We start from the raw sequence: 115343 nt of genomic DNA on the forward strand, positions 1-115343 counted from the left end.
TATGGAGGGGGTAATATGAAAGCCATTCTTCTTTTCACTATAATGTGGGGCTTCTCGGCTTGGGCTTCACAACCAGCGGGTGACTATTTGATACAAGTCACACCGGAACTCAAGTCAGCACCACTACAGCTCTTCAGTGCCGTACCTGGAGGCACAAAGATGGAAGACCTTGGAGTCGGCAATTGGCTCCGCATTCAGGTTCCAGCAAGCGAGATGAAGACCTTTAGTGTTCTGAATCTGCGCAACAACCCACAAATTTTGCATATTCAACCCAACTACAAAATCAGTCTGATGAACGATTACAAGGTTCATGACCCTCTTCTTCGCCGCCAACTCGCCCGACAGGTGAAAAAGGTTTTTGGCGATGACTTTCCATTTCCATTTCCAGGAGGCGATGGTGACGGTGGAGGATTTCCATGGCCTGGCGACCCCGGTGACGGTGGTGGCGACGGTGGTGGAGGATTCCCATGGCCTGGCGACCCCGGTGACGGCGGCGGCGGCGGTGGTGGATTCCCATGGCCTGGCGACCCCGGTGACGGTGGTGGCGACGGTGGCGGTGGATTCCCATGGCCTGGCGACCCCGGTGACGGCGGCGGCGACGGTGGCGGTGGATTCCCATGGCCTGGCAACCCCGGTGACGGTGGTGGCGGCGGCGGTGGTGGAGGCGGCTCCGGCGTGCGCACCGACAACCCTGCCATTCCGACCAGCGGTAGCGGCGGAAGTGGGGCCGACAACCTTTATGATCGCCAGTGGGGAATGAAAGACATCGGAGTTAAAGATGGCTGGAAAGCTCGCACGGCAGCTAAAGACGTCGTTGTGGCCGTGATCGACACCGGTGTGGACTACACTCATGAGGATTTGGTCGACAACCTTTGGCGCAATGCTGGAGAGATGGGCCAAGATTCTCAGGGCCGGGACAAGGCTACCAATGGTGTTGATGATGACGGCAATGGATATGTGGACGACGTGATTGGGTGGGACTTTGCCCGCAATGACAATAAACCCTTCGATCTCTCTGTTCCCCCAACCGATCTGCTCTTTGGAGGCGGAAACCCTGGCCACGGAACTCACGTTGCCGGCTGTGTGGCGGCTCGTAGCGACAACGGCAAGGGAGTTATTGGCGTGGCCGATAACCACATTAAGATTATGGCTCTCCGCTTCCTGACTGAAAAAGGTGAGGGAACGACGGCTGATGCTATTAAGGCGATTCGCTATGCGGTCGATAACGGAGCCCAGGTAACTAACAACTCCTGGGGCTCTGAAGGTGAAGACTCGAACGATGCGGCAGGGAACAAGGCACTTCGCGATGCTGTTGCCTATGCTGAATCCAAGGGAAGCATCTTTGTCGCTGCTGCTGGTAACGGACATCAAGGTCGGGGTTATAACAACGACACTGATTCTCGTCCGGGATATCCTGCGAGCTATCCCCATGACATCATTATCAGTGTTGCGGCTATCGATAAGAGTGACAACCTGGGGTCCTTCTCCAACTGGGGACCCAAGGGAGTCGACGTCGCGGCTCCCGGTGTGGCAGTGTTCTCCACCATGGTGGGTAATCAGTATAATGATCTGGTGATCGATATGCTGGGCATGAAAGTGACCTGGGACGGGACTTCCATGGCCAGCCCCCACGTTGCTGGGGCCGTAGCTCTCTACTGGTCACGCAACCCGGGTAAGACTTGGCAGGAGGTCAAAGAGGCTGTAATGACGACTGCTCGTCGCACCAATAGCCTGAGCAACAAAGTGCTCTCTGGCGGTAAGCTGGATGTTCGTAATCTGATGATGAACTAAGACGAGAAGAATGGATCTTTAGTTCCCAACCCCCTCCGCAAGGAGGGGGTTTTTTTATTTGAAACTGACCTCCTAGATTGTTGATCAGCAATCTGGAGGTCCAGTTTGTTCTTTATTCCCATTTAGTCTAGGTGTGTTTTCTTTACCTTTTTTGCCAATGACGAAGACTAAAATAATTATCCTATTGACGAAAAACGCCCAACAATTTACCAATGAGAACTCAGTCGTTGATGGGGTCTCACATTCCTAATACATAGATACAGTTCAAAATCAGGCTTACCAACCTTCCAACCGCTTTGGGAGATCGCGTGAATCGATCGTCACAGGATGACGTCTGCCGTTCGCAAATTTCAACGGGAGAAGGGATGCTCTTGCGCAATCCTTTCGGCTTCTATTTTCGTAAGGACTGGAAGCTCTTCGCAATGGGCCTGATTGCCCTGCTTCTCACCAACTCTTTCGACGCCATTCCGCCCTACCTGATCGGGATGGCCATCGACCAGATCTCCAACCAAACGGGTTGGAAAAGTCTTGGCCAAACAGTGGGTTTGCTGCTGGCTGCCTCGGCCTGTCTGGCGGTTTGCCGGTACTGGTGGCGGATTTTTTGGGGTCGCTTTCATCATGGTGTGGCTGAAGATCTGCGCAATCGCATCTTTGACAAGTTTTTGGATCTAGGCCCCAGCTTTTACCAGAAACGTCCGGTGGGGGAACTCATGAGTCTCATCACCAACGATGTAAACTCCTTTCGCATGGCCATCGGTCCGGGGATGCTGATTTTGGCCGATGCCTTATTTATTCTATTTATTGTTCCTCCGTTGATGATGAGTCTTTCCCTGTCCTGGACATGGAAAACCCTGATCTTGATGCCCATTATTCCTCCCCTGATTGCGCGAATTCTGAAGCTCATCCATGAGAATTATCGCACCCAGCAAAATAAATTTGGCGAAATGTCGGGCTCGGCCCAGGAAATTGTCTCTGGTATTCGCGTGATCAAAAGCTATGCTCAGGAACTGAATCAAACGAGATTGTTCAACGTCTTCAGCCGCAACTTTGAACTGGCCTGTAACGACGTGGCTCGGGTAGATGCCTTCTTCACACCTGTGATGGAATTTGGCGTGGCCATTGGATCCGTAATTCTTCTCCTCATCGGCGCTCCAGAGGTGATGAGTGGGGCGGTGACGGTTGGCGCCTTTTTTACCTTTTATCAGTACATTCAACGGATGATCTGGCCAATGACAGCCATTGGAATCGGTTTTACCTTTGTTCAGCAGGGGCGGGCTTCGTTTAGCCGCATTCTCGATCTTTTGAAGACCGAAAATGATGTCCCCGATGTGGGTGAACGGGAAGTCGCGAGCTTTGAAGAACTCAAGGTCGATCGTCTTACCTTCTCCTATCCAGGAAATGACCGCCCCGTCCTAAAGGGAGTGTCCTTTGATCTCAAGGCCGGAGAGACCTTGGGGGTTGTGGGCTCCATTGGTTCCGGCAAGTCAACTTTGGTTGACCTCCTCTGCCGCTTGTACCCTGTTCCAGAGGAATCCATTCGCTACAATGGAGTTCCGGTAGAACAACTGCAAAAGAAAAGTCTGCGTCGATTGGTGAGCCTAGTGCCACAGGACGCCTTTTTGTTTTCCAAAAAGATCCAAGAGAATATTGCCCTCGGCCGAAATGAATGGACGATGGATGAAATCCGCTCCATGAGTGAGCTTGTCAATATCGCAGGAGAGGTCGATGAAATCCCCGAAGCCTACGACGCCTATTTAGGTGAGCGAGGGGTGAACCTTTCCGGTGGTCAGAAGCAGCGGTTGACCATCGCCCGGGCGCTAATGGCCAATACTCCTATTGTCATCTTTGATGACTCTTTGAGTGCCGTGGACGCCAAAACTGAAAGAAACATCCTACAAAGTCTTCGGGGTCGATACCTGGCTGGCAAAGATCGAGTCACGGTGATTTTGGTATCCCATCGTATTGCCAGTCTTAAGTGGGCGGATCGCATTCTTGTCCTCAATGAAGGTCAGGTGGAAGCATTCGGATCTCACGATGCCTTGATGGAATCGAGCTCAACTTATCGCCATTTGGTTGAACTGCAGAGCGAAGGGAGGAGTCTGGCATGAGTAAAAAGGTAGACAAGACCCGCCACTCTTACTTTCAAGAGGATCAGGTTCAAAGCGAAATGGGTTTCACCGCCTTTATTCGCAAGATATTTCCCTACATGTGGGCACATAAGCCAGGACTCTTGAGTCTCATTGCTGTGGTGATCCTCTATGCGGTAGCCGGACGGATGCTGCCCATCTTCTTTGGTTACGCCATTGACGAGGGCATCAAAAAGAGCGACATGCGGGTGGTCCTGTGGATTGCCGTTGCCTATTTGGTTTTGGAAGTCGTCCGCTCAACCCTGTACTTTGCCCAAAGCTACGGAATTCAGAGGCTCGGCAATCGAATTCTTTTTGAATTGCGCGAAAAACTCATCGGCCATGTTCAATCCTTACCTCTGGTCTACTTCGACAAAAATCCAGTTGGCCGCACAGTGACTCGGGTGACCAATGATATTGCTGCCCTTGGCGAAATGTTCAGCATGGGCTTTACCGCCATTTTTGTTAATGGTGTGGAGATGATCGCCATCCTGATCGCCATGTCTTTGATTTCTGTGAAGTTGACTGTGGTGACCATCGCGATCGCACCTGTTTTGACCGTGGTTTCTCTTCATTTGAGCCGGAAAATACGCGCAGTTTTCAAAGAAGCAAAACAGAAACTGGCCACCATCAATGCCTTTACTGCCGAAAGCCTCAACGGCATGAAGGTCCTTCAGCTCTTTGACAAGACCGCCGATCGCCAGCGGGAGTTTAATCGCCACTCTGAGTCCTACAAGGTCCTTAGCCTTAAAACGGTCAAACTGTTTGCAACCCTGTGGCCCATCCTAGAATTTTTCAATGCTGCCACCATTACCACGGCTCTTTTTGTGGGCGGCCTTTACTACAAGGAGTTTGGTCTTTCCATCGGTGCACTGTCGGCCTTTTTACTTCTGGTACAGAGCTTTTTCCATCCCCTGCGAGTCATTCTTGAACGCTACACCCAGTTTCAAAATAGTCTGGCCAGTGCCGATCGTATTTTCTCTTTAATGGAGGAAAAAACCGAGGTTCTGGGGGGCACCCCCCTACCCTTCACAAGATTGAGTGGCCAGCTGACTCTGGAAAACCTTTCTCATCGCTATGGAAAGGAAAATCCCTGGGCCCTCAAAGATATCAATTTGGAAATTCGTGCAGGTGAGTCTCTCGCCCTGGTGGGACGGACCGGAAGTGGCAAAACCACCTTGATATCTCTTCTGCAACGACTTTACAGCCAAACCGAAGGGTGTGTCATTGTCGATGGTCAACCCTTGAAGAATATTGCACCCAGAGATTGGCGGCGCCGTGTGGGTGTTGTTCTTCAGGATAATTTTATATTCCGTGGAACCATTGCCAGTAATATCAGCCTGGAAAATCCAGATATCTCGAAAGAGAGAATTGAATGGGCCGCCAGAGAGGCTGGTTGTGATCGATTGCTTGCGACACACGAAGGTGGCTTGGATGCGAAGGTTGAAGAGCGTGGCAACAACTTAAGCGTCGGAGAGCGCCAGCTGATTGCCTTTGCCCGCGTGCTGGCTTTTGATCCGGATATTCTGATCCTCGATGAGGCCACGGCCAACATTGACTCTCTCAGTGAGCTTCTCATCCAACAAGCAACGGAACGGGTGACAAAGGGGCGAACAAGTTTGATTATTGCCCATAGACTGTCGACGATTTTGAATTGTGACCGTATCGCCGTACTAGATAAGGCCAGGCTCATTGAAGTGGGCTCTCACCGTGAGCTCCTCGACCGGAAGGGCAAGTACTTCGAGCTCTATCACTCCCAATTCAAGGAGGATGATAGCGGGCAAGTGGTGTTCGAGGACCAACACACGCCCCTGCCTGATGACCCAATCCTGAGCACTTAGCTGTCGTTAGATTTTGCAGCTGTTTGCTCTCTGTACAAGAGTTGCTGACACCCATTTTTCACTTCTGTCTCAAACTGAGAAAGTTGACCAAAAACTGATCTTAGTTCTTCAATTTCCCGCTCTTTTCACCGATTTAGGGTATTATTAACCTAGTACGTTCCGTGACTATTTTTCTTGCACATTTTGACTCGGGGGATATCTATGAAGCGCGAAGTAAACTTCACGGAACCAGGCTGGTTTTGTCGAAGCACCACCTTTTCCTTATTTGTACTCTTTCTTTCATTTGGATTTGCATTGCAGGTGCAGGCTGATTGCCTAAATGAAGACGGTATCTGTTATGACTCAGGCTCATGGAAGCCACCTGTCGCCCCTTCAGCGACCGTGACCACTCCTCCTGCCTCAGGGCAAACCGTGGCTGGTAACTCATACGCCGGTGAATTTGATGGTGTTGATATCCAAGGTCCGCCAGAAACGATCCAGCACACTCCGGAGATGGACTTTGGTGCGACAAATGTCGACAATAGTGACTTTGCTGGGGTTGGGCCCGATGGCGGAGCGGCGACAACCTCCAAGTGCAATAGCGCCTACATTCAGGCTTCCAACTCTTGTGTTAACGCTGCAAAGACGGCTGATACGGTTGGGGGCGCAGCGATCGCCGGTGAGAGTAGTAAGGCTCACAATGGTAGCATCCAGGGTGGTGCTCAAGGATTGAAAAACTCGAGCGAGATCGCCGCAGGCGGAAACCAAGCTGTTGCGGCCACCTGCGAACAAGCTCGTCAGTATTGTAGTAGCATGTGTAGTGCCGCCATCACCACTCACAACAATCGCTCACAGATGGCGGCCCAGGCTGGACGAGTTGAGACTGCCACACGAGAGACCGACTTGGCAAAGGCTGCCAAAGAAACCCAGGCTAAATGTAATGTCAACTTAGGAACAATGTCAGGAATCTCAACCACCCAGGCCGTCGCTCTTGGTGGTGCCGCTCTGTTAGCCGGCGGAGTGCTACTGGCGACAAAGTCTGGTGGAAAAAAGGGTGACTCAGCCGCTCCTGGAGGACCTGGTGGCCCTGGTGGTGGTGGCGGAGGCGGTGGAAGTGGCCCTGGAAGTGGTATTGATGCAGAGAAATTCTGGGCTGACAACCAATGTGACAAAGTCATCAAGGGGGAAATCGAAGCCTCGGATGATATTAAAGACACCTGTCGCACCATTGCCGGACAACTGGGCTATGGCAACCTGGTCCTTGGTAGCTGTGCCGATGAGGGACAACATTCCACCCCTGCTTGCTTTGACCCACTCAATGACTATTGCATGACCATCGACGCATCGACACGTCTTGAGGACAGTTATTGTGCGAGCTTTTGTGGAAAGGTCGACCACGCGGACTCCTGTCAACAGGCGGTCGCTCCCGGGGGAGGAACTCCAACTCCTTTTTCTAGCCCAAGCGGTTCGACAACATCTTCGAGCACGGCAACTCCTTTTAGCTCGGGCGGATCATCGGGCGGCAGCACAACCAGCGCCTCGACTGGTACGACAACTTCGTTTGCATCCACAGGAACCGCCTCAAATCAGGCCATGGATTGCTCCCACCCACAGATGGTGGGTCAACAGCAGTGTTATCAGCCTATGCGGCAGTATTGCTCTCAATACGGCACCCGAGGAAAGGGTTGCGCCGGCTTTTGCCAGATTTATAAGAATATCTGTCCGAACTAACATTGAATTTTGGAGAATTTAGATCTCACAGGCCGGCTTCAACGAAGTCGGCCTTTTACTTTCCATCGGTTGGCAGGACAGCATCACTCCATTGGGGGTCATAGTAGTGGAAGGTGTCGTAGGTCAAGCGGCGCACATTGCGACCGGTGGAATCGATGATGTAAAGCTGGTTATATCCTGTTCGGTCGCTAGTAAAGATGATCTGCTTGCCGTCGGGAGAAAAATCGGGGGATTCATTGTTCGCCCAGATTCCCGAGGGGCTCTTGGCGCGAGTGATTTTCCGCAGGTTTTTTCCGGTAGAATGGACAATAAAAAGATCAAAATGGCCTTTTAAATACCCCTGAAACACTAATTGCTCTCCGTTGGGAGACCATCTTGGATGAGTATTGTATTTACCTGCAAAAAGGATTCGCGTGTCTTCCTTCGACTTTAAATCCCTAATGTAAAGTGTTGGTCGTCCATCTCGGTCAGACACAAACGCCATCCTTGTGCCATCGGGGGATATGGCTGGCTCGGAGGAATGAACCCTGCCCTTTAGAGTCTTCCCCTTTTTTGTCAAGGTTCTCATCCGTTTTCCATGGGTCACTCGAGAAAAATCCTTTCCGTCTAAGCCGATCCTGAATATATCTAACACCTTCCCTTGCTTAATCGTGAAATAGACGTTTCTGCCTTTAACATCAAAACTCCCAGCAAGATTCAGTCCCCTTTTGTAAGACAATAATTTTCGCTCACGAGTCATAAGATTATAGAGAAATAAATCTGCATTGCGGATCTTCTCCTTCTTGTGAAACACGTAGGACGTGTAGACAATCCAAGGCCCAATATTTGAAAAAACCGGTCGGACAGAGGCCGATCGATGATCGGTGACCTGTCTTTGCCGACCAGATTTTAAATCCATAATGAATACTTCTTTAACTTCTTGTTTGGGCAATACTTCGATTGGCTGCTTCATGGATCGGGAGTAAAGTATCTGCCCGTCAAAATCACCGATTCCCGATTTTGATATTTGTAAGATGGGAATGCCGACAAAGTGCAAAGCCAAGGCCGTTATACCCACAAGCATTAACAGGCCGACTATCAGCCGAGGCCCATAATCCTTTAACCAACTACCCATGAGCTAATACCTCTCAATACCTACGCCGATCAGATCTTCTCCCGCTACCCACGCGAAGACGGGGAAAGTGCCAGGCCATTAGTAAAACGCCACCAAGCCAAAAGGGCATGAACTCAGAAAACCGTCCGGAGACCATCGACCAAACCAAACCAAAAATAATGACCGATTCCGCCAGAGCCAAGGCTACGATGTGTGCCACTAGCCACTGTGAATAAGCAAGAATAAAGGCCTTGGTCTGTGGGTCGGCTTCGGCAATAGCTCTTTGCTGATCATCACTCATTACCTTAACGTGATTGGGTTCCCCGCCCACAGGACGGCTAAGCATCCAGTTCTTGGCCAAGATACTACTGATTGCCATCCCCACCGACAGGAGGACTAAGATCTGAAAGAACACATCACCCGGACCTTGGTCTGCAGAGAGTTCTTTTTGTGCGCTCATGATGTAGGCCACATAGGCGTAGACGCCAGAGGCCAAAACCAGCGCCCCCCAAATGATTCGACCTATCATCAAGTATTGCCGTACCAGCTGCTGGGCAGTTTTCGGGGTATCCATTCTGATAATTTCAACACAGCCAGCAATTGGGGTCAGCAAAAAAGAAAAAGGCCATCCCTTGGGACGGCCTTGTGGCTTCCTCTGGAGCGGGCGCTCTCTTTATTCAGCCATCTTCTTGAATTCTGTATGGGACTTTTCAGCGATTTTTCTTTCTTTGTTCCAACGGCTGGTCTCTTTGGCATAGGACTTCCGTTTTTCTTGCCACTTTTCAAGGCTCGCCTTGGCTTTTACTTCCTTCTTGTCGATCTCAGCCAGTAGTTCGCCCATCATTTTCTTTTGATTATCCCAGTCAATTTTCTCCTGGTCGATCTCAATCATTTTAGAATCGTAAGCCTTGATATTTGCTTCGCGCTGAACTTTGTTTTTCTCCATCTTCGCCAACAGAGCCTTTACCTTTTCGATCTCCTTCAGATCTTCAGCAAGCTTCTTTTGTTCAGCCGTTTTAAGCTGACCCAACTGACCCTTCATTTTATCCAGAGCTAGTTTGTTTTTTTCAAAATCCTTGTCGTTCTTTTGCAGCTGCTTTTTCTTTTTGGCCAGCTCTTCAAGTGCCTTTTTGGCCTCACCCTCATTATTAGTAGAGATCTCCAAATTCTTTTGGTACTGCTCGTAGTTGGCCTGGCTATTTTCCTCATTGGCCTTCAATAATTCAAGGTTGGCCTCTACGTCCGTCCGTGCCTGAGCAACTCCCATCATTCCCATTAAGGCAAACAACACTGTTAAATGCTTCATCTTAATCTCCCTCAATTTTTTACTTTTCATTTAAAACCTGAGCCCCTTTTTTGACCATAGAGCTCACCTTACCCTTTTGTGGACAATTGTCTTTTGCCCGACTTCGGTAATTTCCGATCTCATCTTCCCAGTACTCCCCATCAAACTCCCAATTGAGAATCTTCTGAGGTTTGACACTGGCTGGAATGCGATTTGGAGTTGCCGTCGCGCCGCCGGCCACCTGATAACGGATATTCTCCCCGGCACCGGAAAACACTTCGTAGCGAAGCAGCTCGTTGTTGGCGATATACTGGCTCATTTCTTTGCGCATTTCCTTTAAACGGGCCTGTAAAGCCTTGGCTCCCCCCTGTCGAAGGGCGTACTTCTCGTCGCCAAGGCGCTTATTGGAGGCCGCGCTAAACTGGACAAAACGGGATTTGCTCTTTCCCAACATTTTTAGAAGAAACTGATAGCCGACAATAATATCTCGCTCATTTCTTTTTTGGGCCTTCCACTCATTCACATGTTTGATTAGGGACGAGTCACTCTTGGCCTTGTTGAGGTTTGCATCAGCCTGGGCCAAACGGTTCTTGGACCTATTCATTTTCACCTTAACGTTGTTGATTTCCCTTTGTATGCGGCCAGGTATCTCAGGATAGCGCTCTCCCTCGTCCACTTTGTCGTTTATGGATGTTTGAAAGTTCAAAAAGTCCCTGCTTCTTCCCATTTCACGAATCACCTGGTAAGGGAGGTTGTCCACATTTTCACCACTAGGGCTACGCAAATAGTTCTTTACCGTATTGTAGTAGTCGGCAGGAGAAGAGTGGGTCTTGACGTAGCCATCAACCCTCTGCAGCCAGGGAATATACTCCTGCTCCATGCGAGCCAGAGATTTGTAGGCATCGGCATATTGGCAAATGTTGAGGTAGCCAATGGAGCGAACCACATAGGATTCGGGCTTATATACGGCCTTAAAATAGGGACTGTGCAGAGAATGCATATTGCCGATGGCTCCTGAGTTATCGTCAAGCAGCACTTGCGCCCAGCCCTGCTCAATCAAACCCTGGACCCATACCGGATGGTCCTTACCAATCTTTTTATACTCCGCGAGAGACATTTTGAAGTCGCCGATGTTGAAGTAGATTCGTGCGATGTTAATGGCCATCAGGGAGGCCACATTCTTGTCGCCCTTGCTCTTGCTCTCCATCCACTGCCTTAGCTCCAGGAGGGTGGCAATCGACTTCTTCATCTTATTGCCAGCGTACTGGGAGATTCCCAATAGGTATCGGGCATTTACATAGCGCTTGCTCTTGGACGAGACGGCCTGGGCGTGCTCCTCTGCTTTTTGATACTTCTTTTGATCATAGTAGCCCTTGGCCATCACATAGTTAACGTCGTCCCAGCTCGTCTCCGGAATCAGTGACTTGTTCTTCAAACCCTCCAATACTCTGGTGACACGCACTTCGTATTCTCTGGGCAAGTCCATTACCAAGACAGCAATGGCCTCGGAAGCCATGGTTGGCTCCTCAGCCCTGATCACCTTAGTCAATCGATCCACAGCTTGTGAATAAAGCTGTAGTTTTTGTGCACAAACCCCCAAATGGAAAGACGCCTCTTCAATAAACTCCTTTTGCCTTGAAAGGTTATCAAGAAGACCAATAACCAGATGGCAGTTTTTCCCACTTCTATTCACGATTAGAGCCGTCAACATGTCCTGCTCTTCTTGCGATAGATGCTTAACGGGCAGCTCGGCAAATTCAGCGATTTCCTTTTCATTCAAGACGATCTTGTCCACCGCTTCCCTAGTAACGGGGTAGCCATCGACCAAACCTTTGCGCATCTCCTTTTCATCAAAGGCCCTGAGATCAGCAATCTTCTTTGTCAGCCAGGTCTTAACTTCACTCTGGCTGTAATGTTTGGGCTCCTTCAGAGCCTTGGCCTCAGAATACACCGGCCTTTTAACCTCAAATGTGAGATCCGCCAGCTGCTGGGCAGAAATGGTCTCTTCCTCACCAATATCTAGGAGGGGAACTCTCTTTTTCTTGATCTTGACTGACTTTATTTTTCCACTCTTCTGTTTTTCGCTCTTAGTCTCATAAAAGGAGTACTTGGGAACACCAGCCTGAGACAGCGGGAGATCAGTAGTCCCTTTTCTCCCAGGACTGAGGGTGACAATTCCCTGCTCATTACGAATGCTCTGCTTGGCTTGTTCAACCTCGGATCGACTGAATCCTTTATCCGCAGTTTTGTAGTCGGGAAGCTCCTTCTTCAGTTCGGCAACGCTGTTATCTGGCTGTACAACCATAGGCTTTGCCGCAACAGCCTGGGGAGATCCGCCACCACTATTGCCTGTCACACTTTGCGGCGAATCACCAAAGTAGCTGCCCCATAGTGTTTTAGCCTTGGCCTTTAGGTCGACCCACGCTTTCTCGACCTTTTCGGTTGTTGACTCCGATGCTTGGTTTTTAGCGCCTGCCTTGGTCTGTACTGAACCTTCCCCGGAAGAGTTCCGCATCGCCTCCTGGATGGTTCCAGAGGCCTCTAGAGGCCGGGCGAAGGCCTGGGGGCCAAAGATCATCAGTAAAACTGTGATACCGCCAACGCACAAATGTCTCACGGTTCACTCCTTAGTGATAATAAGTAATTCCGATCAAAAACAAGGTGCTATTGGTTGTCTGGGACTTCTCTTTTGTCCCTGCCGTCCAGTTGAGCACCTCTTCACTCCACCACCGATTCTTTAAATCAGCGCGAATCGCAATATGTTTTGATAAAAAGAAATATTGGGTGATGTCCAGGCCATAGGTGAAAGAACTATCGTTCTTATTACCGTTCTTTGTGGTCTGTTCATAGTTCATCATTCCCAAAACCGGAGTGATGGCCATGTCAAAGTAAATAATTCGCTGGCCCAAAAGACTCATTTTCGCATAAATAGGCACCCAGTTGTAACCCACTCCCCACATACTGGAAACTCGCCCGATATTCGGCCTCACTCCACCATACTGGTTGGCAAAGCCTTTCACAGTTGAGTTGTCCGACACATTGTAAGAGACATATTCCAGCTGAATTCCTTCCCGTTCATTCAAAAAATAGTTGGCAGATAATCCCAAATTCCAACCCTCATTGAACGCGTCGTTGATTATAGGCCCATACTGGAGGGAATATGAGAACCGCTTTTCCTTGGTGTATGCCCGATTTTGAACTACATTAAAATCGGTATCTTTGGGAGCCCAATACTTCTGCTCTAAATCTCGGATATCGAGCTTCTCCGAGTCAGCTTTCTTTTCAGCTGCAGGAGCAGCTGGTTTTTTTTCCCCTTTTTTGGACTGTGCCTCCGTCGCTTGAATTCCAAGTGCGAAGACAAAGGTGGCCACTAGTGTAAGCCGCAATAGCCAACACATTGATGTGTACCCTAAGCGCATAAAGCCCCCCTTTAGGCAAATATGCCCGCTCTATCCAGTCTCCAAACCAGGCAGCTACGAACCCTAGTTTGTCGCCTTAAATAGAAACGGGTAAGTCACCATGACAGTTGTCCCACCTTTCGGTCTTGGAAACTGCCACGCAGACACACGCCTCAAAATACATCCCTCAACCATGGCGTTGCTAAGTGTTGTTGATCCAATTTTTTGTGCGGTGACTGTTCCTCCCGCACCAATCGTAAATTTCACCTGCACCTTCCCGTACAATTCCGGGCTGGCACTTAACTGTCTTTCGTAGCAATAGCGAATCTGACCCAATTGGGATCGAATGATATTGGCAATAACTTCTTTGTCCAGTCCGCCCTCAACCTCTGACTCTTCCTCAAGAAGACCGACCGAGGCATTTCCCACATTGCCAATACTCAGACCACCGGCTCCGCGATAATCGGACTTACCACCACCCTTGCCTGCAGTGGCAACGCCTGTAACTTTGAAGGCCTTTCCTGATCCACCAACCCCGGCTTTCATGGCTTTTGTCGAAGGAACACTTGTTGCCGGTCCGGTTGGCGCGCTGTCTGGTGTTCGGCCAGTCGCCTGAATCAAATGCGATGTCTTGGCCGCCCGCTTTGAGATTTTGCCAATCAATCGAGACAGTCCGGCGGCTTTAATCTTCGTGACCACTCTCTGTCCTGACTTCGCTTGATTTTTTGCGGATTTCTGTGTTGGCGCCACCGGCACTTTTGCGGCCTGGGAGCCAATGGACTTAGATTGACCGACGATGGTCTTGGTGAGTTTGGTAGCCTGGGCCCGCTTCTTTTTAACCGCCTTGGCGTCAAAGATCATGCGCGTGTATTTATTCTGATCCGGCTTAAGGGCCACCATTTCCTCTGATGGTTTCTCCGGAGCCAATGAAATCAGGGCAACCAGGAGAATCAAGAACGCAGCGGCAACCATTAGTGGCGTTCGTAAACTCGGATCCCAAAGGTCCCTAGCTTTCTCAATATTCGAATTGTTAACTACCTTTGTCGATACAAGCCTCTGCTGTACGACCACATCTCCTAGTTCTGTCGTGGTCCAGGTATAGGCCTCAGGTCGCTTCAGAAGGTGGGACTTTTCTCCATGACGACAGGTATAGTCCTCTCCCGGAGGCAAAAGGTGAGATTCAAGCACATATCCCCGACGCCGCACCACAACTTGGTGAAATTGATCACCTTCCTGCAGCGGTTTATCGGTCAAGTGGTTTTCCGCAAACAATCCGTGATCCAACTCGCGAGGAATGATCTTGAGCGTATGACCACCAATGCGCACGATTGTAGTGCCTTTAAATTGTTGCTCAACAACAGGCTTTTTCCTAATCCAGGTCCCATGGTGACTTCCCATGTCGGCGATCTTCCAATTTTCTCCTTCTTGCTCTATCACGGCATGTACTCCACCAACATCATCACCCAATAGACGAATGTCGGCATCACGGGATGACCCTAAAACCGTTACGTCACCGCCCTTCAGCCGATGCCGGCCAACAAAGCGATTTTTATAACGATGTTCCAAATCCAATTCAACCCTACGCATAGTGCTTACCTCAGGTAATCAACCGAATTTTTAATTTCGTCATCGAAGTGCTTTTGCACCTTATAAAGGGGCATAAATTTAACCCCTCTTTTTTGCAGCAAATAGGCTCCATCCGGACTGCGAACGACCCCGTCGATGTCCGTTTCTTCGAAGTTTACTTCCTGGGTCTTGCGGTAGACCGGTTTGCTCTTGGGCTCAGCCTGGGCAATCACACTTACAACTACAGCCAAAGCCAACAAATATCTCATTTTGTCACCTCGCCCTTTTGCTCATCAGCCCGATTCAGGCTGACCTGCTTACGCGATGCCGCTCGCTTTTTCTCCACGGCAACTTCCAAAGTCTTGATTTTGTCGTCGAGTGAAATACTGAGCTCTCCGTCCAGACTTCTTTTCCCCAATAGATATTTAATACGCTTGTAGACTGAGAGAGCGCGTTCTTCATTCTTAAGATGAACTTCCAAAATGTTAGCCTGGCGAATTCTCAGATCCAATCGCCTAGGAGTTTCGGCAATAGCGGTATCCAGCAGGTCAACGGCCTTCTCGTATTTCCCCAGTTTCATGTAACAATAGGACAGGCCATCCATGATGTGGGGATCTCGAGATCTATCATTGTTTGCGATTTCCAGGTGATCGACTGCACGCTTGTAATCTAGATCTCTCAGGTAAATCTGGCCAACGAACAGATGCGCCTCTGAATTTTGAGAGTCCAAACGCAGTGATTCCTCAACGGCAGCCACGGCCGCGTCGGTTTCATCCATTGCCCAAAGAATACGGCCCTTTTGATGGTAGAATAAGGCGGTTGATGGAGCCTTCTTAAGGGCCGCTTCAATCATCCACAATGCCCGCGAATAATCCTTCTTCTCAAGGGCCACCAAACTCAGATAATAAACTCCCCATGGGCTGAGATACTCGGTCTTAGCCAGGTGGTTTGCCATTGCTTCTACATGTCCCCACTTTGCCGACTTGATGCAAGAATTTATGATCGACACTCGATCCTGCCAACTAACTTCAATTTTGAATTCGACTGTTTTTGGACAGCTCTTCCTAGACTTGTAGGTGTTAGCCGACTTAGTCCTTAGAGCTTTGGTATACTTTGTTGCTGCGGCCTTCCGGCTGGATTTGGATCCGCCTCCAGTGGCACACCCCACAATTAGACTACTCAAACATAAAACTAGAAGGAGATTCGTGAATCCGTTCATGATCCCACCTCGCTCAAAAATTCAGGCAATACAGCGGCAGGAGCGTGGACCTTATAGTCGATCACCTCCTCCTTTACCATATTTGCCTTGTTCAACTTGGATTGAAGTTGTGCAACAGATCCGTTGCGAAGTCTCATTTTCTGCGCAGATGCCAACGCCTGTGCCAAGGTCTCAACGCTCTTCTCCTCCAAAGGAATTGCCAGCTTCTCCATTTCCTGTCGGAAGGCTGCTTCCTCAGCTGCCTCTAATCCGGCTGGACTGGGCATTTGACGGAGAGATTCCACGTAATGGCTATACAGGTCACTCAGTTTTTCAAGAGACTTCACTGAAATTTCTGGGTCGCCATACTGAATGGCGGCTTGGTAAGCCTTTTGAGCCTTCTCAAGTTTTTCTGTCTTAAGAGCCAAAACCACAGCAATTCGCTCCGCACGAGCTTTTACGCTTTGGTGCAAAAACTCCTGCTCAAGAATCTCGGCCTGAATAAATCTGGCTCTAGCTCTCGCCTTGATCGATGCTTGTCCGCCAGCTCCAACAATCTTCTTGGCATCTATGAAAGCCTGAGAATAATCTTTGCTCGAATAAACCTCTTCGAGCTGAGCTAGCTGCGCCAGGCTGGACTGAGGCTGCTGCCCTGACTCGGCAATCCGCTTGAGTAACAATCTACGGCGAGCACTGGTCGGCTGAGCTCGGGAGATTAGCTCCATCTGCTGCAATGCGTGGAAGGCCGTCGCCTGGTCCTGGTGTCCCTGCAGACTCTCATAAAGGACGACAGCCTGTTTTTCATTGCCTGTTAACACCAAAAAGTCCGCAGCCAGACTCTTCCATTTGTGGGCTGATTTTGCATCTGCCACGGCCAGGTCCATTAAAACCTTACTCGCCCGATCGAGCTGAGCCATGTCCTCATATGTCTGGGCCGCCCTCAACAAGGCCTCTACCGAGCGACTGGACTTAGGAAACTGCTCATAGAAGCTTTCGGCGGCCTCAGCGCCACCAGGAAAATCAAGAATCTTGAAATGCAACTGGAGGGCATTCCACCACGCCTGCTCAGCAAGGGTTGACGACTTGTTTTGCCCGGCAAACTCTTTGTATCCTTTAATGGCCTCAAGATGCTTGTTCTTCTCAGCCAAGTCCTGAACTTCCATAAAGTAGGCTTGCTCATAGATTTTCGTTAGCTTTTCCTTACGTTCCCCGAGCTTCTTTCCGGTTTTTAGCTTCGCGGCATAGTTCTTTAATGCCGTGTAATTTTTCTGAATATTAAGGATATCCAGGTAGAGGTCTTGAGCTTTGATTCCTCTATCCTCACCATCAAACTCACGCCCCAACCGCTCAAAAATTGGAGATGCATCGGCATAGCGTCCCTTTTCATAGGCAATGAGTGCCATTTTAAATTCCAGGTCAAGGCGGTACTTCCCTTTTGAATGCCGCCCAGTGTACTCCTTGACCAAAAAAACAAATCTCTTTTCATCCTCATCAGACCACTTATCTTTTACAGCCTTTTCAATACTTAACAGAGAAGAGTACAGAGCATCGTGGCTAAGCTCGACCTTATTGCTTGAAGTTCCCACAATCGCATAGTTTTCACTTGCCTCGCGGAACTTATCTCTCTTGAAAAGAAGCTCCGCATAGGCAAAGCGAGCCTCAAAAGCCTCATCTGTTGGCTTGGCCCTGCGTAGATAAATCTCAAAGGATTTCTCAGCTCCGACCGCCAGATCAACCATATCCTTGTGGTTACGCCAAAACTTGTACCACTTCTTTGCCAAACTCAGGGATGTCTTCTCAAGTAGTTCCTGACATTCAATGAAAGGCTCTGCCGCTCCCTTAGCATTTGCCACTGTTGAGCTGGCTTTCTGCTCTTTTGTCCACCGACCTTTCGGGTCACAAACCTTGTACATGGACTCCATGTACTGAACAGCCAGATCCCTTTTCTTGAGGTTTTCGTGACTCCAGATCATTTCATTTTCGACTTCAGGACGAAGCGCTGAGTATGGTAAATTTTTGATAAAGTCCGTTAGAACCACATTCACATCGTTGAATCGGCTGTGGCGTTTGTATAAATTTGACAACTTTAGAATAACGGGGGCTACATCGAGACCCTTAGCCTGTTCGCCAAAGTAACTCCAAGCTTTAGTTGGAGAATAGACATCCTCAAAAAACAACGTCATGTCTCCTAGGGCTTCTCTGCGCAAGTCCAAGCGAGCATCAATGTTATTCTGAACGACAAATCGGCCGTACTCCACCACCTTTTCTAATTCCTTCAGCCCTGCCAGAGCATTTCGCATATTGTAGTGGGTCCATGCTGCCTTATAGAGTCCGTACGGGAATACCCTCGAATCCGGAAAATTCTTAATCGCATTAAAATGTTCTAGAGCCAATTTGAATGATTTGCGATCAAAGGCCATTTCACCAATTGCCAGATGGCAGTCTGGAACCATAAACGAATTCGGGTATCTGGCGATAAGCTGCTTATAGCGGGCCTCAGCCCCTTTGTCCTGACCCAATTGCTGGCGAGCGAAAGCGTTGTTAAATAGAACAATATCCAACTGCGAGTAACGAGGAAACCTCGCCTGGATCTTCTCATAGATATCCACAGCCTCTTTGATATTCTTCTTCGAAGAGGCCGACTTCACCACGTTGGGAGCAAGGCTAACAATTGTCTCGGATTTTCGGTGGACTTCAAAAAACATATCTGACTTAGCCCGACGCATATGCATCTCGGCCAGTCGAAACCACAAGTCAGGCTCGATGGGCGTGTTGCGATACTTTTTCAGCAACATCTTGATTTGAGCAACGGCCTTCTTTTCGCTAGAGCTGACCAGCATTTCAGTCTTAAGGGCGCGAACCTCATTACCCTCTTCATCACCCGTCACAAACTGCAAGTCCTTAAGCGCTTCATTGGATTGCCGGCCGGAGGCGTCTTTAACCGCGTCCTTTGCGTGTCCAACAGCCGAAAAAATGCATATGCCCGTGACAGCCAGCCATCTTCCCGCGGCGGCTATCAGCGATTTAGAAAAAATGTGCAAAGTCCATTTTGTCATTTTAGTCACCGGATACCGTTGCTAGTTTGAGATCCGCATAGCCAGCCAAGGAGGATGTATACATCACCTTCTTCAAGGTTTCATAGGGTAACTTCGAATCGGCCTGCATCACTACTTTACCCTCAAATTCAACTTCAGAATTGGCCTCCGAGATTTCCTTAGCCTTCAAAGCCTGTTTATCAAGTTCCTCATACAAGCTGCGAATGAAGTCAGGGTCATTGGGCTCAGTTGCTCCAGGATCAATCTTGCCATTCGCAATTTCTGCGATTTTCTTGTCCTCTACATAGATTCCGTCAGAAGCAACCACCAGGCGCAATGCCTCGACTGGGTTCGTGTAAGAACTGGAAAAGGGCAGGTTCAGATTTTTGTGTGGAGTAATGTGAACAGAACTGGTCGAGAAGCTCTTCAGCAAGAAGACGATCAAAATAGTGAACATGTCCACCATCGAAGTCAGCTGCAGAATGAAGGTCGCCTTCTTGTTGTTCTTTATCATTTGATCAACAGCACGTCTCATTTCAGCCCTCCACCACATTGGCAAACACCACATCCGGAAACATCAGATCGGTTTCCACATGCTGATTGGTCTGTTTGTCCAAAATATAGATCTTGGGATCCTCGCTGCGTGTCTGCCGAACCTCATCCATGACCTTTACGATTTCAGAATAGGGAACGACCTTTTCCGGGTTCAGATCCATTCTAAAAACATCGGGGTGCTCCTTCTTAATTCGCACCACTTCTGTATGAAGTCCCGCCAAATCCCAGCCATCTCCCTTTTTGGGAAGCTCAATATTTTTAACCACTTTACCATCGCTCTTTAGCTGCAGCGTGAAACCGTTATCTTTCATATCAAGAGCGACAGTAATGATCCGATCCTTTTTATTGCGGTCCTCTTCAAGAGCCTTCTGCACCACCTGTGGCAAAGGGGTATCAATGATGGTCACCCGAACAAACACCGTGGATAGCAGCATGATCGGTATCAAGGTCACCATCAGAGCCAACATGGGCGCCAGGTCCAGCTCAAAAGAGGACTCGATAGTTGAGGAAATATTTTTATTGTAGGTTCTAGCCATAAGCTTTCTCCCTATTCCTCTTCTCTAAGTTAGGACGCCTTTAATGTTGTTGGCGGTGGCTCCACCTTTAACAATTTCCCGACTTCGTTTTGCTGAAGATCTTTGGGAAACGCGCCCGATGCTGAAAACGGCTGGTAATGACGAGTGGTCAACCAATCCACGACTTTCGCGGAATGCTCGGAGATTTCTTCCAGCAACCGATTTTGTCTGGCGTGCAAAAAGGCGTAAATCACCATCACCGGAATAGCTACGCTGAGGCCTAAAAATGTCGTGTTCATGGCCATCGAGATACCCTGGGCCAGAACCACTTGCTTTTGGGAAGGATCAGCAAAACTGACCGCCGAGAACGACATAATCAGTCCCTGAATGGTTCCTAGCAGCCCCAAAAGAGTGGCCACGTTGGCAATCATGGCTAAGTAGCCGAGACGCTTACCGAGGCTGGGAATAATTTCCGCTAAGGCAATATCGAGTCCCTGATTGATACCTTCATCATCCCGGTCAGATCTTTCCAGAACGCCTTTGACTACATGGGCAAGAGGCGCCTTCTCGTTGGCCGTACAGAACGTAATGGCCTCTTCGATCTGATCGTTCATGACCAGACTCTTGACCTGCTTCATGAACTCGTCCGTCTTGATTGCAAATTCGAAGTAGAGCACGCGCCCTCTTTCGATAATTAGCGCCAAAGCACAGATTCCCATAAAACCAATGAGAAATCCCACCGTACCGGCTTCTGCAATCATTTTACCGATGCTATCCATGTTAACCCCCTTAAACACTCGGCTTCAAATACAGAGATCCGCCTGGGTCCATCATCAGACCCAAAGCAGACGAACTCTGCCAACGTTAATTTATTGGTGATGGGGGAATATTTCCTGGTACATGCACGTACCCCCACACTTTTCCGTGTATTTCGAAAAAGCTCTCAAGGTACATGCAAGGTCTCGAGCTCTCGATAGAAACGTCCAACTTAATGCCTGATCACACCAGGCAGCTCGTAGGTTCAATCAATATTTTTAAATCAGGCCGCCTCACTTCTCTTGGCGAACTCCTGAAGGAATTTCTGAGTCGTCGGACTGATGCTGGTAAACTTCAATCCATAACGAATCGGAGCATTCTTTTCCTTTACTCCTTCAACATACTGTTTGCTAACAACTTCACAAATTGCATTGAAAGGCGGTACACCATCTCCAGGTTTGAAGTGGAGATAGAGAGTTTGTCCGGGCACCACCATGGCATTTTCCATCACCACGCCAGCTCCGCCAGCGCTGATTTCAACACCTTTACCTTTCCATACCGACTTATTATCATGGACCAGGATTGTCCCGCCGTAGCGGACCCGACGATGGCGGCGACGAAAGAAAACTTCGGAAATTTCCGGCATCAGGGTTTCTTTCATCTTGCCGATATTGTCCGGCTTAAAAGGATCCAGGTCGGCGATGCGAACCCAAGTGCTCAGACCAGGATGCCAGGCGAAATCAAATTCAAACACCACTTTTTGCTGCAACATTTTTAGGACGTCGGGATAGGAAAAGGGACCAAATTTATTTTCCCCTTTGAGGATGTACCATTCAGCCACCATGTGGCTGGGTTGACCTTCAGCTGCCTGAACGGCCTCGGCCATTTCCTCGTGATCCTCAGTATCGGCTTCCGCGGCCGGCTGTTTACTACCAGGTTTTGGCGGAGCCTCCGGCTTGTGGTCCTTTAGCTGCTGAGCCAGGTCTTGATACTCCATCAACAAAACCCAGTCGCCGGAGCTATCATCATAAAGATAATCAAGCATGGTGAGCTCATTCTTTTTCACCATCTCCGCTATTGAGTTTAGAGGGTAAGGACCCATTTGTTTTCCCTCACGGGATACGTAGTACTGAGTTGTGCTCATCTCACCGATTCCTCGCGTTCAATATGGCCATTTCTCTCATTTCACACCCTTGGCTCATGGACAAAAGTCCCCACAAACCTTCTAAATGATCGGAATCTGAGAAATCCGACTTAAGGCCTGAGAGACTAAAATCGGAATAAGACAGCACCGATTTTCGTGGTTCTGTCTCACAGTGAAGCAAAGGGGTCTCAAATTCCTTTTTATTGTTCACTCCTTAGCCAATCGTTCCGGAACTGTTGGTCGGAATCCAAGACTGGGTTTGATTTTTCAGGAATTGTTTCAGCCTGAGTCACGTCCCCCATTAAGACAGTTGCCAACTACGATAGGCGGCGTTACCTTAGCCACCATGAAAAATGTGAGCGAAATCCTCCATTATCTCCTCGACCGATCGCGCAAAATGAAGACCCTGGATGAAGGTCCTCTGCTGGCCGTCTTTGATCTTGATTCCACATTGTTTGATGTCAGCCCCAGAACTCAGGCCATCCTACATGATTTAGCTGCTCACCCAAAAACCCAGGAGAAATTCCCTGAAGAGGCCCGGCAATTGGCGGGCGTGAGGTCCTTGCCTAAAGACTGGGGAATTCGTGTGGCTCTGGAGAGAAGTAAAATTCGCGCGACTCTGGATTTTTTTGAAACTGTCCGTACTTTTTGGGTGGAGAACTTTTTTGGCAACGATTATCTCCACCATGATCGACTCTACGATGGAGCTCTTGAGTTTGTTCAACAGCTTTATGAAGCCGGTGCCCGTATTATATATCTCACCGGTCGGGATCAGGAGCGAATGGGGGATGGAACTCTACGAATTCTCAAAAGTTGGAATCTTCCCTTGGATGATGAGGAGCGCCACTTAATTCTTAAACCTCACCGTAGCATCGAGGATGCGCGCTATAAGACGGACAAATTGATTGAACTCAATACACGTTATCCAGAGGTCTGGTTTTTTGAAAATGAGCCCGTTATCATTGATTTGGTGCGCCGGGAAGCCCCCCAGATCAAAATTGTCTTTGTCGACACCACTCACTCGGGTCGCAGCTCCGCCCCGGAAGACCTACCAGCGATTCGCGGCAAATTTAAATAAGGTGGAGGAGATGCTGGCGGGCTAGTGCCAATGACGAAAGAATGAGGGAATGGGTGACCTCACCCCGATCCGCCCTTTCATAGAGTTCCTTTAATGGCATTAGGCGGACGCTCAAATCCTCATAGGGATCGAGATGAGGTTCCTGCACTTTCACACATTCAAAAGCGATATAGGTGTGAAGTTTGTTCTGCTGAGTTGCCGGATTAGGAAAATGAAAGCCCACATCCATCCATCGGCCAGCCTGGTAACCTGTCTCTTCTAAGAGTTCCCGCTCCGCCGCAAGGCGCGGATCTTCCGTCTGCCGCAGATCAGTGCTGCCGCCAGGGATTTCCAAAAAAGTGGTTTCAGCTGCATGACGATACTGGTCCACAACCAAGGCCATACCCTCCTTGGTGATTGCCACCACGTTGACCCAGTCGGGAAATTCCATCACATAGTAACGGGGCATGACTCGACCGTCAGGGAGTTCGCACTTGTCCGTGCGCACCCTCAGGAAACCTGACTTAAACAGTTCTGACGACTCAAGGACTTTCCATTTTGACATACAAACCCCAGCACCACCTCTTAGGACGGCAACAGAATGAGGACGAATTCAGCTTTATCACAGGGCAGATCTTTCAGGACCCTCCCCGGTCGTCCCTCTAAGAACACCTCATTCTCCTGACTCAAGTTCAAACCAAGGAGTACCGTGTGCTCCCCAAGTTCCCCATCAAGTTCAGTGAGCATCTTTTTTAACCGATAGGGAGTGTCCATCAACACAACGGGAACCTTAGTAGATTTCAGTTGCCTGAGCTGTTCTATTCTCTCTTCTGTCTTGGGTGAGATAAACCCACGAAAATAGAACTCATCCAATCGACGTCCACTGATGGACAACAAAGCCATGAGACTAGACGGACCAGGTACAGATTGAATTTGAACTCCCTTTTTACGGCAAAGAGAAACCAAATCCGCTCCGGGGTCACAGAAGCCGGGGGTTCCGGCGTCGGAAATGAGAGCCACGTCCTGGCTGGTGCAGAGAGCTACCAGTTCAGCCAGCCCCTCATTGTTCGTATGCTCGTTGAGCTCTTCCAGCTGGCGTCCGCTGATGCCAAAGTGCCGAAGCAGGCGAGAGCCTTCCTTTCTTTCCTCGGTAATGATAACCGAACACTGGTGAAGGATTTCGAGGGCACGATGTCCAAGGTCCTGGTAATGACCAATGGGCGTTGCAATTACAAATAGGCTCATTGGGCTTACTTCTTGGTTCTGTTGATCTTATCGAGTTGATTCCGGAAGATATCCAAGTACAAATAGCGATCAAACTGTTGGTTAAAGCGAGTCCACCGCTCTCCCTGGTCCAACTCGGCGTGGAGAACTCCAACCATAGTATTGATCTTAGAATCCAGCTCATCGATCATGGAAACCACCATGGCCTCAAGAAATTTGGGTCGCTTAGGTGAGCCGTACTCCAACTTGCCATGATGGCTGAGCACAATGTGTTTGAGTTCGTCTTTCAGGTCGACGGGAAAACCAAGAATTTTACCGGATCTTTCGTCAATCATCTGGCAGGCAATGCCCATGTGTCCAACCAGACGACCCACATTGGTGTATTGCACGCCTGCGGCAATTTCTAACTCCCAAATTTTTCCAATGTCATGAAAGATCGCACCAAACAACAGGTAGTCCCGATTGAGAATGGGGTAGTGCTCAGCCAAGGCATTCATTATTCCGCAAATACTCAGGATGTGTTCCAGCAGTCCGCCGATCGAGGCATGGTGAATTGTCTTGGCGGCGGGGCTGACCAAAAGCCGCTCTTTACCCTCTTCATCCGTTAAAGTTTCTTCTAACAACTGGCGAATATGGGGATTCTCAATTGTCGTAACCACGGCCAGGAGTTCTTGATACATTTCCGCCGGACTACGAGTCGCCCCAGCAACAAAATCCCGGAGATTTATCTCCTCAGGGGATGCCTTTGACAAATCGTGGACAACCAACTGACGTCGATTCTGATAGAGCTGAATATGACCCTTAATGTTGACGAAATCACCCGGCTGAAAAATGGCAGCCAACTGATCAGCCTTTTCCCACACCTTCGCATCAATGGAACCTGTGACATCGGAGAGATTCAAACTCATATAAGTCCGACCGTTTTTATCGGTGAGAACCATCTTTTCTTTGGCGAGAAAAATGGACTGAACGGGATCCTTATCCTTCAGATCGCTGACATACTGTTTGTTCTGATCCATCCTCACCACCCATTGCCAACCAAAAAGATCATACCATGATTTTCGGTAACTAAACCTCTTCGTCATCGCTTTGCGTTAGCCGAGAGTTACACAGCTTATCCTGGTAACGCGAATCTGTGACAGATATAGTCGATAGATGCAAATTCTCGCCCTCTACGTACACAAACAGGAAGGTTCCAGCAATGGTATAAAGGTACCTGTTTCTGGTGGAATTCAGGCGGACTCCCTCTGTCTTAAGATTCCGGTTGTAGAATTTTGTGATGTCCGCGTATCTCCCGCAGCCCAAACCCCAATTCTTGCCATCGATTTCGATTCCGGGCGCCCGGCCAATAAAGTAAACGCGCAACCCAGAAGAATCAAAACTCTCATCCAGTTCCGCTTTGAGGCTAAGAAAAAAGTCTCCCCTAACCCCTGAAACCCATTCAGCCAAATCTAACATCCCCCCGCCTCTCCCAACTTCAAAACTGGAAGGGCTAACCAACACATCTGGACTGGAGCTGGCCAGTTGAGCCCTAAGCTTGAGAGTACGCCTCGGAATTCTAGCCAGAACTTCACCATCCGTGAGATCTGAATCCGCAAAATTCTTACGATAATTCTTTAAGTAAGACCTTTCCAAATCCTTAACTAACTGATCGGGAATCAAAACGTGCTTATCCGTACTGGTCATTCTCCCCGCCGGCAGGTCAGGATCACCCTTAAGAGGTGATGGACGACTGCAAGATGGGAGCCCCAAAAATACCAGGAACATCAAAACTGCCGACCCAAGTGAGGCCGCCATCAAAAGCTGTCCTTGGGAAGTAGCCCTTCCCTCTCGGCTTCCTTTTTGAGGCGAATAAGCGGGCGATAGGAACGCGACAATCGAAATCCATCAAAAAGATAGCTCTGGGCCTCAGAGTAATTTTTCTTGGCAAAATGAGATCGGGCAATACCGGTGATACCAACAATGGATTTGTCATCAATGGAATAGACATCCAGCCACTGCTTGAGAGCTAAATCATGTTTATTCGATCGGGCGAAAAATCTAGCCTGAAGCACCTTGGGCAACATCAGCCTGGATTTGCGATTAAGATCATTGGCCTTGCCAAGGGCTACTGAAGCGCGGGTTTCCTGCCCCACTCCGTCCAATACAAAAGCGTAAACTGCCTGGACCAAGGGGTCCTTTACCCCTTGAGCAGCCGCATCGTCAGCCCACTTTAGAGCTTCAACCTCATTTCCACCACGGAATAAACAATAGCCACGAAGGGCCTTCACCCGAGCAGTTTGCTCAAGGCCCTTGGTCATGGTGACACACGACTTAGACAAAGCTTCCCATCCAATTCTGCCTCGATAGACAAACAAGTCGTGGCGATGGTCACTTGTTAATTGGGGGTCTACATCCAAAATCAGCTCGACCCTCTTCATCACTCCGTCCAGATTTCCCGAAATGAAATCCATGTAAGCGAGCATCAATGCCGCTTCCTGATAATAATCATAGGTCGTCTGCATCAATCTGGTTAACTGCTTCTGTCCCTGCTCCAAATAGCTACGACGATTCTCCTGCTTGAACAGATTCACGTTGGCTTCAGCCAACATGAGGTAGGCAGCCCCCTCCTCGGTCCCCTGATCCACGACTGAATACAACCAATCCCTTGCGGTTTGGTATTCCTGCCGTTGAAGTGCCGAAGCCCCCAAATTGATTTTTGCCGGAGCATAGTAGGTGTCCTGACTGATCGCTTTTTTGAAGTGTTCGTCTGCGGTGCGGGACTCGCCATCAATCAAATCGGCAATGCCAATTGCGGTAACCGCCAACTTGGGAAAGACCCCCTTGCCAGCCGTGACAACTTCCTGTAGCTTCCGTCGTCCCTCTACTGTTTGACCTCCAACCTGAATCTGCAAAGTCCCTAGGTAGGCGAAAATACCTTTGTCAGTTGGATTTAGTCGGTTGGCTTTCTGAAACAATTCCAAGGCTTCATTGTAATCCCCAATCGTGATGGCCTCCATGGCCAGGTTTTTTACATCCGAAGCTGTGCCTTTCTTTTGAATCGGCTGGGCGACAAATCGGTTGTAGATAATAAAGGCCACCACTCCAAAGAGAATTGCACCTGTGACAAGCCACGCCAGCCTGGCTGTTGCTTCGGCTTGTTGAGCAATGACGGTGTCGTTTTGATAGCCAAAAGATTTGTAGCTCGATGGTCCGGCGTCTGGTCTGACACCTACTCCATCGTCGATATCGTCATAGACAATTTCGCCCATATTTCGCTGAAAGCTGGAGACATTATCGGTAGTATCGTCAAAACCAAACGAGTCCATGGGCTCGGTCAGGGTGATCGTTCCAGTGGCATCCAAAGTCGTGGATACCGTATCCTCACCGCTGAATTTTAGATTTTGAACTCGCAGTTCCTCGACTATTTTTGCAAAGGCAGGAACGTCCTTGACACAGTGCCAACGTCTAAATGGCTGGGCAATCTCATCCAGAACCACGAATTCTCGGGTCTTCAGCAATTGTTCAAGCTGCTGCTTTGAGTAGGGGCCCATAATTCGCCCCCCACTCTTGACCAGCCACGGTCCTTCCTGACCCGCCAATCATCCCCCTCAGCCTAATGCTGAAAATGTCTGGTGCCGGTGAGGACCATTGTCACTCCCAGCTCCTTGGCTTTGCTCTTCACTTCCTCATCCTTTATCGAACCACCCGGCTGTATCACCCACTTCACGCCTGCTTTGGCTGCCAGCTCAATGGAGTCTGCAAAAGGAAAAAACGCATCACTTGCTAAAACCACATTAGTCGCATCACCGTGAAATTTTCTCATGCGAGCTATGGCTTGTTCAACTGCATCTACACGATTGACCTGGCCCATGCCCAATCCCACGGTCGTTGATCCAGAAACAAGGGCAATGGCATTACTTTTTAGATGAGCACAAACCTTCCAGGCCAGACCTAGGTCAACCTTGATCTCGGGAGGAGGTTCATTGCCGAGCACGCTCCACTCGTTAGACCAGCCTTTGACCTGGTCTTGAGTTTGAACCAAAAAGCCACCACCAATGGTTTTAACCTTTAACTCCAGGCTCTGATTGGCGATTTGTGGCCATTTTAGAATGCGCAGATTTTTCTTCTTGGCAAAGACCTGAAGTGCCTCAGGAGCATAGTCCGCAGCCACAATACACTCCAAGAATATCTCAGAGAGCTTGGCTGCCGTATCACCATCGACCTTACCATTGAGGGCTATGATTCCACCAAAGACGCTGACAGGATCGGCTTTGAGGCTGCCAACCACCGCTTCAAACAGGTTGCGACCAACTGCAACCCCACAGGGGTTGTTGTGTTTTACGGCCACCGAAGTTGGATCCGTAAACTCGCGCAAAGTTTCGCAAGCCGCATCCAGATCAAGAATGTTATTATAGGACAAGGGCTTGCCCTGAAGGATTTCCGCCTGATGAAGACCGGACTTGGCTCCGGAGAGACTGTACCAGCCGGCGGACTGCTGTGGGTTTTCCCCATACCTCAATGGGGAAACATAGCTTCCACCCAAGGCGAACTGCGGAAATGTCTGATCGGCTCCCATGTACTGAGCGATCATGGAGTCGTAAGTGGCTGTATGAGAAAACACCTTGGCCGCAAGAAACCGACGATCCTTGAGAGTCAATTCGCTTTTGTCGGCCACCCATTGGTAGTCAGAGGGATCACAAATGACAGCAATGCGATTAAAACTTTTTGCCGCCGATCTCAACATAGACGGACCACCGATATCGATAAACTCGATTTGTTCCTCGTCCGAGAGATCTTTCTTCAGCGCTTCTTCAAATGGGTAGAGGTTGCAGAGAACCAGATCAAAGGGCTCCAGGGCCTGCTCCTTGAGTAGTTCCATATCCGAAGCCACGTGTGCCCGGGCCAACAAGGCCATATGTACCTTAGGGTGCAGTGTCTTTACCCTGCCGTCCATCACTTCCGGAGATCCCGTTTGCTCGGAAACATCCACCACCTGAATTCCCGCCTCTTTAAGGTGCCGAGCTGTTCCGCCTGTGGAAACCACCCTCATTCCTTTTGCAACTAAAGGCTGAAGAAACTCAATCAAACCTGACTTATCCGATACGCTGACTAAGGCATTCTTAAACATTACAACGGCACCTTTGATGCGAGCGTCTTCAGATCGTCGTTAGTAATAAAAATACCAGCTCCGAAAAAGGTGCTGGGTTCATCACCTTCACCCAGAAGGTTGTCACCACCACCAATCAAGTAGACGCCCTTGAGTAGATTGTATCGGGCGTAAGCTCGCACATATAGGTCATTAAAGTCAAAGGCCTCGACCGACAATCGCAGCCGACGCCGCCACAAGTAATAGTCGAAGGCAACGCCTCCTGAGTTTTCAATGATCCCGCCCTTGACGGTGAAATCATAAAAGTTCTTGGCAAACAGAGCATTGAATTTGATCTTGTTGCGGAATGTCTTCGTTTCATCCACTGTGGTGGGCGAACCTCCGTTGACGGTCGAAGTCGTGGAAGTGGAGCGCACCAGCCCCCTGGGATCGTCCACAATGCCTAACTCATAATACCGATCCAGGCCGGGCTGGACCTTCACCGACAAATAGGATTTGGTGTCATCGATTGAGGTTAAGTACTCTGAGTGAAAATCAATGCTGGTCTCCATCTCAGCTGCACCGCCAACAAAGTTATTCACATTGCGTATTGCGGCATTTAACTCATCGACCGTCTCTTCGTCATTAACCAATCGGCCAATCGTTCCTTCACCACGATTGATCTTGTCCGTAATCTCCTCAATATTTTTCAGAGAGGTGTCGATGCGGGCCAGACTATCAACGGCCTTCTGCCAGCCAGCCTTGAACCCGTCAGGACTGTCGTCGTTAACGAACCCGTCGAGTGTCGAGGTTATGGAGTGAACCTGGTCCACGATCTCATCGATTTTGCCCTTATTGTGACCAGTAATATCACTCAGGTCTTTGGACACCTTTTCAATGTTCAGCAAGATCCGCCCAATTGTGGTTTGCTCATCCCCTCCATCAGCAGCCCGACTAAGGGTGTCGGCAAGTTTGCCAAGGGAGTCTGTGATCTTGCCCACCTCATTCATGATTTTGTCCATGGACCCTTTGTCTGAAGCCGAATAAATCTCCGCTCCAGGGGGCAGTGGCGGGTCGGCAGGGTTTCCAGGCACCAGCTCGACGTGCTTATCACCCAAAATACCATCGGCCCGAATTTCCACTTTTCCGGAAAGGGTCAGAGGTACCTCTTTATCGATCACGATCTTGACCCGGGCCTTTCCCTGTTCAAGGACAATATCGTCAATCACGCCGACTTTAATACCTGCCATCTTGACAGCACTGTTTTTAACCAGACCACTGGCATCCCCCAGGATAAAACTGTGCTCTTTACTACCACCAATGACTCCGGGGCCTTCAGCCACCTTCATAGACATGACGCCAATGAGTCCCGCAATCAGAACGACGAGAACACCAACCTTAAACTCTGGCGTGTTAAAGAAAATCATTTCTTGTAAAAACCTTTGTCCACAAAACGCTTAACCAGATCCACGTCAGAATTCAAAAATTCATCAACCGTTCCTGACAGTAAGACCTTGCCCTTGTCTAGCATGGCGATGTGCTCGCCAATTCGGAATGCGGCAAAGAGGTCATGTGACACGATCACGGATGTCGAACCTTTATGAAGTCGATGTGTCTCCAATATTAAATTATCTACCATTTCAGTGAGAATTGGGTCTAAACCAGTCGTTGGTTCGTCGTAAAGGATAATTTCTGGATCTAGGGCTAAAGCCCTCGCCAACCCAACCCGTTTGCGCATTCCCCCGCTCAATTCGCCAGGCAATTTTGCAAAATGTTTCTCTTCCATTCCAGACATCTGAAGTTTCTTCACAGCTTCGTCAACTATGGCCGATGGACTCATTTCCCGGCGATGTTCCTTAAGCGGAAAACAGACGTTTTCCAGCACTGTCATATCGTCAAAAAGAGCGGCGTGCTGAAATAAAACGCCCAAGCGACAGCGGTACTGCACTAGCTCTTCGTCAGACATGGACCATAGGTCCTTGCCCAGGACCTCAACAACTCCCGAAGTCGGTTTCAGCAGCCCCAGGATATGTTTCATCAGGACGCTCTTGCCTGTGCCAGAATAGCCAATCAATACCGTGATCACGCCTTTGGGAATATCGAGATTCAGACCATTGAGGACGAACTCCTTGCCCCCGTCGAAGGACTTGCGCAAGTTCTGAATGCTGACTGCTGAACTCCCTTCAAACATCAGTTGAGCCCCGCAACGGCATAGTAAAAGCGTATGATGTTGGTAATGAAAAAGTTAATACAGATAATCATCACCATACTGTAAACAACGCCTTTGTTGGTGGCCTCACCCACACCTTTGGCTCCGCCCTCAGTATTGAAGCCCATGTAGGTGCAAATAGACGCAAAAGTTAGACCAAAGGCACCTGCCTTAATGAGACCTTCGTTGATGTCGCCCGGGTCGAGCCACAGCTGAATCTTGTCCCAAAAGATGGCCTCATCAAGACTAAGGACGTTGATGCACAAGAAGTGTGCTCCGGCCATAGCCACAAAGTCGAACACCCCACATAGAAGGGGCATGGTGATGACAGCGGCGATGATCCGCGGACTCACAAGATACTGTTTGGGATCAATGCCCATGACTTCCAGAGCATCAATTTGCTCAGACACCCGCATGGTGCCCAATCGTGCAGCCATGGCGCCGCCAGCGCGGGCCGACACGATTAGGCCAGTCAAAACCGGACCTAATTCCCGGGTGATTCCCAAGGCCACCGTGGGCCCGACCAGATTGGTGGCATTGACCAAATTAAATCCTAGGTAGATTTGATAGGAAAGTGCCAGACCGGTAAAAATACCCGTCAGACTAATGATCAAAATGGATTTGTTGCCAACGAACTCCATGTGCTTAACAAGCTCTTCAAAACGATAGGGCTTTCGGAAGGCAACACGAACAGATGAGTAAAAAAAGATGGTTGTTTTGCCACAAATAAAAAACAGATCGTAGACGCTTTTCCATAGCAACAAAAGAAATTCATCAATCTTGTCATTGAGAGCCTGGCGATTTTCCTGCCAGGATTCAAACAGTCCACGAGTAGCCATAATCTCCCAACATATCAAACCTCTCTACGGGGGACCCGCGCAGATATTCCCGTAAATATCTCGTAGGAAATTGTTCCCGCAGACTGGGCCAAATCTAGCGCCGAAATTTTCTTCTCTGCGTCTCCGAAAAAGATCACCTCATCCCCCGGCTTGGGGTGAGAGTCCAGCGCGAATTCTCCCAAGTCTATTAAAGTGTAATCCATACAGACCCGGCCTATAACAGGTACCCGGTTTCCACGACAGAGAACTGTACCAACGTTTGAAAATCGCCGTGGGTAACCATCCCCATAGCCGAGGCCCACGACCCCAACTATCGTTGGGACTTTTGCTGTCCAAGTTGCTCCATAAGACACACTTTCGCCTGGATTGAGCCTTTTAGTCATGACCAACTCTGCCACTAGGGTCATCACTGGTCTCAAGTTCGCATCCACCCAGGCCTGTCCTTGGGCATTAAGACTCTGATAGTCATCAAAACACCCATAGAGTGAAATTCCAGGTCTTGCTCCTAAATTCGCCCACTGGACTTTCTGGTTATCAGGGAGAAATTTGCGACTGACCAAGGCCGTTGAATTGAGAATATGTTTTCCCACACCTGACAGACCAAGCTGACCTCCGACCTGCTGAAACAATTCCAACTGCTTGACTGACATGGAGCCGGCTTGGCCCATGTCCTCTGCGCAAGCCAAATGGGTGCAGATACCAGTCACTTGAAGGGATGGATTCTGCACAAGTACCTGTCGTACCATTGGCAAACTCGCCCACTCGAAACCGAGGCGATGCATTCCCGTGTCGATTTTCAAGTGAATCGAAAAGGCACTTCGCCCCTTGCATGCCTTAGCTAAGAACTTCAACTCCTCAAGAGTCGATACGACTGGCGTCAACCCATTGTCCTGTAGACAAGATGCCGCCGTCTCCGGCAAAACCCCGAAAACAAGAACCTGGGCGTTGGCGATTCCACCCCTTCTCAGCTCCAGGCCTTCCTCAACCAGCGCAACGCCAAGAGCATCCACCCCATCTTCCACTAGCCAGTGGGAAACAGAGAGCGCACCATGACCATAGCCATTGCACTTAACCATCGGGCATAAGAACTCACCCTGATGCTGGAGACTTTTAAGTGCCCTAAGGTTGCTTAATAATCGAGATTTACTGATTTCAGCCCGCGTTTGGCGAAAGTGCCTTGCTGTCACCGCTGTCCCACTTCGAAATCTGCAACAAATCCTTCAGGCAATGGAGCCATACAAACCTTGTTGAAGCCTGCCTCTTTTACCTGAAATAGAGCATCGTCGGCGGACCTCAATAGCTCGTCACCGTCATGACAAAAGCTCGGGTACTCGCTCACCCCAAGACTGATCGTGATCCCCTGGTCCCGGCGCAGGACTTTGGTAAAATCTGCCGCCTCAACCATCCTTCTAAGGCGCTCTGCTTTGATCGCAGCCCCCCGGCTACCCGTGTGCGCCAGGAGCAGGCCGATTTCATCCTCGTTCAGACGTCCGACAACATCGTTGACTCTGCTGTTTCTGCGAATCATACCGGCCAATGAGCGCATAAGAATATCAGCGGTCTCCTGATCAGTATTTGCACGCAAATCACCAAAGTTGTCGACGCTGGCGACAATCATGGACAAAGGCAAATGAGTGCGCCTAGATCGGGACATCTCCTGTTGAAGCTTGATTTCAAAATTTTCACGGTTCCAAACCTGAGTGACGGGATCCACTTGTTCGGCGCTGTGCAGTCGGTTCTGTAGGGCCATTATGCTTAAATGAGCACCCAGCACTTTCGTCAGCAGACGGGTGGGAATCGTCTTATTCCCCATATGACCCTGCAAGATGACGACAACGGATCTTACAGAATCTCCTTCGTCAATTGGCAACGCGGTAAAATTATCAACCTTGAAGGTGGTGCGCACAAGATCCCGCAGCATGGGAAGGGCAGAAGGATCTTTCAGAAGGTGCGCTCCAAAACCCTCCTTTTCCCTGGAAAAATCAATGCCAAGACCTCGGTGCTCGTCCAGCGAGACTCCGGCTGCCATGGCCAGAAACAATGAACGTCGAGCAGCCAGATATTTAAACAAACACACAGGTCTCTGCACCCAACGATGTATTGTCTGCAAATAGGTATCGACCCCCTGTCCGCTAGTGGTCGCAGAAAGGATTTCAGATGTCGCATTTTGCAGTTCTTCAATCACCCCTTCATCAGTGTCGCCGGAAACCACAAGTTCATCGACTAAAGTAATTGCTGTCTTAGGTTCTGATTGAGCAATGGCCTCAGCCCTTTGCGCCAGCTCAGTCTTTAATGATTTGACCTGCTCCTTGATCTGTTCGTTTTGGTACATGAAGTAATCACGTTCCGCCCCACGATCAATGGCGGCTACAAGCTGATGAGCATCATGTAGCGGCCAGGCGATGACATCGTAAAGACCTTTAGTTAACAGAGGATAATACTCCTGGACTCGCCCCGCTTCGACCACAGCAACCAGATGGGATTCAGGGCACAAATCGAGCAGTTGTCTCACTTCGGTAGGAGCGACGAAGTCACCCCCCAGAACAACGAAATGAGGAGGGTCCACAGGAATTGTGGAGATTGCCGAATCAATACTCTCATGTTCCGCCACGCTGTAGTCCATCGCTGACAAAATATCACCAATAGAGCTTCTGCGATCATCCTGATGATCGACAATGTAAACTCTAAATGAGCTGCGATACTTGCGAATATTCAATTCACACCTTTATTTTTGGAGACCTGATCTGCACGGCGAACTCATCCTCATCCTCTTCATCTTCACTTTCGCCTGCACCTTCAGATTCTGCTCGAGGTGGGGTCATCCCACCCGCAGCCTTATGTCCACTGTTGGCAACCAGGCTGTCCTCATCTAGCAGATCATCTATCAAAGCCTCTGCTGTCTTGACTTTTAGGTCAACCTGAGCAAATCCACCCTCGTCATCCTCGCCATCCAATCCCAACTCAAACTCGTCGAGTTCGAGGCCTGGATCGCTCTTGATCATATCCAATTCCACCGATTTGTCGGCAACCATAGCATCAGCATCCAATTGCAGCCCCTCACCCGGGCTGTTAGTCACCAAAGGTCGATTCACTTTTGGTGGCGAGGGTGGTGTTCTATCTGTAAGCAGCTGGTCAGAATTCTGTTTTTTACCTTCTTCAGCAATCTCCTCACCCTCACCTGGCGACTCTCCAAAGACTTGATCGTGATTGATCACCTTTCCGACAAAAGTAATTTCGTCCTCTGCGGGCGCTGCTGGGAGATGATCGGCTGCCGTTCCAGATAGCGGCTTCATCTCATCCAGATTAGGCGCAGGCGTCTTTTCTAGGCTGGACAGCACTTCGTCCTCATTGGCCTGATCATCTTCAGTATTGTGCACTGACAGGATTTTGATACCACTCCCCTCTTCAATAGAAATGGATGACAAGGTCATTTCCTCCAGTTCCTTCTGAGGAGTCATGATCTTCATTGTTTCCTCATCACTAAAGGCTCTGCGCTCGACACCAACCAAAGGCAAGGTCACGCGAACTTCAGTCCCTACCCCGACCTCTGAGGAGATATGAATTTCTCCATCAATTCCACTAAGAATACGTTTGACCATGGTCAAACCTAATCCTGACTTCTCCTCACGTGCCTGAGTCGTGAAGAATGGGTCAAAAACTTTGCTCAGATCCTCACGGGAAATCCCTTTTCCAGAATCCTTAAAAACAATCGTAATCTTCTGTCCCTTTGCCTCAGTCCACACCTCCAACTCCCTTTTGGCGGAGGTTTCCATTGCGGCAACGGCATTGTGAATGATCTCGTCAATCACAAAGCGAAAAGACTTGGGTGCCACCATGACAGGTCCATTTTCTTCCAGACTCTTTTTCAGATGAACACCCTTATCCTGAAGTACAGTCCGTAGTGAGGCCAATGATGAAAGTAGGGTATCCTGCAGATCAACTTTCTCCACTGAGCCAGACTCATCCCCCACCAGCTGTTCCAGATTCTCGAGAACCTCTCGCACACGCCGCGACTCTCTTTCGATAACCACGAAATGCTGCTTAAGTTTGTCGTCTTCTCCCGCCTTGGACCGAGCCAGTTGAGCGTGCCCCAAAATAGCGGCCATTGAGGGACGCAGGGAATCCACCAATCCCAGCCCCATCTCTTTGAGAATTTCAGCTTTATCAATTTCCGGAGCCGGCGCCGGAGCCGCTGGCAATGTCCCAACTCCACTTTCGTCACTCTCAAGTCGGTCGAGGACCGGAGCGACTGATAGACCCGGCGGTCTCTCTGGTATGCCACCACTTAAACGAACCAATTCCTCACGGACATCTTCAAGGTCTTTGTTGCGATCATCTGGAACCAAAAAGGATTGTCCACTCGCCAACCTTTGGACGGCCTCCTTTAGGGTCTCAAAACTCAGGTTTTGTCTACGCAACAACGCAAGCGTGAGAGCCCCGGCCAAAAGAGCTAAGGCCAGAGCCATTCCAGCTAGGTTAAACAAATATCCCGGAAGATAATGGCCTGCCGTATCCAAAGGGTTAGTCAATACAACGTAGAGGTTCGAATCACCCAGCCTCTCATAAGCAAAGACGGTCGATTCACCCTCCATATTTTTGGCCTCGCCCGACGCCGCCACCGACAACTGGGCTAATAGCAATTCCACTGCCGGATGATTCACAATTTGTGCTCCGACATACTGAGGTGTGGTGTAGGCCAGTGCAAAACCTTTGTCGTCAACAAGAATCAACTCTGCACTTTGCGCTTTATAAAAGCCACCCAGGTCAGAAAAGGTCTGCGGCCCCAGAATTCCTACAGCAATCCCCTTACTGCCGTCCTGACTTTGGGCCTCAACCAACATGGCAAATACAGGTCGTCCGTTTTCTTCAGTCAAGCGCGCCCAGATGACCGAACGTTCCTTAACCACCAACAAGGGCAGGTGCTCCTTTTGTTTGTCAAACACCGCCAAAGAAAACCGTTTGCTCCACTCGGGTTTAACCGCCATCCAGGATATGGTGCGACGGTCGCCCATCCAGGCGACCGCCAGAAAATCACCCAATCCCTTACGTTCCCTCAAGGCTGCCTGCGAAGGAGCAAGCCCTGAAGCCTCTTCCTCGACTCGGTTGAGAAGCTGACGGGTGAGATCACCGATTTGAATTTGCAGAGTGTGGCGGGCAAACGAGACTTGGTTCTCAGTCAACAATTTAAGCTGTTCTCTTTGATCATCTGCAACTGTGCCTGAAAACCTGAGGCCAGCAAGCAAAGCCATTAGTAGCACCGAGCCCACAATCACGGCGACAATTTTTATTTTGTTCGTCATGACACCATCCTTAGCCTAGATATGGAATCCTCTTCCCCTTCACCAACCCGTCCTGGGTCGAGATCGCGGCGAAGGCAAACGAACTTCGACAACCTTCCCCACAAAGCAATAAGTTCCCGAAGTTATTCTACTTTTAGGAGAAGCCTGGAATCAAGTCTAGCCCCTACCAAGAGGGTCCTTTTCATTCGAATGACACATGGTGTAAGGTAGTCGAATAGGAACATTTCCCTCGTAGGGACCATCTCTGCTATAAGGCCCAACTATGGCGGCGATGACAGACATTTTAGTGATTGGTTCTGGCTTGGCTGGGTTGTCCTTTGCTCTGAAGGCAGCCGAGTTTGCTCGGGTAACTTTGGTCACAAAATCCTCACTTGAAAATACCAATACTCGACTTGCTCAAGGCGGTGTTGCAGCCGTCACCTCCAGGGAAGACAGTCTGGAAAGTCACATCCGCGACACTTTGGAGGCCGGAGCTGGGCTGTGCAAGGAGGATGTGGTTCGCTATGTGGTTGAGCAGGGCGCGCGGAGAATCAATGATCTCACCGACTGGGGAGTCAAGTTTGATCTGGCCGACAGCCAGGACTTTGCCCTAACAAGGGAAGGGGGCCACAGTCATCGCCGGATCCTCCATATCGCCGATCAAACCGGCGCCGGCATCCACGGTCCCCTGCTTGAAAAGGTAAAAAGCCACCCGGGAATTCAGATTTTGGAAAACCACTTGGCTATTGATCTTATTCTCAACAAGCAGTTGAACCCCTATGACTTTAGTCCAGATCGCTGCCTGGGAGCGTATGTTCTCAACAAAGAGACCGAAGAGGTGGAGCCGGTGCTGGCTCGTGGCGTGGTTCTTGCGACCGGGGGGGCCGGTAAGGTCTACCTTTACACCAGTAACTGGAGTGGTGCCACCGGTGACGGCATCGCCATGGCCTACCGAGCCGGTGCAAGAGTGGCCAACCTTGAATTCATGCAGTTCCACCCGACATGCCTCTATCACCCCCATGCCCGAAACTTTCTCATCTCGGAGGCCTTGCGCGGTGAAGGTGGGGAGCTCGTTGACGGTAGTGGCCAGGCTTTCATGAAAAAATATCATCCATCAGGCAGCCTTGCTCCCCGAGATATCGTTGCTCGCTCCATTGATGCGGAAATGAAAAGATCCGGGGCCGACTGCGTCTATTTGAATATGACTCATCACTCAAGAGAGTATTTGGAAAGTCGATTCCCGGCGATCTTTCAAAGATGTTTGGAGTTGGGAATTGATATCTCTCGATTGCCAATTCCCGTGGTGCCAGCTGCCCATTATCTTTGTGGAGGAATTCTCACTAACCTGGATGGACAGACCGATTTAAAGGGACTCTATGCCCTGGGAGAGTGTGCGCAGACGGGCCTCCATGGAGCCAACCGCCTTGCTTCCAACTCTTTGCTGGAATGTTTGGTGTTTGCCCATGCCGCAAGTGAACATCTTAAACAAAATATGAATCACCTGGAGCCCAGTCAAAGTGAACCACCCCCATGGAATGTTCACGACAAAGAGGACTCAGACGAATTAATTGTGGTGAGTCATATGTGGGATGAAATTCGCAGATTGATGTGGAATTATGTGGGTATTGTCCGCTCTAGGCGCCGACTTGAGAGAGCCCAGCACCGACTGACCAATATCCTTAACGAATTTCAGGAATATTACTCGAATTTCCGCACCCATTCGGACATCGTAGAACTGAGGAACATCGCCCTAGTGGCGGATTTAACTGTCAAATGCGCGCTCAATCGCCATGAATCGAGAGGGATTCATTTTAGCCTGGATTATCCACCTGGAGACCTGGCAGCGGGCGGCCGCGATACTATTTTGGATCCGACGGTTAACGCCTAAATCTCCACCTCTTTTGTTAGGTGCCTGGGGAACCCGCGCCGCTACCACCGCCCTGGAAACGAAAGACAAAGCCAAAACCGATATACAAAGAGGTACCTGGGTTAACGTTGAACTTCATTTCCCCCCGAAACCACACAGTTGGTGAAATATTGGCATAAAGCCCTCCACCCACATGTCCGCCTCCGAAGATCTTCTTTTCCTTCCCAGCCCCTTTGAACTGAGTCGCATCAGCACCAAAATACAGAATGCCCACTAGACCTTCGATCGGCATATCGGCGCGCAAACTCAGATGAAGATTCGTCCACTCCGCCCCGCGAGCATTGCCCCCGATTCCACCGAATTCGACGAATCCCTGGCCCATTCGATAGCCACCACGTAACCCCCAAAGGGGCATGATTTCGGTGACGCCATCAATTTGCGCCGGCAGCAAGTTACCTAGATGAAAACCGAACTCACTGGTGATGTTTGCATTGGGGTCGGCATCCGGCTGTTGAGCGTAAACCTGAACAGGTAGAGAGAGAGTCAGGAAAAACAGGAATAAAGACCAGTGATGACGAATCATATTCAATCATATGTTAAAAGTTTCCAGGGCCATAAGGCAAGGAACAATGGCGCTTGACCAGGAAAGGGGCTAGACTCAATATACGAAACCATGAAGCGATTTGAAACCACCTTTAATGGAACCAAGGGAACGGAGCTCTTTTACCAGACTTGGCAAGTGCCAAATCCGGTAGGAACTCTTGTCGTGACTCACGGACTTGCGGAACATAGCGAATGCTACCACGATTTTGCTCTGGTCATGACCAAAGCAAAGTGGAATGTCGTTGGTTGGGATATGCGCGGCCATGGCCGCTCGGAAGGCAAGCGGGGATACGTTGAAGACTTCGGCGATTATGTCAGCGATCTTAGACTTTTGTCGGAGCACCTGTTTGAACAGGAAAAGCTGGCGGCCAAGGGACCCGTGGTTTGTTTCGCTCACTCTATGGGTGGCTTGATTGCCCTAAGAGCCATGGTCAATTTTGGTGATATGGGGTATAGGGCGATGGCGTTGAGCGCGCCTCTTCTGGGCGTGGGAGTCGATGTCCCTAAGGCAAAAGAAAAGATCGCCCAGTGGGCTGGCAGGTGGCTACCCAAACTCACTCTTTACAATGAAATCCGTTATGAGGACCTTTCCCGGGATGAAGAAGTCCTTAAGGCCTATGAAAGAGACCCTCTCAGGCACGACAAAATCTCGCCTCATGTCTTTCTTGGTATGCTTGAGAACATGCAAGTGGTCATTGGTGAGGCGGGGCAGATACAAATTCCGGTTCTTTTGCAGTTGAGTGGCCACGACAAAATCGTCAGTACTCCGGTTGCCGAGAATTTTTTTGAGCTGCTTTCGACGCCAAAGAAATACCTCCAAATCTATCCGGACAGTTATCATGAGATCTATAACGATTTGGATAAGGACCTTGCCTTTCGCCATCTCAAGGAGTTCCTCAGTGAATTGGTGTAGCTGGATACGCAATGCCCTAACAGCTGGATTGGTGCTTTCTATATTTTTATTGTGGGGTTGCGCTTCTTCAGAGATTTACAATTCTGGAGCTGTGCCGCCGGTAGATTCAAGTGAGTATGAGGACGTACTGGAAAAATTCACTCGCCATGACCGACAGTACTCGGGCTTTTACCAGACTTATGAAGTTAAAGGGACTCTCCTGAACTCCGAGGTCAATCGACTGATTCTGCAAAACAAAGGATTTTATCACCAGTGGGACGCTGAAAAGGCTAGAAAAGAACGAGAGAAGACCATTCAGGAAATGTCCAGCGAATCGTCATTCTTTTTTAGCTTTTTTACCCCGGAAAGAGATCATAACGATCTTAATAAAGGAACCTCTATTTGGAAGGTCTACCTAGAGGTCAACGGCGTTCGCTACGATGGTCGGGTGGTCAAACGCAATGACAAGCTGGCCGATTTGGTAACAGTTTATCACTATCATAATCGCTGGAGCACCCCCTACAAGGTCTACTTCAAAATTCCTATGACGGCCGTTGAACAGGCAAGTTCAAAAATCGTATTTACCAGTTCCCTGGGAACCACGACCTTCGAATTTCCCTCGATCAAGTAAGATTTCACCCCTCAGTCGGCAAAGACTTTGATAATCGGCTGGCCATCAAACCGAACCGGCTTTCTTAATCCGGTTGGCTGCAGCCCAACCGGGGACTTGCCTCGATGATCCCGATTTATCAGCCCCAGGATGGTGGGAAGATAGTCCAAGTTAAAGACAACATCGTCCACCACCTGCCCTCGCATCACTCCCGGACCGGAAAACATCATGGTGGAGCGTACAGACTCTCTAATCATCATCCCATGGTGTGCCTGAGAGTAGTCCTCCCCGCACTCAAAAATGAAACCATGCTTCGGTCCCAGAAGAAGATCGGGCCTTTCAGCCACTTCCTGAGCCTTTCCCTCAGAGCGGGAAAGCATCAACCTAGGAATTGCACCGACCACCGTTGGGTAATAGGTATTCACATAACGATCAGTCCACTCCTTGAACGTGTGAAACTGCCTCATCCAAGCTCGGTCCGTCACCCCCCGGGTCTGAGTGCGGGGGTGGTTGAAATAGCCGAAGGGATCAGGAGCCCAGTGGAACTCGAAATCGATTCTTCCAGAACTGTCCTGAGAGAAACTTTTGATCGGGCGGTACATGTACTCTGGCTCACCAGAACGTCCGAAGCGAGTAACAATCAGGCCCTGATTACCGCTGTGCTTATGCACGACTAGAACATCCTCAGCGGAATCAATGCCCTCGGCGCGCACGTTAGAATTGCGATTGAAATCATCATGATTAATTCTCACCACCAGCCAATCGAGTGGTTTGTGCCCAATCTTCTCCCTCAATTGCTCATATCGGTATTGAAGATCCGGATCGCCATCCTTGTATCCCGGATAAATCCTTAAACTGCTCATGCGAATCGCATCGAAGTCTGCCAGCAAATTGCGGACAACCGGACGACCCTCCTCGTCGATCCCTACTTTGTAATGGGTGAGATCATACCAGTTGTTAACCTCATTCCATTTATTGGAATCAAATGAACTCTTGGGAAGGTAAACGGTTTGCGAACTTGATACCGCCGCCTGAATCTGATCTGGATCTGTTTTGTGAAGCTGGGCGCAGGTCCCATAGTCCTTATATAATTCCTGTCTGACGTTGGTGCACTGGCTGGAATGAAGAGCCAATTCCTTAAGGTTTAAATTTCGAAAAAAATCGCCCTCGGCCCCACCAAACATGGAAAAACGCCCCTCAGTGGCGAAAGCTCCGGTGACGTTAAAGTCATAATCGATGAAATTCACATCGTTCATTCTGCCGGACAGGTAGTTGCACAGGTTGACACCCGTGATGTCAAACTCTTCGCCCCGCAGAGGATGGTGAATATTGGACTCATACTCTTTTCCGCCCTGAGAACCGTGATCGCTGACCAGCGCCAGGATACTATTGCGGTACTTACCCTTCCTCATTGCCTGGGCGATTCGACCGATCGCATGGTCGATCTGATACAGCGTATCCAACCCCTTGTTATGCTCTAGGTGGAAGTAATGGTCACCCCCGGCAATGTAGACACCCAAAAACTTCTTCTTCGGTGTCTCATTGTCCGTCATTTCCTTCATCATGTGATCAAGTCCTGCCCGATCGAACATATTGAAAAAGCTGTCCTCAAAGAAGAAGCGAATGGCCGCCTTTCTAAAGCCCTGTTGCTCTAGAAGATCCAAATGCAATAGGGAGCGAATAATACTGCCACCTTTCGGACCATCCCCCAAACCTGGAATCAAATAGCGGGGAAAACGGTCATTGAGTGGGAAGAAGGTCATAAAGGAATCTGTTTCATCCTCATTATCCTCAAGAAAACCATCCTTATCCACTGTCCCCGCACGAAAGTAGTCCAGGATCACCGTATGATCGTTCATCTTCATACGGCGATAGGCGCGACCATGACGACGGTTTTCATCCTTAAAGATGTCCTTTCGCCAATCCAGGTAGTTTGTCATTGTCTTGGTTTGTCGGTTGAAAACTTCATTGCCTTTGAACGAGCTGCGGTCAATGCCGACACCGGAAAGGGTTTCACTCCACGACGGCACGGTAAGGGATAGGGTCGTGTAGGAATTGGCCATAACCGTGCCATTTTGATAAAACAGTCGCTTGATGTTGGGCAATTTGTCGGTATTGTAAACCAAGTGATCTAGAAAATCTGGACGTAACCCGTCAACCATCAGAGCAATAACGGTTGGCGAATCTTCCTCTGCGATTGCTGAAATGACCCCAACCTGCAGCAGCAGGCCAGCCATAACCCCCAAACTTATTTTTCTCACCCTAATTACCCCTGTTTTTTACACCCTATTTAATGATCATTTCGATCGTCGTGGTTATTATTGTTCCCGGACCAGGCTGGTTTGTTCAGACCTTCCAGCTGCCCTCGAATCATCATCAAGAATACCTTTTCTTCATCCAGAGCCTGAGCTTCGTACTTAGCCAAAAGTTCCTTGGCCCGGTTGATTAGACTCCATTCCCAAATGTTTTCACTCAGACGCAATTTTAAGAATGATTCCCAGGCCGTGCGGATGATTTCGTCATCACGAATCAGACCGGGATAAGGATCATATCCGTCAAGATAGTCCAAAACGGGCTCCGCCAGCTCACCTGCTCCATGAAGTCCAACCGCCTTCATGGCAGCCCATTCGATTTCTAAATTTGACGAATGGCGCACAAATCTGGCGATCATTTCCACATCTTTTTCATTGGAGTACATGGCCATAACTACTAATGCATCTGCAGCGCTCTGGTGGGGGATGAATCCTGTGGACTCGTCATAGACCTTCAAAATTTGCCGGGCATTGACCCATGTTTGTCGTTCACGGATAAGATCTGTCCTCTGTTGAACGAGTTCTTCTTCAACCTGTTTGGAAACTCCAGCAAGTATGGTGTGCAGAAAGCGGGTCACCTTTTCACTGATATCAAGATACTGTTTGCGGAAGTCCTTCTCACGCTTGCCATCCACTTCCTTACACAAGTGATCCGCCCGTTCGACAAGATACTGTCCCATCATTTGCATATTTTTTGACTGGTTGGCCTGGGCCTCCCGCTCGCGGGCGCGGAAGATATTGACATTTTGATCATCTAGCTGGCCGCGGACCATTTCTACAAAACCAGGATCAAGGGCCGCCAAGCCGCTGTCAATTAGAGCCGCCAACTCGGCCTCCGTCTGAAGCATATCTGACAGCATATTTTTCCCAGTTTTACTGAGCACAAAGCTCACCCCTTCTTTTGCAGCTTTCAACAGGATGGTGAATGGGAAGGGAACAAAGATTGCCCCCGTGTTGGCACCCAGATCCATAAGATGTTTATAGATCTTGCGTTTTTTGATTCTTGTGTCGTCCGTAAGATCCATTGCCGTTACGCGGGTCCGGGCCTGGCCAATCCCGTAGATGCCCAGTGGGATCAACTCTCTGCCGGAAGCATCCTTAATTCGCCGCATATCTTTGATGTCCAGGAACAAATCGTCCAGCTCACGGGCTTGGGGCACACTCGGGTCGTAGTAGACAACAACAAAGTCCCGTAGAATCGGCTTGGCAACGAGGCCCTCTCTGTTAACGGCCCCCAAAAGGGTTCCAAAAGCCTGAGAGCGGTTGGCGCGCCGGGCATTGAGCTGGTAGTGATAAACCAGCTCCTCAAAACCCTCTGATATCAATAGTCCCTTCAGGCTGTATTCAGATCCTACAGCCATAATGCGCTCAATCTCAGAAGGAGGAATCATTCCCAAAAGACTCTTGTTTTCTGTCTCCAAAAGTAGACGAAGTTTGTAAAGACTTTTGGTCCGGGCATATTCTTTCTTGTTACGATAGGCATCCACAAACTGATCAGCTGTCAGGTAAAAAAGTGGTCCGACAACAGGTACCTTGTCAAAGACGGAGCTCAGGAAGTCCCAAAATGTCCAAAGGAGAATTTCTTTCTTGATCTTCTCATACTCTATAATTGCCGGCGGCGGACCTGGTACCACCTCCCAAGAGCTATCCCGACTGTTATTGAAGTCGTCCTTTTTGTAGTGCTCCTTGTAAGGAAGGGAGTAGTCCCAAATCGTCCGGACCTTTGGGATGATCCCCGGATAAGTGTCGTCAAACTTGTCTCTCAGGAAGGCCAGTTGGGTGTTGAATTGACCATTTTCCCCTGGGATTCCAATTTCTACAACTTCGACCCCACAACTTACAGGGCTATTGGGATGCAGCCGAGCCTGCAAAGATGGCTGGCGCAAACTCCAAAGTGGGACCGCCCCCCCGACTAACCCAATAATAAGGATAGCCATCGTTAGAAATTTTTTACGATTTTTCACCTCTACCTCACCGTTGGGATAGAGCTCTGCAAGGATACGGCCAAAACACTGAGGAGGTCATGGCCAGGGGCTGGTGGCAGCCAAACCCCATTGTTTTGAACTTCAGACTAAAGGACCCTGTGGAATTTTCATCACCGTTTACAAAGTGGCCTATGAAAAAAAGCCGGGTAAATAGTCCCTGCACGAAAATCGAACGGTGACCAAGGCCGAGCATCCCTAAAAAAGTTCGGGAAATAGTTTCACAAGCTGGGCTTCACTCGGAGCCTGTCGGAAATGTGATTTCCCAGTTAAAGGATACACCACAGCCAGTCGGATCTCTTCTTTGATCCCCAATTTTCTCAAGGCCACGGAATAAAGACTCAATTGATGAAGGGCCTTATCCAGGTATTTCTCTGACCCAGACTTATAGTCGATCAACCAAACCTGACCCTCAGAGTCCCTCCCCCACAGATCGATCTGACCCTCCAGAATTCCCTTAGCAGTAGGAACTTGAAATCCCCACTCAACCTCTCCACCCTGAATCAAATCTCTCATCGGGGGCTCCTGACAAGAGCGGACATAGTCGATGGCGGTGCGGGCCTTACTTGCCTGAGGGCCAAACCATTCTTCGGCCGCAGCTGAACAATCAAAATCCCAATCAAAGTGCAGAGTCTCCATCAAACGATGAATGAGAATTCCCTCATTACTCGCCTGAACTCTCGACTGCACCTCCTCTGCACCGGGACGTAGCTGTTCCATCTGCGGAAGTTCAAGCTTTTCCTCCAAATACTCACTCACTGAAAACTTGGGCCCCATTTCATGGCTCGTCGGATCTTCTGGATGCATCGCCTTTTCAGGAACACTTTGCTGGAGATCCCGATCGCCAAGATTTGTCTCAACGGACCAAGGCCCCAACTCCACTTCAAAGCAATAGCTTGGACGCTTGATCTGACCCGGCTCTCTAACCCATCCGTTCAATTTTTCTGCCCACGAATTGGATTGCACCTTTTCGCTCCAACTGCAAAAGACAGTGTCCTTAGCCCGAGTGAGCGCCACATACAAGAGTCGTTCGGATTCTTCCATCTCCCGGGTATGGCGGCGGGCTTGGTCTACCAGTGCAGGCAGACTGTGAATCTTTTCTCCATCCAAGGGGCTTCTTCGCGACACCGCCCAGATTCCACTTTCCTCCTCCAGGCCAAAAGAGGGAGAAGCTTTGGCCCTGTTGCCACGGTCACACCTGGGCAAGAGAACATGAGGAAACTGCAAGCCTTTGGATGAGTGAATTGTCATCAGGTTGATTCGATCAGGCTCCAACGCGGTGACCGCATCGCTTTCCGAAGACTCTTCATCGGGACTCAACTCCCTACCTAACCGATCTGAAAGATCAATGAAACGGGAACCCGGTTTGCGCTCCAGCTCTACCACCTGCTTTATAAACTTCCAAAGATTCGCCTCACGCCGTCCGGTGCCATCATATTGGAAACTCAGACTGAAAACTCCATCGTCTAGGATCGCACGTCTGACGGCCCAGGCCACACCGGTGGAGTGTGACATTTGCAGATAGGACTTTAATCTTCTGACCGCAGGACAGTCTCCAGCACGGTCGATAAGCTTTTGCCACAGTGACCCTTCCCCAGAAGACATGATGTGGGCGAGCTCATCATCGCTCACTCTAAAAAAGGGCGACCGCACCAAGGTAAACAAATTAGCATCATCATGAACATTAAGAAAAAACCGAACCAAAGACATGGCATCGCGAATTTCTCGGCGGTCATAAAATCCACTGGCAGCATGAAGGTGAATCGGGTAACCGACTGCCTGTAGCTTACGAGCCAAGTCAGCTAGGTGCCCATTGGTGCGGCCGAGAATACAGATGTCCTGAAACTCCGCCTTACCAGACCTAAGCCTTTCGATATGATGAATGATCGCCGCCAGTTCTGAGTTTTCCAGCCCCTCAACCTCTCCGTCGTAGTCCTTGCCAACGGCAAAATAGGCAACGGGCTGATCGGTATTCAAATCTGGAGACCTGGGCTCCATGGGCCTAAATTGAGAGCCCAGCCCGCGAAACACATCATTAAAGAATAATAACAGTGAGGGTTGCGAACGATAATTTACGGCCTTTTCCCTTTGATCTCCTCCTTTGGAACCAATGACCTTCCATCGTTCCTGGAAGACCTCACTTCGAGCTCCGCGAAACAGATAAATGGACTGCTGGGGATCGCCCACCACAAAGGCCTTGCGGTCGCCGATTAACAAATCCAGTAATTCAACCTGAAGCGGGCTTGTATCCTGAAACTCATCGATCAGCCAATAATCCCACTCCTGAGAAAAAGCTTCTCCCACCTGAGGGAACTTGCGTAAACTATCCCGAGCCAGCAACTCAAGATCTCCCATCTCCAGCTGGCCCGTCGAACGCTTGTGGTGGGTAAAATTCTCGTGAAACAAATCTGCCACAGACTGAAAACGAACCGCCAACTCAACAAGCTCATTCCAGGAAGAAGCACCGACTCCTTCTTTTTCCAACAATGCTTTCAGGGACTTCAGATCCTCATCCAGTTTTTCCTTGAGCTCAGGACTGAAGGCCGCCGGAGACGTTTTACTGGAAAAATTGGGCTTCCTCCCCAATGCCTCATTGGCGGTTTCAATTGCCGTCCAATGAGTCTCATTTTGCACCCTCTCGATGGCGACAAAAAGTCTTTCCAAGCCAGTGAAGTAGATCTGCCACTTTTCGTTATCGGTTTGCTCCCTAGCTTGGGAAATAATCTCGCGAAGGGATAGAACCAGGGGGTAGACCAGTGCCCGAAACAATTCTCCACAATCGGTTAGCTGAAGGGCCCGCGCTTCTGGATACTGCAGCTTCATCTCGTGATAGCTCCTCAACATACCTACCAGCTCATTCACCGACCAGATTTCAACCAAGTCTGATGCTTCCGCACTCTCCAAAAGCTGTTTGCGAAACACTGTCTTTGCCAGGCGAAATCCATCCGCCTCGGAAAGTATTTTGAATCCCGTGTCCAATTCCAAAAGGTGGCCATAACGACGCAGAAATAGGCTTAGGACGCCGTGAATGGTGGAGATATGAAGGTTTGACCGGCTCGAAACATAATCAAGAAAGTCATTTCGGCCTGTAGCGACGGCACCTGCCACCAATCTTTCTCTCAGTTCCTGAGTGGCCTTACGGGTAAATGTGGTCACCACGATCCTCGGAAAGCGCCCCTGGCTATGATCAAAACTCAGAGCCGTCTCCATAACTGTTTTAGTCAGGGTCGTGGTCTTTCCCGCTCCCGCACCGGCCCGAACGATCTGATGGTTCAATTCAAATGGGGCGCTCGACATAATCCTCTCCATCGACAACCTTGGCAGGTGGTATCTGGGTCCTTGGGGTGTGGCTTGAAATCTCCGGCTAAAATAGCCCCCATCGTCTGATCCACCACATGCACGACCCCTTCAATCAAGGCCTCGCGACCTGCAGTATCCAGCTTTTGAGATCGACCAGAGATTTCAATGAAGCCCTCAATTCCCTCATCAGTGACAAAGCCCTTGTTGCGGTCCATTGTCTTGGTCACATAGTACAAGGCTCCTACCACCTCCCCGGGACCTAATTGCGAAAACCCGAGACTCAGCCAATGGGAATAAAGGCTGAGCTGAAGGGAGTTATTGTTCAACCATGACTTGTGGTAGGTAAGTCCGTAGGGAGAAGACTTGTAATCCAGGACCACAAAGTGCCCGTCTCCATCGACATCCACCCGATCCACAAATCCCCGAAAGAGAATCCCCTCCTGATCTTCTGAAACAAATTTTTTCTCCTTCGGGTTCCATCGGCACTTGACCTTAAGCTCCCGACCCACGGTTTGGGTTTTGGGATAATTGGCTCGCCAGGCAGTTTCAAAACTGACAAACCGATCGGCCATATCCACCATCTTGCTCTTCAATGGCGGCCACAGGCGCTCGTCCGCAAGAATCAATTCACTTTCGGTTCGCGCTTGATCCACCGCCTCTCCAAGTTCCTCCCGTGTGTAGGCCGAACGAAACACCTCCCCCCGAGTGAGGATCTCGAACAACTTGTGCATTAAGCTTCCCTTGGACATGTGATCCACATCCATGTCCAACTCTGGGGTGTCGGACAATCGAAATATTTTTGCTGCGGCAACATTAAACGGACACTCCAGATAGGATTCCAGCTGGGAGACCGATAAAGATAGATCAAGATTGGCACCAAAACCTGGGATCGGCTGAACTCCCAATTCTCTGGGAAGCTCGGTCTCGATGCTCGCATGCAAATCCTCGGTCCACCCCTCCACCTGGGCCATCTCCCGGATGTCAACTGACTGCAAGGTATCCCAGCGGCACTTGGGTGGAATGGTGCACTTCTCCCAATCAGGATTCTCATCCATCGCCCTACGTAGCCACAACATCGCTGGGGCCTGTATGGTCCCGGCAAAATCCACCGTCGGTGTTGAAAGAACTGCCTCGCTCCAGGTGCGGTCCAACATCCACTCCGCCTCAAACTCAGCCTGCATACGATCCGGATGGTTGAGAAAAAATCCCATATCCCGTTCCAAAGACAGCACATCACTCAACAAAATCCCCGTGGTCTCTGTCCTTCTCATTCCATCTTCGGTCAAACCCATAACCCAAATATGGGAGGCATCGACCCACTCGCCTGAGGAGAGGTTCAAGAGCTGAATGCCTTTCCCCAGTCCCCTTCCCACTTTTACTTCAATGCGGGCACAAAGCTTTTCGGTAAAACTCACCCAGTTTCGCAAACTCAATCGTGTACTATAGGGACAATCCTGAAGAAACTGATGAAATATCCCTTCCAACTGATCCGTCACTTCCTTCGTTGGCCAGCGGCGCAACGCCCAAGCCACAAATTCGTCTCGAAGCATTAGATTTTGCGGGTTGCCGTGGATGTCAAACAGGCGCTGGACCTGATCATCCCTTTTGAGGTCTTCCACGTCATAGTAAATTGAAAACAATCGACGAAAGTCATCAAAGGCCAATCGTCGTTCAGACTCAGACCGGAAGGCCGTTAGTTCAATGTCGGCACTACTCCCAAGTCCAGCATCCATGCGCAAATGAGCCAACCAGCGAATAACATCAGGAAAGGATTGGAGTGTAACCAAGTGATCCTTGCCCGCCGGGATCCCCTCTTTGGCTAAATACTCAGACAACACTGGCCAGTAGGTTTCCACATCCGGAGCCATAAGCACAATCGCTGAAGGGGCCACCCCTTGCTTGAGCCACTCTCGCACCGCCATGACAGCGGCCTTGATTTCGGCGAGCATGGTGGAATACCGGTGAAAAGCGTAACCTTTAACTGTCGGGGTTTCTGCCCTCTTAGGGGTCTGAATCGACTGTCCCAACTTCTCTTTTAGAACTCGATACCCACGCAGAGACTTATCAAACCGACCACGCCATTGTTCTCCGGGAGTGACGATGAAAACATCTGAGCTTCCACTTAGCCCCCACAACACCTCTGCCTCAACAGCACTAAGTTCACTACCAAGATCCACAAAGAGTCGCCGGGACCAGGTCAACCTTGGCCCGCTCCAATTTGAAAGCCAGGCGCTCACCCAAGGGGAAGGAACCAAGTTCTTTTCCTCAAATTGACTCCAAGCCCACTTGGACAAGTTATACCAATGGCCCCAACGAACCAGGCTGTCCGAGTGATCTCCCCACCACTCCTGCAGAATCTCTTCACCCTGATTATGGGTCAAAATGGGTAGAAGTTGAGCTGTATAGGCAAAAAGATTTTGAGCAGTTCCGGGCGACTTTGCCCATTCATACTCCGATTCTTCTAACCACTGGCCAAGAAGGGACCTAGCTAAATCGGCGGAAATCACGCGGGCACCTGGCGAGCAACGCACCAAAAATTTGCGCCAAAGCTCACTGACCCGCAAGACCGAGTCCTCCGCTAACACCATTCCTTGGCGCAAAAACCGTTTTTGGATTTCCAACTTGGATTTGAGATCAGAGACCAACCATGTGTCTCTGCTGGGATCAAAGTCTTCGAAAAGTTTTTGTTTTTGGTGGGGATGGTGAACTTCCCTTAACTCAAGCATGGACTAAATTCCCAGCAGTTCTCCCCGGTCACCGCCGTTGCTTAAGCCGCTTCCCCCCCCATACGCTACCACGGCCACTGCCGCCGTCCCCGTCGCCAAGAAAACCGAATCCCATGTCGAAACCCAACTCTAACGTGAGCTGGACAACATAGCGACGGTCCTCCAATTGGCCAGGGTACTCTCCCATTTCAACGCCATAGGTGGCTGCGTCCACGCGCAAAAGGCCTAAGCTCAGGCCGGCTCCCAAGGTGTAATAACCTTGATAAAACCCAGCTCGAATATCCACCAAGGGTAGACCCAATTCAACACCCAAGTGGATTTTTTTCCCGAGTTGTTCGTCATTACGGTTCAAGTGCTTGACCTCAAGCGCCGGAGTGACGCTGATCAATCCCGCATCAATCGCTAGGGCAGCACCGATGGCCATATCATCTTCGTCAGGCGGAGGGGCTTCCGCATCACCCTCAGCGGTAAATTTGGTTTTACCGACATTACGCCACACAAAACTAAGTGTGGGAGCCACCGGTCCCGGCACCTTGATGTTTATGCCAATGTCCGCAGCATATCCGGTGCCTTCTTTTTCAATGTTGCTGGAAATACTATCCGGATCAAGACTTGCAATAAAGCTCGGACCAAATGGAGCGCGAGCTCCCGTCCGAGTAATTCGTCTGATCACACCACCGACGTGAAACATGGGGAGGATCGGTACTCCAAAACCCAACGCATAGCCGAAGTCATTAATGACGTTAATGTCCATATTGGGATAGACCGGATTATTCACCTCAAGGCTGGCGTCCAAATGATCGTAAACTGCAAATCCAAAGTACGGAAAGGTAATAGCTGATTTTCCCATTCCAGCCGCCCACACCCTTTCTCCGTAGAGCCCCTTAACAGTATCCGAAAAGGTACCACTCCCCTGAAGATCCTGAAGCTTGTCCGCCACTTCAACACCGCTAGCGCCAACGATGAGATCAAAAATCGTCCAGTTGATTCCTCCGATTTGAGCCAGTCCTGCTGGGTTGTAGAACATGGAATCCGCATCGCGGACAACGGCCGCATAGGCATTTCCCATGCCTAAAGCCCGCACCGAATTGGAGGCCTGAAACAACTCAGCGCCCTGAGACAATCCTGGCCACAAGGCTCCCAACAACAGCGGCAGGGCAATCAAAATAACAATGACTATTCGTCTTAACAATCTCTCTCCATTGAGATCTAGGGACACAAACAGTTGTCCAAGGTGTTGTTGCAGGAGCCAATCCCCACCCATTCATTGGCCTGAACGATCGACCGAATTCCTTTAACTTGGTTGGCATCGTAGGTCGCGGCCTCAGTAATGCTGCAGAAATCCAAGGCGGGGTTGATACCACTCAAGTCGTTGCACAGGTCCGTCAATGAGGTCAGCTGCCCACTGCCAATGGTACTCTGTCCACCAACCGCCCCCAGGCTGATCAGGGCCAAGGCCAGACCCGTTCCCACTTCGCGCACACTGGCCTCCGGGAAATTGGCGGCATCATCGGTGCAGGCATTCCACCCTCCATCCGGATTACCATCAAAATCAGCCTTATCGGCGTGAGCTGAAATCGTGGCGCCAATTTTGGCAAAGCTCAAAAAGGCCATTAGAAGGTTTTCGTCCACTGTCCTTAGGGCCGCATCCGCACTTATTGCCTTGATAATAGTCTCTGCCGTTTTACAATCATCGCGATTGGCTGTTGTGACGTTCTTGTACTGTGCCATGAGAAACTTGAACAACAAACTTGGTAGAGTTCCGGCCATACTCTCTGCCAAGGCCAATAAGTCCAAACCACAACGGCCAGCGTAAGCTGAGGCATAGACCACAGCCACTTCACGCTTTGCCAAGTAGGCAGCTGACATACTGCTGAACTTGGAAATTGCGTCGTCCCATTCGCTGCTGTTGATGTGAATACGGGCAGCTTTGAACAATGCCGCGTCTGTGTCGTCCTTAGCAAATTCAGAAAGAATGTTTTGACCGCAGCTCAAGCTCGTGATCAAGGAGATCAATAGCAATAGTCTTGGCCAAATATAAAAGGACCCTTTCGGCTTCATTCCAACTCCCGAAAATGGTTTTGTTTCTATATATTAGGATACTGAAAAATCAGCGATTGGAGACTGGACCCAGCCCTTCACTAGACAAAAGACGACAATGCCAGCCTAAAAGCGGTAGGAGAATTTGAGATTGTAGTGTCGTTCTTCTTTAGGAGCATCGACCGTACCTACTTCTTCTCCATAACTCGCGGCCTGAAACTGGTAGTTGCCCATGGAGAATTCCAACCCATAAGTCCAGTAGCGCTGGTTGTATCCACCACGGAGGAAGACCGCATCGGCAAAGTTAAATTCGATACCCGCGTGGTAGCGACGATTCACGTCAGTCTCATCACTTGCGGTCAGAATATCCCGGTACTCGACTGTGAAAGTTGACCTGGTTCGCTTACCAATAATGGGAAAAACGGCCATCGCCACGTCAAGGGTGCCAACAGTATTGACAGGCCTTTCTGTGGCATTAAAAAACAACCCGTCATTAACATTGTAGTGGGTATTCCCCACATCGCGATAGACGGCTGCTAGAGTGGGCAGCATTTTCCATGGGGCGGACAAAATGATACCTGCGTCCGCGGCTGCACCAAAGCCCTCCTTAACCATGGAGTCCAAGGTCAACCCCGCGGATGCGGGATCAAGGGCCGCCTCATGAGCCTCGGCGCGATTGACAAAGCGTCCGGAGAAGCCGATTTTGATACGCCCATCCCAAAAGCGGAAGTTATAGCCTAAAACCACTGCCGTATCGTTGATGTAGTCATAGCGATAAGTATTGGCCGTAGTATCGACAGTCGCGCTGATTTCATACTTCTTGAATACACCAACACCAAAGTTAGGCACCACCAATGAAGGGAAGACCTGAGCCCTGAGGTACAAGGGCTTGTTTTGGTGCCCGTCATTAATCAAATCCAGTGTCTCCTGAGGCTCCAGGACTTTGGTCACACCGGTCCCGATAATGGCCTGAGTCTTGGAGCCCACGTCCACTTCCGGATCAGCAACTGTGATGATGTAGTCACGGAGCTTGCCCAAACCCGCCGGGTTCGCCAGAAGGGCGGTCTCGTCGTTAACCACAGCAATGGAGGCTCCGCCCATCCCCATTTGGCGTATTCCACGATAAAATTCAAAATTCTGTCCGGCATGGGCACTATAGGCGGCAAAGATATAGAGAATGACCGCACCAAGGATTGTGAGTGCGCGAAAAAGGAGATCTTGTTTGGACAACTTCATGTCGTCTTTAATCATGATTTGCTCCTTAGTATTGGTATCGGTCCATCTCGCCTCAGGTTGAGACGAATGAGCAACGAATTGGTCCTTGGGCCGAGAAAACTGGACCAGCCAGGAAAGGCCTACCCGACCTCACTTGGGGTGATATACTGTTGGGTGATTTCTACAGAGGGATTTGTGTATCAATAAGACGGTCTCGCGAATGAGGGAGTATCATGGGCAAAAGGTCATTTGGATGGATAAAAGGTGCAGTAGCTTTATCAATGGTTGCGGGTCTCGCCAGCTCTTTGAGCAGTTGCGAAAGTGACGAGACAAATGCCATCTCCAAAGGTCAAGAATGCCTGGATAAGGCAAGAACCCCAGCCGCTGCCAAAGGCTGTCGCGGCATTGTTGATGGCTTGAGTTCTCAGCAGGCCATGATCGTCCGCTGTGCCATCGAGGTTGTATCGGGCGGACTAACCACTTCCAAGGTTTCCCAGGCCTTTCAGGAATTAGAAAATGCAACAACTGACAAAGAGGCCACCATGATGGGAATCATGGCTAACGATGATGGCCCCAGTGCCGCCGACACGGCCGCTGCTTACTGTAATGCCTCTGGAATAGCTGGACTGCAGTACCTGGCTAACCTTTCCGTCGTAGGAACTTACATGGTGGCTGCCGTCGGTTCTTGGAACGGAGATGGGCAGGCTTTGATTAACCAGTGCAGTACTCCAGGGAACTGCAATGACGCCGCCATTGGCACTGCCATCATTACCATTGGCCAAAGTTACTGTGGCGGCCAGGATGCGGACCAGGAGATGTGTAACGAAATCAATCAGGCAATTGCCACGGGTGGCGGCGATCCGGCGACCGTTGCCCAGCAGCTCTATCCACTGTTGAACAATTAAACTGCTCAGAAGCCCCAAGAATAACCGAGGGAAAACATGATTAACATTTCCTCGGTTCCCACGGCTAACTCCATTTCCAATCGAGCACTCATAGGGGGCTTGATCACATCTTCAAATCCAACAGCACCTTTCAGGTAGTAGTTTTTCCAGTTACTGAAACTGGCCAGTTTTTCGTCCGCTTTCCATACGTGCGCGATTCCTGCTTTGTAGTAGGGCCGAAAGTAGTTGTCCGAAAAATGCACCCAGCGGAGACCGAGGTGCAGATGTCCATCAGAATTGGAAAACAGATCGGCACCACCTTCCCATTGGGGTTGGCGCTTTCTCGGCGCCAGGTAGGTAACTCCCAGTCCGTAAGGTACACTCTCTCCCTCACGGATGGCATCCAAATCGGCAATGAGGATGATCCTAGGGGATATCGATTGAAGATACGGGTAAACGTAGGAAATCTCCTTTTTCTCGGCCTCACTCATTTCCACGGGTGTGATTGAAAGATTGTTACTTTCAATCACATCTGGATTTACCTCATCAATTGGCTTTCCCTCCTCGTTGGGTGGTGGAGGAGGATCACTTAAATCTGAGGGTGGCGCTCCGTGAGCTGCCAACTCAAAGCACAGGACTAAGGTCAAAAAAATCAGATTGGGTCGTGAATGCATGGAGTAGAGTATACCCAACATCCACTTGGCCATATAGAATTTTTCTCTGAATGATGAAGGAGAAATCAATGATGAACAAGATGGCTTGGCTTGGACTTGGGACCTTTCTACTCATTATGGCAGCTCATGAGTCAGTAGCTGCACCGGCTTTGGATTTTTCCATTCATCAGCCTTACATAAGCACCCGCGCCATGGGAATGGGCAATGCCTTTACCGCAGTGGCTGATGATCACAGTGCCATGTTTTATAACCCTGCAGCTTTAGCCAGACGGGAAAATGGCAACCTGCACTTTTTTCTCCGTGGCGCCTTGGATTCTGAGTTTCTTGGTCTCTCCGACGACATCTCAAGTATTGATGGTAAAGGTACCGAAGCTGAGCAGATTGATAACATGATCAATCTTCTTGAATCTCATTATGGTGATCACTTCTACTCCCGATTGCCAACACTTGGCGGCTCCTGGGTACGACCCAATTGGGGTGTTGCAGTGGTTCCTATGGACTTGAGCCTAGATCTCAGTCTCCACCAACAGATTGGCCCTATGATCAATGTCAATGCCTATCTGGATACAACCATTGCCTACTCCTATGCCCGCGATGTGAAGTGGGGACAGCCCGCTGGCCACCGTCTAAGCGCCGGTGTAACGGCGAAGGCGATTCACCGTATTTACGGCGGAACAGCGGTTTCAGCCGGCGAACTAGCTGGCGGTAGTGAAATTTTCAACCAGGACGATGGCGATGAAGGCTTGACCATCGATGCAGACGTCGGCTTTCTCTATGATCCAAAACTTCCCGAGAGTGGTTTCTTTAGTCTCTTGGCCGTTGCTAAGCCCACCTTTGCTTTTGTTGTTCGCAATATTTTGGACTATGGCTTTTCCACCAACCTTCATCTCCTTGACGAGAATTCTGGTGAACCACCAAAGCTGGGACGGCGCTTTGACTTTGGCTCCAAGTGGGACCTCCCCGACTTCTGGGTGTTTGACCCCCATATGTCAGTCGATATCCGCGATGTGGGACACGAGAATTGGACCTTCATGAAGGGCCTACACATTGGGGCTGAACTCTACTGGAAGATGGCCGGTTGGTGGAAGGGATCTTGGAGCGTAGGACTCAACCAAGGTTATCTGTCCGCAGGAATTGGCGCTAAGTTAGCTTGGTTCCAAATCGATTTTGCCACCTGGGGTGAAGAAGTTGGCACTCAAGATGTGAGCAAAGAAAACCGCCGCTATATGCTGGAGCTTTCAATTGACATTTAAGCCTTAAAACGCTCAAGCAATTCTGCAACTTGGCGCTCCAACAATTCGCGAGCGCCAGAGTTATCCAAGACAATCTGCGCCCTCCTCCTTTTCTCTTCAATGGCGAGCTGCGAGGCAACTCTTTGCTTGGCCTCATCCAGTGAAAATCCATCCCGATTCATGACTCTCTCAATTTGTGTAGACTCAGGGGCATAAACCAATACCACCTGGTCAAACATGGTCTCCAGTCCCTTCTCATATAACAAAGGCACATCATAAAAGGCGACAGGTAGACCTTGGGCTGCCAAACGATCTCTCTCGTCTAAGGCCAAGCGTCTCACAATGGGATGAATGATTTTTTCCAATTCAGCGAGTCGTTTTGAGTCACCAAAAACCAGCTTCCCTAATCGACTTCGGTCTAGATTTCCATCAGGTCCCAGGACTTGCGTCCCAAATAGAGAGACAACTTGCTTAAATCCCTCACTATTTTTGGCTACGGCCTGCCGGGCCAACTGATCCGCATCTACCACAGTGCAACCACGAGCCCTTAACAACTGGGCTACAGTCGACTTTCCCGTTCCAATTCCACCTGTAAGTCCGATCCATTTCATAGCTAAGACCTTAGTATAATTAGGAGTTTACCATCAAGCTCAAGGGCTGGTCAGCCGATAAATCTAATGGGCAAAACACAGTCCCACAGAGCGATTCATCCCGCGTGAAAGGTGTGTGCGTGCGTGGAAAGTAAATCATACGAGGTATTTGGAAAATACATCCTCCTCGAAAAACTGGCCGCTGGCGGGATGGCCGAGGTTTTTCTTGCTCGCTCTCCCGGGGCAGGTGGCATAGGAAAGTTCGTCGCTATCAAGAGGATTCTACCTCAATTTTCCGATAGCCAAGAATTTATTGACATGTTCAAAGACGAAGCAAAAATCGCCATTAACCTTTCACACAGTAATATCGTGAGCATTTATGAGTTTGGTGTCGAAAAGGCCCAGTTCTTTTTGGTAATGGACTATGTTGAGGGGCGCAACTTGCGTCAAATTCTCAACAAGATGAAAAAAGCCAACACCCAGTTCTCCATTGATCAGATTGTCTATGTCTGCAAAGAGGTGGCCGCAGGCCTTGATCACGCACACCGATGTTTGGATGGGACCACCGGTAAGCCACTAAATATCACTCACCGTGATATGAGTCCGCAAAATGTAATGGTTAGCTATGAGGGCGAAGTCAAGATTGTGGACTTCGGTATTGCCAAGGCTGAAAGCCAATTGGAAACCACTCGCGCTGGAACTCTAAAGGGCAAGTTTGGTTACATGAGTCCGGAGCAGGCAGAAGGACAGCCTGTCGATCTGCGGACGGACATTTTTTCATTAGGAATTGTGCTTTGGGAACTCTTGGCCAATGACCGACTGTTTATTGCCAATAATGAAATCAATACTCTGCGTAAGATCCGGGATTGTCAGGTTCCGAGCTTGAGAAAAATCAATCCCAACATCCACGCCGAGCTGGAGAGGATTGTACAAAAGGCTCTGGCCCGCGACCGCAACCTTCGTTACCAAACAGCAGCAGCCATGCACCGGGATCTGAACCGCTATCTCAACCGTCAATTCCCCGACTTCTCCCCGCACGACTATTCGGTATTTGTTAAAACTCTATTTGCCGACGAGATCCTTGAAACTCGTCGTCGGCTGATTGAATACGCCAAGGTCAGCTTCGATTCACTTGGCGTACAGCTACCATCGGACGAGGAGTCCCATAGGAGGACTGTCACTGGACCAGCTCCTAGCCGTGGCAAACAAGGTGGTCCGAGACTGCAAAACCTGCCTGACCCCAATAAGGTGGTCCCCGTCCATTTGACGGATTCGACGTCCACTTCGACAACCACCGAGACGGACTCTGGGGAATCGGGGCCCAATACTTACAGTGATGCCAATATTGATTTCACCACCGATCGAGATGCCGAAACTGGGGCCTTCCGGATAAAGGAACCCACGATGGTTCATGGCATGGACCAAAGCGCCGAGTCGGAAGCTGAACAGATTGCGAAACAAAAACTCAAGGACAACCTAAAAGCATTGGTGGATAAGGCCCAGACTCTCAAAGAACCAGGAGCCAAGCCTAATCCGGGGAACCAGATGCGTGGTGGCGTTCGCGTCCAGAAAGATGGTCAAGAGGGCCTAAACCCCAATGGCCCATCTAGTCTGGATGACAATGCTCTGGCAGAAGTCATGCGACTTCACCAACGGCAGGATCAAGAGCCTCTGACGGATGGCAACCACCAAAACAATCATCATCAGCAACAGCACTATGAACAGGTAGGTAGCTCCAACCTTCGCCATAATCAACAACATGGGCATATGGCTCTAGATCCTGATTATGAAGAAGAGAGTAATAAATTTAACCAATACTCCAGCTATAGTATTTCTCGCTACACTTCAACCACCGACGTGGAAGGTAACTCCGTTGCCAAACGTGGATTTGGTGTCATGATGGGAGCGGTTGTCGCTCTGCTTTTCTATTCCTTTGCTGTGAAGTTTTATCCCAACCAGATGACGCCTGTTATGAACATCACGGAACCTGTACTGGGATCTCTGCACAAGGCCTTGGGGGGTAATGTGGAGCTGGGATCAGATGGAGCTCCTACCAAGCCGGGGGGATCGGATCAGCCGCCACCACTCAACCCTGGCGGCTCCGGGCAAATTCCTTCCCCACACCAGACAGGGACTCAACCGCCCGTAGAGCCCCCAAGGGGGACCGTTGCGGCCATCACTCCTCCTCCAACAGCTCCGCAACTTGATCCGCTTGAAAATCAGAATCCAGCATTGCTCAAGAGTACGGCGATGGCCGATCTGTTGATCACCAGCACTCCGTCTGGGGCGGAAATCTATGTTGACGGGCGAAATTCGGGCAAAGTCACTCCGAGTAAGATCAAAGTGCCATCTACGGAAAAATTTTTGGTGGTCCTCAAACGCACCGGTTACATCGACTACGAAAGAAGAGACCTGCTGAGATCTGAAACTGGCCGCAAGTTGGCGGCCACCCTGCAGAAGGCATTGGTCGGTTACCTGAATATCGATGTTATTCCTCCCCGTGCGGTGAAGGTGTTTATCAACGGCCAACGATTGTCGGGAGAAATGCTGCCCATCTACAACTACGCGGTTCCAGCTGAGACGTGGGTGGTCGTAAAGGCCGTGGATCCAATCAGCTCCCTGGCGGCTGAGGAGAAAATTTTCCTATCCCGCGACCAGAAGAAAAGTGTTACTCTCTATCTGAAAAAACGCGGCAAAGGCCGTAAATAGAATCGCAGACACCAATAGAGAAGAAACTGACAACATGGAACGCACCATTACACACTGCTTGTTAGACGCGCTCAAACGACCTGAAACTCACGTTGCCGTTCAATTCAAATCAGGACAAAACTGGCTGCGCTGGAGCTGGCGGGACTTCTACAGAGAGGTGGAATCACTAGCCGGCTTTCTCCACCAAAAAGGAATCCGCCGAGGCGATCGCATCGCTCTATTCTCCTCCACCCGAGTGGAATGGTTGATTGCCGATATGGCGATCATGGGTCTTGGTGCGGTGACCGTCCCCATTTACACCAGCAATCGAGAAGAAGACATTGAGTACATACTCAATGATTCCCAGTGCAAAATGATTCTGGCCGAAAATCGCGAGCTTGTCAGTCGCTTTCAGAATGTGGCCGAACAATGCCCTCAGGTTAAGGAGATTCTTGTCTTCACCGATCACAGCTCCGATGAGGAGAACATCACCGGGTGGAAGGAAGCCATCATTTCGGGTCGCAGATTTGCCCAGGAGGAGACTGATTTTTTGATGGCCGCCATTCATGGGAACCGACTGAATCAATTGGCCACAATCATCTACACATCGGGGACCACAGGTCGCCCCAAGGGTGTGGTTTTGACCCACACTCAGATCATGAGTGAGGTTAAGGACATCTTTCAAATGATTGGAGTCGATCATCGAGATGGTTCCTTAACATTTCTACCATATGCTCATATTTTGGGTAGGGTCGAAGGCTGGGGGGCTCTCTATGCCGGATTCACACTCAGTTTCGCTGAGAACCTGGAGAAGTTGCGAAAAAACCTCCAGGAGGTGCGCCCCACCATATTGATTGGCGTTCCTCGCGTTTTTGAGAAGATTTACAATGGCATTCGCACTCAGGTGGAAGCCCACCCTCTTCGCCACCGCTTGTTCAATTGGGCGGTCGGCACCGGAAAGCGAGTCAGTTCATCCAGACTTCATCGCCAGCCGCTGTCTTCTCTCGATTTGGCCCAGTTTGTGGCCGCCAAACAATTGGTTTTTGCTCCTCTCAAAGAAAAGCTGGGAGGACGGCTTCGCTTTGCTCTGTCCGGTGGCGCACCCTTGAGCCGCGAAATCGCCGAGTTCTTCCACGCCGCAGACATACTGTTGCTCGAAGGGTACGGACTTACGGAAACAACAGCGGCTGTCACGGTGAACACTCCTATGGCCTATTGTTTCGGCACCGTCGGCAAAGCCTTTGGGGATGTGGAAGTCAAAATTGCTGAGGATGGTGAGGTTTTGGTCAAAAGCCAAAAGGTCATGACCGAGTATTACAATAATCACGAAGCCACGAAGGCCGCCTTCACAGAAGGTGGGTTCTTTAGAACGGGAGATATCGGTGAGTTCAATGACGAGGGGTTTTTGCGCATCACCGATCGCAAGAAAGATCTCATCAAAACTGCTGGTGGAAAGTACGTTGCACCTCAAAAACTCGAGAACCTGTTGAAGTTAAATAAGTACGTCTCCCAGGTTTTGATCCACGGTGATCGCAGAAAGTACATTGTCGCACTTGTGACTCTGAATCCGGAGAACATTGAGGACTTTGCTCAACAGTATAGTGTTTCTTATAGTGATGTCCCAAGCCTAACCCAACACCCAAGGGTAAAAGAGCTCATCCGCGACGCCATCGCCGATGTGAACAGCCAGCTTTCCTCATTTGAAACCATTAAGAACTTCGCTGTGCTTCCCCATGACTTCACTGTGGAATCCGGGGAACTCACACCTAGTCTGAAAGTGCGCCGTCGCTTCTGCGATGAAAAATTCAAAGATGTTTTGGATCGACTCTATGGGGTTGACGGGAGCGTCTTGTAGAGTGCCAGGTTCCGAAAATACATCTGGGTGCGAAAAAAAAGTGGAATGATTTTCCACATTTTTTTCGCACCCCGATGCATTTTCGGAACCTGGCACCCTACAACTACCTCGTAAAATCAATATAGAAGCGAAAGCCCAATCCGACAAAGGGTCCGCTCATATCGAGGGACCGTTTGCTGGAATCGTAATTGAGGACTGTATCTCCCTTGACGACAGCGCCCTGGGCGATAGTGGTGACATCATTTTTGAACTCAAGTTTAGGTACCGGTAAGTATCGGTAACCCAACTCAAAGGCCACAGTAACTGTGTCTGCCATGAGAATTTCATAGCCCACTCCACCGTGCCCACTGATTCCGTAAGCCGTGGTCTTTTCGGCAAAATCAGTAATTCCACCCAACTCAGAGGTTCCTGTGGCCGTCATGGCAAATTCGTTGTCCATTGTTACGTCAGAGAGGCCCGCACCAGCAAAAAAATAGAACCGTGATTCCGGGTTTGGGGCTAAATTGACCTCAATGGTTGCGACCGGTTGTAAAACTAAAACTTTACTCGTCAGTAAAAACCGATTCACGCCAGAGGGGTTTTTGCCTGAGATTTCGTTGAGAGGTTTGGTTTGCAGAACCTCCATACCCACCCGCACAGTCACCCGGTCCTTAAATCTTAAAAGAAATCCAATTTCACCACTAAAATTATAGGCCACCTCATCGGCATAAACGGTGTCCGTCCCACCTGCTTTTGAAAATGCGTCGGACCCAGCCGCTGAAGTGCCGCCAGTGGCCCGCAAATAGGATGCTAGATACTCGTTTTTGAAATTAAAAACTCGTGCCCAGGAAACAGAGGGGGTCGCCACCGCCACCAGTAAGGCCAATGTCACCCACGCTCTTGATCCTATCACCGACTCTTCCCCTTCTGATGTGGCTTGGCCTGAGCCCTCTTGGGGGCTGGCGCCACATCGAGAATAATACGTCCTGGTTTATTGGCCTGTTTGGGAGAAAAAATCTCCACCTGAATAGGACGTTTCATATTCAAGATAAGGTTAGTCGCTCGATCTTCAGGGTCATAGGCAATTGACTGTAGAGCCAGATAAGGGGAACCAGAAAAGATCTTTTTAAGTTCGCTTTCCGTTAGCTTTGACCGCTGGACTTGGGAGAGATCCATGATGATGCGGGAGTTGGCAGAATCGACTTCAATGTGAAAGTAGGAGGAGGTTCCCATTAATGGGGCGCCATTTTCATCACCCAGATCCAATACAACCCGCTCCACTTTGGTTTTCTTCCCAAATTTGCGGCGCACATCACGCAGGGAGAACCCGCGCCCCGCAACTCCGCCTATGACCACGCCCTCACTCAGATATGAGTTGAGCTTCTTGGGCATTGAACGCTTATAGTCCTTGAGCCCCCAGGACGTGCCTGGAACCAAAAGCAGACCCAGCAAAACCCCGATCAACAGGCGCACCATAGACTCCCCCTCTCCTTGAACTAAGTGTGCCCAAATCCCCCTATTGGGGCAAGGGTTTGCCCCCTCAGCGGGCTGCTCCGCGTCCTCCAAAAATGGGCTCATTTCAGGGACCTAGGGACGATTTTTGGCACAAATTGGGCCTCAACCCCCCTCGGGAAGGGCCTTAACCCACCTAAAACTGGCATATTTATTGGAATTCTCTGGCTTTGATGAGTTTAGGACATTCCTAAGGCATGGGAGGAAGAGCCATGAAGAACCTTTTGGTTATTGGATTTTTCGCCTTGGCAGTTGGCCTAGTCGGCTGCAACAAGGACAAAAAAAGTGGGAACAGCACGGTCGCCGTGACACCCGCGAACAACACCTGTTCACAGTACACCTATCGCAACGGATTTTATTACGATGCTCAAGGTCGGGCCGTGACCTGTTATACTGCCACGAATAACTGCTCACAGTACCGATGGGACCCAAATCAAGGGTTTTATGTGGATGTTAACGGCGCACGAGTGGACTGCCAAAATAACGTGTTCAACAACTCCAATGTTTTCCCCTACTACACGACCAGCGGCAATGGTTGCTCGGCGTACACCCACGGTGTGTTCTACCCCGTGTTGATGGGAGGCACTTTGGTATGCGTTGGTTACTCCACTCTTAGTGCCAACTTCACCACCCAGTATCTTAACAGCATCTATATGGGTGGAGTCTGGACTCCAGGCAATCCCATCCTCGCCAGCTGTTACGCAGGATCGGGTAACTGCCGCTGTGGCGACTGGCTGGGCGGAACCCTCCAGTGGTGCTGGTCCACATTCTAATCTGACTTTGACTATGGCTGTCATCCGCCTCCAGGCTGACAGCCATTGGGAAGCCAAAATGCTTCCTTCAGGGGCGGCCACTATGGTATCCCAATTCAATGAACCAAAATAACAATTCCCAAGGCAATTTAAGTAGTAATCCCCTTCTTCACGATTCCAGCCAGCCCCACTTGGCGGTCCCTTTTCCGGAGATCAAACTGGAGCATTTTCTTCCTGCTTTGAAGGAAGCCATCCGCCTGGCCAAGGAGGGGATCACTCGGATATCGAAAAACCCGGAGCCTCCCACTTTTGCCAATACCATTGAGGCCATGGAGATTTCTGGTGAGCGAGTGGATTTGATTTCCCACGTCTACTACAACTTGCTGAGCGCTGAAACAAGTGATGAGCTTCAAGCCTTAGCCAACGAAATTGGCCCTCTACTCTCCAATTTTTCTTCGGACATTGTCCACGATGCAGAGCTGTTTGTTCGCATTAAAGCCGTCCATGAATGTGCCGATCGGGCTCAATTGTCGGCTGAGCAGATCACCCTTCTTGAAGACACCTACGTCGACTTCACTCGCAACGGCGCCTTATTAGATCAGGCAGGCAAGGAGACGCTGCGCAGGCTTGACGAGGAACTTTCCAAGTTGGGGCCGGCCTTTAATGACAATGTTCTCAAGGCCACCAATGCATTTGAACTTCATATCACTGATGAAAAGGAGTTGTCGGGCCTGCCTCCATCAGCAATTGAAGCCGCAGCTCACGCGGCTGAGGAAAAAAGTAAGACGGGCTGGTTGTTCACACTCGATGCTCCCAGTTATATGCCTTTTCTAAAGTATTCCGATGTGCGTGAGTATCGGGAGAAGCTGTGGCGGGCTTATGCCTGCCGTTGTGTGGATGGGCCTTATAACAATTCCGAAATGGTGATGAAGATCATTGGTCTGCGCCACGAGCGGGCCAATCTGCTCGGCTACCCGACTCATGCTGACTTTGTCCTGCGCAAGCGCATGGCGGAGAGTCCGCAGATGGTACATGGGTTTTTGGAGAAGTTGCTCAAGGCCTCAAAGCCCGCTGCAGAACAAGAAATTGCCAGCATCACCCGCTTTGCCCAGGAACTCGGCGGCCCAAACACCCTGATGCCCTGGGATCTCAGCTACTACGCTGAAAAATACAAGATTGAAAAGTTTCATTTTGATGAAGAAGAGCTGCGTCCCTATTTTCAGCTTGAGAAAACTGTCGAAGGTGTGTTCACCCACGCCCGCCTACTCTATGGCCTTAAGTTCAAGGAATGTGACCAGTATCCAAGATACCATAAGGATGTAAAAGTTTATGAGGTGAGCAAAGAAGAGTCTGGTGACTTCATTGGACTTTTCTATGCAGATTTCTTTCCGCGCCCGAGCAAAAAGGGTGGCGCCTGGATGACTAATTTTCGGGAGCAGGGACATTATGAAAATGGCCTGATGAGACCTCACGTGGGCATTGTCTGTAATTTCACCAAGCCCACCCCGGGCAAACCCAGTTTACTCTCTTTTTTGGAAGTTCAGACACTCTTCCATGAGTTTGGTCATGCCCTGCATAGCCTTCTCTCGCAGTGCTACTATCGCAGTCAGGCAGGAACCAGTGTATACTGGGACTTTGTGGAGTTGCCCTCCCAGGTGCTGGAAAACTGGACTTACGAGAAAGAAGCGCTAGATTTGTTTGCCCGGCATTACGAAACCGGCGAGAAAATTCCTGAAGCTCTGGCCAAAAAGATCAAAGATACTGCCCGGTTTATGGCTGGGTACCATTGCGTTCGCCAGGTAAACTTTGGTCTTTTGGATATGGCCTTTCACGATGTCAGACCTGACACAATTGGCAGCGTGGCGGATTACGAACACAAAGTCACCGAAGCATCTTCTGTACTGCCACAAATTCCTGGGACTCTTTTCTCTACGGCCTTCTCTCACATTTTTGGTGGTGGCTATTCGGCTGGTTACTACAGCTACAAGTGGGCCGAAGTTTTGGACGCCGATGCCTTTGAGTTTTTCCAGGAGAAGGGTCTGTTCAATAAGCAGGTCGCGGAGCAGTTTGAAAAAAACATTCTCTCGCGGGGCGGAACTGAGCACCCAATGGTTCTATATAAGCGCTTCCGTGGCCGGGAACCGGACCCCGATGCACTCTTGCGCAGGGATGGTTTGATCTAGGATATGGCAAAAAAAATGAAGACATCTGAGAAGAAGCACAAGGTTCTGATTCTGTTCCGACAAGGGACCGCATCAGCGAAATCCGTATCCCAGGAAGCAGCCAAGTGGCTGTTAGACAGAGGGGGTGAGGTCTTCAGCCATCCAGATCAGACAATTGCCAAAAGTATCAAAAAAGCCAGCAAGCAAACCCTTGGCTCCCTGAACCTAGTCGTCGTCCTGGGGGGCGATGGAACCTACCTGGAGGCGGTTCGCTACCTAGAAGGACGAAAGATTCCGATTTTAGGCGTAAACATGGGTTCTCTTGGCTTTCTTACTGAGACCCGTCTGGAGGATCTTTACCAGACTCTCGAACTGGCTTTGACTGGCAAAATGGAGATGCGACCCAGAGCCATGATTCAGGTAAAGGTCAAACGCAAGGGCAAAGTCCGCATTGAGCACACCGCCCTCAACGATGTGGTGATCGAACGAGGCGGCAATCATATGATCACCCTGAGTGCCTTTTGCGAAAAACAGCACGTTTGTGACTACAAGGCTGACGGCCTGATCATCGCTGCTCCGACCGGATCAACTGCCTACAACTTGGCGGCCGGAGGGCCTATTCTGCACCCGGAAGTAAAGTCTTTTGTCGTGACTCCCATTTGTCCCCATAGTTTGACAAACCGTCCAATCCTTTTTCCCGAGAATAAGACCCTGATCTTTAAGGTAAAAAAGGGATTGAGTGAAGCCGCTCTGACCGTCGATGGTCAACAGGTGACAAAGGTGACTGGAGATGATGAGATCTCCATAAAATTGGATCCGAATGAACACTTTGTTCTCAGGCGCCCGAGTCATAACTACTTTGATTTACTTCGTGAAAAGCTCAACTTTGGGACACGTGCGGTTTTCTAATTGAATTTAGCGACATCGTCGTCAATTTGGGGGAAGCCTTATGCTTGTGGAGTTGAACGTCTCCAACTTTGCCATCATCAATGCCATTAGTCTTCAATTTGCCGAAGGCTTGAATATCCTCAGCGGCGAGACCGGTGCGGGAAAATCTGTGCTACTTAAGAGTCTAGCCCTGTTGATGGGTGACAAATCCCAACCTGGAGTCATTCGGACCGGAGCTGAGGTGGCGACAATCGAAGGAGCCTTTGATCTTTCCCGCCGTCCCGATATCACTCAACACCTACATGAAATGGGTATTGAAACTCCAGATGACCATTTAGTGGTTCGCCGTATCTTGTCCTCTCAGGGCAAAAGCCGGGTCTACCTCAACGGAGCTCTGACGTCGCTGAACACTTTGAAGGAAATCATTTGTCCTTTGATTGAGCTAACCGGGCATCAATCGGCTCCTCTTATTGAAATGACTGGTCAGCATGATAACCGCAACCTCCAGTCCAAGTCCTACCATCTGGATATGGTAGATCGAATGGCCAACTGCTGGGATCTACGTCTCAGTGTACAGGAAAAGTATGATGAGTTGCGGTTGCTTAAGAAGAAGCGCCAGCAACTTGAGGAAAGTCGTTTGCAGCGTGAACAGCGCCTGGACTTCCTTCGCTATCAACGTGATGAAATCGCCAATTTAAATCTCCGTCCGGGCGAGGAAGATGAGCTTCAGGCCCGTTTTCAAAGGGCAAAGAACTCCTCTAAGCTGGCGAGCTTTGCGGGACAGAGTGAGGAGGCTCTCTACGGAGATGATGACTCTTCACTCGTTCGCATTCACCGGATTATTCAAAAAGCGCAGGAACTAGCCGATTGCGACCCGGGCGTTCTAAAAATGATCGAGCCCCTGCAGACGGCCAAAACCCTAATTGAAGAGGTGGTCTATGAGCTGCGTGAATATGGCCGGAATGTGGACATTGATCCTAGCGAACTGGATGGTCTGGAAGCGAGAATGAGCCAACTGCGGCACTTGCAGAAAAAGTATGGTAGCTCTGTGGAAGTTATCCTGGGAACGCTTGAGCGTATTTCGGAAGAAATTGACCAGTTGGAAAACTGCGATGAGGCCCTCGCCTTGATTGATAAGCAGGAAAAGGAATTGAGTCTCGCCCTTAAGTCTTTGGCACAAAGCCTCCATGAGCAGAGAAAGAAGGCCTGTTCCGTGTTAACAAAGAAGGTTAATCAGGAGCTTCGGGATCTAAACATGAAGGAAGTCACTTTTGGCGTGGACCTCAAAGTCCTGTCTGATGTGGGTCCAACTGGGATATCAGATATTGAGTTTACCACCAAGAGTGGAGAGAAGGATCAACCCCGCCCCCTGGCCAAGTTTGCCAGTGGTGGGGAACTGAGTCGAACTCTTCTGGCACTAAAGAGAACCATTGGCTTGTCAGAACTCCCACGAACCTTTTTGTTTGATGAGGTCGATGCCGGAGTTTCTGGCATGACGGCAGAGATGGTTGGGCGAAAACTTAAGGCTATCGCCAAAGGTCAGCAGGTGATTTGTGTGACCCACCTTCCTCAGGTCGCATCCTTTGCGGATCATCATTTCTTTATTCACAAGAAGACCACGAACAAGAAAACCCAAATGGAGGTGGTATCCCTTACAAGCAATGACGAAAAGATCAGCGAGATAGCACGCCTGTTGTCAGGAGAAAAGGTGACCAAAACCAGTCGGGATCACGCCCGCCAGCTGTTGGCCGAATCAAGAAAACAGTAGAGTAAAAACTGAGAGGCCGACGCGAACCATGCCCTCAAGAGGATCACTGCCATCGCGGGTGATACTCGCCATAAAAACAAAGGCGGTGATAGCTGTTCCCCAGAACACGATCCATTCAATCTTGGAGAATCCCAACCACCTTGATTTCTCTACCTGTTGAGGTTCTGTCTTACCTTCTAGCGCCAGTGTTTGTGCCATCCCAATAACCTCGCTTTCCCCAACCCACATACGTCTCTCTCCCAGAGAAAAAAAGAAAGCCTCACTCGGGGCAATGAGAGAGGCTTCACAAGGGGCATAGTTCTGGGGTACTGTGACCAAAAAATTTGGGGAACTTTTTGGTCTCATTTGAGACTCACCAGGGGCAATTGGTGATCTCTCTCATCTACAAGACTTTTTTGCGTTGACAGTCTTACTACCTAGCTAATCCAAATCCCGTACCAGCCCAATCCCCTTTTAACGCGGAGCTGAGATCGCGAAAAGCCCGACCTTGTCTACATATTGGTGAGTCAATTTGAGAAATCCTATGTTTTCCAAACAAAATAGCCTAGATGTGCGGACTGACCTGACTTTATACAGGCGTTTATGGGGTGAAAACAGATTGGTCAGTGATTCTCACTTTGAACCGCTAATCATCTGAAATAAGGGTTGTTTTTTGGCTTTGCCCGGGTGAAATTTGGTGTCAATTGGCTGACACTTAGAACTGAGAACAAAACCGCTCTGCCATCGCCGTGATGGTAAAACTGGGGTTAACTCCTAGGTTTCCTGGAACCACAGACCCATCGCAAACGTAGAGACCCGGGTAACCAAAGACCTGGTGGTTTTTATCCACCACGCCGTCCTCGGCGTTTTGGCCTATTCGAGCACCTCCTAATATGTGAGCTGTTGCTGGCGTTTGGGCCACCACTTCAGGCAGAATGTTCATCGCCATGCCGTCGATGTTTCGCGCCAAGATTTGAGCTGCCTGTTGGGCCTCAGGGTAAAATGTTGTAATTTGATCCCCCCCCGATCGAGCCAGACGGAACAGATGACCGCGCCCCTTTGAGGTGAAGTTCATTTTTTCCCCACTCGCTCTCATAAACAAAAGAATCACGCTTCGCTCGGCCCACCCTTTGGCCAACAAAACCCGCAACCAATTGATACCCTGAAACAACATTCTAAAAAAGAACTTAAAACGGCGGACCCAAAGACTGCCCGGACCCGTGAGCGGAACGCCGAGGGGACCTAGAGCACTGCTACCCTTTGAATAACGAACAGCCTCAAGAGTGGTTTGTTCATCCAAATGTATCGAGGCACCAATGGCGACCCCTTTTGAAAAATCCCGACCAAGACCATAGGCGGACGCCCCAAGCAGACACTCGCCATTGATGAAAACATCTTTTCCCAGTCGATTGGAAACATGAGAGAGGGTCCTAAAATTTGACTTGTTCTCAAACAAGATTCCAAGAGTACCCATCACTCCAGCACTTAAAATGACTTTTTCAGCCCGAAAGACTGGTCCTGGCCGTTTTCGAAAAACCTTCCATTGTTCTGTTTCGACGACGTAGCCACCTTCGGATTGCCAGATCAACTTTTTTGCCCGAGTGGAAGGAAAAACTTGCAGGCCCTTTTTGCGGGCAAAGTATAAATAGTTTTTTACCAAAGTATTTTTGGCATTTTCCCGACAACCTACCATGCAAGCCCCACAGTAAGTGCACCCCCTTCGCTTGGGTCCTTCTCCATTAAAATAGGGATCTACCTCCTCATCAGGTGAACCAAAGTAAACACCCACCTGTGTGGGTTCAAAGCTGTCAGCAACCCCCATGGCTTCCCCGATGTGTTTGAGTTGCTCATCGGCCGGGTGGATTTCCGGATTTGCAGTTCTTCCGAGCATTTTTGAGGCGGTTTCATAGTGAGGTTCGAGCTCCTCCGCCCAATCCACCTGCTGGAGCCAGTCTTTGTGCTTGAAGACCTGATGTCGCGGTTTGAACAGAGTGTTGGCGTAAACCAGGCTCCCCCCGCCAAGGCCCGCTCCCCCTAAAAGCAGCAGGCCGCGAAACCACTGAAGCCTTTGGATGCCTTGACAACCTAGGCGCGGCATCCATAAAAAGCGTTTCAAATTCCAGTTGGTCTTGGCGAAGTCCTGATCCCGATATTCCCGCCCCTCTTCGACGAGAGCAACCCGATAGCCTTTTTCCACCAAGCGGAGAGCGCATACGCTACCACCGAATCCGGAACCGACAATCAGGAAGTCGAATTTTTCTCGACTCGCATCCACGGCTGGTCACCCTCTATTTGGATACCCTGTCTAGATCTAACCACCGACCCTCGCTGGCAGTCAAAACAAAGACCGATGGCCTCTCCATCCAACTTCCCAAATTGACAATTCGGTGCTTCGTTTCTCCAGAGCTGATCTCTCGATCCTCGCGCACATGTATATGCCCGGCGATAAGTATGTCATAGGGTTTGGTCGCCAATATTCTGCGACCGTGGGCCAAAATCTTTTCTCTTGCTGTCGCCTGGTCCTGAGACTTGTAGCCACTGGTGTAAGCCCGGCTTCCCTGGCTTGCCCTTTCCCCTATCCTCACGAGCAAAGTCTCTGGTAGCCAATGAGCCACCATCTTCATTACAGGTGTCCGTAAAAACCACCGTAAGAAACGATATCCCGTATCATCTGGATCCAATTCATCACCATGCTCCAGTCGCAACCTGAGTCCTGCCAGTGTTGTATTGATCGGACCTGGGTGCACATCAACACCTAATTCCTTTCCCCAAAACTTCTCAAGATACAAATCGTGGTTGCCTTCAAAGTAGTGTACCGCAACACCTTCCATCGTCAGACGTCTAATTTGGTCGACAACATTTCGATATCGCTCTTGAAAATATTGGTGATCGGATAGCCACAAGTCAAAAATATCCCCCATCATAAACAAATGAGTGCACTCGAGGTCAGCACCCAGTCGGCGCAGGAAGGAAAGGAACAGCTCAGCTCTGTCTCCGGAGGCATCGGTCAGATGGACATCTGATACAAAATAGGCAGCAACACTCATCATCCTACTCTAAAAAAACGTCCGGTCGCCAATCAGCAACCGGACGAATTGAGATGTACTGATTAAGGAGCTTAGTAATCCTTTTGTCCTTCACTACTATCATCGATCTGATGCTTCTTCCGCAGATATGAAGGGACCTCCAGATTTTCAGCATCAAAGGGGGACCGTGCCACTTCTCGAGCCAAGCGACGGGCTGATGCCAGTGGGTCCACATCCTCTTCAACATTCATTGTCAATTGTTCTGGCTGCTGAGCCTGAGTGTGAGTGTGAGCCTGGCTCTCCCTGTAGGCCTTGGCTTTTGCCAAAAGAATATCCCGGGGAAGCTTAGGTTTTTCTGCGGAGTCTTCAGCCGCCAAATGCTCCGCCATCACCGGAGCTGCACTCTGAGAAGTAGGCTCTGCCTGCGGAGTAACCTCTTCCTTCAGGGGAGCAATCATTTCGATTTCTTCCCGCTGCGGCTGAGGGGGCTGAGCGATGGGCTTTTCGACCGCAGCCTCAGGTGCCTGAGGGGCCTGATACTGGGTCGGAACCTGATACTGATTGTTCGCGTGGATTACCCGTTGATCCATCATACGATGACCCTGAGCATTTGCCATATTGACCTGAGCCTCAGCCATCGCTTGAAGGCGGCTGATCTGATCAGACACCAGACGGGTTTGGTTTTCATTACCAAATCCAGTCGCAATAACAGTCACACGAACTTCGTCACCCATGTTTTCATCAATAACAGCACCAAAGATGATCTCGGCATCTTCATGGGAGGCTTCTGTGATCAGAGTCGAAGCTTCGTTGACTTCCCACAATGTCAGGTCTGGGCCACCGGTAACGTTGATGATAATTCCAGTAGCACCGTCAATGGCAATGTTCTCGAGAAGAGGAGATGAAATGGCTCCGGTCGCAGCCTCCACAGCCCGGTTTTCACCCACAGCCACACCTGACCCCATGATGGCCATGCCTTTGGCAGCCATGACCGTACGAATATCAGCGAAATCCAGATTGATCAGACCGCGGATATTGATCAGATCGGAAATTCCTTTTACTGCCTGAAGCAAAACATGATCCGCCTTTTTGAAGGTCTCAAGAAGTGGTGTCTTTTCACTGGAAACCGACAAGAGTTTCTGATTGGGAATGACGATCAACGTATCAACATTCTCCTTGAGCTCCTGAATTCCGGAGTCGGCATGCCGCTTTCTCTTTTTTCCTTCAAAAAAGAAGGGACGGGTAACCACACCGATGGTTAGAGCACCCAACTCCTTGGCAATCTTGGCCACGATTGGAGCTCCACCGGTTCCCGTGCCACCACCCATCCCGGCCGTGACAAAAACCATGTCAGCACCATCAAGAATTTCTACAATGTCATTGTAAGACTCAATAGCTGCCCGTTTACCAATTTCTGGATTGGCGCCCGCACCCAAACCCTTGGTGAGCTCAGATCCTAAATTAATTTTTCTTTCTGCCTTGTTTGCTGAAAGAGCCTGTCGGTCTGTGTTAGCAACCACAAACTCCACACCGGTCAATCCACCCTCAATCATCGTCTGGACAGCGTTGTTTCCGCCGCCACCAACACCTATGACCTTAATGCAGGCACCAATGTTGGCATTTTCCTCCAGCTCAAACATATTCCCTCCCCTGGAACCTAAAAGACGCTCGAAAAGTATTCCTTAATTTTCTTTGCAAATCCAGAGACAGCTCCGTCTTCCTCCGAATCACGGGGTGCCTCCACAGGCTTATGCTTCAGTTTCAGCTTTTCCTGTTCCACGCCATAAAGAACCAAACCAACGGCAGTGGCAAAGCTTGAGCAGCGAACTACATCCGTTAAGCCACCAACCCTATCGGGTGCCCCCCGTCGGACAGGTATATCAAAAACAAAATCACCCATTTCAACCAAACCGGGAAGAAGACTGCCTCCGCCGGTTAAGATCAGCCCAGACCCAAGTTTGGTGGTCAAATCCGCATCGGCGATCTCACCACGAATGAGGTGTAAAGTCTCCTCGGCACGAGCCTCCAGAACTTCACACAATTCGCGGCGTGGAAGGGTGCGGCTCTTACGACCGCCGACAGCCTCCACATCTATGGATTCATCCGTGTTAACCATTTCAGCCAAGGCACAGCCATACTTCTTCTTGAGGGCTTCTGCACTATTCTGCGTGGTTCTCAAACCCATGGCTACATCATGAGTAAAGTTGTTTCCACCAACGGGAATAACAGCTGTGTGGGTGACGCTCCCCTGAGTGAAGCTAATCATATCACAGGTGCCGCCACCGATATCTACCACACTACAACCTAGATCTTTCTCATCTTCACTAATCACCGAAAGAGCCGAGGCCAATTGCTGAAGTACCAGGCCTTTCACCCGCAGACCCGCACGCTCGGTACACTTAATGGCATTTTGAACAGAAGAGGCATTCCCAGTGATGATATGCACTGAAGTTTCCAGACGCACACCCGACATTCCAATTGGATCACTAATTCCCTCTTGCCCGTCGATCTTGTAGTCCTGTGGAACCACATGCAGAACGTGACGATCTGTGGGAATAGCCACCGCCTTCGCAGCCTCAATCACCCGATGAATGTCTTCTTCACTCACTTCCTTGTTACGGATTGCCACCATTCCCGTGGAGTCAAAGGACTCGATGTGCATGCCTCCAACACCCAACCATACCGAGTTCAATGTGATACCCGACATGAGCTCAGCCTCTTCTCTTGCTTTTCTGATGGCTTCTACTGTGGTTTCGATATTAACCACAGTTCCTTGGCGCATTCCCGGGTTCGGCGCGACTCCCACACCAACTACGTTGAGTCCCTCGATCCCCATCACGCCGATCACACAGGCGACTTTAGTAGTACCTATGTCCAGACCGGCAACCACGTGGTTGTTCTTGGTTACCTTTGTCATATTTCCTCAATGTTGCAGTCCCTAAGTTGTTGAAACCTTCAATCATCCCTGACAAGTGCAACATCCGTGTTACTCACCCAGTTTATACCATTCGCAAGCAAACGAAATAAAGCTGGACCTAAGATTCCTTGCCTAAAGGCTAAGGGGCATTACGCAGCCTGACAACAACTTTCTTGGAGAATTTCGCGTCGATGACGCGTCCGTCTATCTGGTGTTCTTGGAGGTAATGAAGAACTCTTTCCACCCGTTTGAGTTTTCGGGAAATTGCTTTTTCACCCAAACTCACCTTCACTCCCTTACCCATCAGGACAACTTCCAATCCTTCCTCTGGAGTGTAGTGAACTTCTGAAATGCGATTGAGCCCGACGTCCCCCTCTTGAGGAACTTCTTCCAGTAATTCGATGACCTTCTTTCGCCAATTTTCATTCTTGGCAAATCCACTTCCGCGCAGCAATGGTAGGTCGGGAGCATCCTGGGCAAGAATAGCAGGCAGAAGGCTTGCATCACTCGCCACAGGGTAGACAAACCCTTTGGCTCCTGCCAAAACCAACACCGGATCACGAGGTAAAATACGCACAAAAAGTTTGTTTGGGAATTGGCGAGACACGTAAGCTGCTTTTACTCTCGAATCAGATTCGATTTCAGAGAGTAGACCTCCCAACTCCACCTCCCAGGCCTTCAATCCAATGAGGGAATTTAATTTGCCTGCCAATTCTGAGCGAATGCGATTGAAGAGGACTTCCTGATTACTGGATTCCTCCATTTCAATCTGCACACTTTGCAGGTTAAACCAATCCCCATGCACAGACCAATAGGCACCAACCAGGATCAGACTTGTGACGACAAAGCCAATCCCTCCACTCACCCAGACCTTGGTCTTGTTTTTCATATTGAGACCGTCTCCTTTTCGCCCATCATACCCCCTGCCATTTCGACCGACGAGGGCGGAATCGCGGGGAGTGAAAAATTCTGGTATTCTCAGGACTTAGGGCTAAGGAACAAAATGCCAAAAAGGCCGATAATATTCTCAGGATGATACGCAACTTTTCCGGGAGCCCGGGGGTTTCACAGACACTGGGTTCATGAAACTTGGAGGAGATGTCATGTTTTTTGATTTCATTGAGCGATTTTTACTTGTGGCCATTGTGGCCGTTTCTATTCTCTTGGTCGGTTGCGGAGACAACCAAGACGATGCTTTGGATTCCACATTTGAGCTATCTGCGGAATCCATGATCACTGCCCTCAGTGGTTCGGCTGACGACCACAGCGGCGAAAGTTATGCATCGGCCAATTTGCGTAAGCAAAATATCGCCGACCTTTTTCTTCCCAAAGCCTATGCTGCAACCTGCACACGCGCGGCTCTGGAAACCTGCTCAAGCGGCGTTAAAACGGCGACCTATTCGAATTGCGACATTTCTGGAACCCTACTTAGTCTCGATGGAAGCGTCACTTTGACCTACTCGGACTCAGGTTGCGGAATGGCATCCGCGAGTGACAATGTCGCTCGCACCTACGATTACACCATTACCGGCCCTCGTGGCGGAAATCTCCAGGTTTTCTCCACTGCCCTCACAGACTACCGGGGAACATCGATCTCGGGCGGAGGAAAACTCACCAACACCGGATCAGCCTGGGAAATTCAGGTACTCGGAAAGAACAAGATTCTTAAAACGGCCGCAGGTGTGACAATTATGAGTCACTCTATTCGTACTTTGAGCAATGTTACCGTCACTGGAGGCCTTTCCCGAGCCAGCCGTGTGATGAATGGCGGCCAGGTGGAAGTGAATCACAACCTAGCCAAATTCACTGCGGTTTATACTCCCAATAATCTTCAGTGGAGCTCGACATGCTGCCATCCAGTATCTGGAAACCTGTCTGTCACCTTTGATGGTACTGTGACCGGAACTGGCTCTGTTGTTTTCAACGGCTGTGGTAGCGCCACCATCAGTAAAGACGACAAAGAGCGCACGATTACTTTGAGCTATTGCGAGTAAGGGAGAATTGTAAGGTATCAAGTTTCTTTTCCGGAAGCAGGGACCAATGAGCGGAGAAATCTATCTCCGCTCATTGGTCCCTGCTTCCGGAAAAGGAACTTGTGCGGGGTCAAGGTTTTAACGCAACAGTTCCGCCATAGCTTCGCGTGGTGTTCTCCACCCCAGGGTTTTCCTGGGCCTATCATTGAGTAGCCGTTGGACTCGTTTGATCTCCTTGCGAGTAATGTTGGTAAAGTTAGTTCCTTTGGGGAAGAACTGCCGGATCAAACCGTTAGTGTTCTCGTTAGTTCCTCGTTCCCAAGGACTTTGTGGGTGGGCAAAATACACCTTCATTTGGGTTTCTTTAGTGAAGAGTTTATGCTGAGCCATTTCTCGTCCTTGATCATATGTCAGGGTTAGCCGAAGCTCCTTTGGTAACTTCTTGATCTCCTTCGCAAATGCTCTTCTGACATCCTCGGCTTTCTTGCTTTTCAGGGGGACAAGGATAGTGGTTCTCGTGGTGCGCTCTACCATAGTTCCCAGGGCTGTTTGCTCCCTTTGCCCGCCAATGATTATGTCTCCCTCCCAGTGTCCCGGTATGGAGCGATCAGCAACCTCTGACGGCCTTTCCTCGATTGATATCATGTCCTCAAGATTGGATACTTGCCCTTTCGCGCTTCGCCCTCGGGTCCGACGCTTTTTGTGGGCCTGCCTAAGACACCTAGTCAGTTCAGCACGAAGTTCTCCCCGAGGAAGAATGTAGATGTAGGAATAGATCGTTTCTTTGGAGACCTGCATGGATTCATCCTCATACCGGGATTCTAAGTGCTGGGCAATCTGTTCGGGAGACCAGTAAAGCTTGAGCTTAGCCCGAATGACCCTTAACAAACGCTGATTTTTCAATATCTTGCGCTTGCCTAAACGGCGGCTGCGTGAGGCTCGCTGAGCCTCTTTATCTGCCCAAACTGCCCGGTAATTGATCTGCTCCTTGAAGCGCCTGAGCTCTCGGCTAATGCTGCTTGGAGCACGGGAAAGCTCTTGAGCAATATCTCGAACCCCCAGGCCTTTCGACAATAAACGACTGATTTCTTCTCTCTCTTCTAGCGAGATTCGTTTGAATTTTTTCACAACACTCCTATTATTAAAGTGTTGCGTTAAAATCTAGTATTCACCTTGGTACCTTACACGGAAAGAACCTGGTCTAATTCTGGAAAAACCTGACGCCAATCCTGATTCCTCAGCTTATCCAAGAGAGCATTAAACTCCCCAAATTCCGAAAGATAGTTGGAATTTTCGGATTCGCCATGAACTGCCAGAAATCTAAGAACCTCGGCACGCCTGAAAAACTGGGGAAGTTGCTGAGAAATCCGGTTCTTCAGGCCAATTGGCAGCCCCACCAGCGACATCTCTTTGGGTTCAAAAAGAAAATCCAAATTCCAATTCACCCCATCTCCAGCAGTATCCCTTATCCAACCTTCGAGTTGAGGCAGGTGAAGAGCATTAAACACACTGACCACGGTGTGGACGCTCAACTCCACGCTTGGGCAGTTGGTCTGTAAGTCCAAGAACTGGCTAAAAACCTTTTGCGTGGTTTTCCAATCGGCGCCATAACGCAAATACTCGTTCACCTGACCCACCCCATCAATGCTGCAAAAAATCTTAGCCGTTTTGCACGAGCGGATCATCTCCTCCCATTCGGCGGACAGGTGAACCGAGGTGTTTGTGGTCATGTGTAGGCAGATGTTTTTAAGCCACCCCCTCTCATCCATGTAATGAAGAAACTCTAGGTTCTTTTTCTCGTATAAGGGTTCGCCTCCAAGTATCTTGAGCCAACCCAGGCGGGACAGATCCCATTGTCTAAAGTCCCAGTCCAAGAAGTGTCGTCTGGGACCCGAGTAGCCCATAACCACCTTCGCGTCTTCATACCAGGATGACGAGAGTTGAGCATTGCACATACGGCAAGCCATATTGCAGGCATTTGAAAAGGAAATCTCCAAAGACTGGAGAAACGGCTCTCCCAAAGGCTGGGGAAAACGATGGTTACCCCGGGTACGAAGACTGGATCGGCTTGCCGTTTCGTCGCTCAAACATTTTTCACACCCCTTGGCCCACTGCCCACCCAACATCCTTCGGCGAAGCCCCTCCATTTCGGGACTATAAAAAGCTTCATTCACTGTCTTGTAGGAACTGAGCAGCTGTCGGTCCAAAAACCGACAACAGGGCAAGATGAGCCCTTCCGGCAAAACCGCGGCATGTCTCCATACCATTCCACACTGTCCCTGTGGATAAATCTGTTGTTCAGGTGGACTCACTCTTTCCCACTCCCTAAGACCAATCGCCTAAATAAATGACTTCCGTCTTTAACTCGATCTTGGTCAGCTCAAACACTGTCTGCTTGACGTGCTTAATAACTGAATCAACATCGCTGGCAGTAGCCGTACCCGAATTGACGATAAAATTAGCGTGTTTGGGGGAAACGGTGGCGCCACCTATCGAAAAACCTTTGAGCCCACACTTGTCAATCACAGCTCCGGCTTTATAACCGGGAGGATTAACGAACACCGATCCACAACTGGGCTGATCCAAGGGTTGCTTGCTCAAACGCAGTCGGTTGGCCTCCTTGACTCGACTTGGAATTTCCTCATCCACGTCCAGCGGACAACTCAGTCCAACTCTCACCAACACTCCCGGCTGCCAACCCTCGCTATGCCTGTAGGTCCATCTAATTCTTTCCGCGGGAATTGTCTCTCGCACTGCTTTGCCGTTGTCCAAACGGACGGTTTCAACCCAATCCACAATCTCACAGAATTCCTTGGGAGTCCGGTCCTCACTGACCCCGGCATTCATCACCACGCCTCCCCCCACATCACCGGGAAGACCGCTGAGAAACAAGGCCGGGGCTAGACGTTTTTGCATGAAGACTCTGAGTAACTGTGATTTGTGAGTTCCCGCCATGGCCACAATCTGTAATCGCCCTCCAGCCTCTTTGACATCCAGCCCAGCTAGACTACGCATAGACAGGACCAGGCCCTTAATTCCCTTATCACTGATTAGTGAATTGCTTCCCCCCCCAAGGATGGTCAAATCCAAGTTCTTCTTATGACACCACTCGAGTGCGGCTTCCACCTCTTCTATGGACCGAGGCGAGCAAAAATACTCCGCCTTACCTCCGACCCTCCAAGAAGTCAGGTTGTGTAGGGCCATTTGTTCCTGAACCAAATCACTTCTCACTTTTGGACCCCTTCATCCAAATAGGTTCTTACCGCATCACCAGTTTTCCATACATTGCCGGCACCAAGGGTCACTAATACATCCCCCTGCCTTAGAAACTGTCCCAGCCCTTCAATATTCTTGTCCCCACCATCACCAAGATAATCAACATTGGGGTGATGCATCTGTTGAACCAACAACCGAGCATTTACTCCCTGAATAACAGCTTCCCCGGCGGGATATATATCCATTACGAAAAGGTGGTCGGCATCCTTAAAACAGTCGAGAAACTGCTCCCAACACAGCTGTGTCCGTGAATAACGGTGGGGCTGAAAAAGAACAACGAGACGACGATCGGGAAACCCTTCTTTAAATGCCGAAAGCACGGCCGAAACCTCGGTGGGATGATGACCGTAATCATCATAGAACAAAACCCCCGCAGCCTCCCCCCGTTTTTGAAATCTTCTATCGACGCCGCGAAAACGACTAATACCTTCGGCACACGTTTCAAAATCAAGGCCCGCTGCCAATCCGGCAACAATAGCTGCAAGCGCATTCAGGGCATTGTGCCTTCCGGGTACGGGAATAACAAACTCACCTAGCAATCCATCTTCCGTATGGACCTCATATTTTCCCTTTTCACCCTTCAATACAAAGTCATTATTGCCATCAAACCCATAATACAAAGTTCTCTTAGGGAAATCCGCAAAAACCTCTCTCACTTTTGAATCGTCGCCACAAAGTATGACTGATCCGTAAAAAGGGACTCTGGAGGCAAAGTCATAAAAGGCATTCTTAAGATTTTCAAAATCCTTGTAGTGATCCAAATGATCATTGTCGATATTGGTGACAATAACAATTTCTGGGCTCAATCGGTTAAAACTACCGTCAGACTCATCGGCCTCGGCCAGGAGCCACTCTCCCTGACCCAGCTGCGCAGTTGACTTGATCACGTCCAATCTTCCGCCTACGATAATGGTGGGATCTACTTTAGCCGTCAAAAACACAGAGGCCGCCATGCTTGTCGTAGTGGTCTTCCCGTGGGTTCCCGCAACGGCCACGCCCCTCTTCAGTCGCATCATCTCAGCCAGGGCCTCAGCCCTGGGAATCAATGGGACCCCTCTGCGCCGGGCCTCGCGGTACTCCTCATTGTGGGGCTTGACGGCGCTCGAATAGACGATCACCTCTGAGTCACCGATCTGGTCTCCCTGATGACCGATAAAGACCTGAATCCCCATCTCGGTCAATCTCTGTACCTGAGCATTTTCCTGCATATCACTTCCGGTAACATGAGCACCCATGTTGTGCAAAAGTTCAGCCAGGCCACACATACCAATTCCACCAATGCCGATGAAATGCACTTTTGCGTTGGTCAACTTTTTTAAGGTCGATTTAATTTTGTTCATTTGAGTTTTTTCCCGCCATCTCTGCCAAAAGAACTTTCGCAGTTCCCTCCGCGGCCTTGGGTTGATGAAATCGACGAATGTTCCCCGATAACTGCTCCAGCCGGGCTGGATTCCGAACAATCTCACGAATAATCCTAACCAATCGATCTGGAGTGAAATCCTTCTGGATTACCATCACCGCAGCATCATCCTTTACCAAAGCTTCAGCATTCTTCTGCTGGTGATCATCAGACGCAAACGGAAAGGGAACCAAAATGGCCGGTTTTGCCGCTGCCGCCAACTCGGCGATAGTACTCACTCCTGCCCGACATATCACCATATCCGCCCAGGCATATTGCTCATGAATATTGGGTAGATACTCCCTGACATCCACGCGAGCCCCATCCGACTGGTACTTGGCTTTCACCGAGGCAAAATCATGCTTACCTGTTTGATGTATGATCTCCACCTGATCGAGCCAATCTCCGCCCTTGCAAACAGCATCACAAACCGTATTGTTGATTCCCCTTGCCCCTTGGCTGCCACCGAATATTAAAATTCGCAAAGGACCGAGGTGGGGTCGCCTACTACCTGCCAACTCCTCAATCTCCTTGCGAACCGGCAAACCAATCTTGAGTACTCGCTTTACTCTCAAAAGATCTTTGGCCTCGCTGAAGACCACCAATCCAAGGCCCACAACCTTTGCCAGCCATCGATTTGCGAGGCCAGGATAGGCATTAGGCTCCCAAATAACCGTTTTAAATCCACACAAAGCTCCCACAAATAGCACGGGAGCCGAAGCAAACCCACCCACCCCCAATAGCAGTTTAGGTCTGAATTTGAGCAACAAAAACAGGGCAACAAAGAAAGATAGTGGTAAGCCTACTAGGGTTTTGAGCCTCTCGCCCAATCCCACGTTTCTGTTCAGACGACCAATGGGGACCAGATGAAGAGGAAAACCCTGGTTGGGAATTATTTGAGTTTCTAGGCCGACGGGAGATCCAACAAAATGAATGTCCAATTCAGAATTCAATTCAAGAAGTCCCCTCGCTATCGCCAGGGCCGGATAGATGTGTCCGCCTGTTCCACCACCCGCTATAAATACCGTCTGCCGCGCCATTAACTATTTCCAATTCCCGGAAACTAAATTCTGGCCGCTCCGCGCTTCGGCCGCGTCTGTTTATTCTGCCTGTCTATGTTTAACAGCCAGCCAAAGCCAAGACAAGTCATCACCAAAGAACTTCCACCATAACTCAGGAAGGGGAGTGTGAGACCTTTTGTCGGCAGGAAGCCAAGAACAACGCCGACATTAATAAAAACTCCAAGGCCGAAAACAACTGTTAAACCTAATGCCGCAGCTCGCGCATAGAGATCCGATGCTTTCACCGAAATCTGGAATCCACGGAACACCAGGACGCCATAGAGAAGCAGCACCAACAAGAATCCCACATAACCAGTCTCCTCGCCAAGTACCGCCAATGTAAAATCTGTGTGTGCTTCAGGAAGAAAAAATAGCTTTCCCTGCCCCTGACCAAGGCCCGCACCCCACACTCCCCCAGCAGAGAAGGCCAACATGCTCTGAATTACCTGAAATCCCTTTTGGGCGGGGTCGGACCATGGATCCAAAAAAGCCTTCATTCTCGCGGCTCTATAGGGAACATTGACGACCAGGAAGTAAAAGGCCGGCAAAGCAAACGCGAGTCCTCCCAAAATGTAACGCCATCGTAAACCAAATGCGAAGAGCATCAGAAAGCACACAGACACACAAATGGCGAAAGTTCCAAAGTCCGGCTGACGCAAGACCAGCAATAAGGGCAGTCCCAAAAAGACAAAGCGAAAAAACCATTGCCCGCCGGAGAGACGCTGATCGGGTCGACTCAGGTAAGTCGCCATAACCAGCGGGAGCACCAGCTTAATCATTTCGCCTGGCTCGAATCTTTGCCCAAAAGGTAGCTTCACCCACCGTTGGGCCCCCCCGGCCTTGATTGCCAATTCAGGAACAAACGTGAGAATAAGCCCTACAACAGCCACTACCCACAAAAGGGGGGTGCCGATTCGTAGCCACTTAAAGGGCATGTAAGTGCCACCCAATAGAGCCAACACCGCCAAACCCGTAAACACCAGCTGACGACGAAAGATCAACAGTCCGTCGCCGTGCTTTTCCATGGCAAAAATGTAGGAAGAACTATAGACCTGAACCAGGCCCAATCCTAGGAAGAAGAAAACGACTAGCAGTAGCCCCTTATCAACTTGCCATTTCCTCACAAGCAGCCCCCTTGATGCGTCCGCTTATTCTAGCATAGGGGAGCTCGTAACTGCGATAGTTCTCAGCGGAATTTATTCACCAATTCCTTAAAGTAGTTTCCTCTCTCAACATAGCTGTCAAAGATATCGAAGCTCGAACAGCCAGGCGAAAGAAGAACCACATCACCAATCCTAGACTTTTGGTAGGCAATCAATATGGCCTCCTCAAAGGTCCCAATGAGAAAGGTCTCACTGTAATCGCCCACATCCCGGTTGATTCGCTCCTTCGCCTCGCCCACCAGGATTAAGGTCTTAACCACCCGGCGAATCCGATCCTTAAGAGGAGCAAAGTTGAGATTGGTGTCCTTTCCTCCCATGATAAGAATGACATTCTCATCGAAGGAATCAAGAGCCCGCATCACAGCGTGAACGTTGGTCGCCTTGGAATCATTGTAAAACTGAACCCCCCCAACCTTGCGCACGTACTCAAGTCGGTGAGGCATACCAGGAAATTCATCAATGACCCGTTGAATAGCTTCATGGGTGGCGCCGTGTTCACGGGCCACCAAAATTGCCGCCATCACGTTTTCATAGTTGTGTTTACCGCGCATTTTAGCGTTGGACACCGTGTAGTACTCGATTTCCGGACCGGTGCGCACCCGAATCTGATCCTTGATCAAAACCGCACCACCGATATTCATGATTTGCGGTTCAAGGGTGGGTTTGCGAGAGAAGTAGAAGATTCGACCTCTCTGGACAGCTGGGTCCCGAGCCAATTCCACCACCGCGTTGTCGTCGGCGTTGAGAATGCTGGTTGTGGACTGATTGGTGTTAAGGAAAATCCGTCTCTTGGCATTGACGTACTCTTCCATGCTCCGATAGCGATCCAAGTGATTTTCAGCCAAATTCATGAAGACAATATTAGAGGGGTTGAAATTCTCAACATGCTCCAATTGGAAACTACTGACCTCTAAGATCACCACCTGGGCCTTTTCTCCAGCGCGCAGGTATTCACTCAGCGGCTCGCCAAAGTTACCGCCAACCCAACAATTGACCCCAGAGCGACTCAAAAACTGTTCTACCATCCGGGTGGTTGTCGTTTTACCATTGGTTCCAGTAATGGCGATAACCGGTTCCTGAATAAACTGTGAGCAAAACTCAAATTCACCCGTAACTTTGACCCCATGGCTGCGAGCATAATCAAAGATTTTCAGGTGAGGGGGGACACCGGGACTTAGGATAATCAAATCCTGCTGAAGAAATGTCTTTGGCGTGTGCCCTCCCAAGTCATAATGAACCTCCAACCCAGACATGGCCTCCAAATGGTTGGCCAATTCCGCCTTTGACTTGTGATCACTCACCGTAACTTCGGCACCATTTTCAGTTAACAGGCGAGCAAGAGAAACCCCCGTTCTCGCCAGACCCACAATCAGAATCTTCTTTCCCCTAATTTCAGACAACTCCATGATCTTTCCTACCTCATCTCAGTTTCAGTGTGCTCAAACTCAGCACGGCTAAAAGAATGCTTACAATCCAAAAACGAACAATAATCTTAGTCTCATCCAAACCCTTGAGTTCATAGTGGTGATGAATCGGGGCCATGCGGAACACCCTCTTTCCCGTTAACTTGAAGGACGCCACCTGGGTAATAACGGAAAGGGCCTCTACGACGAATACACCACCTAACAAAACCAATAATAACTCGTTATGAGTTAACACGGCCATTACGCCAAGAAATCCACCCAGGGACAAACTGCCCACATCGCCCATGAAGACCTGGGCGGGAAAGCTATTGAACCAAAGGAAGGCCAGCCCAGAGGCAACGACGGCTGCTGCCAGGATTGTCAACTCACCAGATCCAGTAACAAAGGGAATAGCCAGGTAACGAGCGATCTCCGAGTGTCCCGCAACGTAGGCGAAGATCATGAATGTTCCAGCACAGACAATAACTGGAAAAATCGCCAGTCCATCCAAACCATCGGTAAGGTTCACTGCATTGGCGCACCCGACGATTGTGAGAGCCGCAAAGGGGACATAGAACCAACCGAGATCAAAATGAACTTCTTTGAGGAAGGGGACCGAAAGAACTGTGGTGATCTGACCATCCCATACCAAATAGGCCACGACTAAACCGGAAATCAAAAACTCAAGCAACAGTCTTAGCCTACCCGACAGTCCTTTTGAGTTCTTCTTAGCCACCTTGAGATAGTCATCTCGGTAGCCAATCAAACCAAACCCATAGGTCACGACCAAAACCGCCCAGACCATAGGATTCAGCATATCGACCCACAATATCGCTGGAGCCAGTAGTCCCATGAGAATCAGTCCACCACCCATGGTTGGTGTTCCGGCCTTTTTCTTGTGGCTTTGTGGCCCGTCCTCGCGAATGCTCTGGCCCACCTGTTTTTTCACCAGATGACGAATAAAATAGGGACCAAGGATCCAACAAAGAAAGAAGGCCGTAAAAAATGAAATGAAAGTTCTAAATGTGATGTAACGAAAGACGTTCAGAGCAGAGATTGAATCCGACGCCTCATAGAGCCAACGATAGAGCATTTACCCGCATTCCCGTAATCAGCTGTGCGTTGCCCTAAAAGCCGATTGGATCCCAGGCCTTAATCACCTGCTCCAGCTTCATCCCGCGCGAACCCTTAATGGCAACGATGTCCTGATCGTTTAGCATAGAGCCGATACGAGTTGCAAGCTCTTCTTTGTAAGTGTCTGAAATAAATAGATTTTTTCGAAATTCTGTGCGCCTCACCCCACGCTCGAAAGCGGCATGGGAAGGGCCGATGAACCATAGGGTGTCCACATCGATGTTGCCCACCATCTCACCTAGCTCCTCATGGAGGCGGTCGGACTCCTTGCCCAGCTCCAACATCTCTCCCAGAACCAGTATTTTCTTCCCCTTCATGGGCATCTCGTAGAGGTTTTTGATTAAGGCCGCCATGCTTTCCGGGTTGGCATTATAGCCATCAAACAAGACAGGAGTGCCGCACTTCAATCGTACCAACTGATTGCGCCCCCAGGCACAGCGCAACTCTGGAAGACCCGCCCAGATTTGCTCGGGTCCCATTCCCGCAGCCATTGCCAGGGCCGCTGCTGCCATTATGTTGGTTCCGTTTTGTCGACCAAACACCGGAACCCTTACATCTCCTTCCACTTCGCCGATCAATCCCATGACCTGAATAAAGTCGAGCCCGATTTCGGTAACCCTTAAATTGACCTCAGCGTTGGATTTGTAGGCGGAAAAGGTGAGTATGTGTTTTATTCCCTTTTTTACCGCTTCCTCATGCATACGAATGGTGTGCTCATTGACCAGATTATAAACCTGGATGGCCTTGGGGCATGAGCGGTAAAGTTCCCACTTGGCCTGCACCACGGCCTCCAGACTGCCCAACTCACCAATATGGGCCTGACCCACGTTGGTCACCAAAACAATATCGGGACTGGCAATTTCGCATAAGCGAGTGATCTCCCCAGAATGATTCATGCCCATTTCAACCACGGCAACTTCGTGTTCGGGTTCTATCGCCAATAGGGTCAGGGGAACACCCCAGTGATTATTGTAACTTCCCTTGTTGTAATGAGTCTTAAATTGGCGATTCAAAAGGGAGGCAACAAACTCCTTTGTCGTTGTTTTACCAGTTGAGCCTGTTATGGCGATGATCTTGGCTTTGTTCTTCCTGCGCCAATAGGATCCCAAGTCCTGAAGGCCCTTAAGTGTGTCACGAACCTGTACCAGGGTCACCTGATCGACGAGATCCTTTAGCTCAGGAACAAACTTATCGACAAGAAGACCTGTCGCACCTTGAGTGACGGCGGATTCGACAAAGTCATGGGCGTCGAACTGATCTCCACGCAAGGCGATAAACAGCTGACCGGTAAGATCAAGACGCGAGTCTGTACCAATTCCAGACCACTCCGTCTGTTTCTCCGACAGGGTTTTGCCCCCCGTCGCTTTTAAGACCTCATCCAGTGTTAGCTTCCAACTCATTGCAATAGATCTTTCACCACGTTCACATCACAAAAGGATAGCTTTTCTGTTCCCACAATCTGGTAGCCCTCATGTCCCTTTCCCGCAATCAATACAACGTCACCGGAGTTTGCTGATCGCAGCGCCCTAGAAATAGCTTGTTTTCGATCCACTTCACTAAACACTTTATGGTCCCTATCTCCCTCTTCAATCCCTGAAAAAATATCCTGGATAATCTCCTCCGGGTCCTCTGTCCGCGGATTGTCCGAGGTGACAAACACCAGGTCCGATCCCTCGACGGCCGCCTTCGCCATAAGTGGGCGTTTGCCCTTATCTCTATCGCCCCCACAACCAAAAACCGAAATAATTCTTGCTGTCGATCCAGACAGGCGACGAATTTCGTTCAAAGACGCCAACACAGATTTTAACGCATCATCTGTGTGAGCGTAATCCACAAATACATGAATGCCCTTTTGATTTTCCACTCTCTCCATTCGTCCAGGAACGCCGTGAAAACGGGACAGAGCCGTGGCACAGGTCTCACTAGAAACACCAGCCGCCAGTCCAACGGCAAATGCCGCTGTGCAGTTGTAGACATTGTGCCGACCAATCAAGGGACTGCTGATTTCCGTCACTCCACGGGGATGGCGGATTTCATACCTACAACCAGAGAAACCCTGATCCATAATCTGAAAACAGAAATCCGCTTCTCTTTCACCATAGGTCCAGCGAGTGGCCTTGTCGGCAATTCGCAACTTACGACCATAAGGGTCATCACGATTGATAATGGCATAAAGGTCACGCTTTTCTGACCCCCACAATATCTCATCGAACAGTCTTTGCTTGGCCGAAAAATAACTGTCGAGATCGCCGTGGTAGTCCAGGTGATCCCTGGTCAAATTTGTGAACACCACGGCATCAAAGGGAATCGCGTCTGCACGAAATTGCGACAAGGCATGACTGGACACCTCGAAGGCTACGGCCTTTGCCCCTAGAGACTTAAACTCGACCAAACGCTTCTGCAGATCCAGGGCATCAGGAGTGGTGAGCTGACTTTCCCAAACATGGGTCCCAATGTGGTGGTCCACAGTGCCCATGACCCCAGTCGACCACCCATATTCATTCAAGATGGACTCCACTAGGTAGGCCAAACTAGTCTTACCATTTGTGCCCGTTACGCCAACACAATACATGGAGGCTGCCGGGTTGTTGTAATAGCGACTCGCCAATTGATCTAAAGCCTTGCGACAGTCTCGAACCACCGCCACCGCTCCGGGGTAATCCGCGGGAATCTTTGACTCCGATTCCACCACCACACCCACAGCCCCAGCGCGGCAGACCTGAGGGAGAAAATCATGACCGTCATGGGCCTGTCCGCGAACCGCCACGTAGACACAGCCCGGCTCGACCAGCCGAGAGTCCCGACAAATGAAACGCACATCAGCCGACCGCTGATGGCCCCATTTCAATTGTGGGTAAATGGAAAATAACTGAGCGAGTTTCAAAATTTACTCTTTCACCGTTTTCGGAGTCTTTAGCTGCAAGTGAATTTCTTGTCCAGGCCGCAGTGGTTCGCCCGCAGTGGGTCGAGATGAGGCAACCACCCCTGAACCCTTAAACCGTACTTTGACGTCGGTGCCGCGAACACGGCGAATGACCTCACGTAAGGTTAATCCCCTGAAGTCGGGAGTCACGCCTTCCTGAGTGATATTCATCGACTCATTGACCGCGGTTAGCGCCTTTTCCTGTAGGCTCTCAGAGTCTAAAGCCTTCTCTCTGGTAGCCAGGATGTTTTCCTCTGAAATGAGCACCGGAGGAAGACCTGACTTGCGAACCATAAAGCTGGCCAAGCGAGCAAAAACCGGAGCTGCCACCTGGGCCCCGTAGTACTTGACCCGTGGATTGTCGACCGCAATGTAGATAACAAAGCGAGGATCATTGGCCGGAACAAATCCTGCGAAACTGGATATGTAGGCATGCCTGAAATAGCCGCCCTTCTCCAAATTCACCTTTTGGGCTGTGCCCGTCTTTCCGGCCACCGGAAACCCCTTGATCCGGGCATTGAATCCTGTGCCCGTGGGAGCCGTCACATTGGTCAGCATTAAAGTCAATGTCGCCGCATCGTCCTGACTGAGAACACGTTTCTTTTGTCGCTTTTGGAGCTTCACCTCTTCATTGGTATCCTCTGATATCACTCTTTTAACAATATAAGGCTGCGACCAGACACCACCGTTTGCTATTGCTCCGTAGGCTGCGGCGATTTGCAGAGGGGTTGCGCTAACGCCATGACCAAAAGATATGTTGGCCAGTAGGTGTTTGTTCCATGGAGGCTTGTGCAAGATTCCTGAACTCTCCCCGGGAAGGTCAACAAGCGTCTGACTGCCAAAGCCAAAATCCAACAAGGTTTGGTACAAGCGATCATTGCCTACCATAAAGGCCAACTTGGCTGTACCAACATTTGACGAATAAGCCAAAATCTCGCTCACGGTCAGTTGGCCAAAGTTATGGGTGCTGTCTGCCTCACGAATTATTCGCCTGCCAATCTGGAGTTTCCCTCCCTCACAGTCAATGGCTGTGTTTGGCTTGGCCACCTTGTGCTTGAGGGCCGAGGCCATGACAAAGGTTTTCATCGTCGAGCCTGGCTCAAAGGCATCCGTCACTGATCGATTGCGCCTGACCGAATGGGGATACTGACGAGCATTGTTGAGATTGAATCCGGGAGTTTGCCCCATCGCCAGAATTTCCGAAGTTCGGGCGTCTAGGACCACACCCACCGCCGAATCGGCTTCGTACTTTTCCTGAGTGGCTTCTAGTTCCCTTTCCAACAAGTATTGAAGTTGATTGTCTATCGTAAGATGAATATTAAATCCATCAGGGACCTGGCCATAGAAATTGCCATTTTCCATAAGAGGACGCCCACGAGCATCGCGCCCCATGTGGATACGAATATTCTGTCCCTTCAAATGTCGTTCGAACGCAAGCTCAAGCCCTTCTAAACCCTGGCCCTCGGAGCCGACAAATCCTAATGCGGATGCAAGGAGAGAATTATTCGGATAAATTCGGCGAGGTTCCTCGACTAAACCCAGTCCCCGAATCTTCCAATCCAAAATTGATTCCTTTTGATCTCGGGACAAATGGCGACGTAGCCATACAAATCTCCTTTCACGATTTTTGATTTTCTTATATATTGGACGCCAATCCGCTCCCAAATATTTAGCAACCTTCCTGGCGACTGTTTTGGGTTCCTTTATTATTTTCGGATCGGCAAAAAGGGAATAAGATGAGACCGTTACAGCCAACTCCCGACCATCCCGATCGAGAATTGCCCCGCGCCGCGATTTCACAGTCAGCATTGTTTCAAATTGCTTTTTCTGCAGTTCCTCAAGACGCGGATCTGCCACCAATTGCAGATAACTTCCTCTCAGGATCATTCCCAACCACATCACCAGGAACAAAACAAATATGAGAACAATCCGGGACTTCATTGTTTAAGAATAGCTCCTTATTGAGGCAAGGCAATATGAGTGCCTATCATTTGAATGATTTGACCCACCTGGGCATCATTGAGAGTGAAGCGAGAAACGGCAATCTTACGGACGCGATCAGGACGGGTGATCTGGGCGTACTCCATCACCTGGGAGCGGTGTCGATCTCGCATTACCTTGAAGGTTCGGGACGCAGAAAACACCGAATAACCCATGCGGCGAACCTCCATTTTGAAAAAGGCCATTGTAAAAAGAGTGGCAATGATAAGTAAAATGCTAAAAAACGGCTTCAACTCGCTCACTTTTTCCTGGCTCATGGCAATTCTCCTTTTTGAAATACGCGCAGCTTAGCGCTGCGGGCGCGAGGATTTTTCTTGGCCTCACCCCAAGGTGCTTGAATGACTTTCTTATTCACCAAAAATCCGCGATCACAAAGATCTCGCAGAGCATATTTGACGATTCGATCTTCGAGAGAGTGGAAGGTAATGATCATTAGTCTTCCTGAATCACGGAGGAGTTCCACCAATTGGGGGATCACTTCCTTAACAACATCTAGCTCGCGATTAACTTCGAGCCTGAGCGCCAAAAAGTATTGAGTGGCTGGATGGTGCCCCTTTTTTCGCCAACCGAGACAGCGTTCTATGAGCGAAGCTAACTCGCGAGTGGTGCGGAAGGCCTGTTTGCGGCGCTCCTCAATGATCGCATTAACCACCCGCCCAGGACTCCTTACCTCTCCCAGCTCCCTAAAGAGATCGGACAACTCATCCGGATTCCAATTGTTAATGATATCTTCCGCGGTCACTTCTCCCCGCTGATCCATGCGCATATCCAAAGGGCCGTCATGGTAAAAACTGAAGCCTCGGTCACCACGATCTAACTGGGGAGAGCTCACGCCCAAATCGAGGAGGATAAGATCAAATCCAGCTCCACCATGAAATTCGCTGAATCTTTCCTGCAGGGATTCCACTTCGCGAAAGTTGGCCCGACAGAGAACCAAATGCCCTGAAGCCAATTCCCTTTGAAAATGCTCCTGACCATAGGCAATCGCCTCCTCGTCCTGATCGAGAGCAAATGTCCGCATCTGAGGAAACTCAGCCATCAAGGCCCGTGTATGCCCTCCCCTGCCAAATGTGCCATCCAGATAGTGGGCGGGAGGCTGACTGAGGCCCTTTGCCATTTGCAGAATGGGATCAAGGAGAACCGGGATGTGTTCCACTATTCGTCCCCCTTGTCCATGTCCGCAACCACGGCCAGAATGTTATCGAAATCACCAGCTAGACTTTCATACAGTTCTTGCCAACGCTGGGCTGACCAAATCTCGAACTTCCCTCCCATGCCAACCAAAACCGCCTCTTCTTCAAGAGCGGCAAACTTTCTCAACCCCTGAGGGATCAGCAAACGATCCTGCGCATCCCCATTTACCACTTGGGCCCCTGCCATATAGAATCGCTGGTAGGCTTGCACTTCAGCTTTTAGGGGTGACAACCGGGAGATGCGCTTTTCCAAATTTTCCCACTCTTTGAGAGTGTAAACATCCAGACAGCGCTGTCCCTGGTACTGACCATTGGTGATCACAAGCGAGGTCTCTTTCTTGGGAAGGGATTGTTTGTAGTTGGCAGGTAGCTTGAAGCGACCTTTGGGATCGATCTTGCAATCAAACCGGCCACGAAACAAAGCGGTCATCCATAACCTTCCAGGTAAAGAGGAAAGCCCATCCATGGGCTTTCAAAGTGGGGAAGGGAGTGTCCGTGTTTCCACTTCTTTCCACTTTCCACCACCTTTTTCCACTTTAGCAGAGAGCAGCCTTGCGTCAAGGGGGCTCATTTCCATTTGGGCTGTCTGTCTAGGCGTGTTAGCCTTTAAAAAAGCGATTTTAGACAGAGGCCCTGCGGACCAAAGGAATGGTCCTGGACGAACAGGGAGGTGGGCCCGATGATGCAGGAATGCCCAAAATGTGGGTTCTTGCAACCGCAAGATCGGTTTTGCGCCAACTGCGGTCTTGATATCGAGAACTATCGCCCTACCCCGACTCCGTGGCACCGGAAGTTGGTATTCAATTCTACGTTTCAAATCACCGCAATTGTTCTCAGTGTTGGCGCCATGATTGCCTATATTTCTTGGCAGCAGGGACAGAAGATTGAAACCACCCGCCCTCAATTTATTGCGGGTGACGAAGGTGATCGCGAGCGAGAGGATGCCTCACAACCTTCAGCCGATGGACGTTCGGACTCAGGCCAGGCCAGTGGCTCGATAGTTTCCCGAACTGCAAAGGTCAACCAACCCGCAACCGACATCTCCCAACCAACGAATGCCATCGGCCCTCCGAGCGGAACCAGCAAAACGGCAACAGCCGATGGTGGGACAGACCCAGGCGAAAAGGTTGCACAAGGGCCGAAACCGCCTAGTCAGCTTGTTCTGCGATTTGCGGAAATCCCCAGAGAGGTGCTTAGCCAGATGTTTGCCGAATCGCAAATTCTTCACGAGGGGCAACAGGTTCAGGCGGGAACCTACAAATTTCAAGAGCCCATCGAACAACTCATCAAGAAAAGCTCGCAGGCTCGGTTTCTACCCGGCAAAACCAGCGCAGCTCTTACTGGTGGGCCATTGCGCATTCAATACACCAAGCCTCTTGGGGACAACCCAGAAGAACTCCAAGGTCTCAATTTTGAAGCCGCTGTCGTCAGTTTTACCCCGGCCGGATTGGAGATGGAGACTGGGGGTGGTTTTTTTCTCGGCGGCAAAGGGGAGTTTCCGACCGTCAACGTGCCCCTAGACGGCACTTATAGTCTGCCTTATGGGAGCCTTCTGATTATTGCCGGAATTGTCCCCCACCGTCCGCTTTCTGAAAAAGAGGCCTCCGCCTTTCGGGGAAGCCCCATTGAAATCATGAATTCGCCAGAATTCCTCGCCAATGAAAGCGAGTTCGTTCTTATAATTAAAGCCCAGTAAGGAATCTGAGAACCTCTTGAGCATGGCCTTCGGCCTTAACGCCTCGCCATTCCTTTACCAACACACCATTTTCATCAATCAAAAAGGTGCTTCGCTCGATTCCCCGAACTTGCCGACCATACATATTTTTCATCTTGATAACACCAAACAAGTCACACAGCTCCTCGTCAGCATCACTGAGTAAATCGACGGAATAGCTTTGCTTAGATTTAAAATTCTCATGAGATTTCATTGAATCCCGAGAGACACCAAAGACCTCGGCGTTCTTCCCGGAAAACTGTTTGTGAAGCTGAGTGAACTCTCGCCCCTCGATCGTACAACCAGGAGTGGAGTCTTTAGGGTAGAAGAACAAGACCACAAGTTTTCCCTTGAGTCCCTGAAGGTTAATGGTTTTATTGCCGGTCGCAGGCAAAGTGAAGTCTCTCACCTTCTTACCCAGCTTCACACCTGCCCTGGGAACCAGAGCCGAAAGAACCATTTTCGTTTTTGGCGCCGATTTTTTAGCGGTCTTTTTTACTCCAGACTTTTTCGCAGACTTTTTGCCAGACTTCTTTTTCGCCACTGACTTTTTGGTGACCACTTTCTTTTTAGCAGTCTTTTTGCTGGCGGTTTTTACATTTGCCTTCTTCTTGGATTTCTTAGCCTTCTTTGCCACAGAACACCTCCACTCCTTTTTGAGCGAAGACATTGTGAGAAACCTACCAACCAAAATCAAGAGTTTTAGATTAGTTTCCCTGGCTGCCCGCATAGCGGGTGGCCACACCTGCGGCCTCTTCAAGAGAGTTCACCGACTTCAATCCGTAAACCCTTATATGGTCCAGCAAAAAGGCATCTTCCACTTCACCGCTGGGGTTGTCACCCACAAAGCCCGAGTCCATAGAGACACTCAAACGAAAAATGGCGGCATTCTTTTTGTCCTCGAATTTGGCAACATCAATTTGAACCTGGCGTGTAATCCAGTCCTTAGCGGCATGGTTACCCAGTACTACATTTGTTCCGAACTCTGAAGGCTCCTGCCAAATGGTTTCCCACACGGTGGTGCTCTGCAAAGCAGCCGGTACAGGAGTCGCTCCAAGACCGCAGGTGGCAGAGTCGTGAGGACAGATCTCTATGCGCAAACCCTCAGGGGTGTCCCTCTTGTTGATAGCCAGAGTTACCTTTTGCTCAAGCCTGACCGGAAGGTAAGATACCACGAAAACCAGATGGTGAAAAACATTGAGGTTCATGGGCTGGGAGATCAAATAGGTGTCATGAGCCAACTTGTCATCCTGACTCATAAAAAGAACGGCTTTGGACCCATCAGGAACAACTCCTACATCGGCCTTGTCCTCGATGGTCACGGCCGCTTCAACGCCCTCCTCGCCGTCGTCGCGAACGGCCGCATACCAATCAACATTGCCGCCGCCTTTGATCTGGTTTCGCTCGAAGCTATCCTTAATAAGGCTACATCCACCGACAAACTTCTCCATACTCTCGACACTTTTGCACGTCGGAAGATTCGGCAAGACCGATAAAAGGTCAATTTGGCTATCTGAATTTTCGTTTTGAAGTTTCTCTTCCCCTGAACACCCGACAAGAAGTACCAAAGCGAACAACAGGGTCCATCTCATTTCAATACACATACTACTCCCCTAAGTGGTCCCGTCCAAGTCTTATAGATTTCAAGTCTCATACCAGGTCAGTCACGCTTAGATTCGAAACAGATGGACACATTCGAGACACTGTCTAGATACTAGATTGTTCTCTAAATGTCCCGAATGATTGAAGACTGAGACGGGCCCAATTGGGGAATCCAATCCGGGGGGATCAGCTTAATTATTGGGTGCCCCGTCCAGTATCCAGTCTTCAATTGCCTGCCTGGCGGCCTGGCTAACCAGGCCGGCAGGCGGCATGGGATTATTGGCGTCGTTCATCCGACTCAGAAGGAGACTTCCCGTCGGATCATATGGAATCACTACAAAGTAATTGATCATCTCCTGGTAGTTGGTCACGTTCAATCCTGCGCGAGGGTTGGTATTTCCGTGACAACCGACACAGCTCTGACCAAATGTTCCGCCCCCGGCAACCAATTCAGAGAAGCGGGCGGGGTTAAATGTTGTTGTGCCTAAAGATCCAAAACTCACTCCAAAAGTATCGCCCGCGGCGATGTCAGTTTCCACAATCAAAGTTCCCGTGGAGACCACGCGGTTTTGTCCAGACGGAACCTTACGGCTGACGGCCTTCCAGGTTGTTCCCTGAGCCAGCTCCTTGCCATTGATCGACACACGGATGTCTTTAACCTCAACGGCTTGGCCACCAGCAAAGACTTTGGGATTTCTAAAGTTGTAGTTAGTTTCCCCTGTTGGGGTAGTGAATGTTCTCACTTCGACTTCAAAGCGGGCACCGGCAACCCCTTGCTGACCTTGAATCATGTCAGCTGAGAGATCTAACGTTCGAGCCTGATAGTTATTGGTAGCATTAAGGGCAATTTCCTTGGTCCCTACACGAGGGCCGTCAGGAGGAGGAATGACGACTCCACCTCCGCCGCCACCTCCGCCGCCGCCATTGTTCTGTTGAGCGGCGAGACAGTCGTTAAATGTGATCTGAGCTTCATCCCATCCTGTCTTGTACCCGTTGACCGCCTCCTGATGCTGTTCACCTGTGTAGGGTGGTTTGTGACTAGGATTAATCGCAAAGTCCGCAATCTTTAGTTCTCCGGCACCGGCAAAGGCCTCAAAGGCCAGCTCCAGATTATCCTCCCCAAAGCTTCCTTTTCCCCCACCACCATTGACATGGCAGCTGCCACAATTTGTTTTTAGGAAGGGTTGCCAACCTTTGCTGAATTCCTGTTTCAGTATGTCCCCGCAAATTCCAGATCCCAGCCCAAAGTTGCCACCCAGGTTTTTGGTGCTCCCTTCGCTGTGCATGGGAGCACAGCCTGTGCTACCCAATCCGAGGACAAGTCCGATTAAAACCCCAATGTAAACGACGATTGTCTTTCCTGTGATTCCCATTGTTCACACTCCTTGTGAACTTGATGTTTAATAATCCCATTTTCACAGCTGGGCCCCCCGGCCCAACTGTCCATATTCACTTAAAACAAAACCACTTGATCCAAATCTGAGTTGCTAAAAACGTTTGGTACGACTTTACTCAGAAGGTCGACCCGACCGGAAAACTTCAAGTAGTTGGCAAAAACCCCAGCAGCCGCTTTCTCAGCCGTTCCGCCAGTCACAAACTGGTCGTTGGCAGTTTGGCCTGAGGTGAAATTACCCAACTGAAAGTTCTTAGTCGGCGGACGACCAGCAGGATCAAAAGCGATCATGTACACCACGCCAGCACTACCGCGGTCGCTTCTCCAAGCGGCGTCCGGGCTGTTTGAAACCGTACTGCTGCAAGAGCCGTCAGTGGACACGTATAAAAACATTTTTTGACCCATCAACCGCGCAGTTTCCAACACGCGGCCGATTAGAGCACCGGCTTGCTGGTCAGCCTGGTCTCCCCGGGTACGCGTATTGTTGTGGTAGTCGTAACCACCCAACTCAAGAGCTGCCGTACTGGCATTGCCGTTAAGTACATTGTAGACCATGGAACAGAACACTAAATCCTGGCTGTTATCGCCAGCATTTTGCGCATTCCAAACTCCTGCGATTCCCCGTCCATCTTGGCGAGGATCCAAGGTGTCATTGTTGGAACTGATAACATCTACATTCTTTTTGCCCGCGCACTCCACAAGGTCTTTGAGGTTTTCACCACCACTCAGGCTGGCTAGTCGACGGGTTTGTTCCATACTCAACTTATCGATTGATTTAAAAAGTGATACTTGCTGGGCTTTGCTCAGCCTTCCAAGAGCATTAGTGAATCCACCTGAAGCTCCCACCAAATCCTGATACCGGTTCACAATCAGTGGCACGGGAGGTCTGACAAAAGCAACGCTTTGACGAATTCCAGTTTCGGAATCGCGGCGTCCTAAATTCGGCAATTTGGCTCCCGCCAATCCTGCCGCATTAACCATCCCCGAGACATCCAGCTTGTTAGCATCTGAATCATCACGAGTGCGAACATTAACACCGATAAAGGCCGTGTTGGCGATTGTTGCCGCTGTAGCCGTGGAACGAATTCCGGCTAAAAGCTTGCTGATACCATTGCCAGCAAAGGGTGTGTTACCAAATTCTCTTTCGATGGGAAGACTGCCTCCGGCACCTAGTCCCATCTTGTCGTAAGAGGTAAGTTTTTGTCCGCCTGCATCCATGGGCACAAAGTTGGCGCCCAGCATGGCTCCGCCGGCAAGATTGATGGTAATGAACGGAACCAAAGTATTGGTGCTTCCCCCGCCACCCCCATCATCTTCGCAAGTTGCCGCGTATGCAAAGTTGCTTTGCGCTACAACATTTACGATCGACGGTAAAAACAACATTCCGGAAAACTTGAGCAGCCCTGAGGCGAGAAATTCGCGACGTGTCTGGGGTGCTGCGTGGCCCGGTAGAGGTTCAAACTTACCTTCCTTGATCAGTTTTTCTATCTCTGCCTTTTTCACTGTAATTCTCCTTGATCGGGCTCCTCATGAGCCCTTTTTCCCCAATAATCCCCTATTAAAGTTCCAATGCATCCAAGCTAGCGATCATGACCGTGCATACGTAAAGGGCAAAGCGGTCGGTGTCGGCAGCCTGATTTCCTCCGGCGGCAATGACCTCAGCCATGGCATCCTGAAGGAGTTGCAGTTCTGTATCAGTTTCGTTTCGCCCCCAGAAAGATCTGGCGAGACGACGAATAATGTCCATGCGTGCAGTGTTACTAACATTGTTAGGTCCAGACCCAAAATTCACTTGAGGGAAGATCCTGCGCTCAGCGGCGGCGGTCCCCTTCTCTTTGTTCACTAAGTCACCGCACACTTCACCCCCCAGAGAGGCTGCGGCCATTATCATCGGCGCATTCAGAGTGTTGGCCTTTCCGTTCTCAGAAAATGAACCCTTCTTTTCTTCGTACAGAGATTTGGCTGCAGCACTGGGCTCTTCTATTCCCGAGATCGCCACCATGTTGTCCAAAACCTGACCAGAGTGAACCACCGAGGTGGTACGAGCTCCGTCGATAATTTTGAGATCGCCGTTACCGCCGCCAGGACCAGGAGGAAGAAGGCTTCCAAGATCACCCTGGTTTAGGCTGGAAAGATCTTCGTACTTGTGAACAAAGGCGTTGTTACAACCACTTGCCAGCAGGAAGACCAGACCTAGCATCCATACTTTGATTTCGTTTCCTGAATTGTTTTTCATTTCATTCATATGTTTCATGGCTCAGACCTCCATCCTTAGTTGCCCAAGCATGCGCCTTGGACGGCAACACGCTCGAAGAGCCATTTCAGGTTGTAGTTGTTCTTTTCAAATTCGTCTGCAGTGGTCAGAATCATTTGACCTTCATTCAGTGTGGGCTCCCGCTTACACAGGCTTGAGTAAACCCGACGAACCATGCAGCGGCTGAAAGCCTGGGAATTTCCAATCATTGTTCCCAAGGAGTTAAGTCCTGCTCCTTGGATCTTTCCGCGCCAACCGAAGTATTTGAGGTTGGAGCCACGGATCAACTGATTGATCCAGGCGGTATTGTTTACAGCATAACCATCTGGGAACACGTCGTTGTTCACATTCAACTTGTCCGAGATTCCAGCGGGATTTCTCTTCATTTGGTTTTCGCCATTTCCGTCGGCCAGACTCAAACCGTGCTTAACTCGGTTATTTTCGAAATCCAGTTGACCGAAGGCAGGGCGGATTGCATCCATGCCGGCATGACAGCCCTTACATTCAGCCTGGTACTTGGCGTTTGATCCACCAGGATATCGGTCCACATCGCGACCCACCATACTATCCGCGTTCGAGGTGTCGGCCCATTGTTCGATGGGCACACAGAGGAATTCGCGGAAGGCAAATTCCACTAAACGGCGATTTGTTCCTGCATCAGCGTGAGCCTCCAGGAAGGCACGACTGGTGAGTATGCCCGCCGGATCAGGATTGGTCGTTGCTGCCCCGTTTGCTCCCATAATGGGTTGTCCGTTCACTCGGTGAAGGACGCGTGCCAGGGAGTATCCTTGGCTGGCCAGGGACTCATAGTGGCGATTTGACAAGAGGATATCCTGAACCACGTTCTGAGGTACAGCGGCCTTGGTTGGATCAGCCTTGTAGTAAAAATCTCCACTGACAAGAAGACGAGCATCCAAACCATCGCGGGTGACGCCCACGACGGTCGCCACGAAGTCACTCAATGGAGCTTTCATGGTTTCGTCTCTGGTTGCCATTTGTGCGGCGAAATCCCGCACGGTGATGTTGTAGAAGTTTACAGATGCCGTCGCCTTCTTCGCCGCCTCAACATATTGATTGGCCGCCATCAATGCTTCCATTTCATCAAGCACTGGGTGATCGATGGGCACCCGGGTTCCACCGAGACGGTGGTAGAGTACGGCAGCCTTTTGGCGAAGATCACTGATGGGTTCGTCCGGCTTAGGCATGACCGCCACATTTCCCGGTTGCACAGCCGTATCGCCCTGGATCTCTTTCGCAGTTAAAGCCCGGCAGAAAACAGCCACCATGTGCAGCTCTCCCAGCCAGGGACGTTCCTGACCAGCTGTTTGGTAGCTCAGCTCGTTACCAAAGGCGAATTCCATGCTGTCATCCCAATTTGCAAATGATCCACTACCACCAAGGTTGGTGAAGGTGGCCTGAAGCTGTCGATCGACATAGAGGCGCGCGGTGGTGCCATCTTTGACCATAACAACATGATGGAGAGCATTCTCCTGAAGAACTCCATCAGGGCTTTCAAAGCCGTTTAACGATCCTTGGTTGTTGGTACCAGTTCGCACACGGCCCATCCAGTGGCCTACGCCATCGTAGGTCTGACCAACGGTGAAGTTGCGCGTTCCAGAATCTCGGGACAGAGTGATCATACGCGCTGGACCATTTTGGTTGTCCTCACTCACGCGGACATATGCCTCAACAGTGAGGGCATTACTGGCCTTACAGGCATTGATGATTTTGGTTGCCGGTGAACCCGAGCGCGCAATGGTTGGCTGGTTAAACCGCAGATAACCATTTTCGCGAGTCACGCGAGCCGGATCACCGATTGTCAGATTCAGGGGAGTTCCTACTCCTGAAGAATCAACAACGGGTCCCGTGGTGTTATTAAAGAGATAAAGAGCAGCGATCCCTGTCTTGCTACCTTCACCGTTGATATCCAGTGCTCCAGCCAGAGGCTGTGCACCGATACCAATGGTGAGCAAAGATGTGTAGATGATGTTCTTTATCCACGTCCTTGTGGTTGGAACTTGAGTTCCATAGGCACTACCGACCATGGCAGTTCTCCCTTTCATCCTTGAAAACTCTCTGCTTGTTGTGATTTGCCAGATGCCCCGAGAGTTCGTCGTCCTTAACTTCGTTACCCCACTGATAGGTATTGCATAGGTCGGGCCAGGCCCAACACTCAACCGGGGGGGTCTAGAGGGGTAAGTGCGTTGACACTGATTAAACTTTGGGCACTTTTGGGCCTAATCAATTTTGTGAATATGTCGAACTTTTGGGCAGGTGATCACCCGTACCCCTAGTTATATGAGAGCCTGAAATCCAAATGGCGTTTAATTGAGTTTCAAGCTGGGATGGAAGTGACCACCCCCCTGTTGACAGCATCCGATGACACAGGGCTTCAGATCGAGAAATCGTCAGTCATTTTGACAGACCACGCCAGCCACCGGAACTCTTGAATCCGATTTGGAATCCATCCTAAAACTAAGTATCACCATCAATGATTGAATCGAGGAGTTCCCATTGACCGACATTTTTACTCGCCACAAGTTTCGCCCCGGATGGGTGGAGGTCATCGTCGGCTGCATGTTTAGTGGAAAGACTGAAGAGCTGATTCGCCAACTCCGCCGTGCCCAGCTGGCGAAAATGAAAATCCAGGTGTTTAAACCTGCCCTCGATGACCGCTATTCGGCCGATCATGTGGCCTCCCACAATCAGAGTCTATTTCCTTCACAAATTGTTCGCCGCTCAGACGAAATCTTGGCTTTGGTTGAGAAGACGACCGAAGTTGTGGGCATCGATGAGGGGCAGTTCTTTGATGACGGAATTCTGGAAATCACCACTGTCTTGGCCAATGCCGGAAAACGGGTGATTGTTGCCGGCCTGGATACAGATTGGAAGGGCCAACCTTTTGGACCTATCCCCCGACTGATGGCGGTAGCCGAAGTGATCCGCAAGCAGTTCGCCATTTGTATGGTCTGTGGCGAGCCCGCGGTTCGCACCCAGCGCCTGATTTCTGCCGACAATGACATCTTAGTTGGCTCGGGAGAGGCCTATGAAGCCCGTTGCCGTACTCACTTTGACCCGGAGTTCAGCCAGCGCTTTCAGCAAAACCGCCGTCAAGCCGAGAGCTTAGATGCTCAAGAAGGGCCTTCGCCCAGCCCCTAATATATAGATAGGGGGCAAAACTTGAATTCCACCCTGGTTGGTGGCAAGATTGCCTCACTTTTTGCCACTCACCCGGAGGACCAGGATGCCTTCTCAGCTGAAGCTGACCGAACTCATTTCCGAAGAAGCCCTTACTGCCAAGGTTAAAGAAATTGGCAAAGCATTATCCGACAAGTACCACGGCGAAGACCTGGTGGCGATTTGCGTGCTCAAGGGTTCATTCATGTTTTACGCTGATCTGATCCGAGAAATTGACACCGATTTGGTCAGCGAGTTCTTTGGGGTATCCAGCTATATGAACTCCAGCAAATCCTCTGGCGAAGTGCGATTGACCCTGGACCTACACAATCCCATCGAAGGGAAGCACGTTCTGCTCGTTGAAGACATCGTCGACACGGGTTTGACGATGAACTATCTGCAGAAAACATTGGGAGCTCGCAACCCCAAAAGTCTAACTACTGCAGCCCTATTGCTTAAACCCTCATGCCTCAAAGTTGAGTGCAAAGTCGATTATGTGGGCTTTGAGATCCCCGATGAATTTGTAGTTGGCTATGGATTGGACTATCAAGGTTACTTCCGTAACATTCCCTACATTGCTCAGGTGCAGGGCCTGATTTGATCAACTGGTTCCTGCCAGTGATGCGGGAAAACAAAAAGCCACCAAAAGGTGGCTTTTTGTTTTTTCCAAAAAAACCTGGAACCTAAAGCTTTGTCTTAATCTTGTAAGTTGCCTGTGAGGTACATATCGTCCCGCCACTTTGGTTCTGGCAGGTCGGCTTGCCGCAATTTATAGCTAGAACTTTGTTTTCCTTGTTGTCCTGACGCAGTTCCTTCTCCCAGGTCTTACAGGCTGCCTTCCAGTTTTTACGGGCCTCACGAGACATAGGAGCCTCATCTCCTTCGATGTCAGCCGTTCCATCCACCACTTCCCAGGTATTTCCTTTAGCATCAGTGTCGGCCTTCTTGCCCTTGCGGATTTCAATAGTGGTTGTTTCACCCTCTTCGGCTTCCACATCCTTCACATCCACGCTTTGCGCGAAAGCGATGGGTGCCAAAATCAAAGTTAAGATCACGACTAATTTTTTCATAAGTACTCCTTGTTAAATCAAGAAGCTTATCCTCTCCCAAGGGTGAAAGCTGAGCAACTATTTTGGAATGGTAATTTTTTGACCAGCGCGTAGAGCACGGGGATTGCTGATCTCGTTAGCATTGATGATCGCCCGCACGGTAACACCAAAGCGCTGAGCAATATCACTAAGCGTGTCTCCACGCTGAACCCTATACTTTTCACCGTCCATAACTTCTGGCTTTTGGTCTTTCAACGTGTCAATTCTCGCTAGACTTTTTTCCTTTTCGCCCGGTGGCACAAAGATAAAGTTGCCCTCTCGAACCACTCTCCAGCCCCGCCAAACATAGGAGTGAACATGAGGGTTGAAGTATCTGGCCTGCTCCACGTCTCCGCCAAAAATATCCAATAGACCCTGGTGATTCACATTTCGATTGAGCTTGATCATTTCCCGTGAATGCTCGGCCATCCACATCGGCTCTTTAAAATATTTCTTAGCGTTCTTCTCCACTTCAAGGGCAGCCAGAAAGCTGGCGTAGAAGTTAGCTGACGCAAAACCAAACCGACCCTTGCGCACATCAAGAAGATCCACCAGATTGGACGTTTGCTCCTTCTGCACCAAGCGACGCATACCCGCTGGCCCATGATTATAAGCCGTCACCGCAAGAGGCCAACTCTCCAGCATTCCATAGTTGATCTTTAACAAACGGGCCGCGGCCTCTGTTGCCCTAATCGGGTCATTTCGCTCGTCCACAGACCAATTGATCTTCAGAAATTGCCTCCCGGTGTAGCGCATGAACTGCCAAATGCCCGAGGCCCCAGCTCGAGACCTAGCTTTCAAGTTGAAACTCGACTCCACAAATGGGATGCGCGTCAGCTCAATTGGAAGACCAGCTTCCCGAAAGATCCTCTCCATTTGCCTCAGGTATCTCCCCGAGTAATGTATTCCCTGAAGAAAACGATCTTTCTGTCCCAGCTGAAACCTCAGCCGCCCCTTAGTCGACGCCTCTTTGAATTTGTTTTTCTCATCCACTTTGGCAAACATATACCAGTAGCGCAGATCTTCGCCATCGAGCCCCGCCGGACTACTCAGCTTTTCCAATCGATGGAGCCTCTCCGTGACCACCTTTTTGGCCTCATTCACCCGCTTACGTCTGGCTCTGACTTTTTGCACATCGGTGAGATCCGTTTGCACCTGAATATCGGTGAAGTCCACCTTTTCATACACGATGTGCACATATCGGCTATCATGGAGAAGTCCCTGATCTGTGGTGAGTTCCGAGTAGATGTCGATCCAAAAAGACACCCTCTCTTCCATTCCCGGAAGAATGGCGAAGGCACCCGCGCCATACCCTAGAGCATTTTCCTGATTTGAATAATCTGGTGAAAACCAAGGGCGATCGCCCCTTTCAGGCACGTTGGGATCCATATCGGCCAACACCACTGGAGTTTCCTCATCAGAGGTGGCAGCAGCAAAACGGCCAAACAGACTGCCCGACACGGTTAGAAAAAAGGAAATCAATATTAACCAGATCAAAACAAATGTCGGTCGCGTGTAATTCATAATCTTATTGTACCAGCTCTGTGGCCAATTGATCAAAAAGATCTCGAGCTGAGATTGTATGTCCGGCACGTCCATTGAATAGAAACACAAAAGTTACAATTCCGCCGTCCTCGCGGCCAGCATAACCGGCCAATCCGGCTACACCATTGAGCATTCCAGTTTTTGCCCGAACCCATCCCTTTGCTGGCGGTTGATTCATTCTTGATTTCAAAGTGCCATCGATACCGGAAATCGGCAGTGAGGAAATGAATTCACTGAACACGGTAAAGTTCTTACGCAGATCTTCAAGAATACGATGAAACTGGGCGGGACTCAATCTGTTCTCCCGCGACAAGCCTGATGGACTGGTGATGGAAAACTTGTCTGCTTTAAATCCCTTTTCAACCAAGTAGTCCGACAAAGCTATGAGTCCATTGGCCATGGTTCCTGGTTCACCTTTTTGTTCAACGGCCAAATTCTTGGTTAGCATTTCCGCCACATAGTTGTTGGAGAATTTCATCATATCAGTGACGATTTGACCAATCGGTTTACTTTCGGCCTGAGCCAAGAGGTTGGCTTTTGAAGGTGTCGCCCCTGTCCGTACACCGCCGGTGACGACAATGCCCCGCCTCTGCAAAAAAGCCTTTAGGTGAGAGCCGGACCAGGTGTCAGGATGAAGGATGCCTTTGTAAATGACGGCCTCATCGGCATCAAGAGCCAAAGATCCATGAACAACAATGGTGTCACCATTGGAGCCATTGCTTTTTCGTTCAGCCTTAAGATTTTTGCGGCTGCCCTTTTTGCCTGTCACTGCCTTATTGACTACCGTGATATAACTGTTTTCCGGATCGGCAAATATTCTTGCCTTTTCACCCGCTTTTTCCCCAGGCCGCACATAAATATTGATTGAGTTCCAATTGAAAGACATTGCACCAACCGGAGCATCATAAGCCCTGTCAACACGGCTGGGGTCACGTCCCTCATGAAATCGCTCACTGTCAAAGCGGGTGTCATCGACGACCACGTCACCCTCGATCCGGCGAACGCCCGTGCGATAGAATTCATTGACCAAAAACCACATGGACTCTGACACAAAGGCCGGATCCCCGCCGCCCTTCAAATAGAGATCACCCTTGAGGGTCGTGCCGCTTGCCTTATTAACTGAAAGAAGTTCAGTAAAGAACTTGTGCCCAGGAGGATATTTTTCAAGGCTCATGCCGGCGGTGAGGATCTTGGTTAATGAGGCTGGCACCATGGAATTTTGCCCATTGAGGTCTATGAGTCTGGTCGCCTGACCTTCCTGATGCAAAAAAGCCAGTATTCCCAACTCCTCCTTCTTAATGGCTGATGAGCTGATGCGCTTGCTGAGGCGTTGACTAAGATCGTCGGCCAATTCGCCTGCCCCGGACGAGAATGAAAACAGAATTCCTACCAGCAAAATCCAGATTGTCCGCTGTTGCATCATGATTTGGACCATATTACCTTCGCCATTAAAGTTAGAAGCAGGCAAATCATATCAACAGCCAGTTGCAAGGTGAATAAAATGCGCCGCACAATTCCCATTCTTTTGGCAGGTCTTCTGCTTTGGTCCTGTTCCAGAACTCAGAAACTGGAACCTGATACTCTTTATGTTGCATTGGGCTCTCAGCCCAGCTCTCTCGATCCCCGCTTTGCCACGGATGCTAATGGAATGCGTATTGCCCAACTTATGTTTAACTCCATTGTACGCATCGGCCCGGACCTTAAGGTCACCGGAGATGCGGCCGAATCCTGGACCTACAAGGATCTGATCTACACCTTCAAGTTGCGTGAGAATTTGAGTTTTTCCAATGGGCGCAAAGTTCATCCGGAGGATATTCAGTTTTCGTTTGAGCAGTATCGCCTGGACAACAACCCATTTCATTCGGCTCTGGATTTAGTCAATGGGGTGACGGCCAAAGACATGGGTACCCATTTGCAGGTTAAGGTTCGCCTCAAAGAGTATTCTGCCAAACTTCTGACCTCTGATCTACCGGTAGTCAAAATTCTTCCGAAGGAGGAAACTCTCGCTGCTGGTGCCGACTTTGCAAAACAGCTGATCGGCACAGGGAGTTTTTCCTTCGATCATCAGTCGGCCAACGAAATCGTTCTTAAAGCGCGGAAGGATCATCCCTATGCTTCCCCTAGGGTCAATCGCCTGATTTTTAAAGTTATTCGCGATGAGTTCACCCGTTTTCAAAAGACCTACAAGGGGTCCATCGATATCGCCCAGGCGGAGATCCCTCTTTCCAAAGTGATTGTTTTTGAAAGGAGGCCTGAAGACTTTCAGGTTTATAAGTACCCAGGTTTGTCGATGAGCTACATATTGGTAAATCTCAAAGATCCACTTTTACAAAACCTGCAAGTCCGGCAAGCCCTGGCACATGGACTTCAGCGCGATGAAATCATTAAATACAAACTTGAAGGCCTAGCGAGCCCAGCAACTGCGATTTTGACTCCAAATAATCCCTTTCATGACCAGGATCTCAACAACCTCCCCTTTGATCTGGCGAAGGGAAAGGCCCTTCTTGAGCAAAGCCAGGCCTCCGGTAAAACTCTGACTCTCAAGACTTCTAACGCCCAATCAGCAGTAGAAAACGGTAAGGTCTTGGTTAATCAACTCTCCCAATTGGGAATCAAGGTTGTCTTGCAAAGTTTTGAGTGGGGAACCTTTTATGACGACGTCCGCAAGGGCAACTTCCAGCTAGCCACCATGAGGTGGATCGGAGCACTAGACCCGGACATCTACCGCATCGCGCTCCACTCCAGTGAAACACCTCCCGGACGAAACCGGGGGCAATACGTCAATTCACAATTGGATCTGCTCTTGGAACAAGGTCTTAAGATTGCCGACGAGGGTCGAAGGATTGCCCACTACAAAAAGGTCCAGAAAATTGTTTTGGACGATCTTCCCATAATTCCCCTCTGGTACGATGGACAGGTTGCCATCGTTAACAAACGAGTTAAAAATTATACTCCACCCTTAAACGGGGACTTCAGCCCATTTGTTCGGGTGACAAAAGAATAGGGAGACTCCCACTTGTGACCACCGAGTCGACAACGAAACCAAAAATTCTCTGTGTCGATGATGAACGAGCCGTGCTTGAGGCCCTACGTCGACTTCTCCGCAGTGATTTCCGGGTGGTCACGGCCGAATCCGGAGAGGAAGCCTTGAACCTCCTTGAGAGTCATCCAGATTTGGCGGTGATTTTGAGTGACTACCGCATGGAAGGTCTTTCGGGAATCGAGCTTTTGCGCCGCAGTCGCAGCATCGTTCCAAACGCCGTTCGCGCCATCTTAAGCGGGCAGATTGAGCTCAAACAGATTTCTGAAGCTATCAACCGGGCTGAGATCCATCGATTGATCTTAAAGCCCTGGGACAACGAATATTTGCGCATCCAAATGCAGGAAGCGGTGCTCACCCATAGTACCCTGGTCGAAAAAAATCAACTGCGCCAGTTGGCCATCACCGATCCCGTCACCGGTCTAACTAATCACCGTTATTTCCAGGAGCGACTTCAAGATCTGTGGAGAAAAGGTCTTACTCCTCAACACCCCATGAGTCTGTTAATGATTGATATCGACAACTTTAAGTCTGTGAATGATAAATACGGCCACTTAGCCGGGGATCAGGTTCTCGCTGAGGTTGCTGAAAGGCTGGTGTCCAGTATCGGCGACTCAGATTCTGTGAGTCGCTATGGGGGCGAGGAATTTTCCCTGATCCTTACCGACACCGATAGCGGAGGGGCTGGACAAAGGGCCGACAAGATTCGCCAGGCGATCGAGTCTGAGAAATTCACCATAGCCAACTCCCAACAGGCTACTTTGACCGTCAGCATCGGCGTGACCACCTATCCGGGCGCCATCAGCCTTGAAAGACCAACTGATTTGATTGCCCAGGCTGACCACGCCCTTTATCGGGCAAAAAATCAGGGGCGTAATCAGGTTTTGATTTACGACCCGACTCTCGACCGGAACTGACCCCAATCTAATTTGACCGTAAGCATCCTTCCATCCATTTGCTATTCTGTACTCTGTGAAAAAACGTGATTGGGTCTTCGTTATTGGATTGGTATTAGTTGTTTGGTTGGCAGATCGCCTGACAAAGGCGTGGGCCCTCGACGCTATCACCCACCTTCAATTTTACGGACCTCTTGGACTGGTCCTTCACCGCAACCCGGGTGCGATCCTAGGTGCCTTCTCCAACCTCCCCCCACTCCTTCGCGTGGTCTCACTTTCGACGGGCGGAGCCTTTCTCATTTTCACTTATGCGGCTATTCAGTATCTGCTTCCTCGACGCTCATTTGTTCTTCGCGCCGGAATGTCCATTCTCCTAGGGGGAATTCTTGGTAACGTCACCGACCGAATCATCTGGGGCTCAGTGGTGGATTTTGTCCTTCTTGGCAGTCCCCATTGGGCCACACCGGCATTTAACTTTGCAGACGCCATTCAATGGGTGGGTTACTTCATGATCGTTGGTTCCCTCATTAAAGAAGGGAATCAAATTTGGCCTAATGAAAATGAACGCAAGCGGGTTTGGATCAACCCCCTCTATCAATGGAAGTACTGCCTGGTTCTGGTCTTTGTTGGCTTGGGATTTGCCATCATTAGCGGGGTATTTTCTTATACCTTCTTAAAGGTGACGATTGATGACATCATTATTGGATCCCCTGCGGTGGCTGAGCAGAAGTTCCTGTCCCCATTTTTGATGACCTACATGTCAATCTGTTCGGGATTTCTGATCATGCTCTTTCTTATTGGCCGAATTCTTTCCCACCGGACCGCTGGCCCCCTATATGCATTTGAGCGCTTTATGGATGATGTCATGATCGGAAAAGACCGGGTCCTCAAGCTCCGTCAGGGCGACGAATTCATGCACCTCGAAGAGCTGGCTGAAAAGATCCGCGATCGCTTCATACACGAAGGACTTCTTAAAAAATCAGACCACCCCGAGGAAATTCATGAACCCGAGGACCAACATGTTCTCGGCCAGGAGTCAGACCCGGAAGAATCCGGTGAGACGGAAGCCATCGCCGCCATTCCGAAAGAAGCGGGCAACGAGTAGTAAAACTAGCTGCGGGCCTTTTTAATTTTTTCTAGGAAATATCTCTTTGGTACTTCTTCCAGAGACCGATTGGTGCCGCATTTCTCCTCACGAGCAACGAGAAAATCCCCATTGGGGTTTCGGACGATCCCCAACGGCATAACTGTTCTTGCTTCACCAGGTCTCGACCCTCCTGAATATACAATCTCAACCGGTTGCTTCGCCCGCAAAGCCTTGATGATCTCAGCCATCACTCTATTGGCGTGGAGGTTGTGAAGAGAGTAGTCCCGCCAGTTGAGCTCCGGACCCTGAGCTGCCAAAACTTCAGCCACCGTCTTATATTTACCCACCCGGTCCAAACACTTAAACATCAGGGCCAGGCAGGCGATAGCATCATCGAGAGCGCGATGAGCCTGGCCACCCTCAATTCCCAAAAAGCTTACCAGTGTCTGCAACCGATGATTGGGACTCTCGGGAATCACCGCCCTCGACAGCAAGCTGGTACATAGCACAGGCGTCGATGGCAAGGGGAGCCTTTGATTCTCAAATTCGATGGACAAAAAACCTAAGTCAAAGGGTGCATGATGAGCCACCGGAACAGCATCACCCAAAAACTCATGAAACTCGCCAATTTTTGCCCCTATCGGAGGGGCATCAACCACCATCTCGTTGGTAATGTTATGGATCTTGATCACCTCTTCAGACATCCTGTGGGTCGGTTTAATCAGAGTCTGATAACGACCAATCTCCTGGCCATTTCTCCATTTGACGGCAGCGATTTCACAGATTTCCGCATCCAGGGGGTATTTTCCCGTGGTCTCCGTGTCAAAGGCGACATATGTGGCATCCGGCCAGAATAGGCTTAAATCCATTCAATCGGTTTAGGGGCTTTTGAGTCTTAAGACAATGAATTTCTTAAGATTCATTGCCCATATCCCTCCTTTTTTCTAGAATAATGGCCATCGATTACCGGGACCTGGAAATATGCGTTCGATCATTGGATTTTTTGCTAAAGAACATCTCCTCGGCAATCTGCTCACTGTCCTGATCATCATCACCGGCGTCTTTACCATATTCACCATTCGCCGTGATATCTGGCCAAATGTGCAATTCAATTTGACCACTGTCTCCACCTTTCTGGGCGGGGCATCTCCTGAGCAAGTGGAAAAACTGGTGATCAATCCGGTGGAAGAAGCCCTCCGGGAAGTGGATGGAATCAAGAAGGTTTTTTCCACGGCGACCGAGGGCCGGGCCGTTGTCGTCGCCCAACTCGATCCCGATGCTCGCAACCCAGACAAAACCAATTCCGACATCCAACAAGCCATTGACCGCATTGACTCTCTGCCTTCATCTGCTGACAAACCGGTAATCTATGCCATCGAGGCAGGCCGTGAACCAGTGATTGAAGTCACCGTCACTGGCGAGAAAAATCCCATCGAAGTGCGCAACGCTGCCAAATTTGTCGCCGATGAACTGAGCCTGGAAAATTTGGTTTCAAAGGTCACCAAGCGCGGCTACGATAAAAGAGAATTTGTGGTCGAAGCCGACCCCGTGAAGCTGGCAAGACGAAGAGTTCCTTTGTCAGCTCTTATACAATCAATTGAGTCACGCAACATCTCCCTCCCTGGTGGCAGTATACAGAACAATGCAGGCGTGGAAGTACTCGTGCGAACCGAGGGTGAGTACTCATCGGCCGAAGAAATCGGACGTACTGTGATCTTGGCCAATGAGGCTGGGTATGGCACCCGTGTTCGGGACGTAGCCACTGTCACCGAAAGCCTAGCTCCTCCCGAAAGGCTATACCGCACCGACGGTGAAGCTGGAATCAATATGATTGTTGCCAAAAAGCAAAATGCCGATGCCATTGAACTGGTGGAAATTGTTCGCAATAAGGTGGAGCAGTTAAAGTCGAAGGTGCCTGCGAGCGTGCGCCTAGGCTTTTCCAATGACTTTACCATTTATCTGGCCAACCGCCTTAACACCCTAAGCTCTAATCTGATGATCGGTCTCGTTCTTGTCATTCTTGTTCTTAGTCTATTCCTGCCCTGGCGGGTGACTTTGGTCGTGGCTCTAGGAATTCCTATTGCCCTTTTTGCCTCCCTATCGACAGCTCAGTACTTTGATGTTTCGCTAAATCTTATCAGCTTGATTGGTTTGATTATCGTTTTGGGCATGCTGGTCGACGATGCCATTGTCGTCAGTGAAAACATCTGGCGTCACATCGAGGACGGAGAATCCTCAGAAAAGGCCATCATTGAAGGGACCCGTGAAGTACTGGGGCCCGTACTGGCGTCCGTACTCACCACGGTTTCGGCCTTTGCGCCAATGATGTTCATGACTGGCATCTTTGGTGCTTTTGTCTTCCAAATTCCCCTTATGGTCATACTTGCGCTTTGCATTTCCCTATTTGAAGCCTTTTTGATCATGCCCTCCCACTTCGCCGCATGGGTGGTTCCATTTGTCAGTATTGAAAAACAGCAGGCGAAATCCGCCAACTGGTATACTCACCTCTCCGAAACCTATGCCAAATTTGTTTCCTGGAGTCTTACCAAACGCTACCTCATGCTCGGCCTGGCAGGACTAATGCTTGTTGGCTCCATCACTTTGATTTTTGTCACCGGCCGCTTTGTATTGTTCCCGCCAGGAAGTGTGGAGCTGATCTTTGTGTCTCTGGAAGCACCAACAGGGACCTCTCTGGAAAAAATGGTGGATTTGGTGACGCCGGTTGAAAATACAATCAACGAACTCCCTGACCATGAACTACTGGACTTTATGACTTCGATTGGCATCATCCAGCAGGGCACCATTGATCCTCAAACTCGCCGGGGCTCCCACTACGCCCACATTCGGATCGCGCTGACATCCAAACTCAAACGAAGCCGAACAGCAACGGAGATAATCGAACAACTGCGCGCCTCGATTGGCCGGCCCGAAGGCTTCAATTCGATTTCATTTGAATTCGCCCGCGAGGGACCTCCCCAGGGACGACCGATTTCACTCAATGTTCTCGGTCCCGACTTTCAGACTCTACAGACTCTTGCTGGTCAAATCAAAAAGGAGTTGGGCGAAATTGAGGGGGTTGTCGATGTTCGCGATTCATTTGTTTTAGGAAAACCTGAATGGAATGTTCTTCCGCGCTTCGAAGAATCAGCGACTCTTGGCCTTTCTGCTTCCGAAATCGCCCTAAGCGTACGCACGGCCTTTGAGGGAATCATTGCATCCTCCATTCGCGAGTTAGATGAAGAAGTAGATATCCGTGTGCGCCTGGCTGAGAAAAAGGGCGATGCCCAGACTCAGCTGGAAAACATCAAGATCGGCAATCGCTTAGGAAATCTTATACCTCTCTCCGCCATCGCCGATTTTAAACAGGAAAAAACACTAAGTGCCATTAATCACCTCCACCATCGCCGCTTAATCAATGTCAGTGCTGAAGTTCAACTTGAGAAGATAACGGCCAACGAAGTCACGACCAAAATTAAACCCAAAATGGCTGAGCTCACCAAGGGAATGTCCGAGTATTCAATCGATTTTGGTGGAGAGGACGAAGACACTGAGGAGTCCATGGCGGCTCTTGCACGTGCCTTTATTTTTGCCGCCTTTATTATTTTCTCCCTTCTGATCGTCACCTTTAAAAATCTGTTTCAGCCCATTCTTATTCTCACTAGCATTCCCTTGGGGCTGATGGGAGTGATTATCGCAATGTTTCTTCACAATCGCCCTTTGAGTTTCATGGCCATGCTAGGGGTGATTGCCCTTGCCGGCGTCATCGTCAACAATGCCATTGTACTCATTGATTTTATCAATCGCCGCCGGGAGCAAGGGGACGACCTCAATACCTCCGTGGTAACCGCCGCCAAGGTCAGACTTCGACCAATCTTACTC

The 115343-nt window shown here is 49.9% G+C and carries 91 protein-coding genes (1 of these 91 cut by a window edge); 24 read left to right on the top strand and 67 right to left on the bottom strand.

Features of this window, described 5'->3' with window-relative positions:
• The first annotated feature begins 291 nt into the window (after positions 1-291).
• From H6624_10270 to H6624_10285, 4 genes are all read left to right on the top strand, one after another.
• Positions 292-1791: a S8 family serine peptidase gene (locus H6624_10270; GenBank protein MCB9084719.1), complete on the top strand. Its 1500-nt coding sequence runs from the start codon at positions 292-294 to the stop codon at positions 1789-1791.
• A 308-nt stretch (positions 1792-2099) separates the two neighbouring features.
• Positions 2100-3899 (top strand): ABC transporter ATP-binding protein, encoded by a 1800-nt coding sequence (locus H6624_10275; GenBank protein MCB9084720.1) that lies wholly within the window; start codon positions 2100-2102, stop codon positions 3897-3899.
• Positions 3896-5758: an ABC transporter ATP-binding protein gene (locus H6624_10280; protein MCB9084721.1), complete on the top strand. Its 1863-nt coding sequence runs from the start codon at positions 3896-3898 to the stop codon at positions 5756-5758. Before H6624_10275 ends, H6624_10280 begins: the two co-directional genes overlap by 4 nt.
• 201 nt (positions 5759-5959) lie before the next feature.
• Positions 5960-7468 (top strand): hypothetical protein, encoded by a 1509-nt coding sequence (locus tag H6624_10285; GenBank protein ID MCB9084722.1) that lies wholly within the window; start codon positions 5960-5962, stop codon positions 7466-7468.
• Between the two features lie 55 nt (positions 7469-7523).
• Here the strand turns inward: H6624_10285 and H6624_10290 are convergent, their stop codons facing one another.
• From H6624_10290 to H6624_10350, 13 genes are all read right to left on the bottom strand, one after another.
• The gene (locus H6624_10290) at positions 7524-8582 is read right to left on the bottom strand and encodes a PD40 domain-containing protein (GenBank protein ID MCB9084723.1); all 1059 of its coding nucleotides are present in this window, start codon (positions 8580-8582) and stop codon (positions 7524-7526) included.
• A 13-nt stretch (positions 8583-8595) separates the two neighbouring features.
• The gene (locus H6624_10295) at positions 8596-9135 is read right to left on the bottom strand and encodes a hypothetical protein (GenBank protein MCB9084724.1); all 540 of its coding nucleotides are present in this window, start codon (positions 9133-9135) and stop codon (positions 8596-8598) included.
• Positions 9136-9234: 99 nt separating this feature from the next.
• Positions 9235-9867, bottom strand: a complete 633-nt coding sequence (locus H6624_10300) for a hypothetical protein (protein MCB9084725.1) — start codon at positions 9865-9867, stop codon at positions 9235-9237.
• Positions 9868-9886: 19 nt separating this feature from the next.
• Entirely contained in the window at positions 9887-12463 is a 2577-nt protein-coding gene (locus tag H6624_10305) for a hypothetical protein (protein ID MCB9084726.1), read from the bottom strand.
• 10 nt (positions 12464-12473) lie between these two features.
• Entirely contained in the window at positions 12474-13265 is a 792-nt protein-coding gene (locus H6624_10310; protein MCB9084727.1) for an outer membrane beta-barrel domain-containing protein, read from the bottom strand.
• 63 nt (positions 13266-13328) lie between these two features.
• On the bottom strand, positions 13329-14831 hold the full coding sequence (locus H6624_10315) for an AgmX/PglI C-terminal domain-containing protein (GenBank protein ID MCB9084728.1): 1503 nt from the start codon (positions 14829-14831) through the stop codon (positions 13329-13331).
• Positions 14832-14836: 5 nt separating this feature from the next.
• The gene (locus tag H6624_10320; protein MCB9084729.1) at positions 14837-15079 is read right to left on the bottom strand and encodes a hypothetical protein; all 243 of its coding nucleotides are present in this window, start codon (positions 15077-15079) and stop codon (positions 14837-14839) included.
• Positions 15076-15765, bottom strand: a complete 690-nt coding sequence (locus H6624_10325) for a tetratricopeptide repeat protein (GenBank protein MCB9084730.1) — start codon at positions 15763-15765, stop codon at positions 15076-15078. The genes H6624_10320 and H6624_10325 overlap by 4 nt, the downstream gene beginning before the upstream one ends.
• Positions 15766-16025: 260 nt before the next feature.
• Positions 16026-19064 carry a tetratricopeptide repeat protein gene (locus tag H6624_10330; protein ID MCB9084731.1) on the bottom strand — a complete coding sequence of 1013 codons (3039 nt, stop codon included), beginning with the start codon at positions 19062-19064 and terminating at the stop codon, positions 16026-16028.
• 1 nt (position 19065) lies between these two features.
• Positions 19066-19578, bottom strand: a complete 513-nt coding sequence (locus tag H6624_10335) for a biopolymer transporter ExbD (protein MCB9084732.1) — start codon at positions 19576-19578, stop codon at positions 19066-19068.
• A 1-nt stretch (position 19579) separates the two neighbouring features.
• Positions 19580-20134, bottom strand: coding sequence for a biopolymer transporter ExbD (locus H6624_10340; GenBank protein ID MCB9084733.1), 555 nt, complete (start codon positions 20132-20134; stop codon positions 19580-19582).
• A gap of 29 nt (positions 20135-20163) precedes the next feature.
• Positions 20164-20892 carry a MotA/TolQ/ExbB proton channel family protein gene (locus tag H6624_10345; protein ID MCB9084734.1) on the bottom strand — a complete coding sequence of 243 codons (729 nt, stop codon included), beginning with the start codon at positions 20890-20892 and terminating at the stop codon, positions 20164-20166.
• A 260-nt stretch (positions 20893-21152) separates the two neighbouring features.
• Positions 21153-22013, bottom strand: coding sequence for a DUF4339 domain-containing protein (locus tag H6624_10350; GenBank protein ID MCB9084735.1), 861 nt, complete (start codon positions 22011-22013; stop codon positions 21153-21155).
• A 172-nt stretch (positions 22014-22185) separates the two neighbouring features.
• On the opposite strand from H6624_10350, the gene H6624_10355 reads away from it, so the two are divergent.
• Positions 22186-23091: an HAD family hydrolase gene (locus tag H6624_10355; GenBank protein ID MCB9084736.1), complete on the top strand. Its 906-nt coding sequence runs from the start codon at positions 22186-22188 to the stop codon at positions 23089-23091.
• Here the strand turns inward: H6624_10355 and H6624_10360 are convergent.
• The 12 genes from H6624_10360 to H6624_10415 all read right to left on the bottom strand — a co-directional run bounded on the left by H6624_10360 (position 23084) and on the right by H6624_10415 (position 37710).
• Positions 23084-23635, bottom strand: coding sequence for an NUDIX hydrolase (locus H6624_10360; GenBank protein MCB9084737.1), 552 nt, complete (start codon positions 23633-23635; stop codon positions 23084-23086). The genes H6624_10355 and H6624_10360 overlap by 8 nt on opposite strands.
• A 20-nt stretch (positions 23636-23655) precedes the next feature.
• Positions 23656-24315, bottom strand: coding sequence for a methyltransferase (locus tag H6624_10365; GenBank protein ID MCB9084738.1), 660 nt, complete (start codon positions 24313-24315; stop codon positions 23656-23658).
• Between the two features lie 5 nt (positions 24316-24320).
• Positions 24321-25313 (bottom strand): HD domain-containing protein, encoded by a 993-nt coding sequence (locus H6624_10370; protein ID MCB9084739.1) that lies wholly within the window; start codon positions 25311-25313, stop codon positions 24321-24323.
• A gap of 49 nt (positions 25314-25362) precedes the next feature.
• Positions 25363-26091, bottom strand: coding sequence for a hypothetical protein (locus H6624_10375; GenBank protein ID MCB9084740.1), 729 nt, complete (start codon positions 26089-26091; stop codon positions 25363-25365).
• Positions 26091-27827 (bottom strand): hypothetical protein, encoded by a 1737-nt coding sequence (locus H6624_10380; GenBank protein ID MCB9084741.1) that lies wholly within the window; start codon positions 27825-27827, stop codon positions 26091-26093. Before H6624_10380 ends, H6624_10375 begins: the two co-directional genes overlap by 1 nt.
• Positions 27828-27889: 62 nt before the next feature.
• Positions 27890-29404 (bottom strand): bifunctional phosphoribosylaminoimidazolecarboxamide formyltransferase/IMP cyclohydrolase, encoded by a 1515-nt coding sequence (purH, locus tag H6624_10385; protein ID MCB9084742.1) that lies wholly within the window; start codon positions 29402-29404, stop codon positions 27890-27892.
• Positions 29404-30789, bottom strand: a complete 1386-nt coding sequence (locus H6624_10390) for an MCE family protein (protein MCB9084743.1) — start codon at positions 30787-30789, stop codon at positions 29404-29406. The genes purH and H6624_10390 overlap by 1 nt, the downstream gene beginning before the upstream one ends.
• On the bottom strand, positions 30786-31553 hold the full coding sequence (locus tag H6624_10395) for an ATP-binding cassette domain-containing protein (GenBank protein MCB9084744.1): 768 nt from the start codon (positions 31551-31553) through the stop codon (positions 30786-30788). The genes H6624_10390 and H6624_10395 overlap by 4 nt, the downstream gene beginning before the upstream one ends.
• Positions 31553-32410, bottom strand: a complete 858-nt coding sequence (locus H6624_10400; protein ID MCB9084745.1) for an ABC transporter permease — start codon at positions 32408-32410, stop codon at positions 31553-31555. The genes H6624_10395 and H6624_10400 overlap by 1 nt, the downstream gene beginning before the upstream one ends.
• Before the next feature lie 14 nt (positions 32411-32424).
• A complete protein-coding gene (gene alr, locus H6624_10405; GenBank protein ID MCB9084746.1) occupies positions 32425-33597 on the bottom strand; it encodes an alanine racemase in 1173 nt (390 codons plus the stop codon).
• The gene (locus H6624_10410) at positions 33594-35126 is read right to left on the bottom strand and encodes a GGDEF domain-containing protein (protein ID MCB9084747.1); all 1533 of its coding nucleotides are present in this window, start codon (positions 35124-35126) and stop codon (positions 33594-33596) included. Before H6624_10410 ends, alr begins: the two co-directional genes overlap by 4 nt.
• 1 nt (position 35127) lies before the next feature.
• Positions 35128-37710: a sensor histidine kinase gene (locus H6624_10415; protein MCB9084748.1), complete on the bottom strand. Its 2583-nt coding sequence runs from the start codon at positions 37708-37710 to the stop codon at positions 35128-35130.
• A 262-nt stretch (positions 37711-37972) separates the two neighbouring features.
• On the opposite strand from H6624_10415, the gene nadB reads away from it, so the two are divergent.
• Complete coding sequence (nadB, locus tag H6624_10420; protein MCB9084749.1) at positions 37973-39577, top strand: L-aspartate oxidase; 1605 nt, start codon at positions 37973-37975, stop codon at positions 39575-39577.
• A 16-nt stretch (positions 39578-39593) separates the two neighbouring features.
• Here the strand turns inward: nadB and H6624_10425 are convergent, their stop codons facing one another.
• Positions 39594-40139, bottom strand: coding sequence for a hypothetical protein (locus H6624_10425; protein MCB9084750.1), 546 nt, complete (start codon positions 40137-40139; stop codon positions 39594-39596).
• A gap of 90 nt (positions 40140-40229) precedes the next feature.
• Between H6624_10425 and H6624_10430 the strand changes: the two genes are divergently transcribed.
• Both H6624_10430 and H6624_10435 read left to right on the top strand, forming a co-directional pair.
• Positions 40230-41072, top strand: coding sequence for a lysophospholipase (locus H6624_10430; protein ID MCB9084751.1), 843 nt, complete (start codon positions 40230-40232; stop codon positions 41070-41072).
• A complete protein-coding gene (locus H6624_10435) occupies positions 41059-41682 on the top strand; it encodes a hypothetical protein (protein ID MCB9084752.1) in 624 nt (207 codons plus the stop codon). The genes H6624_10430 and H6624_10435 overlap by 14 nt, the downstream gene beginning before the upstream one ends.
• 11 nt (positions 41683-41693) lie before the next feature.
• Here the strand turns inward: H6624_10435 and H6624_10440 are convergent, their stop codons facing one another.
• From H6624_10440 to H6624_10470, 7 genes are all read right to left on the bottom strand, one after another.
• Positions 41694-43922 (bottom strand): alkaline phosphatase family protein, encoded by a 2229-nt coding sequence (locus H6624_10440; GenBank protein MCB9084753.1) that lies wholly within the window; start codon positions 43920-43922, stop codon positions 41694-41696.
• 29 nt (positions 43923-43951) lie between these two features.
• A complete protein-coding gene (locus tag H6624_10445) occupies positions 43952-45937 on the bottom strand; it encodes a hypothetical protein (protein ID MCB9084754.1) in 1986 nt (661 codons plus the stop codon).
• 216 nt (positions 45938-46153) lie between these two features.
• Positions 46154-49252, bottom strand: a complete 3099-nt coding sequence (locus H6624_10450) for a UvrD-helicase domain-containing protein (GenBank protein ID MCB9084755.1) — start codon at positions 49250-49252, stop codon at positions 46154-46156.
• Positions 49228-51981 (bottom strand): PD-(D/E)XK nuclease family protein, encoded by a 2754-nt coding sequence (locus H6624_10455; protein MCB9084756.1) that lies wholly within the window; start codon positions 51979-51981, stop codon positions 49228-49230. The genes H6624_10450 and H6624_10455 overlap by 25 nt, the downstream gene beginning before the upstream one ends.
• 28 nt (positions 51982-52009) lie before the next feature.
• A complete protein-coding gene (locus H6624_10460) occupies positions 52010-53173 on the bottom strand; it encodes a hypothetical protein (protein ID MCB9084757.1) in 1164 nt (387 codons plus the stop codon).
• Between the two features lie 17 nt (positions 53174-53190).
• On the bottom strand, positions 53191-54042 hold the full coding sequence (locus H6624_10465) for a hypothetical protein (protein ID MCB9084758.1): 852 nt from the start codon (positions 54040-54042) through the stop codon (positions 53191-53193).
• A 105-nt stretch (positions 54043-54147) separates the two neighbouring features.
• Positions 54148-55272: a hypothetical protein gene (locus H6624_10470; protein MCB9084759.1), complete on the bottom strand. Its 1125-nt coding sequence runs from the start codon at positions 55270-55272 to the stop codon at positions 54148-54150.
• 197 nt (positions 55273-55469) lie between these two features.
• Between H6624_10470 and H6624_10475 the strand changes: the two genes are divergently transcribed.
• Positions 55470-56141: a hypothetical protein gene (locus H6624_10475; protein MCB9084760.1), complete on the top strand. Its 672-nt coding sequence runs from the start codon at positions 55470-55472 to the stop codon at positions 56139-56141.
• Between the two features lie 5 nt (positions 56142-56146).
• Here the strand turns inward: H6624_10475 and H6624_10480 are convergent, their stop codons facing one another.
• The gene (locus H6624_10480) at positions 56147-56827 is read right to left on the bottom strand and encodes a hypothetical protein (protein MCB9084761.1); all 681 of its coding nucleotides are present in this window, start codon (positions 56825-56827) and stop codon (positions 56147-56149) included.
• Between the two features lie 35 nt (positions 56828-56862).
• On the opposite strand from H6624_10480, the gene H6624_10485 reads away from it, so the two are divergent.
• The gene (locus tag H6624_10485; GenBank protein ID MCB9084762.1) at positions 56863-58047 is read left to right on the top strand and encodes a hypothetical protein; all 1185 of its coding nucleotides are present in this window, start codon (positions 56863-56865) and stop codon (positions 58045-58047) included.
• Here the strand turns inward: H6624_10485 and H6624_10490 are convergent.
• Positions 58044-58637: a dephospho-CoA kinase gene (locus H6624_10490; protein MCB9084763.1), complete on the bottom strand. Its 594-nt coding sequence runs from the start codon at positions 58635-58637 to the stop codon at positions 58044-58046. The two genes, H6624_10485 and H6624_10490, sit on opposite strands and share 4 nt — an antisense overlap.
• Positions 58638-58760: 123 nt before the next feature.
• On the opposite strand from H6624_10490, the gene H6624_10495 reads away from it, so the two are divergent.
• On the top strand, positions 58761-61325 hold the full coding sequence (locus H6624_10495) for a protein kinase (protein ID MCB9084764.1): 2565 nt from the start codon (positions 58761-58763) through the stop codon (positions 61323-61325).
• Between the two features lie 34 nt (positions 61326-61359).
• Positions 61360-63159 (top strand): long-chain fatty acid--CoA ligase, encoded by a 1800-nt coding sequence (locus tag H6624_10500; protein ID MCB9084765.1) that lies wholly within the window; start codon positions 61360-61362, stop codon positions 63157-63159.
• 103 nt (positions 63160-63262) lie between these two features.
• On the opposite strand, the gene H6624_10505 is transcribed toward H6624_10500, so the two are convergent.
• The gene (locus H6624_10505; GenBank protein MCB9084766.1) at positions 63263-64051 is read right to left on the bottom strand and encodes a hypothetical protein; all 789 of its coding nucleotides are present in this window, start codon (positions 64049-64051) and stop codon (positions 63263-63265) included.
• Complete coding sequence (locus tag H6624_10510; protein MCB9084767.1) at positions 64048-64614, bottom strand: hypothetical protein; 567 nt, start codon at positions 64612-64614, stop codon at positions 64048-64050. Before H6624_10510 ends, H6624_10505 begins: the two co-directional genes overlap by 4 nt.
• A gap of 248 nt (positions 64615-64862) precedes the next feature.
• Here H6624_10510 and H6624_10515 point away from each other — a divergent pair, with 248 nt between their 5' ends.
• The 4 genes from H6624_10515 (at position 64863) to recN (ending at position 70220) form a co-directional block, all read left to right on the top strand.
• Positions 64863-65423, top strand: a complete 561-nt coding sequence (locus tag H6624_10515) for a hypothetical protein (protein ID MCB9084768.1) — start codon at positions 64863-64865, stop codon at positions 65421-65423.
• 98 nt (positions 65424-65521) lie between these two features.
• Complete coding sequence (locus H6624_10520; protein ID MCB9084769.1) at positions 65522-67585, top strand: M3 family metallopeptidase; 2064 nt, start codon at positions 65522-65524, stop codon at positions 67583-67585.
• Between the two features lie 3 nt (positions 67586-67588).
• Positions 67589-68473: an NAD(+)/NADH kinase gene (locus H6624_10525; protein MCB9084770.1), complete on the top strand. Its 885-nt coding sequence runs from the start codon at positions 67589-67591 to the stop codon at positions 68471-68473.
• A 40-nt stretch (positions 68474-68513) separates the two neighbouring features.
• A complete protein-coding gene (gene recN, locus H6624_10530; GenBank protein MCB9084771.1) occupies positions 68514-70220 on the top strand; it encodes a DNA repair protein RecN in 1707 nt (568 codons plus the stop codon).
• On the opposite strand, the gene H6624_10535 is transcribed toward recN, so the two are convergent.
• The 6 genes from H6624_10535 to H6624_10560 all read right to left on the bottom strand — a co-directional run bounded on the left by H6624_10535 (position 70206) and on the right by H6624_10560 (position 77031).
• On the bottom strand, positions 70206-70418 hold the full coding sequence (locus H6624_10535) for a hypothetical protein (GenBank protein ID MCB9084772.1): 213 nt from the start codon (positions 70416-70418) through the stop codon (positions 70206-70208). The genes recN and H6624_10535 overlap by 15 nt on opposite strands.
• Positions 70419-70914: 496 nt before the next feature.
• Complete coding sequence (locus H6624_10540) at positions 70915-72474, bottom strand: GMC family oxidoreductase (GenBank protein ID MCB9084773.1); 1560 nt, start codon at positions 72472-72474, stop codon at positions 70915-70917.
• 13 nt (positions 72475-72487) lie between these two features.
• Positions 72488-73249 (bottom strand): UDP-2,3-diacylglucosamine diphosphatase, encoded by a 762-nt coding sequence (locus H6624_10545; GenBank protein MCB9084774.1) that lies wholly within the window; start codon positions 73247-73249, stop codon positions 72488-72490.
• A 68-nt stretch (positions 73250-73317) separates the two neighbouring features.
• Positions 73318-74865, bottom strand: a complete 1548-nt coding sequence (gene ftsZ / locus H6624_10550) for a cell division protein FtsZ (GenBank protein ID MCB9084775.1) — start codon at positions 74863-74865, stop codon at positions 73318-73320.
• A 17-nt stretch (positions 74866-74882) separates the two neighbouring features.
• The gene (ftsA, locus tag H6624_10555; protein ID MCB9084776.1) at positions 74883-76142 is read right to left on the bottom strand and encodes a cell division protein FtsA; all 1260 of its coding nucleotides are present in this window, start codon (positions 76140-76142) and stop codon (positions 74883-74885) included.
• Between the two features lie 139 nt (positions 76143-76281).
• Positions 76282-77031, bottom strand: a complete 750-nt coding sequence (locus tag H6624_10560) for an FtsQ-type POTRA domain-containing protein (GenBank protein ID MCB9084777.1) — start codon at positions 77029-77031, stop codon at positions 76282-76284.
• Between the two features lie 214 nt (positions 77032-77245).
• On the opposite strand from H6624_10560, the gene H6624_10565 reads away from it, so the two are divergent.
• Complete coding sequence (locus H6624_10565; protein ID MCB9084778.1) at positions 77246-78136, top strand: hypothetical protein; 891 nt, start codon at positions 77246-77248, stop codon at positions 78134-78136.
• 117 nt (positions 78137-78253) lie between these two features.
• On the opposite strand, the gene H6624_10570 is transcribed toward H6624_10565, so the two are convergent.
• The 14 genes from H6624_10570 to mraZ form a co-directional block, all read right to left on the bottom strand.
• Positions 78254-79243, bottom strand: coding sequence for an IS30 family transposase (locus tag H6624_10570; protein MCB9084779.1), 990 nt, complete (start codon positions 79241-79243; stop codon positions 78254-78256).
• A gap of 53 nt (positions 79244-79296) precedes the next feature.
• Positions 79297-80427 carry a twitch domain-containing radical SAM protein gene (locus tag H6624_10575; protein ID MCB9084780.1) on the bottom strand — a complete coding sequence of 377 codons (1131 nt, stop codon included), beginning with the start codon at positions 80425-80427 and terminating at the stop codon, positions 79297-79299.
• A 13-nt stretch (positions 80428-80440) separates the two neighbouring features.
• On the bottom strand, positions 80441-81346 hold the full coding sequence (gene murB, locus H6624_10580) for a UDP-N-acetylmuramate dehydrogenase (GenBank protein MCB9084781.1): 906 nt from the start codon (positions 81344-81346) through the stop codon (positions 80441-80443).
• On the bottom strand, positions 81343-82731 hold the full coding sequence (locus H6624_10585; GenBank protein ID MCB9084782.1) for a UDP-N-acetylmuramate--L-alanine ligase: 1389 nt from the start codon (positions 82729-82731) through the stop codon (positions 81343-81345). The genes murB and H6624_10585 overlap by 4 nt, the downstream gene beginning before the upstream one ends.
• Positions 82718-83830: an undecaprenyldiphospho-muramoylpentapeptide beta-N-acetylglucosaminyltransferase gene (gene murG, locus H6624_10590; protein ID MCB9084783.1), complete on the bottom strand. Its 1113-nt coding sequence runs from the start codon at positions 83828-83830 to the stop codon at positions 82718-82720. The genes H6624_10585 and murG overlap by 14 nt, the downstream gene beginning before the upstream one ends.
• 23 nt (positions 83831-83853) lie before the next feature.
• A complete protein-coding gene (locus H6624_10595) occupies positions 83854-84945 on the bottom strand; it encodes a cell division protein FtsW (GenBank protein MCB9084784.1) in 1092 nt (363 codons plus the stop codon).
• Between the two features lie 92 nt (positions 84946-85037).
• Positions 85038-86420: a UDP-N-acetylmuramoyl-L-alanine--D-glutamate ligase gene (gene murD / locus H6624_10600; protein ID MCB9084785.1), complete on the bottom strand. Its 1383-nt coding sequence runs from the start codon at positions 86418-86420 to the stop codon at positions 85038-85040.
• A 13-nt stretch (positions 86421-86433) separates the two neighbouring features.
• Positions 86434-87510 (bottom strand): phospho-N-acetylmuramoyl-pentapeptide-transferase, encoded by a 1077-nt coding sequence (locus H6624_10605; GenBank protein ID MCB9084786.1) that lies wholly within the window; start codon positions 87508-87510, stop codon positions 86434-86436.
• A 34-nt stretch (positions 87511-87544) separates the two neighbouring features.
• On the bottom strand, positions 87545-88951 hold the full coding sequence (locus H6624_10610; GenBank protein MCB9084787.1) for a UDP-N-acetylmuramoyl-tripeptide--D-alanyl-D-alanine ligase: 1407 nt from the start codon (positions 88949-88951) through the stop codon (positions 87545-87547).
• Entirely contained in the window at positions 88948-90435 is a 1488-nt protein-coding gene (locus H6624_10615) for a UDP-N-acetylmuramoyl-L-alanyl-D-glutamate--2,6-diaminopimelate ligase (protein MCB9084788.1), read from the bottom strand. The genes H6624_10610 and H6624_10615 overlap by 4 nt, the downstream gene beginning before the upstream one ends.
• Positions 90436-90438: 3 nt before the next feature.
• A complete protein-coding gene (locus H6624_10620; protein MCB9084789.1) occupies positions 90439-92415 on the bottom strand; it encodes a transpeptidase family protein in 1977 nt (658 codons plus the stop codon).
• 17 nt (positions 92416-92432) lie between these two features.
• The gene (locus tag H6624_10625; GenBank protein ID MCB9084790.1) at positions 92433-92732 is read right to left on the bottom strand and encodes a histidine kinase; all 300 of its coding nucleotides are present in this window, start codon (positions 92730-92732) and stop codon (positions 92433-92435) included.
• Positions 92729-93631 carry a 16S rRNA (cytosine(1402)-N(4))-methyltransferase RsmH gene (rsmH, locus tag H6624_10630; protein MCB9084791.1) on the bottom strand — a complete coding sequence of 301 codons (903 nt, stop codon included), beginning with the start codon at positions 93629-93631 and terminating at the stop codon, positions 92729-92731. The genes H6624_10625 and rsmH overlap by 4 nt, the downstream gene beginning before the upstream one ends.
• A complete protein-coding gene (gene mraZ, locus H6624_10635) occupies positions 93631-94098 on the bottom strand; it encodes a division/cell wall cluster transcriptional repressor MraZ (GenBank protein ID MCB9084792.1) in 468 nt (155 codons plus the stop codon). The genes rsmH and mraZ overlap by 1 nt, the downstream gene beginning before the upstream one ends.
• A gap of 249 nt (positions 94099-94347) precedes the next feature.
• Here mraZ and H6624_10640 point away from each other — a divergent pair, with 249 nt between their 5' ends.
• Positions 94348-95364, top strand: coding sequence for a zinc ribbon domain-containing protein (locus H6624_10640; GenBank protein ID MCB9084793.1), 1017 nt, complete (start codon positions 94348-94350; stop codon positions 95362-95364).
• Here the strand turns inward: H6624_10640 and H6624_10645 are convergent.
• The 6 genes from H6624_10645 to H6624_10670 all read right to left on the bottom strand — a co-directional run bounded on the left by H6624_10645 (position 95351) and on the right by H6624_10670 (position 102694).
• Positions 95351-95842, bottom strand: coding sequence for a peroxiredoxin (locus H6624_10645; GenBank protein MCB9084794.1), 492 nt, complete (start codon positions 95840-95842; stop codon positions 95351-95353). The two genes, H6624_10640 and H6624_10645, sit on opposite strands and share 14 nt — an antisense overlap.
• Before the next feature lie 247 nt (positions 95843-96089).
• Positions 96090-96986 (bottom strand): hypothetical protein, encoded by an 897-nt coding sequence (locus H6624_10650; protein ID MCB9084795.1) that lies wholly within the window; start codon positions 96984-96986, stop codon positions 96090-96092.
• A 189-nt stretch (positions 96987-97175) separates the two neighbouring features.
• A complete protein-coding gene (locus tag H6624_10655; protein ID MCB9084796.1) occupies positions 97176-98357 on the bottom strand; it encodes a hypothetical protein in 1182 nt (393 codons plus the stop codon).
• An 80-nt stretch (positions 98358-98437) separates the two neighbouring features.
• Positions 98438-99880, bottom strand: a complete 1443-nt coding sequence (locus H6624_10660) for a hypothetical protein (protein MCB9084797.1) — start codon at positions 99878-99880, stop codon at positions 98438-98440.
• A 55-nt stretch (positions 99881-99935) separates the two neighbouring features.
• Positions 99936-100631, bottom strand: a complete 696-nt coding sequence (locus H6624_10665; GenBank protein ID MCB9084798.1) for a hypothetical protein — start codon at positions 100629-100631, stop codon at positions 99936-99938.
• Between the two features lie 17 nt (positions 100632-100648).
• Complete coding sequence (locus H6624_10670; GenBank protein ID MCB9084799.1) at positions 100649-102694, bottom strand: LamG domain-containing protein; 2046 nt, start codon at positions 102692-102694, stop codon at positions 100649-100651.
• Positions 102695-103208: 514 nt separating this feature from the next.
• On the opposite strand from H6624_10670, the gene H6624_10675 reads away from it, so the two are divergent.
• A complete protein-coding gene (locus tag H6624_10675; protein MCB9084800.1) occupies positions 103209-103790 on the top strand; it encodes a thymidine kinase in 582 nt (193 codons plus the stop codon).
• An 85-nt stretch (positions 103791-103875) separates the two neighbouring features.
• Entirely contained in the window at positions 103876-104409 is a 534-nt protein-coding gene (hpt, locus tag H6624_10680; GenBank protein MCB9084801.1) for a hypoxanthine phosphoribosyltransferase, read from the top strand.
• A gap of 82 nt (positions 104410-104491) precedes the next feature.
• Here the strand turns inward: hpt and H6624_10685 are convergent, their stop codons facing one another.
• The 3 genes from H6624_10685 to dacB are packed head-to-tail and all read right to left on the bottom strand — an operon-like array spanning position 104492 to position 107876.
• The gene (locus H6624_10685) at positions 104492-104878 is read right to left on the bottom strand and encodes a hypothetical protein (protein MCB9084802.1); all 387 of its coding nucleotides are present in this window, start codon (positions 104876-104878) and stop codon (positions 104492-104494) included.
• A 57-nt stretch (positions 104879-104935) separates the two neighbouring features.
• On the bottom strand, positions 104936-106420 hold the full coding sequence (locus H6624_10690) for a transglycosylase SLT domain-containing protein (GenBank protein ID MCB9084803.1): 1485 nt from the start codon (positions 106418-106420) through the stop codon (positions 104936-104938).
• A gap of 4 nt (positions 106421-106424) precedes the next feature.
• A complete protein-coding gene (gene dacB / locus H6624_10695; protein MCB9084804.1) occupies positions 106425-107876 on the bottom strand; it encodes a D-alanyl-D-alanine carboxypeptidase/D-alanyl-D-alanine-endopeptidase in 1452 nt (483 codons plus the stop codon).
• 66 nt (positions 107877-107942) lie between these two features.
• Between dacB and H6624_10700 the strand changes: the two genes are divergently transcribed.
• Genes H6624_10700 through H6624_10710 form a run of 3 tightly spaced genes read left to right on the top strand, consistent with a single transcriptional unit; the run spans position 107943 to position 111482 of the window.
• Positions 107943-109445, top strand: coding sequence for an ABC transporter substrate-binding protein (locus H6624_10700; protein MCB9084805.1), 1503 nt, complete (start codon positions 107943-107945; stop codon positions 109443-109445).
• Positions 109446-109459: 14 nt separating this feature from the next.
• Positions 109460-110398: a diguanylate cyclase gene (locus H6624_10705; protein MCB9084806.1), complete on the top strand. Its 939-nt coding sequence runs from the start codon at positions 109460-109462 to the stop codon at positions 110396-110398.
• Between the two features lie 55 nt (positions 110399-110453).
• A complete protein-coding gene (locus H6624_10710; protein ID MCB9084807.1) occupies positions 110454-111482 on the top strand; it encodes a signal peptidase II in 1029 nt (342 codons plus the stop codon).
• 5 nt (positions 111483-111487) lie between these two features.
• Here H6624_10710 and H6624_10715 read toward each other — a convergent pair whose 3' ends face one another.
• Positions 111488-112333 (bottom strand): 3'-5' exonuclease, encoded by an 846-nt coding sequence (locus H6624_10715; protein MCB9084808.1) that lies wholly within the window; start codon positions 112331-112333, stop codon positions 111488-111490.
• Positions 112334-112445: 112 nt separating this feature from the next.
• Between H6624_10715 and H6624_10720 the strand changes: the two genes are divergently transcribed.
• On the top strand, positions 112446-115343 hold the 5' portion of the coding sequence (locus H6624_10720; protein ID MCB9084809.1) for an efflux RND transporter permease subunit. It continues 231 nt past the right edge of the window; the window shows 2898 of its 3129 coding nt (coding positions 1-2898); the start codon lies at positions 112446-112448; its stop codon lies beyond the right edge, outside the window.

Source organism: Pseudobdellovibrionaceae bacterium (assembly GCA_020635075.1).
In the GTDB taxonomy this organism is placed as follows: Bacteria; Bdellovibrionota; Bdellovibrionia; order Bdellovibrionales; family UBA1609; genus JADZEO01.

Excerpts from the sequence above, each read along its gene's own strand:
- H6624_10270 (MCB9084719.1), top strand. The coding sequence starts at position 292 with ATGAACGATTACAAGGTTCATGACCCTCTTCTTCGCCGCCAACTCGCC.
- H6624_10280 (MCB9084721.1), top strand. The coding sequence starts at position 3,896 with ATGAGTAAAAAGGTAGACAAGACCCGCCACTCTTACTTTCAAGAGGAT.
- H6624_10285 (MCB9084722.1), top strand. The coding sequence starts at position 5,960 with ATGAAGCGCGAAGTAAACTTCACGGAACCAGGCTGGTTTTGTCGAAGC.
- H6624_10290 (MCB9084723.1), bottom strand. The coding sequence starts at position 8,582 with ATGGGTAGTTGGTTAAAGGATTATGGGCCTCGGCTGATAGTCGGCCTG.
- H6624_10295 (MCB9084724.1), bottom strand. The coding sequence starts at position 9,135 with ATGGATACCCCGAAAACTGCCCAGCAGCTGGTACGGCAATACTTGATG.
- H6624_10300 (MCB9084725.1), bottom strand. The coding sequence starts at position 9,867 with ATGAAGCATTTAACAGTGTTGTTTGCCTTAATGGGAATGATGGGAGTT.
- H6624_10310 (MCB9084727.1), bottom strand. The coding sequence starts at position 13,265 with ATGCGCTTAGGGTACACATCAATGTGTTGGCTATTGCGGCTTACACTA.
- H6624_10315 (MCB9084728.1), bottom strand. The coding sequence starts at position 14,831 with ATGCGTAGGGTTGAATTGGATTTGGAACATCGTTATAAAAATCGCTTT.
- H6624_10320 (MCB9084729.1), bottom strand. The coding sequence starts at position 15,079 with ATGAGATATTTGTTGGCTTTGGCTGTAGTTGTAAGTGTGATTGCCCAG.
- H6624_10325 (MCB9084730.1), bottom strand. The coding sequence starts at position 15,765 with ATGGCAAACCACCTGGCTAAGACCGAGTATCTCAGCCCATGGGGAGTT.
- H6624_10330 (MCB9084731.1), bottom strand. The coding sequence starts at position 19,064 with ATGACAAAATGGACTTTGCACATTTTTTCTAAATCGCTGATAGCCGCC.
- H6624_10335 (MCB9084732.1), bottom strand. The coding sequence starts at position 19,578 with ATGAGACGTGCTGTTGATCAAATGATAAAGAACAACAAGAAGGCGACC.
- H6624_10340 (MCB9084733.1), bottom strand. The coding sequence starts at position 20,134 with ATGGCTAGAACCTACAATAAAAATATTTCCTCAACTATCGAGTCCTCT.
- H6624_10345 (MCB9084734.1), bottom strand. The coding sequence starts at position 20,892 with ATGGATAGCATCGGTAAAATGATTGCAGAAGCCGGTACGGTGGGATTT.
- H6624_10350 (MCB9084735.1), bottom strand. The coding sequence starts at position 22,013 with ATGAGCACAACTCAGTACTACGTATCCCGTGAGGGAAAACAAATGGGT.
- H6624_10360 (MCB9084737.1), bottom strand. The coding sequence starts at position 23,635 with ATGTCAAAATGGAAAGTCCTTGAGTCGTCAGAACTGTTTAAGTCAGGT.
- H6624_10365 (MCB9084738.1), bottom strand. The coding sequence starts at position 24,315 with ATGAGCCTATTTGTAATTGCAACGCCCATTGGTCATTACCAGGACCTT.
- H6624_10370 (MCB9084739.1), bottom strand. The coding sequence starts at position 25,313 with ATGGATCAGAACAAACAGTATGTCAGCGATCTGAAGGATAAGGATCCC.
- H6624_10375 (MCB9084740.1), bottom strand. The coding sequence starts at position 26,091 with ATGGCGGCCTCACTTGGGTCGGCAGTTTTGATGTTCCTGGTATTTTTG.
- H6624_10380 (MCB9084741.1), bottom strand. The coding sequence starts at position 27,827 with ATGGGCCCCTACTCAAAGCAGCAGCTTGAACAATTGCTGAAGACCCGA.
- purH (MCB9084742.1), bottom strand. The coding sequence starts at position 29,404 with ATGTTTAAGAATGCCTTAGTCAGCGTATCGGATAAGTCAGGTTTGATT.
- H6624_10390 (MCB9084743.1), bottom strand. The coding sequence starts at position 30,789 with ATGATTTTCTTTAACACGCCAGAGTTTAAGGTTGGTGTTCTCGTCGTT.
- H6624_10395 (MCB9084744.1), bottom strand. The coding sequence starts at position 31,553 with ATGTTTGAAGGGAGTTCAGCAGTCAGCATTCAGAACTTGCGCAAGTCC.
- H6624_10400 (MCB9084745.1), bottom strand. The coding sequence starts at position 32,410 with ATGGCTACTCGTGGACTGTTTGAATCCTGGCAGGAAAATCGCCAGGCT.
- H6624_10415 (MCB9084748.1), bottom strand. The coding sequence starts at position 37,710 with ATGACGAACAAAATAAAAATTGTCGCCGTGATTGTGGGCTCGGTGCTA.
- nadB (MCB9084749.1), top strand. The coding sequence starts at position 37,973 with ATGGCGGCGATGACAGACATTTTAGTGATTGGTTCTGGCTTGGCTGGG.
- H6624_10425 (MCB9084750.1), bottom strand. The coding sequence starts at position 40,139 with ATGATTCGTCATCACTGGTCTTTATTCCTGTTTTTCCTGACTCTCTCT.
- H6624_10430 (MCB9084751.1), top strand. The coding sequence starts at position 40,230 with ATGAAGCGATTTGAAACCACCTTTAATGGAACCAAGGGAACGGAGCTC.
- H6624_10450 (MCB9084755.1), bottom strand. The coding sequence starts at position 49,252 with ATGTCGAGCGCCCCATTTGAATTGAACCATCAGATCGTTCGGGCCGGT.
- H6624_10455 (MCB9084756.1), bottom strand. The coding sequence starts at position 51,981 with ATGCTTGAGTTAAGGGAAGTTCACCATCCCCACCAAAAACAAAAACTT.
- H6624_10465 (MCB9084758.1), bottom strand. The coding sequence starts at position 54,042 with ATGAAGCCGAAAGGGTCCTTTTATATTTGGCCAAGACTATTGCTATTG.
- H6624_10470 (MCB9084759.1), bottom strand. The coding sequence starts at position 55,272 with ATGATTAAAGACGACATGAAGTTGTCCAAACAAGATCTCCTTTTTCGC.
- H6624_10475 (MCB9084760.1), top strand. The coding sequence starts at position 55,470 with ATGGGCAAAAGGTCATTTGGATGGATAAAAGGTGCAGTAGCTTTATCA.
- H6624_10480 (MCB9084761.1), bottom strand. The coding sequence starts at position 56,827 with ATGGCCAAGTGGATGTTGGGTATACTCTACTCCATGCATTCACGACCC.
- H6624_10485 (MCB9084762.1), top strand. The coding sequence starts at position 56,863 with ATGATGAACAAGATGGCTTGGCTTGGACTTGGGACCTTTCTACTCATT.
- H6624_10490 (MCB9084763.1), bottom strand. The coding sequence starts at position 58,637 with ATGAAATGGATCGGACTTACAGGTGGAATTGGAACGGGAAAGTCGACT.
- H6624_10500 (MCB9084765.1), top strand. The coding sequence starts at position 61,360 with ATGGAACGCACCATTACACACTGCTTGTTAGACGCGCTCAAACGACCT.
- H6624_10510 (MCB9084767.1), bottom strand. The coding sequence starts at position 64,614 with ATGGTGCGCCTGTTGATCGGGGTTTTGCTGGGTCTGCTTTTGGTTCCA.
- H6624_10515 (MCB9084768.1), top strand. The coding sequence starts at position 64,863 with ATGAAGAACCTTTTGGTTATTGGATTTTTCGCCTTGGCAGTTGGCCTA.
- H6624_10520 (MCB9084769.1), top strand. The coding sequence starts at position 65,522 with ATGAACCAAAATAACAATTCCCAAGGCAATTTAAGTAGTAATCCCCTT.
- H6624_10525 (MCB9084770.1), top strand. The coding sequence starts at position 67,589 with ATGGCAAAAAAAATGAAGACATCTGAGAAGAAGCACAAGGTTCTGATT.
- recN (MCB9084771.1), top strand. The coding sequence starts at position 68,514 with ATGCTTGTGGAGTTGAACGTCTCCAACTTTGCCATCATCAATGCCATT.
- H6624_10535 (MCB9084772.1), bottom strand. The coding sequence starts at position 70,418 with ATGGCACAAACACTGGCGCTAGAAGGTAAGACAGAACCTCAACAGGTA.
- H6624_10545 (MCB9084774.1), bottom strand. The coding sequence starts at position 73,249 with ATGATGAGTGTTGCTGCCTATTTTGTATCAGATGTCCATCTGACCGAT.
- ftsZ (MCB9084775.1), bottom strand. The coding sequence starts at position 74,865 with ATGTTTGAGCTGGAGGAAAATGCCAACATTGGTGCCTGCATTAAGGTC.
- ftsA (MCB9084776.1), bottom strand. The coding sequence starts at position 76,142 with ATGACAAAGGTAACCAAGAACAACCACGTGGTTGCCGGTCTGGACATA.
- H6624_10560 (MCB9084777.1), bottom strand. The coding sequence starts at position 77,031 with ATGAAAAACAAGACCAAGGTCTGGGTGAGTGGAGGGATTGGCTTTGTC.
- H6624_10565 (MCB9084778.1), top strand. The coding sequence starts at position 77,246 with ATGTTTTTTGATTTCATTGAGCGATTTTTACTTGTGGCCATTGTGGCC.
- H6624_10585 (MCB9084782.1), bottom strand. The coding sequence starts at position 82,731 with ATGAACAAAATTAAATCGACCTTAAAAAAGTTGACCAACGCAAAAGTG.
- murG (MCB9084783.1), bottom strand. The coding sequence starts at position 83,830 with ATGGCGCGGCAGACGGTATTTATAGCGGGTGGTGGAACAGGCGGACAC.
- murD (MCB9084785.1), bottom strand. The coding sequence starts at position 86,420 with ATGGAGTTGTCTGAAATTAGGGGAAAGAAGATTCTGATTGTGGGTCTG.
- H6624_10605 (MCB9084786.1), bottom strand. The coding sequence starts at position 87,510 with ATGCTCTATCGTTGGCTCTATGAGGCGTCGGATTCAATCTCTGCTCTG.
- H6624_10610 (MCB9084787.1), bottom strand. The coding sequence starts at position 88,951 with ATGAGTTGGAAGCTAACACTGGATGAGGTCTTAAAAGCGACGGGGGGC.
- H6624_10620 (MCB9084789.1), bottom strand. The coding sequence starts at position 92,415 with ATGAAGTCCCGGATTGTTCTCATATTTGTTTTGTTCCTGGTGATGTGG.
- H6624_10625 (MCB9084790.1), bottom strand. The coding sequence starts at position 92,732 with ATGAGCCAGGAAAAAGTGAGCGAGTTGAAGCCGTTTTTTAGCATTTTA.
- mraZ (MCB9084792.1), bottom strand. The coding sequence starts at position 94,098 with ATGACCGCTTTGTTTCGTGGCCGGTTTGATTGCAAGATCGATCCCAAA.
- H6624_10640 (MCB9084793.1), top strand. The coding sequence starts at position 94,348 with ATGATGCAGGAATGCCCAAAATGTGGGTTCTTGCAACCGCAAGATCGG.
- H6624_10645 (MCB9084794.1), bottom strand. The coding sequence starts at position 95,842 with ATGGTTCTTTCGGCTCTGGTTCCCAGGGCAGGTGTGAAGCTGGGTAAG.
- H6624_10650 (MCB9084795.1), bottom strand. The coding sequence starts at position 96,986 with ATGTGTATTGAAATGAGATGGACCCTGTTGTTCGCTTTGGTACTTCTT.
- H6624_10655 (MCB9084796.1), bottom strand. The coding sequence starts at position 98,357 with ATGGGAATCACAGGAAAGACAATCGTCGTTTACATTGGGGTTTTAATC.
- H6624_10665 (MCB9084798.1), bottom strand. The coding sequence starts at position 100,631 with ATGAAACATATGAATGAAATGAAAAACAATTCAGGAAACGAAATCAAA.
- H6624_10670 (MCB9084799.1), bottom strand. The coding sequence starts at position 102,694 with ATGAAAGGGAGAACTGCCATGGTCGGTAGTGCCTATGGAACTCAAGTT.
- H6624_10675 (MCB9084800.1), top strand. The coding sequence starts at position 103,209 with ATGTTTAGTGGAAAGACTGAAGAGCTGATTCGCCAACTCCGCCGTGCC.
- hpt (MCB9084801.1), top strand. The coding sequence starts at position 103,876 with ATGCCTTCTCAGCTGAAGCTGACCGAACTCATTTCCGAAGAAGCCCTT.
- H6624_10685 (MCB9084802.1), bottom strand. The coding sequence starts at position 104,878 with ATGAAAAAATTAGTCGTGATCTTAACTTTGATTTTGGCACCCATCGCT.
- H6624_10690 (MCB9084803.1), bottom strand. The coding sequence starts at position 106,420 with ATGAATTACACGCGACCGACATTTGTTTTGATCTGGTTAATATTGATT.
- dacB (MCB9084804.1), bottom strand. The coding sequence starts at position 107,876 with ATGGTCCAAATCATGATGCAACAGCGGACAATCTGGATTTTGCTGGTA.
- H6624_10700 (MCB9084805.1), top strand. The coding sequence starts at position 107,943 with ATGCGCCGCACAATTCCCATTCTTTTGGCAGGTCTTCTGCTTTGGTCC.
- H6624_10715 (MCB9084808.1), bottom strand. The coding sequence starts at position 112,333 with ATGGATTTAAGCCTATTCTGGCCGGATGCCACATATGTCGCCTTTGAC.